Origin of the sequence: Mycolicibacterium sp. 624 (genome assembly GCF_040548615.1) — a bacterium.
GTDB lineage: Bacteria > Actinomycetota > Actinomycetes > Mycobacteriales > Mycobacteriaceae > Mycobacterium.
In genome coordinates this window covers 455763-571105 of sequence record NZ_JBEPRZ010000003.1, presented here as the reverse complement: position 1 = coordinate 571105, position 115343 = coordinate 455763, and the positions used below count along the sequence as shown (strand labels likewise).

Sequence of the window (115343 nt, the reverse complement as noted above, 5' to 3'; positions counted from 1 at the left end):
CGATGCCCATGGCGCGCTCCCGCACGAGGCCCACAGCGCGCTGCCGCGCGGTGTCCGCGGAGCTGCGGACCGGAACTTCGCGTGCGCGGTGCGTGCGTTCTCCCAGCTGTTCCCCCATCCGCGCCTCGGCGGGGGAGCCCTGGCGATCTACCTCGACGGTGAACCCGTTGTCGACGTCTGGACCGGATGGTCGGACCGCCGCGGCAAGAAACGCTGGGACGCCGACACCGGGACGATGGTCTTCTCGGCGACCAAGGGCATGGCCTCGACGGTCGTGCACCGCCTGGCGGACCGGGGGCTTATCGACTACGACGCTCCGGTGGCCGAGTACTGGTCGGCGTTTGGTGCCAACGGCAAGTCACGGGTCACCGTTCGTGAGCTCATGCGGCACCGGGCCGGATTGTCACAGCTGAACCGGGCCACGATGGTTGATCTGATGGACCACGTGCTCATGGAGGAGCGGATGGCGGCGGCGCCGATGGGGCTGCTCCGGGGTCGTCCGGCCTACCATGCCATCACCTACGGCTGGCTGCTGTCGGGCCTGGCTCGGGCTGTGACGGGTTCGGGCATGCGCGACCTGTTTCGCACCGAACTGGCCGAACCGCTGGACTCCGATGGCTTCCACCTGGGCCGCCCGCCGGTCGACGCCGCGACGCAGCCCGCGCAGATCATCGGTCCGCAGCGGCATCTGCAGAACCCAGTCTTCAATTTCGTCGCGCCCCATCTGGCCGGTCTACCGTTCTCCGGTGGATTCGGCTCGCTGTACTTCCGGGGCATGAAATCGGTGGTGCAGGGCGACACTCCGATGCTGGACACCGAGATGCCCGCCGCCAACGGCGTTGCGACCGCTCGGGCGTTGGCCAGGATGTATGCCCCGATCGCCAATGGTGGCATGGTCGGTGGGAGGCGGTTTCTGTCCGCAGAACTCGCGGCCGGGCTCGTCGGACCACGCAGCTTGCACCCCGACGGCAGCATCCTCATGCCGATGTCGTTTCACCTCGGCTATCACGGTCTGCCGTTGGGTGGCATCATGCCCGGCCTCGGCCACGTCGGCCTGGGCGGATCACTGGGTTGGGCCGACCCGGACAGTGGCCTCTCCTTTGGATTCGTCCACAACCGGCTACTGACTCCGCTGGTCGTGGCGGACCAGGCTGGCTTCGTGGCGACCGCTGCATTGATCCGGTACGGGGTTGCGCAGGCGCGCAAACATGGCTTCAGTCCGATCCCGACGTTCGGTGCACCGTTCGCTGGCAGCAACTCGGCCGCCGTCTGAGCAGACGCCGTGCCCAAAGGGTGGTGACGCTCGATCTTCGCCCTGAGGCGCCCGCTGCAGACAACGTGCGTTGCCAGCGCTAACCACTGATGGCGCAAGTGTTTTCGTCGTGTTGGTCAAATTCTGGCTAGATCGTCGAATTCGGCGAATACGACACCGGTCGCGGTTTTGCCCGAGCCGATTCGCGAGCACCCTGCCGTAACCGAGGCGATAGTTGCTGGAGTCGGTGGGGTCTAGGTGCTGCTGGGTCAGATGGTTACTGTGTGACTCGAGTCACGGCTAATGAATACCATTGCTCAAATTACACGTAACATGCACTTCTGATTCTCTCAGGAGAATTTCAGCAAACGCTTAGATCGCCTTGACGCGTGCGTAAATTGTGTGCTACATACCACGCCTCGGGCGATCGTGTCAGGTGTCCTCAATTTGTTTGCTGGACATTGTTCCGGCAAAAAACCGACCAATCGTACTGAATATCGCCAGAATTGATAACAACCGTTAATTTCTTGCGTTCATGCACGTCAACCCAACAGAATCGGTAGACAGGACGAAATGACGGGTATCGGTGTAATCTTCCCGCCTGAGATTGGTGGTGTCTAATGCGCTTGTGTACATTTGCCGGGCAACCCGCAACGTTGCGGCTCGTGACCATCGCACTCCGTCCCCGTTGCTTGAACGTCGGCGAGAAGTAAGGGGTAGTGGAGCCAAGATGCGGCAAACACGCGCTTGACGTCGATGCACCCCTGCCGGGGAGCCTTCCCACTCATGTACGCAGAAGAGGTTGAATTTAGTGGTTGAGAGAGTGGCGGGTACGACGGTCACACCGATCGCCGTGGTCGGCATGGGCTGCCGACTGCCTGGCGGCGTGGACTCGCCTGCTGGACTGTGGGGAGCGCTCCTGCGCGGCGAGGACACCGTGACCACGGTTCCGCTGGACCGCTGGGACGCCGAGGAGTACTTCGACCCCGAGCCCGGCGTTCCGGGACGCTCGGTATCCAAGTGGGGCGCATTCCTCGATGACGTCGCCGGGTTCGACGCCGACTTCTTCGGGATCAGCGAGCGCGAGGCCACGGCACTCGACCCGCAGCACCGACTTCTGCTCGAGACCTCGTGGGAGGCCATCGAGCACGCAGGAATCGACCCCGCCGCTGTCGCCAACACCCTGACCGGCGTGTTCGTCGGCTTGACCGGCGCCGACTACCAGCTGTTGGCGGCCGATGCCAACGCAGTCGAGGGCCCGTACGGGTTCACCGGTAGCAATTTCAGCCTGGCCTCGGGTCGCATCGCCTATCACCTCGGCGCACACGGTCCTGCCTACACGGTGGACTCGGCGTGCTCGTCCGGCCTGCTCACCGTCCACATGGCTTGCCGCAGCCTGCACGAGCGGGAGAGCGATCTGGCGCTGGCCGGCGGCGCGTCCGTGATGCTCGAACCCCGCAGGATGTCCTCCGGGTCGGCTCAGGGCATGTTGTCGCCCACCGGGCGGTGCCACGCCTTCGACGTGAACGCCGACGGCTTCGTCGGCGGCGAGGCCGTCGCGATGATCCTGCTCAAGCGTCTCGACGACGCTCTGGCCGACGGTGACCGAGTTCTGGCCGTCATCCGCGGCACGGCGGCCAACCAGGACGGGCACACCGTGAACATCGCGGTGCCGTCACGCACCGCTCAGGTGAAGGCGTACCGGGCGGCGTTGGCCGCGGGCGATGTCGATCCCACCACGATCGGCATGGTCGAGGCCCACGGCACCGGAACCCCGGTCGGCGATCCGATCGAGTACGCAGGCCTGGCCGAGGTCTACGGCACGACGGGTCCGTGTGCCCTCGGCTCCGCCAAGACGAACTTCGGGCACGGCCAGTCCGCGTCCGGCGCGATCGGCCTGATGAAGGCCGTCCTGGCGCTGCACCACGGCGAGGTGCCGCAGAACCTGCACTTCACCGAGATGCCCGACGAGATGGCGAGCATCGAGACCAACCTGTTCGTGCCGACGGAGAACACGCCGTGGCCGACCAACGGCGACCACCCCCGCCGCGCTGCCGTGTCGTCCTACGGCCTGTCAGGCACCAATGTGCACGCCGTCCTCGAGCAGGCGCCGGCCGGTCAGTCGACCCGCACCGTCGAGCAGGCCGATGTCTCGCCGGCCGCCACGGCCGGACCGACCCTGTTCCCGATCTCTGCCACCTCCGTCGAGGAGCTGCGTCGCAGCGCGGGCAGACTCGCCGACTGGGTCGAGAGCCGCGTCGAGGTCGAGGACCCCGCCACGGAACTGTCCGACCTGGCCTACACGCTGGCGCGCAGGCGTGCGCACCGTCCGGTGCGGACGGTGGTCCTCGCGAGTGATCGCCAAGAACTCGTCACCGCGCTGCGGGAGGTCGCCGACGGCGAGGGCCCCATCGAGGCGGCTGTCGACGCCGGTTCGCGCGGCCCCGTGTGGGTGTTCTCCGGTCAGGGCTCGCAGTGGGCCGGGATGGGCGCGGGTCTTCTCGCGACCGAGCCGGTCTTCGCTCAGAAGATCGCCGAGATCGAACCGCTGATCAACGCCGAGTCCGGATTCTCCGTCACCGACGCGATGTCGTCACAGCAGGTGGTCACCGGTATCGACCGCGTGCAACCCACCGTGTTCGCCGTTCAGGTCGCGCTCGCCGCGGCCATGGCGTCCTACGGCGTGGCACCCGGAGCGGTCATTGGACACTCGATGGGTGAGGCCGCGGCCGCAGTGGTCGCGGGTGCGCTGTCGCTCGCCGACGGCGTGAAGGTGATCTGCCGACGGTCGAAGCTGATGGCCACGGTCTCCGGCTCGGGAGCCATGGCATCGGTGGAGCTGCCCGCACAGCAGGTTCTGTCCGAGCTGGCGGCCCGCGGTGTCTCCGATGTCGTGCTGTCGGTCGTCGCGTCGCCGCAGTCTGCGGTGGTCGGCGGGGCCAAGGAGTCGATCCGGGCGCTCGTCGCCGAGTGGGATGCGCGCGGTGTGATGGCACGCGAGGTCGCCGTGGACGTCGCGTCGCACTCGCCGCAGGTCGACCCGATCCTCGATGAGCTGACAGAGGCACTCGAGGACATCGAGCCCATGGAACCCACGGTTCCGTACTACTCGGCGACCCTGTACGACCCCCGGGAGCCGGCTGACTTCGACGCCTACTACTGGGTGGACAACCTTCGCCACGCGGTCCGCTTCGCCGCCGCCGTCCAGGCCGCGCTTGAAGACGGATTCCACGTGTTCGGCGAGCTGTCACCGCACCCGCTGCTCACCCATGCGGTCGACCAGAACGGCCGCAGCCTCGACGTGCGGATGGCGGCTCTCGCGAGCATCCGGCGCGAGCAGGACCTGCCGCACGGGCTGCGCGAGTTCGTCGCCGACATTCACGATGCCGGCGCCGCGATGGACTACTCGGCGCTCTGGCCCGACGGTCAGCTTCTCGACGCACCGCTGCCGACGTGGACGCACACCCATTTGATGCTGACCCGCGACGACCAGAGCCACAATTCGGCGTCAGTCGCCGTGCACCCCCTGCTCGGTGCACACGTCCGCCTGCCCGAGACGCCCGAGCGTCACGTCTGGCAGTCCGATGTCGGCACCGTGGCGCAGCCGTGGCTCGACGATCACCGCGTGCACGACGTGGCAGCGCTGCCGGGTGCGGCGTACTGCGAGATGGCCCTTGCCGCCGCCCGGGAGGTCCTCGGCGACGCGGCAGTGGTCCGCGACGTCACGTTCGACCAGATGCTCCTGCTGGAGGAGCAGACGGAGCTCTCCGCCGTGGCGTCGGTGATGCCCGCCGGTGGCGTCGACTTCGTGGTGAAGACGCACGTGGACGGCGAGGAGGTGCGTCGCGCCTCTGCGGTGCTGGACTCGGCGGACGACGACGAGAAGCCCGCCTACGACGTGGCCGGCCTGCTGGCCGAGCACCCAGAACCCCTCGACGGGGCGGAGCTGCGGAACTTCTACGCCGCACGCGGTATCGGATACGGACCGGCGTTCGGCGGACTGACGGCGGCACACAGTGGTGCTGGACGTTCGGTCCTGGCCGAGGTGGCGCTGCCCGGTTCGATCCGGTCCCAGCAGGGCGCGTTCAACGCACATCCCGCGCTCCTGGATGCCTGCTTCCAGGCCGTCGGTGCGCACCCGGACCTGTACTCGGACACCAGCGGGGCACTGATGCTGCCGCTCGGCGTCCGCGAACTGCGCGCCTACGCGACCACACGCAACGCTCACTTCTGCTACGTGCGACTGACCAGCGTGCAACCCACGGCCGTCGAGGCCGATATCGACGTCCTCGACGACCAGGGTGCGGTCCTGCTGTCCGTGGTGGGCCTGCGACTCGGCACCGGTGTGTCCGAGGAGGGGCAACGCGACCGGCGACTCAACGACAGGCTGCTGACAATCGACTGGCGCAGGCAGGACTCGCCAGTGTCAGACGGTGCCCACGCCGGTAACTGGTTGCTTATCGGCACCGGCGACGCGGCCGACATGCTCGGCGCGAACCTGGCCGACGTGCTCAAGGCCCACGAGGCCGACGTGACCACGATGACGTGGCCGCTACACGCCGATCACGCCGCCAGCGCAGAACAGCTCCGGGAACTGCTGGAGGCGCGCCATCACGCCGGTGTCGTCATCGTGCAGGACCCGAGCAGTGCGGGCGGGGATCCCGTCGGCCAGGGCGCCGACCACGTGCGGCACCTCGTGCGCATCGCCAGCGTGCTACCCGATGTGCCCGGTCAGCCGCCACGGCTGTACGTCCTCACCAGGGGCGCTCAGTCGGTGCTGTCGGGGGAGGTGCCGAACCTCGCTCAGGGCGGTCTGCGCGGCCTCGTCCGGGTCATCGGCATGGAGCATCCCTCGATGCGGCCCACCCAGATCGACGTGGACGACGCCACGGATGTCGAGTTGGTGGGCACCGAACTGCTGTCGGGCTCCGACGAGGACGAGACGGCCTGGCGGGAGGGCCAGTACTACACGGCTCGCCTCAACGTCACCCCGCTGCAAGCCGAGGAGCGCCACACCACAGTGGTGTACCCGGAGCGCGACGGTATGCGTCTGGCCATCCGCAACCCCGGTGACCTGCAGTCGGCAGAGCTGGTGTCCTACGAGCGGATCCCACCGGGCCCGGGTCAGATCGAGGTGGCGGTCTCGGCCTCCAACCTCAATTTCGCGGACGTTCTGGTCGCCTACGGGCGGTACCCGAGCTTCGAGGGTCGTATGCCGCAGCTCGGCGCGGACTTCGCAGGTGTGGTGACCGCGGTCGGCGCCGGCGTCACGGATCACCAGATCGGTGACCGCGTCGCGGGAATCTCGGCGACCGGTGCGTGGTGCACCTTCGTCACCTGTGATGCCAATCTCGCCGTCCGCATCCCCGGCGACCTGGCGGATGCCACCGCCGCGGCCGTGCCCAGTGCGCACGCCACCGCGTGGTACTCGCTGCACAACCTGGCCCGGATCGGCACCGGCGACAAGGTGCTGATCCACTCCGCCACCGGCGGCGTCGGCCAGGCCGCAATCGCGATCGCGAAGGCGGCCGGAGCCGAGATCTATGCCACCGCTGGAAGCCCGGAGCGTCGGAAGCTGCTGCAGGACTGGGGCATCAAGCACGTCTACGACTCGCGGACGGTCGAGTTCGCCGAGCAGATCCGGCGCGACACCGACGGTTACGGCGTCGACGTCGTGCTCAACTCACTGCCCGGCGCGGCGCAGCAGGCAGGTCTGGAACTGCTGACCTTCGGCGGACGCTTCGTCGAGATCGGCAAGCGAGACATCTACGGCGACACCAAGATGGGACTCTTCCCGTTCCGTCGGAACCTGTCCTTCTACGCCGTGGACCTCGCGCTGCTGACCCTGGTGGCGCCGGACACTCTGCGAGGCCTCCTCGAGGTCATCTACCAGCAGATCGCCGACGGCGTGCTGCCGCCACCGCAGACCACGCACTACCCGCTGGCCAACGGGGCCAACGCGATCCGGGCGATGGGCGCTGCCGAGCACACCGGCAAGCTGGTGCTCGAGGTTCCGCGCGCCGGGCAGTACTCGGCGGTCGTGCCCGCCGAGCGGGCGCCGGCGTTCCGCGCCGATGGCGCCTACGTCGTCACCGGTGGACTCGGTGGACTCGGGTTGTTCCTGGCCGAGAAGATGGCGGCGGCGGGATGCGGACGCATCGTGTTGAACGGTCGCTCCCGGCCGAGCCCCGAGACACAGCGAGTCATCGACCGAATCCGGCGGACCGGAACCGAGGTCGAGGTCGAACTCGGCGACGTCTCGTCATCGGGCACTGCTGCGCGACTCGTCGCGACGGCAACCGCCACCGGCAAGGCTCTGCGAGGTGTGCTGCACGCCGCCGCCGTTATCGACGACGCGACGCTCGGCAATATCACCGACGACCTGCTGGAACGGGACTGGGCGCCGAAGGCTTTGGGCGCCTGGCATCTTCATGAGGCGACCGCGGGCGCATCGCTGGACTGGTTCTGCGCGTTCTCCTCGGCTGCCGCGATGGTCGGCTCGCCGGGACAGGGCGCCTACGCGGCGGCCAACAGCTGGCTGGACGCGTTCGCCCGGTGGCGTCGTGCGCAGGGCCTGCCTGCACAGTCCGTCGCGTGGGGCGCGTGGGCGAAGATCGGTGCGGGCCAGGCCATGGCGGACAACGACGGTATGGCCATCGACCCCGATGACGGCGCGTACGCGTTCGACACGTTGATGCGGCACACCCGGGTCTACAGCGGTTATGCCCCGGTGGCCGGAGCCGCGTGGCTCACGGCGTTCGCCCAGACCAGTCCATTCGCCGAGGCGTTCGCCTCGATGGGTCAGGACAGGTCCGGGGCCAGCGAGTTCCTCGAGGAGCTCCGTCTGATGCCCCGCGAGGATTGGCCGGCACGGGTGCGCCGGCTGATCACCGAGGAGATGAGCCTGATCCTGCGACGCTCGGTCGACGCCGACAAACCGCTGTCGGAGTACGGCCTCGACTCACTCGGGACGCTGGAGTTGCGCACCCGCCTGGAGTCCGAGACCGGTGTTCGCATCGGCTCGACCGACGTGACCACGGTGCGTGCCCTGGCCGAACGCCTCAGCGAGACGATCGCCGAGAACCTGAACATCGACGCCGTTCCGGCGGCGTCCGCATGACCGACCGATCAGCGCCGATGACGTCGCTCACTGAAGCGCAGCGAGCGGGAGAGAGATAGATGGTTGCGATCAAGGCGATCCACGACTGGCTTGGAACCTCCGGTGACGTGGTGTCATGGCATCCGTCGCCTGCCAGTGCGGCAAAGGTGGCCAAGGCTCCCGTCAGCAACGTGCCGGTCAGCTACCAACAGGCTCAGCACCTTCGGGGATACCGAAGCCACCTTGCGGGTGGGACCGACATGGCCCGGCTCAACATTCCGGCGTGGGATCTGCCGGGGCAGTGCGACATTCGCGCGATGACCCACGTCATCAATGCCTATGTCCGTCGCCACGACACCTACCACAGCTGGTTCGAGTTGACCGACGCCGATGACGTCGTGCGGCACACCGTGACCAACCCGAAGGACATCGCGTTCGTTGCCACCAAGCACGGTGAGATGTCGGCGACGCAGTGGCGCGAGCACGTCCTGGACACGAAGGATCCGCTGCAGTGGGATTGCTTCTCGTTCGGGGTCATTCAGCGCGCAGACCACTTCACGTTCTACATCAGCGTCGACCACGTCCACACCGATGCCATGTTCATGGGCATTGTGCTGCTCGAGATCCACATGATGTATGCGGCATTGGCAAGTGGCGCAGCGCCGATCCCGTTGCCCGCTGCGGGCAGCTATGCCGACTACTGCGTGCGCCAGCACGAGCAGTTGTCCGCTTTGACCCTGGACTCTCCCGAGGTACGGGAGTGGATTGCGTTCGCGGAGCGCAATGACGGCACGCTGCCGCATTTCCCGCTGCCGCTGGGCGATCCGCCGTGGTCGGTCTCCGGAGATCTGATCACCGTGCGGCTGATGGACAAGCAGCAGTCGGAGCGGTTCGAGGCGGCGTGCACCGCTGCTGGGGCGCGATTCCTCGGAGGCGTCTTCGCCGCCGCGGCGGTGGCCCAGTACGAATTGACGGGGAGCGCCGACTACCACGTCATCACCCCGACCACGGGTAGGCAGACGCCTGCGGAGTTCCAGACGACCGGCTGGTTCACCGGTGTGGTGCCGGTCAGCGTGGACGTTGACCCGTCGTCGTTCGGTGCGACCGCACGGCTGGCGCAGGAGTCGTTCGACAACCGGCTGCATGTCGCCTCCGTCCCGTTCGACCGCGTCCTCGAGGTGGCGGACGGCGCCATGGGCCTGCGGAAGCCGGACCCGGGTGTGCCGATGGTGTCCTATCTCGACGCCGGCCTACCGCCGCTGTCGGCGAGCATCATCGCCGAGTGGGAACGGATGAACGGCAAGGTCTACAGCGACGCGCGATCCGCCTACCAAATCGGGCTGTGGGTCAATCGCGGTGAGCGGGAGACCTCGATCACCGTGGCGTTCCCGAACAATCCGATCGCCCGTGAGTCGATCGAGCGCTACCTCGCCGCGATGACCGCGGTGTACCTGCGGGTCGCCGACGGCGTCACCGCCGGGAACTCGCGCGGTCATGTCGGCCACGGAGAGACCGTGCGCCACAACGGTGTCCGTGATCGCGACCGGGAGTCGCTGTTGCCGCTGGCCAAGGGCTGATCCATGGTGTCGATCCAGACGCCGCCCGCGACCGACCGCCCACTCGACTTCGTCGACCAGGCGCTGTTCCTTGGGCTGCGGGCGACGGGCCAGGCCGCGGCCATGCAGATGGTGTGGATCTACGACCACCCCGTCGACATGGATGGAGTGCGGCGCTTTCACGACAACTTCGGGTACGGGTTGGCGGGCAGGCTGATCGAACCGTCGGCGCTGCCCTTCGGTCGGCACAGATGGGTCTCCGCACCGGGTCCTGCGGCGCCGCTGCTGGTCGAGTCGCAGCCCCGCCCGCGCGCCGAGCTCAGCGACTGGCTCGATGAACACGTCCAGCTCCCCATCGACCCCGAGTTCGGCCCCGGGTGGCATATGGGCGTGCTGCCGCTGACCGACGGATCAACGGTGATCAGTCTCGTCGGCTCGCACTGCCTGGGTGACGGGGGAGCCGCCCTGCTCACCGTGTTCGAAGCCGTTGGTGGACATCGCCGGGATCTCGGTTATCGAGCGCCCCGGTCGCGTACGCGACGCCAGGCACTGCTGGCCGACGCTCGTCAGACCATGAGCGACCTGCCCGAACTGGGCCGCACGCTCGTCGCGGCCGTGAAGTTCCTGAGTCGCAAGCGTCGGGAGCGGCCCGCCGCGGCAAAACGCGGACCGATCCGGCTCGAGGGTGTCGATCTGGACGCGACGGTGGTGGCACCCGCCGTGTCGGCCTTCGTCGACATCGAGGAGTGGGATGCGCGCGCGGCCGCCCTTGGCGGCAACAGTCATTCGCTGCTCGCCGGGCTGGCTGGCCGGCTGGCGGTTTGCCAGGGCCGTGAACTCGCCGCCGACGGAACGGCGGGCCTGATCGTGCCGATCAACGACCGCACGCTGGAGGACGACCGCGCCAACGCCGTCACCCTGGCCTACGTCAGGGTCGATCCGACCGACGTGACAAAGGACTTGTCCGGCACCCGCACCGCGATCCGCGAGGCGCTGAAGGTGATGAGGGAGCAGCCCGATGAGACGTTCGAGCTGCTGCCGCTGACGCCATTCATTCCGAAGGTTGCGGTACGGCAGACCGCGGACCTGGCGTTCGGGTTCACCGCACAGCCAGTGTCGTGTTCGAATGTCGGAGACCTCCCCATTGAGGTGGCATGCCCGGACGGGACTCAGGCCGCGCACGTCATGTTGCGGGGTGTGGATCGTCAGATCACCCGCAGGGTGCTCGAGGAGCGCAACGGTCTGCTGACCGTCGTGGGGGGTCGCATCGGCGGCCAGGTCACCATCACCGTCGTCGGCTATCAACCCGGTCGCGAGAACACCAAAGCTGGCCTGCGCGAGCGTCTCGCTGCGACATTGGCGGAGTTCGAGCTGACCGGCGCGATTGTATGAGCTCTGAGCAGTCCAGGGGCATCTCTGCTCCTCACGTCCGCAGTGACGTCCTCGCGTACATCGACCAGGCGACGTACTTGACATGGCACGCCACGGGGCGTTCCCAGGTGATGCAGTTTGTCTGGGTCTACGAGCGTCCGGTCGACATGGAGGCTTTGCGGCGTTTTCACGCCAATATCGGCTATGCGTTTGCCGGACGGTTGATCGAGCGGTCGGTGCTGCCGTTCGGACGGCACCGATGGGTCGCCGCCACCGGTCCCGCGGCGCCACTGGACGTCGCGGGCGTCCGACCACCGAGCGAACTCAGCGATTGGATCGAAGAACGCTCACAGGTTCGTGTCGACCCGGTGCAGGGACCAGGCTGGCATCTCGGAGTGCTGCCGATGAGCGATGGTACGAACGCCGTCACCCTGGTGTTCTCGCACTGCCTGCTCGACGGTGGCGCAGCTCTGCGTGTCGTGGCCGAGGCAGTCACCGGCAACACCAGCGACTTCGGGTACCGGCTGCCGAAATCACGAAAGAGGTTGGCAGCACTGGCTTCTGACACGCGTCAGGTGATTCGCGACCTGCCGGAGTTCGGTCGCACGGTGGTCCACGCCGTGAAGTATGCCTATCGCCGCCGCGGCGAGATCTCGTCGTCGGGTGCGTCCCGGCCGCCTGCGACCCAGGCGGTCGACTGCCAGGTGGTCCTTCCGGCGGTGTCGGCGATTATCGACGTGGCGGACTGGGACGCTCGCGCGAAGAGCCTTGGCGGAAACACCTATTCACTGCTGGCCGGGATCTCGTCACTGCTGGGAACACGGCTGGGACGGGTCAGCCCCGACGACGGCTCGGTGACCCTGCTGATCGCGATAAGCGATCGTGAAGGCGTCGAGGATCGGCGTGGGAACGCGATGAAGATCGCGACGGCAACCGTCGACCCAGCGTCGGTGACGACCGATCTGACGGCGACGCGGTCGGCGGTCAGGACGGCTCTCGGCGAGGTTCGTGACGGGCCCGACGACACGCACGCCCTGCTGCCGGTGACGCCGTACGTCCCGAGGCGTGCGGTCGGGCGCACAGCCGATCTGGTCTTCGGTGACCTGCCGGTTTCCTGTTCCAACGTCGGCGTCGTACCTGCGGAGATCGCGCACCCCGACGGAACCGATGCGGACTATGTAATGTTCCGACCCCCGGACCAGAACGTGTGGCGCAATGCGCTCGAGCGCGTCGGGGGACAACTGGTGGTAGTGGCCGGAGAGGTCGTGGGGACGGTGTCGATCGGTGTCGTCGGCTACGAGGTCGGCGCTGCGAATACTCGCGAGTGGTTGGCCGATCAGCTGGTGGCAACCCTGGACGACTTCGACCTCAAGGCAACCATCATCTAGGTGAGCTAGGCGGTCGAGGCCACCCGGCCTCGGCGGGCGGCCGCCTCGAGCAGATCGGCTGTCGCCGCGGCGCTCTGCTCAGGTGGCGTCATCCGTGCTGCGGCCTCGCGTGCGCGTTTCTGGTACTCCGGGGTCAGTGCGGTGCGCAGCGCCTTCGTCAGTGATCGTTTGGATGTGCGCGAGAAGCGCTGGGCCACACCGACCTTGAGACGGTTGATCCGCGAGGCCCAGACCGGCTGGTCGGCTCCGACCCACAGCACCACGGTCGGAACACCGGATCGCACACTGGCGGCGACCGTGCCGGCACCGCCGTGGTGGACCACCGCCCGGCAGGCCGGAAAGACTGTGGAGTGGTTTACCGGGCCGACCAGTTTGACGCGGTCGTTTGCTGCTACGTCATCGACGTCCCACACCCCGGTGCTGATCAGGGCCCGCTCGCCGAGGTCAGCGCACACCGAGGTGATCATCGCGATGGCGTCTGCGGGGGAGTCGACCGGCATGCTGCCGAAGCCGAAATAGATTGGTGGCGTGCCTGCTGCGATCCAGGCCGCCAACTCGTCGTCGGCCGCCGTGGGCAATTGCAGGGATAGCGACCCGACGAGCGGCCGGGTGCCGTGCCACTCCTCGGTCAGGCCGGGATAGAACACCTTGTCGTAGGCCTGGATCTCGAGCGCCCCGCCCTCGACTATGCGCCGGATCGCGCGAACCTTGGCCTGCGGCAGGCCAAGCACGCGTCGCTGGTCATCCTCCGCCTTGCGCATAACCTTCCAGTGCACCCACTCGACCAGTGACCACCCGGTGTGCAGCACCGGTGTGGGTAGCCGAACGGGCAGCATCTCGCTGTTCACACGGCAGGGGAAGTAGTGCAGCGCCGCAAGCGGAATGTGCTGCGCCTCTGCGACGTTGGCCGCGACCTCCTGGTAGGTCGTGCCCGTAAGGATCAGGTCGGCGTCGGTGGCCAGGCTCGTCAGAGTCTCACTCATCTCGGCCCAGCCCTGGGTGACGTACTCGCGGCTACGGCGCACCACTGTCATCGGATTCTGGAGCTTCCACCAGTCCCGAAAGATGTCTGCGTCCAACTGTTTCTGGGAGTCCACGCCGTACTCTGCGGCAGTTCCGAGGCCAGCCGCCGCGACGAAGTCGAGCAGATTGGGTGGCACCGCCATACGCACCTGGTGTCCTCGGCGCAACAGTTCCCGCGCGACAGCTGCGCAGGGCTCGACATCGCCCCTGGTGCCGTGGACGGCGATCGCGAACGTCAGCGGCGCCTCTCCCGTGGACGGCGGGGCAACCGCAGCCGAATTCGCCGATTGGTATGAAAGGTCATTGTTTTCAGACGAACTCTCGGCTTTTGGTGCAGGCACACACGATTACAGCACGTGACGCACTTTACGCGTTGCTCAGGTTGCACCCGACCGGCAAACACAGAGGCCCCGAAGGTTGCTGGCCGGTGTAACCTCACATGGTGTTCAGCCGCGCCGACGTCCGTGGCGTCTCGGTGCATGGCATTTTCGAAGCGCTGGGACGCTTCGTGGTTCGGCGTCCCGTCGCGATCCTCGCGTTCTGGGTGGCGCTGGCGGGCGTGCTGTTCCTCTTGATCAGCCCGCTGGCCGTGGTGGCGCAGAAGAACCCGCCCCCGCTCCTGCCCGAGGGCTCGCAGATGCTGGCGTCGACCGCGCTGATGAAGTCGGCGTTCAAAGAGGCTGATGGTGGCAACGTCGCCGTCGTCGTGTTGTCGAACGAGAACGGTCTGGACTCGGCCGACGAGGATGTGTACCGACGGCTGGTGGAGCAGCTGGGCGCTGACACCACCAATGTGAAGTCCACTCAGAACTTCGTGGCCATCCCCGAACTTCGCAAGGCGATGACCAGCGAGGACGGCAAGGCTTGGACGCTCCCGATCAGCCTGGCCGGGACCATGGGCACCGGGACGGGCCAGAGGGCGTACCGGAGCGCGATCAAGGTGGTCGAGGAGGCGACGGCCGGCGCAACGCTGGACGTCAACGTGGTGGGTGGGGCCGCGACGTTCGAAGATCTCAACAAGATCGGTGCTCGTGACCAGCTGATCATCGAGGTCTCCACGGTCGTCACCATCCTGACGATCCTGATCATCGTCTACCGCAACCTCGTGGCGATGTTGATGCCGTTGATCACCATCGGTATCTCGATGGCCGTCGCGCAGCAGGTCGTCGCCGGTATGGGCGAACTCGGGCTACCACTGGGTCCGCAGACCATGATTCTGATGACCGGCATGATGATGGGCGCAGGGGTCGACTACGCGGTGTTCCTGTTCAGTCGATATCAGGAGTGCCTGCGCAACGGCATGAGCTCCGACGACGCCGTGGTCACCTCGATCGCGACGATCGGCGAGGTGATCACGGGGTCCGCAGCGACCGTCGCGGTGACGTTCATGGGGCTGTCCTTCGCCTCGCTCGGCGTGTTCCTCACCGTGGGCCCCTCGCTGGCCGTGACCATCGCCATCGCGGTCCTGGGGGCGCTGACCATCCTGCCTTCGCTGATGGTGCTCGCCGGGCGACGTGGCTGGGTCAAGGTCCGCAAGGACCTCACCGGGCGATTCTGGCGGAGGTCTGCGGTGCACATCGTGCGCCGACCGAAGATCCATCTCGCCGGGAGCCTGGCAGTGTTGCTGGCGTTGGCGGGGTGTGCCGCGTTTGTGAAGTACAACTACGACGACCGCCAGAACCTGCCGGCAGATGCCGAGAGCAATCAGGGCTACGACGCGCTCACCAAGCACTTCCCGGTCAGTTCCACGATGCAGCAGTTCATCATGGTGCACGCGCCTGACGTGGACCTACGGTCTCCCAAGTCGTTGGCCGATCTGGAGCAGATGGCGCAGCGAATCAGCCAGGTGCCCGGAATCGACCTCGTGCGTGGCATCACCAGGCCGACCGGCGAGATGCTGCAGGAGGCGAAGTCGACCTACCAGGCCGGCGAGGTGGGAACCAAGCTGGGCGACGCGTCTGGCCTGATCGAGAGCAACAACAGCAACCTCGACGCGTTGACCAACGGCGCACATCAGATGGCCGACGTGCACAACCAGATCAGGACGCAGCTGATTGGCTCGATGGGGTCGATCCGCGAAGTGGTCAGCGGATTGATCGCGATCAAGGAGGCCATGGGCGAGGACGTCACCTTTGACCAACTCGAAAAGGAAGCCGGCATCGTCGCCAACATGCACACCGTTGGCGATTCGCTCGGAGGCAGCCTCGAGCAGGTGACAGAGGCCTATCGCTCATCGAAGTCGATGCTCTTGGTGCTGAACAACAGCGTGGCGTGCAACATCGATCCCGCGTGCGTGGCGTCCCGCGCAGAACTGCAGCGCAGGGTCGAGGGCTACAACGAGGCGGACATCGCCTATCTGGAGGCGCTCAGCCGCGGCCTCAAGGAGACCAAGGGCACCGACCGTGTCGACAACGTGATCCGCAAGGTCGGGTTGAACGTCGAGCGGGCGCTCGCTGGACTGCAGGCGCTGGGCATCGAGAACGAGGCCGATCTCGACCGCAAGCTCGGGGAACTGCGCTCGAACGTGGACAAGCTCGCCGATTCGAGCAAGCAGCTCGCCGACGGCGTGCAGTTGCTCGTGGATCAAACCCGCAATATCGGTGGCGGCCTCGATCAGGCGTCCAGCTTCCTGTTGGCGATGAAGCGCGACGCCTCTGACCCGGCTATGTCCGGTTTCTACATTCCGCCGCAAATCCTCGACCAGAAGGAGTTCAAGAAGGCCGCCCAGCTGTTCGTCTCCGAGGACGGCCACACGGTCAGGTATCTGGTCCAGACGGCGCTGAACCCGTTCGGCGTGGAGGCGATGGACCAGGTCGATGACATCATCGACGCCGCGGAGAGCGCGCGGCCGAATACCAGTCTGGCCAATGCGCAGATCAGCATGGTCGGGTTCTCGGCGTTCAACAATGACATCCGCAACCACTACAACGCAGACCTGATCTACATCATCGTCATGACTCTTGTCGTGGTGTTCCTGATTCTCGCGCTCATCCTGCGGGCGGTTGTCGCCCCGATCTATCTGATGCTCTCGGTGGTGTTGTCCTTTGTCTCTGCAATGGGTCTTGGAGTTCTGTTCTTCCAGGTCCTCTTAGGCGAGGATATTTACTGGAGTGTGGCGGGAATGGCATTTCTCGTCCTGGTCGCGGTAGGGGCCGATTACAATCTTTTGCTGATATCGCGAATACGCGACGAGGCGAAACTCGGTGTGCCCTCGGCGGTGATCAAGACGGTGGGCGCGACGGGTGGCGTGATCACGTCGGCGGGTCTGATCTTCGCGGCCTCGATGCTCGCGTTGACGGTCAGCAGCCTCGCCACGGTGGTTCAGATGGGCTTCGTCATCGGCGTGGGCCTGCTGCTGGACACCTTCATCGTGCGCACCATCACCGTGCCCGCTATGGCTGTGCTCGCCGGTGACAAGAACTGGTGGCCGTCGAAGACACCGAGGCAGCTGCTTGAGGCCGTCCGGCGCAGTGCAGCCGAACGCAAGGCCGCCGAGGCGGCCGACGCGGAGTGGTTCGACGACCATGGCGACGAGGACACCGGCCCCATCCTGCAGCGTCGTGACTCCGATGACACCGATGACTTCGAGGAAGACCTCGATGACGACAACGGGTACGCGACGGCGGTGCGTACGGCCAGCACGGTGACGCTGGCATGGGGCGATAAAGACAGCTAGCGATCGCGGGACCGATCCGGCGGCTCGGCCGGCCCTGGCGTGTCGGCGGATCAGCTCGCCAGTCTTGTCGGCCCGGCTTCGCCGTAACTGCGCCTGCTGGTGAGAAACGATGATCGATCACGTGGCTACCGCGCGCATTTTCCACGGTACTGAGTCAATTCAATTGTGGCACCCGTGGAGCACGTCTTCCATGCATTATTTGCTAGAAAGCAATGGTTCATAGCGTCCCGGAATTCGGGGAACTGTCCTCCTGAACTGGACTGCAAGTGGTTGGCCTGTTCGCTATTGTTGGCCGGTGTCCGGAGACGAAAATCGGCCACCACCACGGTCGTTCCCGCATTCACAACGCGTCGGTTCGACCCGGTCTGCTAACGCGGAGAGCAGTCGCTGGTGTTTCATCAACCGATATGCGGTATGGAGGCCGGGCACGTGACGCTAAACACCGGCGTGTATCCGACATCGTTTTTCGGGCGGTGCAGGGCTCTGGCCGAATTCGCGATGCTGTGGCCGCGACTCGTGCTAACAAATCACCGGTCGAAGGCGCCAATCGTCGGCGTCGGCGACGCCAACGTGTCATTGACGACTTATGGCAGACGGATCGCCACGGTGTGGAAAACCATCGAGACGATCGGAAGCGGTACGGTTCGGCCGCGTCGCCTGATCCTGTGGCTCGATGACGCCGAAACGGTGGCGGATCCGCCTGCATCTCTCAGACGCTTACAGGCGCGAGGGCTGGAGATCCGGCTCTGCCACGACTACGGACCTCACAAGAAGTACTTTCCGTACGTCCAGGAGATTCTCCAACGGGAACCCGACAGCACGCTGGTAACGGTTGACGACGACGCCTACTACCCGCCGACGTGGCTTGAGGAATTGCTTGCGGCGCACCAACCGAACGAGGTCACCGCGTTTCGTGCCCGAATCCGGGGCGAAGGACCGTACGGCACGTGGCCGGTCTGCTCCACCACTGAGCCATCTCCGCGAGTATTCGCTACTGGCGTCTCCGGGGTTGCCTATCCACCACAATTGCTCCGTACGCTCAAGGACCGCGGCGACGAGTTCACGAGAGTGTGTCCGCGGGCCGATGACTTCTGGTTGCACTATGCAGCTGTGGCGACAGACGTCCCAATACGGCAGGTTCGTGATACACCCGCTCTTTGGTGGGAAATGCCGGTCGCAGCCAGTCGCGGACTCTGGGATCGGAAGGGGACAGCCAACGATGCCATCGCAGACAAGGCCGAGAACGCCTGGCTTGGTAAGAGTGCGCAGGTTCAGTTCCCCGGTCCGCTAGTCAACGCTGAGGCGAGGTCGCAGTCAGTGTCACCCTGAGCTGCCGCGATTGCCGCTCAATACGGCAAACGTTTGATTGTGCATAGTTGGGCACACTCATTTCCGCCTCACTATGACCAATCGCCATTTCCGATGTTCAAAGGTGTTGTGGTACAGGGTGGTAGAAGCGGAGCGTGAGGTAATGTTCGAGCCAAAGCCCACTTCGCCCAAATATTGTGGTGGAAGCAATCTGCGGCCTATTACTGCTAATGAGAAACGAGGATAGCGAGTGGCCGAGAGTGAATTGGCTGGTGGGCGGTCTGGATTCAGGAATCTCCTCGTTAGGCTGAAGACCTCGCTGGGCGGTGGGCCTAAGTTCGACAATTCGGCCGACTACTGGGAGAACCGGTACAGGTCGGGTGGGAATTCTGGTGCAGGTTCCTACAACCGGTTGGCTGCCTTCAAGGCGGAAGTGCTGAACGACTTTGTAGCGTCCAACAGCATCGGCAACGTCATCGAGTTCGGGGTGGGTGACGGTGCCCAACTGCGGCTCGCGAATTATCCCAGCTACATCGGTGTGGACGTGTCTGAGACCGTTGTCAAAGCGACCCGAGCTAGATTCTCCGCCGATCAATCCGTAGAGATTCTGCATACCTCAGAGGTGCCGGCCCAGTATCGGGCCGATCTCGCTTTGTCGCTTGATGTGATCTACCACTTGGTGGAGGACGAGACATTTGATGGCTACATGCGGCAGTTGTTTGCCGCCGCCAGGAAGCACGTCATTGTCTATGCGAGCGATTTCGATTCCGATTGGCCAAACCCACACGTTCGGCACCGGAAGTTCACGCGGTGGGTGGAATCCAACCAGGCGGATTTCGCACTGACGAAGACGATCGAGAACCGCTATCCGTATTCCGGGAAGGATCCGGATAACACCAGTTTTGCCAACTTCTACATCTTCTCGAAGCTGGGGACCTAGCTCAGGGGTCGGGAACCCGCTATAGGCAGCATCGGCAGCGTGGTGGAAACGCACTGCGTGGCTATCGTGCTGTGGCCGTGTCCGTTGGATAGGGTTCGCCGGTGGGAGGGGATCACGTCAGCCGTGCGTCGGCCTGGCGACATCAATGCGTTGCGATGCGGTGTGATGTACTTAGCTACGACGAATCAGCGTCTCCAGCAAACTCGCCATCGGTGGCGTGGGGTCGCCACACAGCAGACACCAGGGAAGGGGAGAGTGCATTGGCGGGCAGACTTGACTCGGCCGTGAGTGACACCGTCGCCATGATCAAGGGTGAGGCCAGCGTCGATCCCGTCGCGATCGCCCGCAGTGTGCCCGGGCTCCCCTTGACTGTTGCCTCTGCTGCGAGTTCTCGATCCCTCCCGCGAATGACCCCTCCGTGGTCGAACCCCACGGGCAGAGCCTGGAGTTGCGCCACATGAGAATGAGCGTGATTGGAACGGGCTACCTGGGCGCCGTTCACGCCGCCTGCATGGCGCACATTGGGCACGAGGTCGTCGCGTACGACACCGATGCGTCGAAGATCGCCACGCTTTCTGCAGGCACCTCGCCGTTTTACGAACCGGGGTTCGACGATCTGCTCGCCGACGTGCTCGGCACCGGTCGGCTCCGATTCACCCAGTCCGTGCAAGAAGCGGTGTCCGGTGCATCGGTGCACTTCGTCTGTGTCGGAACCCCGCAGTTGGCAGGCTCTGATGCGGCCGATATCCAGTACGTCGACAGCGCTTTTCGGTCGGTAGCCGCCAACGCGGATCGCGATGGACTGATCGTCGGGAAGTCGACGGTTCCGGTGGGTACCGCCCAGCGCCTCGTCACCGAGGTGGCAAGTGCGCCGTCACCACATCGCCTGGAAGTCGCGTGGAATCCAGAGTTCCTCAGAGAGGGAAAGGCGATCGAGGACACTCTCCAGCCCGATCGCCTGGTGTTCGGTGTCACCTCCGAGTATGCGGAGAAGACCCTGCAGGAGGTGTACGACACCATCATCGATGCCGGGACCCCGCACCTGACAGCAGACCTTCCGACGTCGGAGTTGGTGAAGGTGGCTGCCAATGCCTTTCTGGCAACCAAGATCTCGTTCATCAATGCGATGGCGGAGGTCTGCGAGATCGTCGACGCCGACGTGGCGATGCTCAGCCGTGCGCTGGGCTACGACGACCGCATCGGCAAGCGATTCCTCAACGCGGGCCTGGGCTTCGGCGGGGGATGCCTGCCAAAGGACATCCGCGCGTTCAGCGCAAGAGCCGGCGAGCTGGGTGCCTCAGATGCGCTCAGATTCCTGCACGAGGTCGACAAGATCAACCTCCGCCGGCGCGAGAAGGCTGTCGCGGTGGCGCGGGCAGTCATCGGTGGAGACTTCCTCGGCAAGAGCATCGCCGTCCTGGGCGCCGCCTTCAAACCGAACAGCGATGACGTTCGTGATTCGCCGGCATTGAATGTGGCTGCCGCAATGCATTTGAAGGGCGCCGACGTGCGCGTCCACGACCCGAAGGCAATCGAGAACGCCAAGGCACGGTTCCCGACGCTCGGCTACTTTGACAGCGCCGCGGACGCGTGCCGCAACGCGGACCTGATTGTGCTGGCCACCGAATGGGATGAGTACTGCAGCATCGACCCCGTGTCCTTCCGGTCGGTCGTCAGGGAGCCACGCCTGCTAGACACACGGAACGCGATCGACCGTGAGTACTGGTCCGGCGCCGGGTGGCAGGTGTACACCCTCGGCAGAGGCGGACTCAACGTCTGATCCGCAGGCAGTCCGGTCGATTTGGTTACAGAGGAGGTTGATTCATGGCGGGGCAGGCGATTGAGGTAATCATTCCGGTCCGGGACATGGCCGACCACTTGCCGAAGCTGCTCCAGCCGTTACTCGACCAACTCGCCGATGGCGATCGGGTCACTGTCGTCAACGACGCCTCCACCGACGAGACCGAAGCGGTGGCGCGTTCATTGGGCGCCAATGTCGTCACCGTGACCAACAGCCGAGGTCCGTACTACGCACGGCAACTCGCCGCCAGCAGATCCGCTGCCGACACTCTGTTGTTCATTGACGGCCGTTGCCGCCCACTGCCGGGTCTGCTCGACGCGCATCGCGAACTCCAGCGACAACCGGGAGTCGCGTTGTCCTGCACCAATGTCCGCACGGTGTCCGGGCCGACCCTTGCCGCGCGCATGGCGTCCAAGATGCAGCCATTCATGCTGCCCCGCGGGGGAGGGGCGATGAAGGCCACGATCGGGATGGTGCCGCCCAAACCGGACTATTACCCCACCGCCAATCTCGGTATCGACAGGACCGCGTTCGCGAAGGTGGGCGGATTCAGGGCGATGCGCGGCGGTGGCGACCTCGATATCTGCTGGCGGATCCAGGAACAGTCGCTCGGCACGATAGCGACCGATACGCGGGTGCTGATGGAGTGGGAGCCCCGAGCTTCGATGCGGGACATGGGCAGCCAGTGGAAGCGCTACGGACACAGCAATGCATATCTGCGCTGGGCGCACCAGAACGAGAGCGAGAATGACGGCGAGCACTCGCCGCCACGACACTCGCCGGTCGAGGCCTGGGCAACGCTGCGCGCCGAATTGCGGCGGCCGGCCGCCGAACTGGCCGCCAACGCAGTGGTTGGCCTGGCGTTCCAATACGGCTTCGTTTCGGCGTGGTTGAAGCGCTCGGAGTTCACGATGCCGGCCAAGTTCGAGGTGGTCCCCGATACGGGCTCCGTGTAGGGGACACGGGATGTGTGGTCAGCCGGCAACCTGACCTGACGGCTAGCCGTCGACCTTGCCACCTTCGACCGCAGCCCGGTACCCGCGCAGGGTGACCGGCACGAACAGGGCGCCGATCACAACAGCCCACAGCACCGTCAGCAGGATTGGCAGCCACACCTCGCCGCCGGAGGACAGCGCGCGCATGGCCGCCGCCGCCGGTGCGACCGGCTGGTAGTCGGCGAGGGGGCGCAGCAGCGCCGGAACCTTTTCAGACGGGATGAGCGTCGCAAAGGCCAGGCCCGTAACAGCTGTGTTGGTCCACATCAGGATGATCCGGCCCTGCGGGCGCAGCGCAAGGGTTATCACGATGGTCGCGAAAACGACGACGACGACGACCGGGATCAGCAGATAGACCAGCATCTCGATCCAGCCGCCCGCGAACTGGAAACCCATCGCGTAGCCCATCGCCACGACGAGCGCCGATGCGGCGAAGGTGCGCACGGCCTCGGCCAGTAGTGCGCCGGCCAGCGGAGACGTCCGGTGAACCGGCATGATCCACAGCCGGGTGAGCAGACCGCTGTCCCGGTCGTACGGCACCGAGAGGCCCGCGCCGATGGCGCCGGCCATGGCGCCCGCCAGGAGGCAAACCGGGATCAACTGATCCAACCCGCTGTTACCGGTGACGCGGACCATCGACTTGCCGACCAGCAGGCCGTAGATGATGAGCAGCCCGGCGGGAAACATCAGTGCCTGCAGTGGAACCATCGGGTACCGACGCCACTGAATGAAGAGCCGGCCTGCGAAGATCCAGCTCTCTGCGATGAGCGAATGTTGCTGTTGTGACGTTGACTTCACGATGGCCGTCCCTGAAGTCGAACGGCGATTGTGCCGAACAGCAGCAGCAGTCCAAAACACCACGCGAGGCTGGTGAGGACATTGCCCGTCTCAACGTGGCCGATGGTGAATCCGCGCAGTGTCTCGGTGATCTGCGAGATCGGCTGGTGGCGCACGAAACCATGCAGCCACTCCGGAAATGCATCGACAGGTGCCAGCCCGGTCGACAACACGACGAGGAGCAACTGCGGGACCAATAACAACTGGCTGGCCACCTCGGTCCGTCCGGCCTTGTTACCAGTCGCGTCCGCGCCCAGTGACAGTGCCAGGGTCAGCGTCAGCGCCATTAGGACAAAGGCTGCGGCATAACCGAATCCGCTGGTCACCCGAAACCCGAACAGATACGCGCCCAGGACCGACGCGGCCACCGCCAACACGCCGCGGATCAGGCAGTAGGCCATGCGGGCCATCAGCGGTGTGTAGGGCGAGATGGGCAACGTGCGCATCCGATAGCTGAGTCCGCTGATCTTGTCCCAGGCCGCCCGATCGGTGGTGGTGAGTGCACCGAACAACATCGCCTGAACGACCATGGCGGGCAGAACGTACTGTGCGTAGCTCATCTCGCCAGTGGCGATGACGTCACGTAGCAGGAACGTCAGACCGACCAGCCCGATAATCGGTACCACCACGGCGAAGATGAGATCCAGCCGACCGCGCTGCACAGTGCGGGCAGTCAGGAGCGCAAATGCCGTCACTGCGAGGTGACCGGGGTGGTGAGATGCAGAAACACCTCATCGAGCGACGGGCGGCGCAGCGATATGTCGAGGAGTTCGACGCCGAGTTCGTCCATCCGCCGGAACACCTCGGAAAGCGTCGCGACACCCTGCGGGGCGGGTACCGAGACGGAGCTGGTGTCGGCGTCCACCTCGACCTCTTGGAAGTCGGCCAGCGCGGCCGCGATTCGCGGGAGATCCTCGGAATTCAGCGCGGTCATCTGGCAGTAGCTGCTACCGGTCTGGCGCTTTAGTTCGTCGGCGGTACCGCTCGCCACGATCTGGCCGTGGTTGAGGATGACGATGGAGTCGCTGAGGATATCGGCCTCCTCCAGATACTGGGTCGTCAACAGGACGGTGATGTCCTGAGCCGCCATGGAGGACACCAGATTCCAGACGTCGCGCCGGCTGCGGGGATCAAGTCCGGTGGTGGGCTCATCGAGGAACAGCACCTTTGGCGGCACCACGAGGGACACCGCAATGTCGATGCGCCGCCGCATACCACCCGAGTACCCGCTGACTTGCCGGTCGGCAGCATGGGCCATGTCGAATTGCTGGATCAGCTCCTCGGCGCGGCTGCGTGCCGCGCTGCGGCGCAGGCCGCGCAGTCGGCCGAAGAACACCAGATTCTCCCGGCCGGTCATCCGAAGATCGAGTGCCGCGTCCTGCCCGGTCACGCCGATATTGCGGCGTACCTGGGTGGGCTGGCGAGCGACGTCGTAGCCAGCCACGATGGCCTGACCGGAGGTCGGCCGCATCAACGTCGACAGGATGTTCACGGTCGTGGTTTTGCCGGCCCCGTTGTGTCCCAGCAACGCACACACCGAGCCGGTAGGAACCGAGAAGCTCACGTCGCGCAGCGCGGGAACACTCTGGCCGAATGTCTTGGCGACGTTGATGAGCTCGATCACGGAGTCACACGATACAGAGCGTTGGGCGACATTTACCCGGCACGTGATGGCATGCGAGCAAAGTCTGGTGACGGGGGCTTCGACGACTCACGCCGTCACGCGTCCATCCGGACGAACCCGCCCTGCCGGTACTGCTCCACGCATGCCTGCCTGCGGATCTTGCCGCTCGTGGTGATCGGAATCGATCCACGCGCGACCAGCACGAGGTCGGCCGCGGTGATCCCGTGGGCCTGTGAGATCGCGGACGTGATCTCACTCCGCACGGTGGTCAACCGCTCCTGCGTCTCCTCCGGAGTCGCGCGGGGTTTCATCTCGACGATCGCCACCAGTTGTTCGGTGGTGTCGTCCTCAACCGAGATGGCGGCCACCCGGCCACCGGAGACGGCGCCCACGGTCGCCTCGATATCGTCGGGGTAGTGGTTGCGGCCGCGCACGATCAGCAGATCCTTGATTCGACCGATGATGAACAGCTCACCGTCGTCAATGAACCCCAAATCGCCTGTGCGCAACCACTTCACCGTGTCGTCAGCGGCATCCGCGAGCACGCCGCCAAACGTGTGGGCGGTCTCATCGGGCTTGTTCCAGTACCCGGCGCACACGTTGTCGCCGAGCACCCAGATCTCGCCGATAGTCGACGCGGGCGTCTCGAGTCGGGTGTCCGGGTCGACGATCAGCACCTGCGGTGACTGCGGTGCGCCATAGCTGATCAGCGAGGTTCCCGTGGTGCTGCGCTTGGCCATTCCGGCCGTGAGCTTCTCGGTGTCGAAGGTCACTACCGTGGGCGGCTCGCCCGCTTCGTGCGTCGCGACGTACAGCGTCGCCTCGGCGAGGCCGAAGGAGGGGCGGATGACCTTGCCTGCGAAGTTGAACTTCGCGAACCGCTGCATGAACCGCTTCACCGTGACGGGCTGGACACGCTCCGCTCCCGACATGATCGCCAAGATCCCACCGAGGTCGAGGCCGGCCATGTCGTCGTCGGTGGTGCGGGCCGAGGCGAGGTCGAGCGCGAAGTTCGGCGCGGCGGTCAGGGTGTGTGGACGCTTGGCCAGCTGCTGCATCCATCGGGCCGGCCGCTGCAGGAAGGCGATGGGGCTCATCACCACCGAATGCCACCCACCCAGGATGGGTGCGCAGATGCCGAGCATCAGTCCCATGTCGTGATAGAAGGGCAGCCACGACACCGTGGTGGTTCCGGGCGGACCCACCTTGCCGTGTTCGCTCAGCAGCGCCGAGACCTCTTGTTCGAAGTTCGCGAACAGGTTGCGCTGCGACACCATCACACCGGCGGGTGTGCGGGTTGATCCCGAGGTGTACTGCAGATAGGCAGTGGCAGGTGGGGTTTCGCGCCGTGACGTCGATCGCTTGCGCACGGTGAGATCCAGACGGTCGATCTCGAGCACTGTCGGGGCGGACTGGCCGTCCTGAGCCGTCGCGTACGGGGCGACCGCGGCGGCGGTATCCGCCGTCGTGAGGATCACGGTGGGGCGGGCGTCGCGCACCACGGCTGCAGCCCGCTCATCATGCGCGCCCAGGGTCGGGGTCGACAGTGGCACCGCGATGACATTGGCCTCGAACGAGGCGAGGAAGCCAAGGATGTAGGACATGTTCTGCGGCGCGAGGATGACGACGCGGTCGCCGATCTGCGCGTGCTCGCGGATCTCGGCCGCCAGGGCAACCACCCGCTGCTGGAGCTGGGCCCAGGTCAGCTGCTCCTCGACACCTTCCCATTCCTGCTCATAGTCGATGAACGTGAATGCGATGTCGTTCGGCTGCAGGCTGGCTCGCTCGCGAAGAATCGCGGGAATCGACGAGTCGAGCATGGACTTGCCCCCTCTACGGCGGGTACTAAAGCGTTGGATCGAGCTTAAGAAATGAAAGCACGCGATGCGCATCATAGCGAAACCGACTAAGAGGCCGGGTGTTAGCTGTGGCGTTTTCAGCGAAACCGTTGACGGGTGTTTCGATGGGGTCCGCCGGGTCGTTGTCATTCACCAAAACCCGATACCTTTGGAACGAAATGCGCTTCTTCTGACGTTCAGCACCGCTATGAACTGGCCTTCGGTGCATTCTTCGCTGCCGCGGCGTGGGTCAGGTGAAACTCCGCGAAATTAGCCAGAGCTGGCGGTGGGGGATCGAGGTGGCAGAATTGCTCGGCCGGGTGTGACGAACCTCAATAGACGGAGGCGCCACTGCGCGACTAGTCGATGCCGATCGCACCACCGTGGGGTCCGGCAGCGCCCTGTGTCGCGAAGTCGAGTTTGACCGCGACGATCGCGCTGTCGGGCCAGACGGTCCGCGTGCGGATCCGGCGGGCCTTCACGCGCAGTGGGAGGGCATCCTCAGAACTCTTGACGCCGGGAACCTTGATCAGTGGCATCAGATTGTATTGCCACCCGTAGCGTCGATGGAGCGCGCGGTTGGCCGCTTCGGCGTCCTCACCGGTCAGGATCGATGCCTCACCGGAGACGGTGACGGGCTTAGGCGCGTAGCGGCCGCGATAGTCGCACGGCCAGATCTCGACGCGCGGGTCCGCGGCGATGCGACGCGTCTTGGGGCCCACTTTGGTGCGGAACACGAGGGTGTCGCCGTCGAGTTCGAACCAGATCGGGGTGTCGACTGGATCGCCGTTGCGGCGGTAGGTCCGCAACTGTGCGTACCGGACTGTTTCGAGGGCGGTGCGGAGCTCGTGAAGGGTCATGTCCCCATTTAATGACTTCGAGTTGACTCGAGGTCAAGCTGCATCGAGGATGTCGAGATGAGCATGTCCATAGGCGAGGTCGCCCGGCGCTCCGGTGTGGCCGCCACGACACTGCGGTTCTACGAGGACGAGGGGCTGCTGCGCACCCCGGACCGCGTCGGCGGTCGGAGGCGTTATGCGGAGTCCGTCCTGACTCGCCTCGAGGTGATCGGGCTGTGCAAGGCCGCTGGCTTCAGCCTCGACGAGATCGGGGTACTCCTGGCCGACGACGTGCCCGGCCGGCCGGCCAGCCACTCGTTGGCCGAGAGCAAGTTGATCGATATCGACCGTCAGATGGCGACGTTGCAGCGGGCCAGGGAGATCATCGAGTGGGCGATGACGTGTGAGTGTGTCTCGGTCGACGCGTGTGACTGTGGCACACACGTGCTCAGTGATCAGCCTTCTTGAACCACTTGGTCTTGGTGCGCCAGGAGTAGGCCGACGTCAGTGCGAAGCCCGCACCACACATACATGCGAAGAGCCACACCAGGGTGCCGTTCTCGATGGGTTGCAGCGAGGGGATCAATGCGGTGGTGATTCGCACGACGCACGCCGCGATACCGCTGAACGACGCGACCAGGTAGATATTGGCGATCGTTCGCGACCGCGGGTCCTTGCGGAGGATGAGAAGGGCGCGTGAGCCGTAGCCGAGCAGGTAGATCAGCGTGGTGCAGAGGATCAGCCAGTACATGGTGAGCCAGAAGTCGGTGTGCAGCTGGAAGAAGTCCGCCGCGTAGATGTGTGCGCCGTTGCCCATGGTGAACGTGGCCAGGAGCAGCGGGATGCACAGTGTGGCGGGCCGCTCGACGTACTGCTTGAAGGCGAGTTGCATGGCGTGGTCGTCCTGGAGGCGACCCAACGCGTTGTAGACGATGGCCGAGGCGGCCACGACGTACAGATCGTGGCCGATGTAGTCCTCGAGGTTCCACTTGCCGGTCAGGGCATGTAGCCAGACGCCGAGTGTCTCGGATGCGAAGGGCGACATCAGCAGCACCGTGGCGCCCTGCAGGGCGATGTTCAGGGTTGCGGCAACTTCCCATCGGCACGACCAAGTGACACGGCGAATCCACAAGCTCCACGCGATGCAGACAAGCGTGATCACGATGAGCACTGCCAGCGCCATGGCCGTTGCCTCCGAGTTAAAGATTCGTCAGCAAATGGTACTGCCTAAAGCGGCGGAGCGTCTTCACGTGGCGCCAATTCCGACAACTTGGCGCGACGAATGGTTCGCAGTTCGGTAGCGGGGTCGGCGGCCGTTGCGACGGAAACGGGGGAGGACTCGAGGTAGCTCCAGACCTCTTCGCGGCTCATCAGCCCGAATCGAACCTGCAGGTCGGGGTAGCTGAGGTCGAATCGGTCGCAGACGTGCCGCAGTTCCTCGGCGTTCGGGTAGTCCGATTCCTTGATTCGTCGGTAATAGGTGCTGCTTGAGGTGCCAAGCGCGTCGTAGATCGCCTTGGCGTCGACATCGCCGTCGAGGAGGTAATCGAGCAGGGCTTTGAGCTGTCTACCGTTCTCGTCTGTCCGCGGCATCGATACACCATAGCGGGCTTCTCGGTATTGGGCAGTGCGTACCGGAAACTGGATTGGTTGCTCGTTATTGACAGTGGCGTCACAGTTTTGAATGACGTCTCCCATTTCTGGGACTCCCCGTGTAACTTGGTTCACATGATCTGCGCAAACTTGCAGCTGACCGACTACATTGCCGACGGTCGGCCGGGACACGACGACATTGTGGTCGTGTCTGCGCCCCTGTCCGAGGTGTTGACCGGGGAGTTCGATGGCGCGGCTGCCGTGCTCGGGCTAACTGCCGAGGAGATCCTCCTCGCGGCCCTGGGCCGCACCATCGTGCGGACCATCGGCGATGGTGTCGTCCTGGTGGATTTGCCGGGGGACACGGAGCGCACTGCGTCCGTCTATCCAGTCGAGCTGCTGTGCACGGGGCCTGCTGTCACATCGGCGTCGGACATGCTCGCCGCCGTCCACCGCTCGGTCTCCGCGCTGGCTCTGCGCCGGATGGTTCCCGAGGACGCGCACGCCCAGTCGTCGGCCGCCGTGCTGCTGGTCGTCGACGGCGAGAGGGAACTGCCCGCCGAGCCCGCAGCCCTGGGACATGCTCTTGAGCTTCGTGCCCACCGCCGCGACGGAGTCCTGGTGCTCGACTGGTGGTATGACTCCCGCACGTTCGAGGCCTACACGGTCGAGGAAATGTCCGAGCAGTTCGCGTATGGGCTCATCGAGCTGACGTCGGAGGCCTCGGCCCCCGTCATCGCCGGCACTGAGCTGGCCGCCGCGCATTAGCGTCGGGAAACCTCGACACTCTAGAATCGACGAACGGCATCGATCCGGCCATCACCGGGGAGTCTTCGGAAGAACCGTCGTGGTTGGTTAGCGGCGCAGTAGAACCGAACGGTTGGGCCCGTCATCGCCTACTACGAGCGGCGCACTTTCCCGGGGCGAGTGAAGCGACGGGGACTAGATTCAGTGCGCAAGCGGGGTGGTACCGCGGCGCTCGCGCAGACGCGCGACGTCGTCCCCGTGCCTGAACGAACCTGGGCTCTCCGGAGCGCCAGCGACATTTGGCACAGGAGACGACGAACTAGTGAACGCCTACCCCAAGCCAGCAGGTGGTGCACCGGCATTTCCCGAGCTGGAGACCGAGGTCCTCGACTTCTGGGATCGCGACGGAACCTTCCGCGCGAGCATCGAGCGGCGCGAGAACGCGCAGGAGTACGTCTTCTACGACGGGCCTCCCTTCGCCAACGGCCTGCCGCACTACGGGCACCTGCTGACCGGCTACGTCAAGGACATCGTGCCCCGGTACCGCACAATGCGCGGCTACAAGGTGGAGCGACGCTTCGGCTGGGACACGCACGGGCTGCCCGCCGAACTCGAGGTGCAGCGCCAACTGGGTATCACCGACAAGGCGCAGATCGAAGAGCTCGGCATCGACAAGTTCAACGACGCCTGCCGCGCCTCGGTCATGAAGTACTCCGACGAATGGCAGGCGTACGTCACCCGCCAGGCGCGTTGGGTCGACTTCGACAACGACTACAAGACGCTGGACCCGACCTTCATGGAGTCGGTGATGTGGGCGTTCAAACAACTGTGGGACAAGGGCCTTGCCTACGAGGGCAACCGGGTGCTGCCGTACTGCTGGAACGATGAGACTCCGCTCTCGGCCCATGAGTTGCGGATGGACGACGACGTCTATCAGAGCCGTCAGGACCCGGCGATCACCGTCGGCTTCGCGATTGCCGACGGTCCGTTGCGCGACAGCTACTTCCTGGTCTGGACGACCACGCCGTGGACGCTGCCGTCCAATCAGGCGGTCGCTGTCAACCCTGAGGTGACATACGCCCAGGTGCAGGTGGACGGCAAGCGCTACGTGCTCGCCGAGGCGCGACTGGCGTCGTACGCCCGCGAGTTCGGCGACGAGCCCGAAGTGCTTGGCACATATCAGGGCTCAGAGCTGATCGGGATGACCTATCTTCCGCCGTTCCCGTATTTCCTGGACTCGCCCAACGCTTTTCAGGTGCTGCGCGGCGACTTCGTCACCACCGAGGACGGCACCGGCATTGTCCACCTTGCGCCCGCGTACGGCGAGGACGATAAGGCGACAACCGACACCGTCGGGATCGTGCCCGCCACACCAGTGGACTCCAAGGGCAGGTTCGATGCGACCGTTGCCGACTACCGGGGTCAGCATGTGTTCGACGCCAACCCGCAGATCATCCGCGATCTCAAGAACGGCAGCGGCCCGGCCGCGGTCAACGGCCCCGTGCTGATCAGGCACGAGACCTACGAGCACTCCTACCCGCACTGCTGGCGCTGCCGGAATCCACTGATCTACCGGGCAGTGTCGTCGTGGTTCATCAAGGTCACCGAATTCCGGGACCGCATGGTCGAACTCAACCAGCAGATCACCTGGTATCCCGAGCACGTCAAGGACGGTCAGTTCGGCAAGTGGCTGGCGGGTGCGAGGGACTGGTCGATCTCGCGAAACCGATACTGGGGCAGCCCCATCCCGGTGTGGAAGTCCGACGACCCCGAGTACCCGCGGATCGACGTCTACGGCAGCCTCGATGAACTCGAGCGGGACTTCGGCGTTCGCCCGACCGACCTGCACCGGCCGTTCATCGATGAGCTGACGCGTCCCAATCCCGATGACCCGACCGGCAAGTCGACCATGCGTCGCATCGAGGACGTCCTCGACGTCTGGTTCGACTCGGGGTCGATGCCGTTCGCGCAGGTGCACTACCCGTTCGACAACGTGGAGTGGTTCGACGGTGTCGTCGGCGCCGACCCTGACAATCTGGTCGACGCGCACTTCCCCGGCGACTTCATCGTCGAGTACATCGGGCAGACCCGCGGCTGGTTCTACACGCTGCATGTTCTCGCCACCGCGCTGTTCGATCGGCCTGCGTTCAAGTCGTGTGTCTCACACGGCATCGTGCTGGGCAACGACGGTCAGAAGATGAGCAAGTCGCTCCGCAACTATCCGGATGTCAACGAGGTGTTCGACCGCGACGGATCCGATGCGATGCGCTGGTTCCTGATGGCCTCGCCGATCCTGCGTGGCGGCAACCTGATAGTCACGGAACAGGGTATCCGCGAGGGTGTGCGGCAGGTCCTGCTGCCGCTCTGGAACGCGTATTCGTTCCTGTCTCTCTATGCGCCGAAGAAGGGCACCTGGCGCACGGACTCGACCAACGTGCTGGACCGATACATCCTGGCCAAGTTGGCCGCGCTGCGCGATGACCTGACCGTGGCGCTGGACGAATGCGATATCTCCGGCGCGTGCGATCAGCTTCGGCAGTTCACCGAGGCCTTGACGAATTGGTATGTGCGTCGGTCACGTTCGAGGTTCTGGGACGAGGATCCTGACGCCATCGACACGTTGCACACAGTGCTGGAGGTGACCGCAAGGCTGGCGGCGCCGCTGCTTCCCCTGATCACCGAGGTGATCTGGCGTGGCCTCACCGGTGAGCGATCTGTACACCTCACCGACTGGCCGGAGGCCGGCGTCCTGCCTGCCGATCCGGATCTGGTCGCCGCGATGGACCAGGTGCGCGACGTGTGCTCTGCGGCGTCGTCGCTGCGCAAGGCCAAGAAGCTACGCGTGCGCCTGCCGTTGCCGAAACTGACTGTCGCCGTGGAGGGTCCGGAGCGGCTGCGGCCATTCGCCGACCTGATCGCCGACGAGCTGAATGTCAAGGCCGTTGAGCTGACCGACGATATCGCCGCCTACGGTCGCTTCGAGTTGACGGTCAACGCCAAGGTCGCGGGTCCACGAATCGGCAAGGACGTGCAGGCCGCCATCAAGGCGGTGAAGGCCGGTGAGGGAGTGGTCAACCCCGACGGGACGTTGACGGCGGGTCCGGCCACTCTGCTGCCAGAGGAGTACAGCTCGAAACTGGTTGCCGCCGAACCCGACTTCACGGCTGCACTTCCAGACGGTGCGGGCCTGGTGGTCCTGGACGGCACGGTCACCCCCGAGTTGGAGGCTGAGGGCTGGGCCAAGGACCGGATCCGCGAGCTTCAGGATCTGCGCAAGTCGACCGGGCTCGAGGTGTCGGATCGAATCAGCGTCGTGATCTCGGTGCCGCCGGCACGGCAGGAGTGGGCGCGTACGCACGCCGGACTCATTGCCGGCGAGATCCTGGCGACCAGTTTCGAGTTCGGGGAGCCAGTCGACGGCGCGGACATCGGTGACGGTGTGACGGTGGCCATCGCCAAGGTGTGACGGGCGGGCCGACTACTCGACAGTGCCCGACAGTCCCATGTCGGCGAGTGCCTGACGCACCGAATCGCGAAGGGCCTCTCTGGTGTTCGCCGCGCCGACGACCCAGCTCGCGACGGTGACGAAGACCCGACCGTGCGCGCGTCCGGTCACCAGGAACAGCAGGCCACCCATGCGGTCGAGAACCGCTGCGGTGACCTTCGGCTCGAGCATCCGGATCGTGAGGTAGTCGGCATCGCTGCCGTCGGGGCGGTTGATCTCCGATTCGAGTTCGCCGATGTTCGAGCAGCCGACGGGGCTGCCGACCTGCTGAACCATTCCCTCGAGCCGGCGGACCAGAAATCCTGGTGTCAACGGCACCAGGGCTAGAGGCCCCAGCAGTTCGTTGGGCGCCTCGCTCAGCGCGGTCAGCGCGGCCTTGACGTCGCGGCGGATGTCGCTGAGGTCGGTGGTGACCTTCGACGGGTCGGCGATCACTGAGGCCTCGGTCAGCGCGTTGGCCCGGATATCGTCGGCACCGCGTTCGCTGACCGGCAGAGACAGCCGCACCAGCCCGTCCTCGTCGGTGCGGCCCAGGATGTGGCCCAGTCGGGCGCCGAGCGCAGCGAAGAGTGAGTTACTGGTACCGCCAAGGCTTCTCGCGCGTTCGTCCCAGTGCTCGGCGTCGAAGAACACGGCAGCATTGGGGGCAACCACCTCGCTGGTCGCCGCACGTGACCGCTGCCGTCCACCCGACTTGACCGATGTCGAAAGCCCTTCGCTCTCCGAGCGGGCCACCTTCACCGCCGAGACGACGGCCTTGGCCAAATCCGGGACATTGCGCAGCGTCTGTCGGGCGTCCTCACGCAGTGCCTGTCCGCGGGTCCGGGAACCGGGCGGTGGATAACCCAGGTCGCGGCGAAAGTCCTGTACGGCATCGGTGATCGCGATGTTGATCGCCTTGGCGTCACCGACGGAGTGCGACACGACGAGGCTCACCGCCGTTCCGCCATCGGTCAGCGGCGCGACACCCAGGTGCCACGACGGCCCTGCCTGTGGGTCGATCGGCAACCGCACGCGTTCGTCGGCCCACAGCCACACCTCGGTGCGCTCGCGGTCCTGCGTGGAGATCTCGAGGTCGGCGGGTCCCGGAGAGGCGACCCAGCGATCGCGGCCGAACGGGAGCGCCGACCTCTCGATGCGTCGACCCAGCAGTCCGTATCCGAGATTGGTGTGGAATCGGCGTAGGCCGTCGATGTCGACGGGGCGGTTGTAGATCCACGTGAACTGGATGAGCGGCCCCCGGCCGAGCGCCCGCAAAGCGAGGAACGAACCCTGGTCGATGTACTCGAGCGTGTTGTCCACGCGCATATGTTAAGCGTCAGGCCTTGATCGCCCGCCAGCGCTGCTGACCGCCGCGGGTCTCGACGGTCACGTCGGCGAAGCCTGCTGCGCGCAGGCGGTTGGGCAAGGTGTCCGGGCCAATCGGGTTGTAGGTGTCACCGATGTGCACGAGCCGGAACGCGATCGAGTCGATGCCGTCGCTTCCGGCGAAGGTGCCGCCGCGCTCGAGTACGCGGAACGCCTCGGTGAACAGGCGGTCCTGAAGCGACTGCGTCGGCACGTGGTGGAGCATCGTGAAGCAGACCACCGAACTGAAGCGTGCCTCCGGCAGCCCCGTGGCGGTGCCGTCACCGGTCACGATGGTCGCGTGTGACCCGTAGCGCCGGCTCAGGCGGTCGGCCAGCGGAGGATCGATCTCGACGCAGGTCAGCCGTGGTGTCATGCCGGCAAGGACACGAAGATTGGCGCCATAGCCCGGCCCTATCTCCAGCGCGTCGTCACCCAGGTCGACGTCGGACAGCGCCCACGGCAGCAGCGTGCGCTCCACCGAGCGGGCCCACAGCGTCGAACTGCAGCACAGTCGATGCAACATATTCATAGCCATGCATATGACGGTAGGCGATGAGCGAGCGGCCTAGGGGAGTACGTCGGAGACCACGCCGGAGAAGTCGCGAAACACGCTGCGTGCGAATGTGGTCCGCCGAGGACCTAGTTCCCGGTATCCGATCATGCCTGGGTGACCCGAGCCGACGACCCGCCGATTGACACCGTGTCCCCGGGGCGCAGCTGACGTCCGCGCCGCAACTCCACGTCGCCGTTGACCGCGACGAGTCCCTCGGCGATGGCCGCCTTGGCGTCCGAACCGCTGTCGATCAGCGACGACAGTTTGAGGAATTGGCCCAGACGGATCGAGTCGTCGGTTATCGGTATGTCGTGAGCCATGGTCGTCAGGTTAGTCCCCGATTGGCCTCGTCTCCTCGTCCATCGGTCGGGCCCTAGGCTCGTTGGAATGGATGGGCGCTGGGTCCTGCACTTCGACATGGATGCCTTCTTCGCATCCGTCGAGCAGTTGACGCGTCCGACCCTTCGTGGCCGCCCAGTGCTCGTCGGCGGGCTCGGCGGTCGCGGGGTGGTCGCCGGAGCCAGCTATGAGGCTCGGGTGTTCGGAGCCAGATCGGCCATGCCCATGCACCAGGCGCGCCGGCTGGTCGGGGCGACCGCTGTGGTGCTGCCCCCTCGCGGCGCGGTCTACGGCGTGGCCAGCGCCAGGGTGCTCGATACCGTGCGGTCGATGGTCCCGGTTCTCGAACAGCTGTCGTTCGATGAGGCCTTCGGCGAGCCAGTGGAACTGGCCGGGGCCGGGGCCGCTGAGGTCACACGGTTCTGCGAGGCGCTGAGGGCTCGGATCCGAACGGAGACAGGTCTGGTGGCCTCGGTCGGTGCGGGATCGGGGAAGCAGATCGCCAAGATCGCATCGGGGCTCGCCAAACCGGACGGCATCCGTGTCGTCGACCGCACCGAGGAAGAGGCGCTCCTGGCCGGACTGCCGGTCCGGCGACTGTGGGGAATCGGACCTGTCGCCGAGGAACGTCTGCTCCGACTGGGCATCGGTACCGTCGGCGCCTTGGCGGCGCTCAAGGAGGCCGAAGTCGCCGACATCCTCGGTGGCACGGTCGGGCCCGCCCTGCACCGGTTGGCCCGGGGTATCGACGACCGTCTGGTCGCCGAGCGGGCCAGCTCCAAGCAGATCAGCGCGGAGTCGACGTTCGCACAGGACCTGACGACGCTTGATCAGATGCGTGAGGCCGCTGGCCCGATCGGCCAGCACGCCCACGCCCGCCTCGAGCGTGACGGACGCGGCGCGAGGACGGTGGTCGTCAAGATGAAGAAGTCGGACATGAGTACTCTCACCCGGTCGGCGACGCTGCCGTACGCCACCGCCGACGAGGCCACACTGATCGGCACAGCCAGGCGGCTGTTGCTCGATCCGATGGAGATCGGGCCGATTCGGCTTCTGGGCGTTGGATTCTCGGGTCTGTCCGACGTGCAGCAGGAGTCCTTGTTCCCCGATCTGGAGCAAACGCTTGAGGCGGCGGTCGGCGTACCACCTGCGCGGGAGATGCCGAGTTCGGCAGAGGCCGAGCCATGGCGGATTGGTGATGACGTCGTGCACAGCTCGTACGGTCACGGCTGGGTTCAGGGCGCGGGCCACGGTGTCATGACGGTGCGTTTCGAGACGCGCGGCACCGGAGCGGGGTCGGCGCGAACGCTCGCCGTCGACTCGCCGGAGATCAGCCGGGCCAATCCCGTCGACAGTCTGGACTGGCCCGCCTACGTCGACGGCCTCGCAGGCGACGAGTAGCAGAGCACGGCGTCATCCGCCGGGATCGCGTCGTGGGTGTCTGTCAGCCCCACCGTGCGAACACCTCGCTGGCCGGCGTCGAGGTGGCCAGTGCCGCCATCAGCAGAACCCGTGCCTGGGCGGGACGCAGCGTCGGCACCGGAACGGCTCCGGCGTCGGCGAGGGCTTGACCTGGGCCATACCGCGCCGAGACCGTCGCGCCGGGCACCCGCGTGGACACGGCCACCGCCACACCGCGGTCGCTGGCGCGTCGGACGCCGTCTGCGACGGACCGGCCGGCATTGCCCGAGCCCATCGCCTCGAGCACGATGCCGCGTGCCCCGGCGGCCACGTACGCGTCGATCGCCACGGCGTCACTGCCGGCGTAGGCGGCGACCACGTCGACGCGAGGAGCGGACTTCAGCGCTCCGGTCAGGGTCGGGCGCTTCTTGCTCCCGTCGAACACGACGCCCAGTGTGGTGACCGAGCCGAGTGCTGTGCCCGTGAATCCAGCGGCGGTCTTGGTCAGACCCAACGGCTGCCACACCGTGCCGGCCAGACTCACCACCACGCCGATACCGTGCGCGGCGGGATCGGCCGCCACAGCCAGGGCGTCACGCAGATTGCCCGGCCCATCGGGCTCAGGTGCGTCGGCGCTGTGCATTGCTCCGGTGAACACCACCGGCTGCGGTCCGTCGTGGACGATGTCGCACCACAACGCGGATTCCTCCATCGTGTCAGTGCCGTGCGTCACCACGACGCCGTCCGCACCTGCGGAGAGGGCGGCTGCCACAGCCCCGGAGATCCGGTCCCACTCCGGTGGGCCGACCTCCGAACTGTCCACTGCCATGAGGTCGATGACATCGACGTATGCTCCGGTCGACACGTCCGACACGAGGTCTGAACCGCCAAGTGTCGGGCGCGCGACGCCGTCGGCATCGGTGCTGGTGGCGATGGTGCCACCGGTGGCGATTACGACGACGCGGCTCATGCCGCGATTGTTCACCATGACGACTTTGGAATGATGGGGGAGTGACTGATGAATCAGGGGCCTCGGTGGAGCCAGTGACCGCCGACGACACCGTCGAGCATCGGTCACCACGCCGCCGACTGCGTCTGCTGGTGTCGGTGGCCCTGGTGGTGTTGATTCTCGACATTGTGACCAAGGTGCTGGCGGTGCGTCTGCTCACGCCCGGCCAACCCGTTTCGATCATCGGCGACACCGTCACCTGGACGCTGGTCCGCAATTCCGGGGCGGCGTTCTCCATGGCGACCGGCTACACGTGGGTGCTGACACTGGTTGCCACCGGCGTGGCGATTGGCATCGTCTGGATGGGTCGGCGCCTGGTGTCCCCGTGGTGGGCGGTGGGGCTGGGCATGATCCTGGGCGGTGCCATGGGCAACCTGGTCGACAGGTTCTTCCGGTCGCCTGGGCCGCTGCGCGGGCACGTGGTCGATTTCCTCTCGATCGGTTGGTGGCCGGTCTTCAACGTCGCCGACCCAGCGGTGGTGGGTGGTGCCATCCTGCTGGTCGCGTTGTCGCTGTTCGGGTTCGACTTCGACACCGTCGGTCGACGCAAGCCTGACGACGAGGCCGAGCCCGGACCGGACGAGAAGGCCGAGCCGGTGACTGCCCGTGGCGCAGACGACGAATCCGACCCGACCGGATGACGACCCGCTCGATGACGGTTCCGGACGGGCTGGCGGGCATGCGGGTCGACGCCGGGTTGGCCCGTCTGCTCGGCCTGTCGCGGACTGCCGCCGCGAGCCTGGCAGAGAATGGCGGCGTTGAGCTCGACGGTGCCGCCGCGGGCAAGTCCGACCGCCTCACCGCAGGCGCGTGGCTCGAGGTCACGTTGCCCGAACCTCCCGCGCCACTGGACAACCCGCCCGTCGATATCGAGGGCATGACGATCCTGTACTCCGATGACGACATCGTGGCCGTGGACAAGCCGGCCGGCGTCGCCGCGCACGCCTCGGTCGGATGGACGGGTCCCACGGTGCTTGGTGGGCTGGCCGCCGCGGGCTACCGCATCACCACCTCAGGAGTCCACGAGCGCCAGGGCATCGTGCACCGCCTGGACGTCGGCACCTCTGGTGTGATGGTCGTTGCGATCTCGGAACGCGCATACACCCTGCTCAAACGCGCGTTCAAGGCGCGCACAGTCGACAAGCGCTACCACGCACTCGTCCAGGGGCACCCGGACCCGTCAAGCGGCACCATCGATGCGCCGATCGGGCGGCACCGCGGCCACGACTGGAAGTTCACCGTCACCGAGGACGGTAGGCACAGCATCACCCACTACGACACGGTCGAGGCGTTCGTCGCGGCTAGCCTGCTCGACGTCCACCTGGAAACCGGTCGCACACACCAGATTCGGGTGCACTTTGCGGCGCTGCACCACCCGTGCTGTGGTGACCTGACCTACGGTGCCGATCCGACTCTGGCCAAGCGGCTCGGGCTGGAACGCCAGTGGCTGCACGCGCGTTCGTTGGCGTTCGCGCATCCGGCCGATGGCCGGCGCATCGAGATCACCAGCCCGTACCCCGCGGACCTGCAACACGCACTGGACGTGCTGCGCCACCACGATTCGTGACTGAGAACGCCGCACCGGCGGGACGTCGGGCCGGCGTTCTGTTCGGTGTCGGCGCCTTCACGTGTTGGGGCATGTTTCCCGGCTACTTCCCGCTGCTGCTGCCCGCGGGCTCACTGGAGGTGCTGGCACACCGCATCGTGTGGAGTGCGCTGGTCCTGGTGCTCATCCTGGTCGTCGCACGCAGGCTTTCCGACCTGCGGCGGCTGAGTGCCCGGACCTGGTTGCAACTGGCGATCGCCTCGGCACTGATCGCGATCAACTGGGGGACCTACATCTACGCGGCGACGCACGGTCATGTCGTCGATGCGGCGCTCGGATACTTCATCAACCCGCTGGTCACCGTCGCACTCGGGATCCTGTTGTTCCGCGAGCGCATCAGCAGGTGGCAGGCTGCGGCGCTGGCGCTCGCAGTGATTGCCGTGGTGGTCCTGACCGTCGAGGCCGGGGATCCCCCCTACATCGCCGTTGCGCTGGCCGTCAGCTTCGCGCTCTATGGCGTTGTCAAGAAGGTGGTTCGAGCCGACCCTCGGGTGAGTGTCGCGGTGGAGACGCTGCTGGCGCTGCCGTTCGCTGGTGGCTACCTGATCGTCCTTCAGGTGTTGGGGCAGGGACACTTCGCCAACCAGGGCACCTGGCACGCCGTGCTTCTGATGTTGGCCGGCCCCATCACGGCCGTGCCGCTGCTGCTGTTCGCCGCCGCGGCGCAGCGCCTGCCGCTGGTCACCATCGGACTGTTGTTCTACCTCAACCCCGCCCTGCAGATGGCCTGGGGAGTGTTCGTCGGGAACGAGCCGATGCCAGCGGGCCGCTGGATCGGCTTCGGGCTGGTCTGGGCCGCGTTGGCGGTGATGGGAGCGGGGACGCTGTGGGGAAGGCCACCGCGTCCGGCGGCGACGGACGCCGCCTCCGATACGGGCGAACATTTGCCCGAGCGTCAATGTTGACCGGCCGATAGCTATGCCCTACGGTTTGCTGAGCGAGGCCCCCGACCCTCCTCGCGTGTGAGGTCAGGACATGTCGCAAGCCGATGCCGGGTCGCTGCCGACCGCTCGGCGGCGTGGTCGACCCGTCGGATCCGACTCCGTCGAGACGCGTAACCGCATCCTGGAAGCCGCTCGCCGGGTGGTCAACGAGCGCGGATTCCCCGCGGCCACGTTCCAGGCGATCGCGCTGGAGGCCGACCTCAGCAGGCCCACTCTGCACTACTACTTCACGTCCCGTGAGGAGATCTACGACGTGTTGGCCGAAGAGGCTGGCAGCGTCGTCGCCGACTGCATTGCGAGAGCGGAATCACGTGACACGCTGGTGGGTTCGCTGTCATCGCTGATCTCGACGATGTGGGACCTGGACTACCGCGATCATTCCCAGATCGCCTTCCTGATCAGTGCGCGCCTGGAGTACAGTCGCAACCCCAAACTCGGATATGACCGGTGCGCGGGACTGCGGTCCCATCTCGGCGCACTCGTCGAGCAGGCCGCGGCTCGTGGTGAGTTGGCCGACGCTACTGATGTGGGGCCCATCGCCGACATGCTCAACGCGGTGTTGTGGGGTGTGGGTCTCTACGCGGGTTTCATCGATCGCCAGCTAGACATGGGGTTGATAACTAAGCAACTTGATCAAACTCTGACGCATGGATTGCTGAGCGGTTCGCACCGCGCGGCGCGGCGTGCCGATGAATCCGGAGACACGTGCCACGACACGCCGAGCGCCGTCGGAGGTCGGCCATAGACTGACCTCCCTATGGTCGATTCGTCTGCTCACCGCGCATCGTTCGTGCACCTGCACAACCACACCGAATACTCCATGCTGGACGGTGCGGCGAAGGTCAAACACATGTTCGCCGAGGCCAAGCGGCTGGACATGCCCGCGATCGGGATGACCGACCACGGCAACATGTTCGGGGCCAGCGAGTTCTACAACGCGGCCATCGAGGCTGACCTCAAGCCGATCATCGGCGTCGAGGCCTACATCGCACCGGCGTCACGGTTCGACACCAAGCGCGTGCAGTGGGGCGACCGCAGTCAGAAGGGTGACGACGTCTCGGGTAGCGGCGCCTACACCCATATGACGATGGTCGCGGAGAACGCGGTCGGGCTGCGCAACCTGTTCAAGCTGTCGTCACTGGCGTCGTTCGAGGGTCAGCTCGGCAAGTGGTCCCGCATGGACGCCGAGATCATCGCCGAGAACGCCTCCGGCATCATCGCCACGACCGGGTGTCCCTCGGGTGAGGTGCAGACCCGGCTCCGACTCGGTCAGACCCGCGAGGCGCTGGAGTCGGCGGCCAAGTGGCGCGACATCTTCGGGCCGGAGAACTACTTCTTGGAGTTGATGGACCACGGCATCGAGATCGAGCGCCGGGTCCGTGAGGGTCTGCTGGACGTCGGGCGGCAGCTCGGCATCCCCCCGTTGGCGACCAACGACTGCCACTACGTCACCAAGGAGGCCTCGCGCAATCACGAGGCGCTGCTGTGCGTGCAGACCGGCAAGACGCTGTCCGATCCGACCCGGTTCAAGTTCGACGGTGATGGCTACTTCCTGAAGCCCGCGTCGGAGATGCGGGCGATGTGGGACGCCGAGGTGCCCGGCGCCTGTGACTCCACCCTTCTGATCGCCGAGCGCGTGCAGTCCTATGCCGACGTGTGGGCGCCCAAGGACCGGATGCCGGTGTTCCCCGTTCCCGAGGGACACGATCAGGGGACATGGCTGCACCACGAGGTCACCGCAGGACTTCGGCGACGGTTCCGCGACGCCCCCGTGCCGCAGGAGTACACCGACCGGGCCGACTACGAGATCAAGGTCATCTGCGACAAGGGCTTTCCCGCGTACTTCCTGATCGTGGCCGACCTGATCAACTATGCGCGCTCGGTCGACATCAGGGTGGGGCCTGGCCGTGGTTCGGCCGCCGGGTCGCTGGTGGCCTACTCGATGGGGATCACCAACATCGACCCCATCCCGCACGGTCTGCTGTTCGAGCGGTTCCTCAACCCGGAACGCCCATCGGCACCCGATATCGATATCGACTTCGACGATCGTCGCCGCGGCGAGATGCTGCGCTACGCGGCGAACAAGTGGGGTAGCGATCGCGTCGCCCAGGTCATCACGTTCGGCACCATCAAGACCAAGGCCGCGCTGAAGGATTCGGCCCGGGTGAACTACGGCCAGCCCGGGTTCGCCATCGCCGACCGGATCACCAAGGCACTGCCACCACCGATCATGGCCAAGGACATTCCGCTGTCCGGCATCACCGATCCCGCCCACGAGCGGTACAAGGAGGCGGCGGAGGTTCGGTCTCTCATCGAGACCGATCCCGACGTGCGGACCATCTACGAGACCGCACGTGGCCTCGAGGGTCTGGTCCGCAACGCGGGTGTCCACGCGTGCGCGGTGATCATGAGTTCCGAGCCGCTCATCGACGCGATCCCGTTGTGGAAGCGCCCCCAGGACGGTGCGATCATCACCGGCTGGGACTACCCGTCGTGTGAGGCCATCGGCCTGCTGAAGATGGACTTCCTCGGCCTGCGGAACCTGACGATCATCGGTGACGCGATCGACAACATCAAGGCCAACCGGGGTATCGACCTCGACCTCGACGCACTGTCGCTGGACGACCCCGCTGCCTACGAGCTGCTGGGGCGCGGTGACACCCTTGGTGTGTTCCAGCTCGACGGCGGGCCGATGCGAGATCTGCTGCGGCGCATGCAGCCCACTGAGTTCAACGACATCGTCGCCGTGCTCGCGCTGTATCGTCCCGGGCCAATGGGCATGAACGCCCACAACGACTACGCCGACCGCAAGAACGGTCGCCAGGAAGTCAAACCGATCCACCCCGAGTTGGAGGAGCCGCTCAGGGAGATCCTCGCCGAGACGCACGGTCTGATCGTCTACCAAGAGCAGATCATGTTCATCGCCCAGAAGGTCGCCGGCTACTCCATGGGTAAGGCCGATGCGCTGCGCAAGGCCATGGGCAAGAAGAAGCTGGAAGTGCTCGAGGCCGAGTACAAGGGCTTCCTCGAGGGCATGACCGCCAACGGGTTCTCCGCAGCGGCGGTGAAGGCGTTGTGGGACACCATCCTTCCGTTCGCCGGATACGCCTTCAACAAGTCGCACGCTGCCGGCTACGGACTCGTCTCGTATTGGACGGCCTACCTCAAGGCGAACTACCCGGCGGAGTACATGGCGGGCCTGCTCACGTCGGTCGGTGACGACAAGGACAAGGCGGCGGTGTACCTGGCGGACTGCCGCAGGCTCGGCATCACGGTGCTGCCCCCCGATGTCAACGAGTCGGTGCAGAACTTCGCGTCGGTCGGGGAGGACATTCGGTTCGGCCTCGGGGCCGTGCGCAATGTCGGTGCCAATGTCGTTGCGTCTCTGATCAATACACGCACCGAAAAGGGCAAGTTCACCGACATCTCGGATTACCTCAACAAGGTCGATATCGCCGCCTGCAACAAGAAGGTGACGGAGTCGCTGGTCAAGGCAGGCGCGTTCGACTCCCTCGGCCACTCTCGCAAGGGGCTCTTCCTCATCCACACCGATGCGGTCGACTCGGTCCTCGGCACCAAGAAGGCCGAGGCGATGGGGCAGTTCGACCTCTTCGGAGGCGCGGATACCGCCACTGACACCGTGTTCGCCATCAAGGTGCCCGACGACGAGTGGGAGGACAAGCACAAACTCGCGCTCGAGCGCGAGATGCTCGGCCTCTACGTATCGGGTCATCCGCTCAACGGCATCGCGCATCTGCTGGCCGCGCAGGTGGACACCCAGATCCCGGCGATCCTCAACGGCGATGTCGCGAACGACACGCAGGTGCGCGTCGGCGGCATCCTGGCGTCGGTGAACCGACGTGTCAACAAGAACGGGATGCCCTGGGCTTCAGCGCAACTCGAGGATCTCACCGGTGGTATCGAGGTGATGTTCTTCCCGCACACGTACTCCACGTTCGGCGCGGAGATCGCCGATGACGCCGTCGTGATAATCGGGGGCAAGGTCAACATCCGCGATGACCGGGTCTCCCTGATCGCCAACGAGATGGTGGTGCCGGACTTCTCCAGCGCCCAGGCGAACCGGCCCGTGGCGCTGACCCTGCCAACCCGGCAGTGCACCGTTGAGAAGGTCGGCGCCCTGAAACAGGTGCTCGCCCGTCATCCAGGAACGGCGCAGGTTCACCTGCGACTCATCAGCGGGGATCGGATCACCACGCTGGAACTAGACCAGGCACTGCGCGTCACGCCGTCGTCTGCGCTGATGGGAGACCTGAAGGCGCTGCTGGGTCCTGGTTGCCTGGGAGGTTAGCGATGGAGGTCGACACCGACGGACCGAGGCCGTCACGTCACATCTCGATCTGGGTCGAGGCGGCGCCCGAGGTGGTGTACGCCTTCGCCTCCGATCAGCGGGAGTTGAACCGCTGGGCGGCGGGACTGGCCGATCCGGCACTGAGCGACGCCGACGTCCAGTTCACTCCGGTGAACACCCTCGGCGTCCTGGATCACCAGGTCACCCTGCCGTCGGGGGAGTCGGTGTACAACCCGATGCGAGTGATCCCGTCGGGGAGCGATGAGCAGAGGTGCGAGGTGGTGTTCACACTGCGGCGCAGACCCGGGGTCACCGATGAGGAGTTCGAGGCTGACGCCGCAGCCGTGGAGGCTGATCTGAGAACGCTGCGCGACCTGATTGAGGGCTGAGCACCCTGCCATGCACTGATATGGGTTGAGCCACAACCTATTTCAGGTGCGCCGAGTCGTCATCGAGGTCATCGCGGCGCAGACCCATCGGAGTGGCCGCCGGGATGTCGCCGGCAGCCACCACCGCTCTGGTGATGGGTGTGAGCGTGCGGAACAGCAGCTCGAGATCGTCGTCGTCGAGCGCATCGAGGGCTGACAGTGCCAACCGGTCAGTGGTGTCCTCGAGATCGCGTTTGAGGTCGGCGCCCGCCTGCGTCAGTGCTCCGGCATCGTCGAGTACGCCACGGTCGGCGAGCCGGCGTGAGCACTCCCGCCACTCGTCGTCATCGTATTGGCGGCTACGCGTGATGAATTCGCGGGGAACCCGGTCGGCCACACTGTGCAGAACGTTGCACTCCCGACCGCTGATCCCCGCTGCCGACAGGACAGCGACGTGGCCGTCGCCGCGCTGCTCCCGAAGCAGCGTGGCGGCATGCCAGAGCCTGGCCACCGGTTCGTCGGGCCACGGCAGCGCGAGGTTCGCGGCGAACAGCGGGCGACCGTCCAGCGGGGCGCCGGATGCTGCCTTGCCCAACAGGTCTGCGGCGGTGGCCACGTCGTCGCTGTCGATGACGCCGCAGCGGTGCAACGCGGCCACTGCGGAACTCTCGCGGGCTGCCAGCGCGTCGGCAGGGGAGGCGAACGTCCACGCCGAGGGCAGCGCGCGGGCCACATGTGAGGACGCGAAGTTGTAGAACACCGCCGTGATCACACTCGCGGGCACCTCGCCCAGCGGAGCGGCGCGTGCGGCGAAGTAGCCCATCCAGAAGCCGCGGAAGCCGACCTCGTCGAACGCGGTGCGCGCCTCGGGTGCAAAGTAGGTGATCGCGTGTACCGGCTCGAACCGATCGAACAGTCGGCGGGCGATCAACGGTGATCTGGTCACATGGGGATTCAAGCATCATTGCCCGGAGCGGGTTGTTATGGTCCGGACGGATTTGGGTGGAGGTGGGTCATGCGAATGGTTGCGACGGCCCTCCCGCTCATCACATCGGTTGTCACGCTGCTTGCCAGCGGGTGCGGCAGCGTCGATGGCGATAGCGGCCCCGAGTCGCTGATCGTCTCCAAGGAGTCGTTGCAGGCCGATATCGCCGACCGACTGGTCAAGGCTGGTCAGCCGCCGGGATCGGTCACCTGTCTGCAGGACCTTGTCGGCGAGGTTGGGCGGACCGCCCGTTGCGACGTGGTGATGGGTGAGACCAACAGCTTCCAGCCGGTGGCGACCGTGACCGGCGTGGAGGGGACCATTGTCGATTACGAGTTGGCGCCTGCCCTGTCTCAGATGCAGTTGGAGCGGGCGGTCGCCCGCCTGGTCGTCGAGAACGGCGGTCCGCCGGTCGATTCGGTGGACTGCGAGGCGGGCCTCGATGGCATGGTCGAGGCGGTCGCGTACTGCGACGTCGTGACAGGTGGGATACGGGCTCGTCGTGCCGTTCAGGTGACCGAGGTGTCCGGGCTGACGATGAACTTCACTCTGCGGACGGACTGACGCTGCTGACCGCCTCGTCGATGATGGCGCGCATGGCCCGTTCGGCGGCCGCCTCATCGCGAAGGCGGATGGCTCGCGCGACCTCGTCATGCAGTTCGATCGCGACGGGATTCGGTCGCTCCGGCATGAAACCGTGGTGGGTGCGACCGGTCAGCACCTCGGCCACGACGCCGTTGAGCGCGCGAAACATCTCGTTACCGCTGGCCTCCAGCAGGGTCTGGTGAAAGACCTTGTCGGCCAGCAGGTAGGCCGCGAGGTCACCGGACCGGCCGTGCATCACCATGTCCGACACCGCAGCCGCCATGATTCGGCACTGGTGCGGGTCGGCGCGACGGGCCGCCAACGCGGCGGCCGCGGGTTCGAAACCCCGCCGCAACTCCGACAGTGACACCAGCTGTGCGGCACGATCACCAGACTCGATTCGCCAGCGAATGACTCTGGGGTCGAACACATTCCAATGCTCAGCGGATTGAATGGTGATGCCAACCCGCCGCCGCGAGTTCACCATTCCCATGGATTCGAGGACCCGGATCGCCTCGCGGGCTACGCTGCGTGAGACACCGTTCTTGGCGCTGACACCTTCGAGGGTGATGACCTGGCCGGCCTGCAGATCGCCCGACACGATGTCAGCCCCTATCGCCGTCAGCACGTTGTCGTGCAGAGCGCTGACGTTTGCCTGGGCCGCCACTCACACATCTTGTCATAGACCCAGACCAATGGCATTAACCATATCTTTTAGAGATCCTATTGCAATAATCAGATCATTGATGCAATGTATGTGACATGGAGCACCAATGGGCGGGTGGTGAGTGATGGGTGGAATCGAAGCACCGGTGGTCGTCATGGGGGTGTCCGGCTCGGGGAAGTCCACAGTTGGCGCAGCGCTGGCTCAACGCCTGCGCGTGCCGTTCGCCGACGGCGACGACTTTCACCCGGAGGCCAACATCGCCAAGATGACGGCCGGTCACGCCCTGAACGACGATGATCGACAGCCGTGGCTGGACGCCATCGGCATCTGGCTGGCCGAGCACGCCGACGGCGGGGTGATGAGCTGCTCGGCGCTCAAGCACGCCTATCGCGACCGACTCCGGGCGCACTGTGCGGGCGTCGAGTTCCTGCATCTGGCGGGAACGCCGGAGGTCATCGGCCGTAGGCAGGCCAGCAGGCCCGGCCACTTCATGCCGCACTCGCTGCTGGTCTCCCAGTTCGAGACGCTCGAACCGCTGACGGTGGATGAGAACGGTGTCACCATCAATGTCGATCAGGACATTGATTCGATTGTGCAGGAGTATGTTTCGCTCACGGGGTTGGAGAAGAGATGAATTCCGGACTCAGCTACCTGGCAGACGCTGCAGATCTCGCGGAGCCGGTGGCGTCCGTACCTCGGTTGGTTCTGTCGTTCTTGGCGGGCATCGCTGTGATCGTTGTCCTGATCACCGTGGTCAAGTTGCATCCGTTCCTCGGTCTGATCTTCGGTGCGCTGACCGTTGGTGTGGTCGCGGGGGAGGGCGTCACCACGGTGCTCAAGTCGTTCTCCGACGGCTTCGGGTCCACAGCCGCCGGAGTCGGCATCCTCATCGCGTTGGGTGCGATGTTCGCCAAGTTGCTCGCGGACTCCGGCGGTGCTGACGAGATAGTGGACACCATCATCGGCAGGGCGTCACCGCGCATGCTGCCGTGGGCAATGTCTCTGGTGGGCGCCATTATCGGACTACCGATGTTCTTCGAGATCGGCCTGGTGCTGTTGATGCCGGTCATCTATCTGGTCGCCCGCCGGTCGGGGCTGTCGCTCATCACGGTCGGCATCCCCGCTCTCGCAGGCCTTTCCGCGATGCATGGCTTCGTCCCGCCGCATCCCGGGCCGCTCACCGCCATCGGCTATCTCAACGCAGATCTCGGCGTCACCCTGGCCCTTGGCGTGCTCGTCGCGATCCCCACGATCATCGTCGGTGGTCCGCTGTTCGGCAGGCTCGCAGGCAAGTGGGTCGTCGTGGGCGCACCCGACACCTTCGACGCGGACCGGCCCGAGGACATCGGGGACCGCAGGCCGTCATTCGGCGCAACTCTGTTCTCGGTGCTGCTGCCCGTCGCGTTGATGCTCGGCAAGGCGCTCGTCGACATCTTCATCGAGGACGAGAATCAGTGGTTCCGGCGGATCTTCGACACTCTCGGGACGCCTTTGATCGCGCTGCTGATCGCCGTCATCGTCGGCATCTTCACGCTCGGGCGTGGCGCCGGCATGAGCCGCGACGAGATCACCAAGTGCGTGGAGTCCGGTCTTCCGCCCGTCGCTGGCATCATCCTGATCGTGGCCGCGGGCGGCGGATTCAAACAGGTCCTGGTGGACACCGGTATTGGCACCGCGCTCGCGCAGTGGGCCGAGGACGCCAGCATCTCGGTCATCGTGCTCGCCTGGGTGCTCGCCGTGCTGATCCGACTGGCCACCGGATCGGCGACCGTCGCCACCATCACGGCGTCATCGCTCATCGTCGGCCTGGTCGAGGGCATGAGCACCGGACAGGTCTCCCTGGTCGTGCTCGCGGTCGGTGCCGGGTCGTTGTTCTTCTCGCACGTGAACGACGCCGGATTCTGGTTGGTGAATCAGTACTTCCGGCTCACCGTGGGGCAGACCATCAAGACGTGGTCGATCATGGAGACCATCCTGTCGGTCAGCGGTCTGGTAGTGGTGCTGCTCCTAGACCTGGTGATCTGACGCCGTGCGGTGCCAGGGTGTCAGCCCTTGACCACCTGGGTTCCGCCAGCCAACTCGTCGTGCTTGCCCTGCTTGGTGGGACTGCCACTGATGGTGACCGCGATGACGATGATCGCGATGACGCCGAGCAGTCCACCGACGAACGGCACGATGGACAGCAGTGTGAAGGCATTACGGATCGCGGACTGCTTGGCGTCGGGCTTGGGCTGGCCGCCCGGTCCGTGAACGCTGAGCCCGAGCACCTTCTTGCCCGGCGTCCAACCCTGCGTCACCTCGAAGAGCACGAAGTAGCCGAATGTCAGGACTCCGGTGAACAGTCCGGTGACGAGGATGTTCGACAGGGTGTCGGTGGCGAACGCGATGAGGAGGCCGACGATTCCGACGATGATCCCGTCGATGAGCCGTGCGACGAACCGGACCAGAAGGCCGCCCGGCTCGCCGTGCGATGGGCCAGAGGCACCGTATGGCGCCGAGTATGGGTCGTATCCACCTGCAGTCATGCGGTCAATCTACGCCGCAGTGGCTACCTCAGCGTGACTCCCTTTAAAACTCTGGGTGCGCGAATGTCGATCTGCTCGCTCAGCGTTGGCGACGTTGCTTCTTGACCTGCTCGCGCGCGACGTCCGCGATCTCTGCGCCGCGCTCGCGGGCAACCTCGGCGATCTCGGCCCCGCGCTCGCGGGCAACCTCGGCGAGTTCGGGACCGCGTTCCCGGGCGAGCTCGGCGAGTTCGGCGCTTCGCTTGGAGGCGACGTCGGCCAAGACAGCGCCTCGCTTCTGTGCCACGTCGGCTAGGACGGCGCCCCGCTTCTGCGCCACGTCGGCCAGTTCCGCCCCGCGCTCGCGCGCCACGTGCGCCAGTTCGCGGCCCCGCTCCGCGCCGACGTGCAATCCCGACTGCAGGCTGTGGCCGACCCTGTCGACGAGTTCAGTGTCGATCAGGGCGTCGGATCCACTGCTCGGCAGCACGTTCGAGAAGGTCTCCGAGATGTTCTCCGAGACCTTGTGTGCTGCTCGCCGGCCCCGCCAACCGAGTGAGGGCCTGCCCTCGGTGTCGACCGACGCGATGATCAACCCGCCGATGAGGCTTATGTCCGCGAGGAACGCGCGCCGCTCGGCGGCCTTTCGCTCGACGTCGGTCTCCTTCCAGAAGGCATGCCCGCCAAGGCTTCCCGGTACCACGCTCAGCGCGAGTGCGGCGGATGCGAAACGGGGGAGCCTGCCCGTCGCGAGCAGCAGGCCCGCGCCGATCTGCACCGCACCGTTCACGCGGGCCACCGTCTCGGCATTGGTGGGCACGTGGGGGCCGACCGGTTCGGGCAGTCGGCTCAGGCTCTCGAGGGTGGGGCGGGCGGCATCGGCGGCAGGTTTGGGACTGCGGAGCGCATCTACGCCGCGGGCGATGAAGGTGGTGGCGAGCATGGGTCGAGCGATGCGTCGGATCAACATGAGGGGCGTATTCCCTGCTGGCCTGCGCTACAAACCACTCAGCGCGTGGCGTAGCGAAGAAGCGTGATTCCGGAGCGAAACGACTTTGCGGGCTCGACCAGACGCAGATGTCCGATGGCGGTCCCGTCGGGGAAGAGTCGCCTACCCCGGCCCTGCACGGCGGGGTACACGAACAGTCGGTACTCGTCGACGATGTTCGCTGCGATCAGTGTGTGGGCCAGCCTGATGCTTCCCGTCAGGATGATGTCCTTGCCGGGCATCGCCTTCAACTCCCGTACGTGCTCGACCGGATCACCGGACAGCACGGTGGAGTTGTGCCATCCGGGGTCAGTCATGGTCGAGGACACCACGTACTTGGCCACGGTGTTCAGATAGTCGGTGATCCCGGTGGCATCGCCGGTCTGCGCGGGCCAGTAGCCCCGGAAGTCCTCGAATGTCTGGCGGCCCACTAGGAGGGCGTCGGCAGCCTCGTCCTGCCGGCGGTTCTCCGCCAGCAGATCGTCATCCTGGAGCCGTGGGTCGAACCAGTTGTCGAGCATCTCAACCGCACCGTCGAGCGTGACGTTCTGCGTGATCACCATGTTGCGCATGGTTCACCTCCGTGTTCGGTCCTATGGTGTGTCGACCGATAGGCGGCGAAGTACTCATCGGTCCGCGGGCTGTGTGGGCGGCAGACGCCGAGCATGGCGCGGGTAGCTTCTCGGTAGGCATTTCAGGAATCGATACCGAAGGAGGTCGCGGTGACGCTTGTCGCGGGAGTCGACTCCTCGACCCAGTCCTGCAAGGTCGTGGTGTGCGACGCGGATACGGGCGTGACCGTCCGCTCGGGTTCCGCGCCGCATCCCGGCGGCACAGAAGTGGACCCCGTCGAGTGGTGGCTGGCCTTGGGGCAGGCGGCCGAGGCGGCCGGGGGCTTGGACGACGTCGCGGCTGTGTCGGTGGCGGCGCAACAGCACGGCATGATCTGTCTCGACGCCGGCGGCCAGGTGGTGCGGAAGGCGCTGTTGTGGAATGACATCCGGTCCAGCGAGGCGGCGTCAGACCTCGTCGCCGAACTCGGGGGCGCAGCGGAGTGGGCGGACCGCACGGGGGTCGTGCCCGTCGCCGCCATCACCGTGGCGAAGTTGCGCTGGCTGGCCGATGTGGAGCCGGAGCACGCCGACGCCACCGCTGCGGTGTGTCTGCCGCACGACTGGTTGACCTGGCGGCTGTCGGGATCGGACCGGATCGATGACCTGCGCACCGATCGCAGTGATGCGAGTGGCACCGGCTACTTCGTCGCCGAGAGCGGGCGATACGACCTCGAGCTGCTCGAGCTGGCTCTGCGGGGGCGCCGTCCGTCGGTACCCGCGGTCGTGGCTGCGGGCGACCGCGCCGGCCGGGCGAGCACGGGTGCGACTCTTGGCGCTGGCGCCGGTGACAACGCCGCGGCGGCTCTTGGCATCGGTGCCGAACCGGGGGACTGCGTGGTGTCACTGGGCACCTCGGGTGTGGTGAGTGCGGTCAGCGACGCCGCGTCGCACGACGCGAGTGGGCTTGTCGCGGGCTTCGCCGATGCCACGGGGCGGCAGCTGCCGCTGGTGTGCACGTTGAACGGTGCGCCGGTCCTCGCCTCGGTCGCGAGGATGCTCGGCGTCGACTTCGACGAACTGGATCGGCTGGCGCTTCTGGCGCCCGCCGGAGCCGAGGGGCTGATTCTGGTGCCGTACTTCGATGGGGAGCGGTCACCGAACCTGCCCGACGCCCACGGCGCGCTGCACGGTGTGACGACACGCAACCTGGTCCCCGCCAACGTGGCCAGATCGGCGATCGAGGGTCTCCTGAGTTCCATCGCGTTCTGCGTCGAGCGAATCGCGGGTCAGGGTGTCGACGTGCGACGGGTCATCCTCGTGGGTGGCGGGGCACGATCGGAGGCGGTCCGTCGTATCGCTCCCGCGATCCTCGGCATGCCCGTTCACGTTCCGACACCCGCCGAATACGTCGCGTTGGGCGCCGCACGACAGGCTGCCTGGGCGTTCTCGGAGTCCGCCGCCCCGCCTGGGTGGTCCTTCGGTGTGACCGCCAGTTATGAGGCTGATCCGACGCCGTGGGTGGTTGAGCGTTACAACTTCGCCCAGCGGTTGACGCTCGGACAGTGACGAGTGGGTGAGCGCACGTCGTCGACCACGATGTGACCAACCACCGTCGAAGAATGTGGCGTAGGTCATTGCCCTCGCGGCGCTCTGTAGGAAGCCTTGCCTTTCCTGTAGGAGAGCGACATCTGGGAGTGCCATGTCTGACGCCGATACAGTCGCCGGCGAGTGGGCGTATGACCTGACCCTCGACGAGGTTCGCCGACGTCAGGCCGTCCTGGCCGCGATCGGCGAGGACTGGGACCCCGTAGCGGTGCTGGCCCAGGAAGATGAGGCCTACGCCATGCTGTACTCAGGCCTCGATGCCGAGCAGCAGCGGATCTACAACGATCTGGTGATCGCAGGTGTGCTGCCGGAGGGGTTGGGGCGACGTGCTGCCGATTGATCCGACCGCCGATCGCGCCCGCCGTGCCTGGCTGCGGTGCCCGAGCTGCAGGCATGGTGGTGACTGCGGGCCCTGCGCCGACGATCGAAACTGCGACGACCACTGGCAGTACCTGCTGAGCAATCGGGGCACCCTGCTCAATCTGCAGTGCGTCGACTGCGGTCACCTGTGGTCGACCGACACCGGCAGACGAGCACTTCGGCGGACTGACGTCGCGTGACAACCACACCGGCCTGACGGCACCGGGTGCCTCAGTAGACGAGTTGCGACAGATGACGCTGTGCGTATAGCCGCACGGCAGCGGTGTCCGCGGTGTCGAGAACACGGCTGTTGATCTGAGCCAGGGATGTGGCCAGCCGGATGTGCAATTCGGCGACGGCGAGCAGATCCGGATCGGCCATGGTGGCACCCGCGGCACGCAATGCCTTCGCCATTGTCGCCGAGGCACGCTCGAGGAACTTCTCGGCCGCTTCGCGCATGCCGGGTGACATGGTGGTGTCGCCGTCGAGTTGCAGGAATCGGCGCATGGTCGGCTCGGTGGTCAGGATGCGCACTCCCTCGCAGAAGCCGGAGACGGCCGCCTCCCGGGGGCCGGAATCCACGTCGACAGTGGCCAGTCTGGACATGGCGAACGCCACCGTTCGGTGGCCGAGCTCGGTTAGCAATGCGTCGCGGCTGGGGAACCGGCGATATAGCGTGCTCCGGCTGACCCCGGCCCGTCGCGCGACCACATCCAGGCTCAGCCTTCCGACGCCGACGAGGGCGACCTGTTCCGCAGCGGCCTTCAGGATGGCCGTCTCCTGTTGCTCCGGGGAGGTGCGGGTACGCACCTGGCGCATCGCGGAGGCCCTCACTGCCGGCTGGCACTGGCCGCCGGGGCAATTGGCGGGTCGATCAACCGGAGAGTCGCCATTGGTGTTCTCCATCTTTGACACAGAGAGGCGGGTTGTGTGTCAAAGTAGCACGATCGCCCGCATGTCAGGCAGCCCGTGGGGCTATCTAAGTTAATCGTCGTACTTCTAACGGTTCGATACGAAAGTGCATCTTCGCCAACGGGCTCGACCTCCGCTCCGACTGAGTCGAGTGCCGGTTCGCGCTCTGCACATCCACGCGGAATGCGGATAGGCGCTGAAATATGGCTAACAAGAGGCGAATTACGCAACGGACGGTTGCGGATCGTGTCTTCTTCGAAAGCCGTCAGCGCCGGATGTGCGGCTATAGGCGATCGGGCAGGAATTCTCATCGTTTTCGCTAAGTAAACATCAGTTCTCCAAAACCGTTGACGGAGGCAGGTGGCCGACATACGGTGACCACCACTAGCCACCGGCGCTACCGACAGGTGCCGGCACCTGCTGGGTCCGTCCATCGGGAAAGGGGTCGACGTCTTGCGTGAGCCCACCGGTGTCGACGCCATCGAGGACTGGGCCACCGGCTACGTCAGGCGTCATCCGCTGGCCTCACTCACCACCGTCGGCGAGCAGTTCATTCTCGGCCTGCGCACAATCCAGTACCTGTTCATCGATTTGGTGACCGGGCGGTTCCAGTGGCAGGAGTTCATCCGCCAGGGCGCATTCATGGCGGGCACCGCGGTGTTACCGACCATCCTGGTGGCCCTGCCGATCGGTGTCACCCTGTCGATTCAGTTCGCCCTGCTGGCCGGCCAGGTCGGCGCGACCTCCCTCGCGGGTGCGGCGAGCGGGCTCGCCGTGATCCGGCAGGCGGCCTCGCTGACGGCCGCGATCCTGATGGCCGCGGCGGTGGGGTCGGCGATCACCGCGGACCTCGGCTCGCGCAAGATGCGCGAGGAGATCGACGCCATGGAAGTGATGGGCGTGTCGGTGATTCGGCGCCTCGTGGTGCCGAGGTTCGTGGCCGCCATCATGATTGGCGTGGCGCTCACCGGCGTCGTGTGCTTCGTCGGCTTCCTGGCGAGCTATCTGTTCAACGTGTACTTCCAGAACGGCGCTCCGGGCAGCTTCGTCGCGACGTTCGCCTCGTTCGCGACGACCGGCGACATGGTCGTGGCGTTGGTGAAGGCCGTCATATTCGGCGCCATCGTCGCGATCGTGTCCTGCCAGAAGGGCTTCTCGACAGTGGGTGGCCCGACGGGCGTCGCCAACTCGGTGAATGCGGCCGTGGTCGAGTCGATCCTGGTGCTGATGGTCGTCAACGTGGCAATCAGCCAGCTCTACATCATGCTGTTTCCCAGGGTGGGGCTGTGACGTGACCGCATCGACGTTCCGCCCGCCGCTGCTGGCTCCATGGATTCGGCTGTACAAGAAGGCGTCTGCGCCGGTCATCCGACTCGGCCACATGATGGTGTTCTTCGTGCGGGCGATCATCGCCGTACCCATTGCGCTGCGCCAGTACCGCAGTGAGTTCGTCCGTCTGCTATCCGATATCGCGTGGGGCAACGGTTCCCTTGTCGTCGGCGGTGGAACCGCAGGCGTGGCAGTCGTTCTCGGTATCACCGTGGGCGCGCTGGTGGGCATCGAGGGCTACAACTTCCTCGATCTGCTCGGGCTGGGCCCGGCCACGGGCATCATCTCCTCGCTGGTGAACACTCGCGAGCTGGCGCCGATCGCGGCGTCACTCGCATTCGCAACACAGGCCGGTTGCCGGTTCACCGCCCAGCTCGGATCTATGCGCATCGCGGAGGAGATCGACGCCTTGGACGCCGTTGCGGTCCGGCCGATTCCGTATCTGGTGACCACACGCCTGATGGCCTCGGTCGTTGCGGTGATTCCGTTGTACGTGGCGTGCCTGGCGGTGAGCTATCTGACGACACAGCTGGTGGTGTACCTCGTCAGTGGCGGTTCGACGGGCTCGTATCTGCACTACTTCACGCTGATGCTGTCCGGCCAGGACATCGCCTACTCGCTGATCAAGGCCGTCATCTTCGTGTGGATCGCCTCGACCGTGCAGTGCTACTACGGCTTCTATGCATCCGGCGGGCCCGAGGGTGTGGGAGTCGCTGCCGGACATGCGATGCGGGCCAGCATCACCGTGGTGATCATGGTCAACATGCTGCTCACCATGGCGCTGTGGACCGTCGACTCCGGAGCGAGGTTCGGCGGATAGATGGCGAATTCCTTTGAGTCCGACGGACGAGGCGCCTCGGAGCGGCAACTCCTGGCGTGTGGCATCGCAGTGCTGCTGGTGGTCGGGGTCGTCACGGCAACCCTGTTGGTCAAGTCCACCGGACGGCTCGACCCCTACGTCCGCGTCGTCGCCGCCATGACCAACGTCGGCGACGGCCTGCCGCAGAAGTCGGACGTCAAGTACCACGGCGTGCTCGTCGGGATGGTGAACGACGTGACACCGGCAGCGCACGGCGAACCGAACTACGTGCAGATCGATCTCAATCCCACCTACGCCGAATCCATCCCGGCTTCGGTGACGGCACGAGTGGTGCCCAGCAACGTGTTCGCGGTGTCCTCGGTTCAGTTGGTCGACCGCGGCGCCGGCCCGGCCATTCGTGCCGGGGCGAAGATCGGAGAGGACACCGAGCTCCCGACAGTGCTGTTCCAAACCACGATCAGCAAGCTGCGCGACATCCTCGCCGCCACCGGTCGAGGCCGCGAGGACAAGACGGTGGGAATCCTGGCCGCGGTCAATGCGGCCACCCAGAACCGCCGCACCGAACTGCTGACCAGCGGTGCCCAGTTGAATCGGCTGGTCGATGAACTCGACGCCATCGTTGCCACCGAGCCCGGCCCGACGACGGTCTCCGCGCTGATCGACGCCACCCGTGGTCTGCAGCAGACCGCGCCCGAACTGGTGGACGCACTGCACGGTGCCGTGCAGCCCATGCAGACCCTGGTGGAACAGCGTGCACAGCTCACCGCCTTGATCGACGGTGGCGTGCACACCATGGGAACGACGCACACGGCGTTGAACAACCACACCGACCGGCTGGTGAAGATCACCGGAAACCTCACCCCGGTCGTGGGTCAGCTGGCCGACACCTCACAGCACTGGGTGCCTGCCTTCGTCAAGCTGAATCAGTTGGTGGACAAGTTCTTCAACGAGGTGTGGATACCCGATCGCGATATCGGCAACATGAGGGTGAATCTGTCTTTCACACCCACCTACACCTACACCCGGGCGGACTGCCCCCAGTACGCCGGCCTCAAGGGTCCGAGCTGCTACACCGCCCCGCTCGTGCCGACGCGCCCCGAGCTACCCGATGTGCTCGTGCCGCAGAACTATCAGCCACCCAAGGATCTGGCTCCGCCTCCGGGAACCGTCCTGGGCCCCAATGGCAATCTCGTCGCCGTCGGCCCCCCGTACCTCAACCCCAACCCGAGTCTGGAAGATCCGAATCCGCCACTGCCGCCGGGGATGTTGCCTTCGCCGCCAGTGCCGGGGACGGCCAACCCCGCGCTCATTCCCACCCCGCCACCGCCGGTACCGCTGTCACCTCCCGCACCGGTGGCGCCTGCGTCATGGGGAGGCAATGTCGGTCCGGTCGGCAGTGCGCAGGAACGTCAGCAGCTCGGCATCCTCACCGGCCAGTCCGCGTCGACGGCCACGCAATTGCTCCTCGGACCGCTCGCGCGCGGGACGACGGTGGCTGTGGCAGAACCGACTTCGGCGGAGAGTCCGAGATGAAGCACCGTGGTGCAATGGTCGGGCTCTCGCTGTTCATGGTGGTGGCGGTGACGTTGACCTGGCTGGTCTACGTCACGCTGCGCCGCGACGTGGCCGGGCAGACGGTCCCATATGCGGCGGTGTTCTCCGACGTGTTCGGCCTGCGTGAGGGCGACGACGTGCGGATGGCCGGGGTGCGCGTCGGGCGGGTCGAGAAGATCGAACTGCAGGGCGATCTGGCCAAAGTGTCGTTCGTGGTGCAAGCCGATCAGCAGGTGTTGGGCACCACCGTCGCGTCGGTGACCTACCAGAACATCGTCGGCCAGCGATACCTGGGACTGTCGCTGGGCAGTATCGGCGAGCCCGGGCCGCTGCCAGCAGGCAGCGTCATCCCCATCGACCGCACCGACCCGTCGTTCGACGTGGGGGCGATGCTCAACGGCTTCGAGCCGTTGTTCAGCGTGCTCAACCCCCGCGATGCCGACAACCTCACCAAGGGCGTGATCCAGTCGCTGCAGGGCGATGACGCGTCGATCGTCGCCCTGGTCGACCAGACGTCGCGGCTCACCGAATCATTCGCCGGAAAGGACGAGGAGCTCGGGAACGTCATCACCGATCTGAACGTGGTCGTGGATAACCTGGCCCGGCACAACGACAGCCTCGATGTGGTCATCGGTCAGACCCGCGACGCGGTGTCCACCTTCGACGCGCGCCGCCCCGAGCTGGTGTCGTCGATGGGGTCGATCTCACAGGTGGTGCGTCAACTCTCGACCATCGCCGACGAGGTCCATCCCGACCTCAACGAACTCGTCGTGCGCGAGCCCGGCTTCGCCCAGCACATGGTGACCATCGAACCGCAGTTGGCATTCACGGGCGCCAACCTTCCACTGCTGCTGAAGGGTTTCGCGCGCATGACCAACGAGGGCGCGTACGTCAGCGCCTACACGTGCGACCTGAACCTCACCGGTTTCTTCCCCGGCCTCAACGACGTCGTGCCGATCATCGTCGACGCCGCCACCCCTGGAAACAAGGCGTGGAACACGCCGAGATGCAGGAACATGGGCAATGGCTGATTCAACCCCCACCCAGCGGCGTAGGCGCCGGCCCCTGGAGAGCCGCAACAAGGCGTGGCTCGGCTTCGGCGCGATCGCGGTGGTGACCGTCCTCATCGGCGCGATGCTGACGGTCAAGGTCGCCGACGTCGGATATCGGCACTACACCGCACGGTTCCTGCAGGCCGCGGCGCTGCAGCCGGGCAACCCCGTCACGATCGCCGGGATACCGGTCGGCGAGGTGACCAGCATGCGGCTGGCAGGCGATCACGTGGAGGCCGGCCTCAAGGTCCGCAAGGACGTCGTGCTGGGGCAGGACTCCAGAGCGACGATCAAGGTCACGACCATCCTGGGATCCCGGTACCTGTCGCTGAGCCCCGGAGGCCCGGGTTCGTTGCGCGACAACACGTTCGACATCTCCCAGACCGAGGTGCCCTACGACCTGCAGGAGGCGCTGGCGGACGTCACCACGACCTTCGAACAGGTCGACTCCGACAAGTTCGCGGAGACGCTGGGCATCCTCGGCAAGCAGCTGGAGGGGCTTCCCGCGGTGTTGCCGCAGGCGCTGGAGAACACCCGCACCCTGTCGACGATCATCGCCGACCGGCGTGACCAGCTCGGCTCGCTGCTGAAGACGACGGAGTTGGTCAGCAACACGCTGCGTCGCCAACAGTCGAGCATCGGCAGCCTGATCAACCAGGGCAACGACCTGATCGGGGAGTTCGTCAGCCGACGCGCATCGTTCCACGCCATGATGGCGGCGCTGACCAACCTCGTCGAAACGCTCAGTGGCATCGTCATCGATGACCGGCCCGAGCTGGAGAAGCTGCTGGTCAACATTCGCGAGCTGTCCGACATGCTCGGCAAGCACGATGACCTGCTGCGCAGCACGCTGCAGGCGGGTCCGCCGGCGTTGCGAGGACTGGCCAACGCCAGCGGCACCGGCAACGCGGTTGACCTCAACCCGGCCAACGGCCTGCTGGTGGACTCCTGGATGTGCGCAATCAGCGGCCGCGCCAAGCAGTTCGGGATGATCGAGTACTTCAAGGACTGCAAGTGAAGAGAGAACTGCAACCAAATCGACGCCGGAGCAAGGCGCTCGCACTCGCCGCAGCTGGCCTGGTGCTGGCCGTGCTGGTGTCGGCAGCCAGCTGGCCGTTCGTCAGGGACACGCTCGACACCATCACCGTGACAGCCCAATTCGACAGTGCCGCAGGACTGTATGAGGGCAACACGGTCGCCGTGCTCGGCATGCCGGTCGGCAAGGTCACCACGATCACCCCGAGGGGTGGATACGTGGAAGTCGAGTTCACCGTCGACTCCAACGTCGCGGTCCCCGCCGACGCGCAGGCGGTCACCATCTCGAACTCGATTCTCACTGACCGCCAGATCGAACTCACCCCGCCGTATCGGGGCGGCCCCACACTGCAGAACCACGACACCATCGGGCTCAACCGCACCAAGACCCCGGTCGAGTTCGCGCGCGTGCTCGACGTTCTCGACAAGCTCTCGGTTTCACTGCGCGGTGACGGCGCGGGCGATGGTCCCATCGCCGAGCTCGTCAACGCCAGCGCCGCGATCGCTGACGGCAACGGCCAGGACATGAGGGACGCCCTCGGCGAACTCTCCAACGCCCTGCGACTCAGTGCCAATGGGGGCGTGGTCACCAGGGATCAGCTGACCACCATCATGCGCAACCTCAGCTCGCTGACTGAGGCCGCAGCCACCAATGACACGACGCTGCGGGAGTTCGGGTCGACGGTCCGTGCACTCAGTCAGATACTGGCCGACGAGAACCTCGGCAGCGGCACGACCGGCAAGAAGCTCACCGAGGTGATCACCACGGTCGGCGAGATCCTCGACACCCATCGCGACGAGATCAAGCAGATCGTCGCCAACGGCGACATCGCGCTGAAGACGACGGTCGACCATGAGCGTGATCTCGCCGAGTTCCTCGATGTCACACCGATGACGCTGGACAACATCTACAACGCCATCGATCAGAAGAACGGGGCATTCCGTGCCCGCGTGCTCGTCGACAAGGTGCTGTTCGACTCGCAGGCGGTGAAGGAGGTCTGCAACATGATGGGGCTGCGACAACTCGGTTGCAGCACCGGCACGTTGGCCGACTTCGGGCCGGACTTCGGACTGTCCTACATGCTGGACGGCCTTTCGGCGATGGGCCAGAAGTGATGGCGCGCTACCGAAAAGCCGTAGTGCCGCTGGCACTCTCGGTCTGTCTGACCGCGGCCGGATGCGGCACCGAGGGTCTGGCCAGCCTGCCGCTGCCCGCGCCGGGAGTCGGCTCGGGCGGCTACACCCTGACCGCGGTGTTCAGCAACGCGCTCAACCTTCCCTCCAACGCCAAGGTGAAGTTGGCCGGCGCCGACGTGGGCGAACTCGAGTCGATGGTGGCGCGCAACTACACCGCGGTGACGACGTTGCGCATCATGGACGGTGTGCAGCTGCCGCGCGGCAGCACCGCGGAACTGCGCTCCGCGACTCCGCTGGGGGACGTGTTCGTGGCCCTTAAGCCCCCCAACCCATCGGATCCGGGGGCTCCGCTGCTGACCGACGGTGACACCATCGGGCTGGAGTCGACGACGGCGGCAGCGACCGTCGAGTCGGTGCTGGGCTCGGCGGCGATCCTGGTCAATGGCGGCGCGGTACGCAACTTCACCAAGATCATCAACGGCCTGGGTAAGGCGACCGGCGACCAGGGTCAGGCCTTTGGCGATCTGATCCGCAAGACCAACCGCACGCTGGGCACCCTCAACGCGCGGTCCGATGAGATCTCGACCGCGCTCACCGAGACCTCGGGCCTTGTCGATCAGATCGAGGCCAAGAACGACATGCTCGGCGAGCTGATGACGGAGGCCGGGCCCGCCAGCGAGGTACTCGCCGCGCACACCTCGCAGATCGCCGATCTCATCCTGCAGATCGGTGACACCACCGAACAGCTCAGCAAGTTCCCGTCGATCGCGGGCACTGACACCAGCGGCCGAAGCGTTGTTGCCGATGCCAACCGGGTGGCCGGAGCGTGGAACGACGTCGCGCTGACTCCAGACGCCACGCTGTTCGCGCTCAACAGGTTGATGCCACCCCTGGTGAAATCGACGTCGGGCCCCTCGATCGCGACGCGGGCGAGCATCGATCGACTGATTCTCGGGTCGATACCGGATATCGGCTTCGCCGGTGACGCCGGCCTGCACGGGCCGAAGCGCTACAACTGGCAGCAGATGGTGGGCTCCATCAAGTACACGCTGCTGCGTCTGCAGGAGAGAGTCGTCGGAAAGGGGCCCGGCGTGCCGCAGGTCCCGGTGATCCCCAGCCCGACCGATCCGGGTCAGGTGCAGGTCGTTCCGCCACCCGAGGCGCCGCGATGATCACCACCGCCGCAGACACCATCGTCGCCATCGTCAGGGCGGCACACCGCAGGCGTTCCTGGCTGTCGGCAGGCGCGCTGATCCTCACGCTCGTGGTCGCGAGCGCATACCTGTTCCTCGGTGCGCTGCGGGTGAATCCGCTCGCATCGAGCCACTCCATCACCATCGAGCTGCCGGACTCCGCCGGCCTGCTGCCGAATCAGGACGTGACACTGCGCGGTGTGCCGATCGGACGGGTGGAGCGCCTCGACATCACGCCCACTGGTGTCAACGCCGTGGTCAACGTCAATTCGACCGTGCCGATCCCGCAGTCGAGCGAAGTGCGGGTGTCTGGGCTCTCACCTGCGGGCGAGCAGTACATCGACTTCGCCGCCGAGTCCGACGCAGGACCCTATCTCGGTGATGGGGCCGTCATCGCTGCGGGCAGGGCGACCGTCCCGGTCAGCTTGGCGGAACTGCTCGCCAACGCCGATGGTGCGCTGGCGCAGGTCGACACGTCGAAGATCGAACTCATCAAGAGGGAACTGAGCCTGAGCGAGGCGGGGCCGCAGAAGCTGGCCGACATCATCGACGGCGGCACCTTTCTGCTGTCGACGCTGGATTCGGTGCTTCCGGAGACGACCAGCGTGCTGCGGAACAGCCGGGTCGTGCTGACGATGGCCGCGGACAAGAGTGACGGAATCGCGGTCGCCTCGGACAATCTGGGCGCGACCTTCGGCGGCATCACCAAGATGCGGGAGGGCTACCGCAGGCTCACAGACCAGGCACCGGGCACCCTGGACGCGATCGACAATCTGTTCGCCGACAACTCCGACACCATGGTGACTCTGCTCGGCAGCCTGACGACCACCTCGCAGCTGCTCTACCTGCGGGTGCCTGCGTTGAACGCGCTGTTCCCCAGCTACCGCACGTCGGCACTCGATGCCATCGGAAGTGTCATGCACGACAACGGATTGTGGGCGATCGGCGATATCTACCCGCGCTACGCGTGCGACTACGGGACGCCGCGACGACCACCGTCAGCGGCCGACTACCCCGAACCGTTCATGTACACCTACTGCCGCGACGATCATCCGGGCGTGCTGGTCCGCGGCGCCAAGAACGCACCGCGGCCGGCCGGCGACGACACCGCAGGCCCGCCCCCCGGCGCGGACCTGGGCCGAATGACCGACCCGACCCCGCGGGGCCGGTTCACGATCCCCACCCCGTATGGCGGTCCGGTCCTGCCGATCGAGCCACCCCGCTGAGCCACCGACACGCTGTTTCGAGGAGATGACCATGACAGTGACGAACGATGCGTTGGCCGAGTCGGCTGACGAGACGACGGAGCCCGAAGCCGACGAGCAGACCGTCGATCTCGACGCAGACGCAGACACTGACGCAGGTGCCGACACCGATGAGGGAGAAGACAGACCGCGGCCGTGGCTGCGACGGGTGCTCGTGGGCGTGGTCGCCGTGATATTCGTTGCCGCACTCGCGGTCTCGGGTGTTCTGGGCTGGCTGCTGTGGCAGGAGCGGGAGGTGACCCGTGCGGGGGAGCAGGCCCAGCAGGCCGCCGTCGCGTACGCGCAGATCCTGACCAGCATCGACTCGAGCAAGGTCGACGAGAACTTCCACCAGGTTCTCGACGGTTCGACCGGTGAGTTCAAGGACATGTACTCACAATCCAGTGTCCAGCTTCGTCAGCTACTCATCGACAACAAGGCATCGGCGCATGGAGTCGTCGTGGAGTCGGCGATCCAATCCGCGTCCAAGGACAAGGTGGTCGTGCTGCTCTTCGTCGATCAGTCGGTGTCGAACACCAGCGTTCCCGACCCCCGCATCGACCGCAGCAGGATCAAGATGACCATGGAGTTCGTCGACGGACGTTGGCGTGCAAGCCAAGTCGCGCTGCCGTGAGGATAGGGGACTGACGTGCGGGTGAGCATGCTCGTTCGGGTGGTGGCTGCCATCGTCACGGGTGTCGCCACTGGCGCCATGGCCGCCACTGTCGGCGCCCCCACTGCCGCGGCGTCGGCGCCGTCGTTCTGCGATGAGTTGGCTGGCCAGTGGAACGGCCAGTACTGCCAGACCTCGGTGCGCTCCCAGCGCGACGCGGTGCGTGACATCAAGGTCGCGATTCCCGCCGAGATCGTCGACGACCCCGTCGCCGGGCCCGTTGTGCGCCAGTATCTGAGGACTCTGGTCGACAACTGGAGACGGCTTGGGGTGAGCATGGTCGCCGACAGTTTCGGCGAGGGCAACTACGAGATCTTCCGTCATGACAACACGTTGTCGGTGGTGTTCCACGAGACCTATCACGCTGATGGGCCGGCGTTCAACAACGCCTACCGCACCTTCACCTTCGACATGTCGGCTGGCAGGCAGTTGCAGCTGTCGGATCTGACGAAGGCCGGCGTCGATCCGCTTGTCGCGATTCCTCCGCTGGCACAGCCGTTCGTCGAGCAGGCGCTCGATGCGGCACCGCCCCCGCATCAGCCCCGCACGTATCCATTCGTGGCGGACCGGTGGACGCCTGACAAGGTCTACTCGGGCGGCTACAAGGCATGGGCGCTCACCCCTGACGAGCTCGTCATCTACATGCCGGACTATCCCGTGGCACGCGACACCCCGCTCGACTTCGCTCCCGGCGTGATGAAGTGGTCGATGGACGGCGGCACCGTGGTGGCGCGCATTCCGCTCGCTGCGCTGAGCCCGGTCCTGCGGCCCGAGTTCGGTGGGAGCTAGACCGTGCCGTCTGCGCATGCGCGTGACATCAGGCTGCCCACGTCAAGTGCGAGCACGGAGCGGCGTCGGCGACCGAAGGACCGAAAGGCGCAGATCGCCCGGGTCGCGGCCGAGACCTTCAGTGAGGTCGGCTATCACGGTGTGAGCATGGAGGGCATCGCCCGTCGGGTCGGCGTGACGGCCGCCTCGCTGTATCGCCACTACTCCGGGAAGTACGAGCTGTTTGCGGCATCGGTCCTGGGGTTGGGGCAGCAGTTGGTCGACTGCACCGCGTTCGTCGACGACGACGGCGGCGATGCAGGGCCCGACCAGGTATGGGATGCCATGGTGAGAGCACTGATCGACACCGCCCTCGTGAATCGGACCAGCGGTGGCCTGTATCGGTGGGAGGGCCGATACCTCGAGGGTGGCGATCAGATGGTGCTGAACGAGCAGATCAAACTGGTCAATCGCCGACTGCAACAGCCGATGTCGAAATTACGTCCCGATCTGGAGCCGCGGCAGGAACGCTGGATCCTGTCAGCAGCAGTGCTCAGCGTGCTGGGCAGCATCACCGACCATCACGCCCAGCTGGCAAGCGACCGGATTCACGCAACCCTGGCCACGATTGCGCGCAACGTACGCGACACCGACCTGCCGGCGGGGCTGTCGGGACACCACATCCCGGCCCGGGCCACAGTGGGTCCGGAGTCGGGGGAGTACGAGCAGATCCTGCACTCGGCGATACTGCTGTTCAACGAGCGTGGGTACCGGGAGACTGGGATGGACGACATCGCCGTCTCGGTCGGCGTGTCCACGACGAGCCTCTACCGGTACTTCCCCGGGAAGGCGACGATTCTGGGGGCAGCGTATCGGCGCGCGGCCGACCGGGTGTCGAGTGACCTCGCCGCGATCCTCCCCACTGCAGACGGTCCGCGTGACGCGGTCGGCCGACTGGTGGAGGCGTTCGTGCTGCGCTTCTTCGCCAATCCGGAACTCGCGTATGTCTACTACGCGGAGCGCCTCAACGTGCCCACCGAGGATCGTGTTGCGCTGCAAAGTATTCAGCGTGCCACAGTCGATGCGTGGGCCCGTCAGGTGTCTGCTGCCAGGCCTGACATGTCGCCGGATGAGGCGCGTTTCGCAGTGCACGCCGGCTTCGCACTCGTGACTGATCTGGGCCGGTTCATGCACGCCGCGCACACGAGGTCGGCGACGGCCGTCGTTCGTCATCTGCTGCTCGTCACGCTGCTGGGCCAGTCAGCTCCATAGTTTCGCCTATTCCAAGAAGGGGTCCACGATGGGTTTGCCGACAGGCGCTTTGTCAACAGGACGGCCGAGTCGAAGGGCGCGGATCTGCTATTCCGCCGCCCGGGTGTTGGTCGAGCCGCCGATCCGCCGGTACCTGACGTCCGAGCGCGACAAGCCGGTGAGTGATCGTCTGTCGTTCCTTGGCCGAGGCGTTCGGAACCTCTCGCGGCTGCAGCGCGTACGGCCCTTCCGCGGCTTTCGCTTCGATCGTCACACGACAGGCGCCGTGACAGTCGAGACTGTCCGGGCGCCAGGATGCGTTGCGCCCATGAGCGATGGCGTCGTCCTCTACTTCCACGGTGGCGGATTCTTCTGCGGCAACCTGGACTCTCATCTGCACGTGGTGGCACGAATTGCCCGACTCACCAACCTGCCGGTCGTGCACGTCGATTATCGCCAGCATCCGGAAGTGGCGATCGACATGTCGATTCAGGACTGCGTGGATGCATACCGGTGGCTACTCGAAGAAGGTGTCTCCCCGACGAGGGTTGTGGTCGCGGGGGACTCGGCGGGCGGATTCCTCGCCTTTGCCACGCTGATCGCCGGCCAGCGGAACGGATTGGCCGTGCCGGCCGGCGTCATCGGGATCTCTCCGCTCCTTGAGCTGGACAGCTTGGCCCGAAAGTCGCACGAGAACTTTCGACGCGATCCATTCGGGGTGGCATCGGCACTGCCATTGATCGTCGAGTGCGTTCATCCCGCGCAAGCGGACGTCGATGATCTCTCGCCGCTGAATGCCGACCTGAAAACACTTCCGCCGGCACTGATCATCGTTGCCGAGTCCGAGGTCCTGCGCTGCGATGTGGAACGGATGTGTGAGGGGCTCACCGCGGCTGGCAGGCAATGCACCGTTCAGTCCTGGCCGCACCAACTGCATGCGTTTCCCGCGCTGTTGCCCTTTCTTCCCGAGAGCAGGGCGGTGTTCGAGAGTATGACCACTTTCATCGAGACATGTCTGGCCAATTCGTCCCCCTCGTCGTCGATGGGGGTCGGTTAGTTTCGCCCCTTCGTAGGCACCCGAGCCGGGCGATCGGCGGGGCTCAGGTACCGATGTGCGACGATGCGGAGATGACCGCTCGTCCGGCGCACTTCGTGCAACTTGCCGATGATTCGTTCCAGCCGACGCCGTTCGCCCAGAGCCATTGGGGAGCAGACCATCTCAACGGTCCCGCACTCGTCGGTCTGGCGGCATCGATCCTCGACGAGCGATACGGCAGCGAGGACTTCATGCCCGCACGGGTCACCGTCGACCTCTTCAAGGCCGCTCGCGGGGTGACGACGACTGCGGTGACACGACTCGTCCGCGACGGACGCCGCGTGCGCAACACCGAGTGCGAACTCGTCCAGGACGGTGTCACCGTGGTCCGCGCGATCCTGGTCCAGTACCGGCGCTCGGAGCCGCCGCGTGGACAGGAGTGGTCGGCCGAGGTCGACTTCACCCAGCCCGTCGAGCTCGACTCTGACGAGTACGTCCACATCGGTAGCGACGGGCACGGCTGGACGCGGTCGATCGCCGATCACCAGAACGACGCGCGCAAGCGATTCGTGAACAGACCCATCGACGCGGTTGAGGGTCGCAAGAACACCCCGCTGGTCAACGCGGTGATGGCGGCCGAGGGGACGAGCCTGGTCACCAACCTCGGCACGGCCGGGGTGGGTTACATCAACGGTGACCTCACGGTGGCCCTGGCGCGGCTGCCGCGCGACGGCAGGATCGGCGTGCAGGCCGACTCGCACTGGACCGACGACGGGATCAGCGTCGGCTCGGCAACGCTGTACGACAGCGACGGCGCGTTCGGGACCGGCGTGGTGACCGCTGTCAGCAACCTCGCCGCACAGATCGACTTCTCCAACGACCCGTTCCCCGATCGCACGCGCTGAACCACGGATTCGGTCGGAGTGATACCCGGCCCGGACAATCCCGTGGACACGGAGCTTTTAGGTCCCGTTCAATGCACTGGTGGCCGATGTCGTGAATGCGAACCGCGCCCGCACCGGTGCGCTCATGGCGACGGCATCGATGCTGTGCGTCCAGGTCGGGCTCGCGCTGTCCATCGGCCTCATCGAGTACATTGGGGTCGAGGGTGCGGCATGGCTGCGACTGCTCTGGGCGGGCATCATCCTGCTCGTCATCGTCCGTCCGCGGCCGTCGAAGTTCACCAGGTCGACATTCCTGATGTGTGTTGTGCTCGGCGTTGTCACAGCCGGGGTCACACTGCTCTTCATGGCGGCCCTCGATCGCATCCCGCTGGGGACGGCGAGCGCACTGGAGTTCCTCGGGCCGTTGAGCGTCGCGGTGCTGCTCGGCAAGGGCAGGTACCGATTCGTCTGGCCGGCGATCGCCGCGATCGGCGTGGTCCTGCTGACCGAGCCGTGGCACGGCAGCATCGACCTGATTGGGGTGGCGTACGCGCTTGGTGCGGCCGTGTGCTGGGCCTGCTACATCCTGCTGACCCAGCGCGTCGGTGACGGCGTCGACGGCGCCAATGGTCTCGCGGTGTCGATGGGCACGGCTGCGCTGTTCTCCAGCATCCTCGTCGGGCCGTCGGTGTTCTCCCGGATGACTCCGGAGATTCTGCTCATCGGAATCGGTATAGCGCTGCTACTTCCCGTCATTCCGTTCACCCTTGAGCTGATGGCGCTGCGGCGACTGACCACGGCGTCATTCGGCACCCTGATGAGTGTCGAACCGGCGTTCGCGATGCTGGTCGGCTTCGTGGTCCTGGACCAGGTGCCGGGCCCAGGGGGTGTGGTCGGCATCTGTCTGGTCGTCGCGGCGGGTATCGGCGCCGCGCGTGCCGGTGGCAGAAGCGCCCCGCCCGTGCCTGCCGAGGTCGGTGGCTGACGGTCGACTCGGGCCCGCGGCCTCACACCCATCCATCGAGACTGCTGTGAGATCGCCGAAATGGCGATTTGTGCGATCTCCCAGCAGTCTCGGCGCCGGACGGTGGGACTCAGACGTCGATTCGCTTGCGGCGGTACAGCGTTCCGACGGCCAGCAGAATCAGGCTGATCACCAGAATGGCCGTGGCCAGCACGTTGATCTGCGGTGGCACCGCGGCCTTCACCGCGGCGTTGACGTAGAGCGGGTACGTCACGGATGAACCGCTGACGAAGTACGTGACGATGAAGTCGTCGAGGGACAACGCGAACGAGAGCATGCCCGCCGCAACGATCCCCGGGATGATCAACGGCAGGGTCACCCTGAAGAAGGTGCGGGTGGGGCCCGCGCCGAGGTCCATCGACGCATCCTCGAGCGTCCAATCGAACCCACGGACCCTGGCGCGCACCGTCATCGCGATAAAGCTGATCTGGAACGCGATGTGGGCCAACACGATCGTGGTGTAGCCAGCCGCCACATTGAGATCGAGGAACAGTGTCAGCAGTGATGCGCCGAGCACCACCTCGGGAGCCGTCAGCGGCAGGATCAGGAAGGTGTCGATGGCCCGGTCCCCGGTGAACCGTTGCCGCACTAGGGCTATCGCCACGAGCGTGCCCAGCACCAATGCGATTGCCGTCGAGACGGCGGCCACGTTCAGGCTCAGTTTCAACGCATCGGTCAGTGCGGGGTACTTGAACGGGTCGGCCCAGTTGTCCAGAGTGAAGCCCTGCCAGGTGTAGTTGAACTTGCCCGCCGGCTTGTTGAACGAGAACAGGATGATGACGAAGATCGGCAGGAACAGGTACAGCAGCACCAGGCCCGCGACCACGCGCAGCAGGTTGTCGCCGAGGTTGAGCCGCTGAGTCAGCGCCCGCTTCGGCTTGACGTCGGCGATGTTCTTGTTGGCTTCGGCGATGCGATCCTGAATCGTCATACCAGGTCCTCGGTTCCGAGCGCCTTGGTGTAGAGCAGCACGCCAACCAGGATCAGCGCCATCAGCAGGAAGCTCAGCGCGGCGGCCGCTGGATAGTCCTTGACCACCAGGAACTGTTTCTGAACGACGTTGCCGATCATGGTCGTTTGCGTACTGCCCAGATAGTCGGCGTTGATGAAGTCACCCACCGCGGGGATGAACACCAGCATGCTGCCCGCCAGCACGCCCGGCACCGACAGCGGCAGGATCACCTTGCCGAAGCTGCGTGGGGCCGACGAGTACAGGTCGCGCGAGGCCTCAAGGAGTCGTGGGTCGATCTTCTCCAAGCTCACGTACAGCGGCAGGATCATGAAGATGATCCAGTTGTAGATGAGACCGCCGATCACCGCCCAGCCGGTGGAGAGCAGTCGCCCCTCCTCGGGGAGCAGACCGACGGTGCCAAGCGCCTGCACCACCCACCCCTCGTCGGCCAGGATCGTCTTCCACGCGATGGTGCGGATCAGGAACGTCACGAAGAACGGCAGGATCACCAGCCCGAGAATCAGGTTCTTGTACCGACCGGCCTTGAACGCGATCACGTACGCCAGCGGGTAGGCCAGCAGCAGACACACCACCGTCGCGACGGCGGCATAGGTGAAGGACCGGATGATCTGGTCCTCGTACTGCGCGAATGCGTGGGCGTAGTTGCCGAAGTTCCAGTCGAACGTCAGCGTCGGCAAATACACCGAACCACCTGAGGACGACAGCGACGTTCGGCCCAGCGTGACCAGTGGGACCACGAAGAAGACGCCGAGGTACACCAGGGCGGGAAGGATCATCAGGTAGGGAGCGATCTTGCTCCGTTGCCTGCCGCTGCTCGCGACTCCTGCCATCGCGTCAGCCGCCGGTGACTGCTGCGTACAGGGTGTTGAACTCCTGAGTCTGCTCGTCGGTGAGCGCGGCCCATGACTTGAGGTTGGCCTGCACCTCCGGCGACGGGTTGATCAGCGGATTCGCGGCGGACGCGGCGTCGACCTTGGCCAGTTCCTCGGTGATGTCGGACAGCACCGGTACGAACTGGGTGAATGCCACCAGCTTCGCGTAGTTGGGCCGGTCGTAGACGTAGTTGATCCAGGCCTCAGCGGCCTTCTGGTTCTGTGTGGTGTACGGGATCACCATCGTGTCGATGAACCAGTCGCCGCCGGCCTCGGGGACGATGAACTGCAGGTCGGGATTGTCGGCCTGCAACTGCACGACGTCGCCCGAATATGCCTGGGCGACAGCGATATTGCCGGACGCCAAATCGTCGGCGTAGTCGTTGCCGGTGAACCGCCGGATCTGCCCCTTGTCCTTCTGCTCGCGGACCAGATCCACGGCCTTCGTCACGGCTTCAGTGGTGGGGTTCTCAGGCGAATTCCCCTGCGACTGCATGATCATGCCGAGCCCGTCCTGCACATCGGAAAACAGGCTGACCCTGCCCTTGAATGCGGGATCCCAGAGATCTTCGATCTTGGTGATATCGCGGCCGGTCGCCGCTCTGTTGTAGGCCAGGCCGACCATGCCGGTCATGTACGGCGCGGTGAACTTGCGGCCCGGGTCGACCTTGGAATCCAGCAGATCCTTGCGCAGGTTCTTCCGATTGGGCACGCCAGCGTCGCTGATCTCGTTGAGCCAGCCCAGGCCCTTGACACGCGCCGCCATGAACTCGGTGGGCACCACCAGGTCGGCGCCGATGTCCTGCTTGCGTGACAGGGGTTCCTTCACCTTCGCGAACCACTGCTCGTTGTCGTTGAAGTCCTCCTTGTAATCCACCGTGATGCCCGAGGCGGTCTGGAAGGCGGCAACGAACCCGTCGGCCATGTACAGCGGCCAGTTGGAGACGCGCAGGGTTCCGCTGGCCGGGCCGCTGTCCTGCGTTGGCGAGGAACCGGACGTCGAACTGTCCGAACCGCAGGCGGCGAGGAATGACGGGCCCAGGATGGCGGCTGCCGCTGCGGCGGCGCCGCCCCCGATGAAACGTCTGCGGCTGCTGCGGTTCGCCGTGAGCCGAGACATGAGACGGGGGTCGATTGCTCCGTTGTTTTCGGGGGCCATGGCTGCGGTGCCTTTCGATTTGCGGAAGAGGTCGGGGTTGCGGAAAAGGTAACGAGGACAAGCTGTATCGGGAAGCAAGCCGATCAGGAGTCGTCGAGCATCTCCTCGAGGTCCTCGGTCGTGGGTATGTCGGCTGCGGGAAGCACCAGAGAGGCCTCCGGTTCCCAACCGACGTACACCTGATCGCCCGGACGCAGCATGGGCAGTTTCTGCTCGGGTCCGACGTGGGCGAGCACCGTTGAGTCATCCGGTGCGGCCAGCGAGAGCCGGATCACCGGTCCCTGGAAGACCACGTCCCGCACGGTGGCCGGCACGCTGGCGAGGTTGCCGGCCGGCGGCTCGACGGAGACCTGAACCCGCTCCGGGCGCACCATGAGGGTGGCCTGACCGCCGGCCTCTATCGCGGTGTCGCCGGGACGTGCCCGCAGCGTGGTGCCGAGTACCGAGAGTTCGGCCAGTTGACCATCCATCCGGTTCTGCCGCCCTGGCCACAGGTTGGCCTGTCCGATGAAGCTCGCGACGAAAACCGTCGAGGGGCTGTCATAGATATCGGTGGGGGAGCCGATCTGCTCGACGTTGCCTGCATTCATGACCGCGATGCGGTCACTCATGGTCAGGGCTTCCTCCTGGTCGTGCGTCACGTAGATGAACGTGATGCCGACCTCGCGTTGGATGCGCTTGAGCTCGAACTGCATGACCTGGCGCAGTTTGAGGTCCAGGGCGCCGAGCGGCTCGTCCAGGAGAAGGGCACTGGGGTAGTTGACCAGTGCGCGGGCCAGCGCGACCCGCTGCTGCTGGCCGCCGGACAACTGACCCGGTTTGCGCTTGGCGAAGTCGGTGAGGCGGACGATCTCCAGGATCTCGTCGACCCGGCGTTTGACCTCGGCTTTGTCCTTCTTCATGCTCCGCGGGCCGTACGCGACGTTGTCCCAGACCGACATGTGTGGGAACAGGGCGTAGTGCTGGAACACCGTATTGACGTTGCGTTTGTGCGGAGGAACGCGCGAGACGTCAACGCCCTCAAGGCGGATCGCGCCGCTGGTCGGCGTCTCGAACCCGGCGATCATCCTCAGTGTCGTGGTCTTGCCGCAGCCCGACGGACCCAACATCGAGAAGAACTCGCCCGATGCAATGGAGAAGTCGGCATCCGCCACGGCGACGTAGTCGTCGAAGCGTTTGGTGACATGGTCGATCTCTATGACGGGGCGACCCGTGCCATGGGTGTCCCCGTGCTCTCCGGTCGTGCTGTCAACGGCCGTGCTGTGTGTCCCGCTCAGGGCAACCTCCCTTGTGCGGCGCACGATGCCTGTCGTTCTGGGCGATGGAGGTCAGCCCGGCAACGTGCGCTGTTGGGTAAACAATCGCCGATGACGCGGACCTTCGCAACCGTTTCCGCAACGAATTTACATTTGAGCAATGGATTACCTCAGCCTGAAGGTTGCCGGGGCACAGATTCCGCGCCGGGCTCGGCGGTCGGGGGCCTATCGCCGGCACCGCGGGGCCATTCGGCGGCCCTCACGTGGTCGAATGAGGGCATGAGGCAAGGGGCCGGCGAGGCATCCGAGATATCCAAACGGCCGAGCGCGCTGACCGCGGCGCCGTTCAGCGGGCGCAGCCCCACAGGTGTTGGCGACTTCGCCGTCGAGACGCACGGAATCGCGCCGGTCGCGCCGGGCCACCGGTACGGAACGCCGGGACGTTTGTTCACGGTGTGGTTCGCCCCGCAGGTCAACATGACGGGCGTCTTCACCGGCGCACTGGCCATCGCCCTCGGCCTGGGCTTTTGGCTGGGTCTGGTCGCGATGCTCATCGGCACCGTGTTGGGTTCGTTGATCGTCGGATACCTCTCCACATGGGGCCCGCGAACAGGAACTGGCCAGTTGCCGATGGCGCGGATGGCGTTCGGTGGCACCGTCGCGGTACCCGCGGCACTGCAGTGGATCTCGTCGATCGCATGGGACGCACTGGTCGGTCTGTTCGGTGGCCAGGCGCTGTCGGTGCTGCTCGGCATCCCGTTCTGGGTTGCCGTCCTCATCGTCTTGGGCGTGCAGGGCTTCGTCGGGTTCTTCGGTTACGAACTCATCCACCGGTTGCAGGCCGTGCTGACCGTCGTGCTGTTCGTGACGTTCGTGGTGTTCGCCATCAAGCTCGTCGGCGGGCACGACGTGATCACGCCCGCCACGGTTACCGGTCCGGATCTGGTCGGGGCGTTCGTCCTGGAGGTGACGATCGCGTTCAGCCTGGCGGTGTCCTGGGCCAGTTACGCTGCGGACTTCAGTCGGTATCTACCCGCCGAGTCATCGCGACTGCGGGTGTTCGGCTTCACCTTCCTGGGCATGTTCACGGCCTACGCCTTCGTGCAGGGCATCGGGATCGCCGCAGGTGAACTTGTCTCCGAGCACTCCGTGGAGGGTGTGCAGAGTGTGATGGGCGGCGGCGTCGTCGGTGCGCTCGTCCTGGCGGTCATCGCCCTGGCCGCCGTCGGATCGGGGGTGATGAACGACTACAGCGGTTCGCTCGCCCTGCAGACGATCGGGGTCAGGGTCCGTCGACCGCTGTCGGCCGTGATCGTCACGGTGCTGGCGTTCGCGCTCATCCTCTGGTTGCACGGCGGCGACACGGCGCTACGGTTCCAGAACGTGCTGTTGCTCATTGGTTACTGGATTCCGGCCTTCGTCGCGGTGATAGTCGTGGACTGGCGGATCCGCAGCCGCGGGCGGAACACTGTCGACCCCGCCGACGAGGCCACCGATCGCACTGACGCCGTGGCCGCACTGGTCGCGTTCGTGGTGGCCTATGCCGCGGCGGTGCCGTTCATGAACACCTCGCTGTTCCAGGGGCCGGTATCGGTCGCCTGGCACGGTGCGGACATCGCCTACTTCGTCAACTTCCTTGTCGCACTGCTTATCTACGGCGGCTATCGGTGGTCCCGTCAGCGCTCCCGCGGTTTGGGCCACTGACCTGCGGGGTACTTGCACCGCGACGAAGGGAATTGATGATGCGACCCATGACTCTCGCCAAGACGAGCGCGGCGGTCCTCGCGACCGCGGTGGTCGGTAGCCTGGCGAGCCGTCCCGCGCAGTCCGCCTGGTATGCCAAGCTGCGCAAGCCCAGCTTCCAGCCGCCGCCTCAAGTCTTCCCGATCGTCTGGCCGCTGCTGTACGCCGACATCGCGGTGGTGTCGGCTGGTGCGGTGGACGAGCTGACCGAGCGGGGCCGTCACGAGGAGGCCCGGACCTACTCTGCGCTGCTGGCACTCAACCTGATTCTCAACGCCGGTTGGTCGTGGCTGTTCTTCGACCGCGGCAAGCTCGGCGCGTCTGCGGTCGCCGCGGCGGCACTGACGGCCAGCAGCGCCGATCTCACCCGTCGCGCGGTGAGCGTCAGCGGTGCGCCCGCGGGTGCACTTGGTCTGTATCCGCTGTGGTGCGCCTTCGCGACGCTGCTGTCCACGCGGATCTGGCAGCTGAACCGCTGAGTCATGGCGAAGTCGACTGACGAGGGCGACGGGAGCGAGGAGGCACGCCAACGCCTCGCCGATCGCGTGCTCGGCTGGGCCGAGGACGCCATCTACTGGGCCATCGCCGTCGTCCTGGTGTTGGGCTCGGCGGCGCTCCTCGTAGCGCAGTTCAACACGCTTCTGCACGTGCGGGACACGCCCACGTCCGCGCTGATGCTCGAGTTGCTCGACGGACTGTTGTTGCTCTTCATCTTCGTCGAGCTGCTGTACGCCGTGCGGGTCAGTCTGCGGTCGCATGAGATCGCCGTCGAGCCGTTCCTGATCGTGGGAATCCTGGCCGCCATCAAGGAGATTGTGGTGCTGTCGGTGGAGGCGGCCTCGCTGTTGGCGAAGGGCCCGGAGTTCTCGCGTGCGGCAGTGGAGATCGGTGTGCTCGGCGGTGTCGTGCTCGTACTGTCGCTGTCCGCGTTCGTGATGCGGGTGCGCAAGAACGACGGTGGCGCGCAAGCCGAAACCTGAACCGCGCGTAGGTGTCAGCGGACCGTCGCGAAGAACCGGCGCACGTCGTCGACGAACAGCTCGGGTTGTTCGAACGCGGCGAAGTGTCCGCCGCGCGGCATCGTGGTCCAGTGTGTGATGTTGTAGTTCGCTTCGCACCATGACCGCGGTGGGCGGCTGAGTTCGGAGGGGAATGACGCGATGCCGGTCGGCAGTTCGACCCTGTCGCCAGACCCGAAGGCGCCCATGCTCTCCCAGTACAACCGGGCAGACGACGCGCCAGTGCCAGTGACCCAGTAGAGCATCACGTTGTCGAGCATCTCGTCGCGGCTCAGCGCGTTCTCCGGATGACCGTCGCAGTCGGTCCAGGACCAGAACTTCTCGACGATCCAAGCCAGTTGTGCCGCAGGCGAATCGACCAGACCGTAGCCCAGTGTCTGTGGGCGGGTGGACTGTTGCTTGAAGTAGCCGGAGTCCCACCGTCGGTAGTGGCGCATCGCGGCCAGGGCCGCCTTCTCCTCGTCGGTCGGATGTTCGAGGTCGGCTGGTGGCCTGCCCACGGGCATGTTGGTGTGGATGCCGACGCAGTGCCCGACGTTGCGGCCGATCTCGGTGGTCACCGCGGCACCCCAGTCGCCACCCTGTGCGCCGTAGCGCTGGTAGCCGAGACGAGTCATCAACGTCTCCCACGCCGCGGCGATCCGGCCGGTGTTCCAGCCCGTCGCCGTCGGCCTGCCAGAGAAACCGAATCCCGGCAGTGATGGGCACACCACATGGAAGGCGTCCTCGGCGCGGCCTCCGTGTGCGGTGGGGTCGGTCAGCGGTTCGATGACCTTGGTGAACTCCACAACGGAGCCGGGCCAGCCGTGCGTGATGACGATCGGGAGAGCGCCCTCGTGCGGCGAGCGCTGGTGGATGAAGTGCAGCTCGAGGCCGTCGATGTCGGTGGTGAACTGGTCGAAGCGGTTCAGGGCGGCCTCGCGCGTCCGCCAGTCGTAGTCGGTGGCCCAGTACTGGGCGAGCTCGCGTGTGTAGGCCAGCGGAATGCCCTGGCTCCAGTCATCGACTGGTTCCGCCTCGGGCCACCGGGTGTTGTTGAGCCGGAGCCGAAGGTCGGCAAGCACGTCGTCGGGCACGGAGATGCGGAACGGCGAGATGTCAGCGTTGGAGGCCATGACCGTCATTGTCGTCACGCGGCACCGAGATGAGCGTCGGTTCGGGGCGTCCGCGCAGGAGTATGGGGTCGCGGGATTCCCAGTTGCGACGTTCGGTGTCGTCGGTGCGTTGCATCGCGGCACCGGAGGCGAGTGCCCGTCGCGAGGTGTTCTTGGCGGCATCGGCGAGGCGCGCCGCCTCGTTCACGGGGTCGCCGATGACGGTGTACTCGTAGCGGTTCTCACCGCCGATGTTGCCTGCGAACACCGAACCGGCTGACACCCCGATGCCGTAGTCGACAACGGGCAGACGGCGCAGATCGTCGGCCAGGGCCCGGGCGGTGCGCAGTGCCGAGGTGGCGGCGTCGGGCGCGGCGGTCGGTGCGCCGAACACGGCGAGCGCGGCGTCGCCCTGGAACTTGTTGATCAGGCCGCCGTGGGCGTCGACCGCCGCGACGACGATCTTGAAGAAGTCGTTGAGGACGTGGGCCACCTCCCGCGGGGTGTGTGTGGTCGCCAGCTGCGTCGACCCGGCGAGATCGATGAAGAGGATGGCGACGTCGCGGACCTCACCGGACTGGTCCTCGTCGGTCTCCACGGCTCGGCGTGCGACGTCGGGGCCGACATGTCGGCTGAAGAGGTCTTGGAGGCGATCGCGCTCGAGGAGGCCGGCCACCATGCGATTGAAGCCGTTCTGAAGTTTCCCGATCTCGGATTGCTCGTAGACCGCGACCGTGCGGCCGATCTCGCCGCGCTCGACCTCGGCCATCGCCGCGACAACGTCGTTGAGGGGGTCCGAGATCGAGCGGGACACCAGGATGAGGGACCGCAGCCCCAGTGCCAGAGACACCGTGGACAGCACGACGACCGGGATCACCAGCGAGGCCGAGCGTGGGATGAGCCAGCCGTTGACGTGGAAGACGACCAGCAATGCGATCGCGAGGCTCGGCAGGGCGCCGTGCGCCACCCACATCAGGACCAGGCGTGCGGTCACCCCCGGAGCTGTCTCGCGGCCGACGAAGTCCTTGGATGCCGCGGACACGACGGGCCGCACGATGCGCTGGGTGAACAGCACGCTGGAACTGATGCTCGATGTGCCGCCGAACAGCATGGCACCGAGGATCAGGAGCGTGGACCCTATGCCCGGGGCGGGGTTGGCGGCGACCACCACGACACTGCTGACGGCCCAGACGCCGAGCAGGATGCCCGACTGCCGTCGAACGAGGTTGATGGCGCTGGCCCGTTGATCGGCGTCGGGTTCGACACCGGCGACGAACCATGTAAGTGACGGTGCAATGCTGCGATAACCACCGTAGGCCGTGGCCAGGAGTCCGAACACAATGAGCGCGACGAGCAGCGAGGTGCTGGCCGGCGTCGAATAGGCCGTTGCGGCGTCGAATGTCTGATTGGTCAACGAGATGAGAACCGCGGCTACCTCGACGGAGGTGATGAGTTGGGCCAACGTCATCGCGAGCGCGTACCGCAGGCCCAGGCGGGTCGCCGACATGGCACGGCGGTCACTCGACTGGTCGGTCGGCACGGGGTAACGCTCCCACACCATTCCGGCTGTGCGCCGCCACGACGCGAGGTGGGTGTTCCGGTTCAGCACGTGACATCAAGCCGGTGGTTGACTGCCCCGCAGCAAAATGTACAGTCGTTCACCGAATGTCGGGATTCGATCGCGACGCTGTGCTCATGTCCAGTCGTGCCGAACCCGGACCACTGAAAGGACAGGCCCTCATGTCGTTTTCACTCGAACTCCCCGAGGACGTTGTCGAGGTACGCGACTGGGTGCACCAGTTCGCCCGCGACGTGGTGCGCCCCGCCGCCGCGGAGTGGGACGAACGCGAGGAGACCCCCTGGCCAATCATTCAGGAGGCCGCCAAAGTCGGCCTCTACTCGATCGACCTCTTCGCAGCGCAGACGGCTGAACCGTCCGGTCTGGGCATGCTGACGGTGTTCGAGGAGATGTTCTGGGGCGACGCGGGCATCGGGCTGTCCATCCTCGGCACCGGCTTGGCGGCGGCGGCGCTGGCAGGGTCGGGCACACCCGAGCAGATGGGCGAGTGGCTCCCGCAGATGTTCGGCACGGTGGATGAGCCGCAGCTCGCATCGTTCTGTTCGTCCGAGCCGGGCGCGGGCTCCGACGTCGCCGCGATCATCACCCGCGCCAAGTACGACGAGGCATCCGACGAGTGGGTGCTCAACGGCACCAAGACCTGGGCCACCAACGGCGGTATCGCGAACGTCCACATCGTCGTCGCGTCGGTCGCACCCGAACTCGGGTCCCGGGGCCAGGCGACGTTCATCATCCCGCCAGGCACCAAGGGCTTCTCGCAGGGGCAGAAGTTCAAGAAGCACGGCATCCGCGCGTCGCACACCGCTGAGGTGGTGCTCGACGATGTTCGGCTGCCCGGGAACCTGATCATCGGCGGCAAGGACAAGTTCGACGAGCGCATCGCGCGCTCACGCGAGGGCAAGGGCTCGGCAGCACAGGCGGCCATGAAGACGTTCGAGAGGACCCGGCCCTCCGTCGGTGCCATGGCCCTCGGGGTCGCTCGGGCCGCCTACGAGTACGCGCTGGAGTACGCGCAGCAGCGGGAGCAGTTCGGTCGCAAGATCGGTGACTTTCAGGCCATCGCGTTCAAGCTCGCCGACATGAAGACGCGGATCGACACGGCCCGGCTGCTGGTCTGGCGGGCCGGCTGGATGGCGCGCAACAACAAGCCCTTCGTCAACGCCGAGGGGTCGATGGCCAAACTCGCTGCGAGCGAGACCGCGGTCTACGTCACCGACGAGGCCATCCAGATTCTCGGTGGCAACGGCTACACCAGGGATTACCCGGTGGAGCGGATGCACCGCGACGCCAAGATCTTCACGATCTTCGAGGGCACCAGTGAGATTCAGCGGTTGGTGATGGCGCGGGCGATCACGGGTCTTCCGCTGAAGTAGCGGGTGGTCAGCGACAGCCGCACTCGCGCAGCGCCACGGCCACCGCGTCAAGTGCGGGCTTGGCGACCTCCGAGGGTGTGCCGGTCGACATCAGTGTGAAGGTCAGCGCACGGCCGTCGCGGTCGGTGACGATGCCGGCCAGCGCGTTGACGAAGTCCAGAGTGCCGGTCTTCGCGCGGACCCAACCGGAACCGGGCGACGGGCTGACGAACCGATCCCACAGTGTTCCGCTGCCCCCTCCCACGGCGAGATCGTCGAGCATCGGTCGCAGGGCGTGGGCGTACTCGCCGGATCCGGTCGCCGCGGTGAGCACGTCGTCGATGAGGCCGGCCGGGATTCGGTCGTCGACGGACAGGCCGCTGAGGTCTCTCAGTTGCAGTCCGCTGGTGTCGAGGCCGGCGTCGATAAGCGCCCCGGTGGCGGCGGCGACGGCTCCGTCGAAGGTGGACGGCTGGTGGCGTGCACGGGCCAGCTCGAAGCCGATGGTCTCGGCGGTGACGTCGTCGGACACCACCATCATCTGGTGTAGCCGAAGGCCGAGCGGAGCAGACCACACCGTCGCCACGGTCGTGGCGTCTGGTGGTGCCGATCCGATGGTCACTGTGGCCGGGTCGAGGCCGAGGCGTTCGGCCAGGACCCGTCCGGTGTCCAGCGCCGGCGTGGGCGTGCGGGGTGAGTAGGCCAGCAGCGGCTGCCTGCGTCCTCCGTCGAGCATCACCGACTCGATTGGCGCGATGCTGCCGCCCTCGATGTCGATCGGATTCCAGCCAACCGCCATGGTGGGGCCCGGGAAGAGTGATGTGTCGACGACGATGTCTGCCACAGGGTTACCGGATGCGCGAATCTGGTCGACGAGGTCGTCGAGGCGGGGGGCGTCCCGGTAGTAGCCGGGTACGCCCGGGGGTTGAGCCGTGAGTGTCGCGTCGCCGCCACCGACCAGGACCAGCTGCCCTGGGGCGGCGCCCGTGACGACGGTGGTCGCCAGCCGCTGATCGAGCGGGACGCTCAGCCGCACGGCCGCCGCCGTGACGACCTTGGCGACGGAGCCCGGCGTCTGAGGAGCACCCGCGCCCTGTTCCCATAGTTCCTCGCCGGTGAGGGCGTCGGTGATCTGTCCGGTCAGCAACCCCAGGCCCGGGTTGCCCACCGCGGGAGCCAGCGCCGCGGCGAGTGCATCCCGGGTGGGCATCGGCGCGTCAGGGGACAGCCCGGCGAGGGGGGCGGCAAGCACGCCCGCGGGCCGTGGTGTCGCGGTCGGGTCGGCAGGAGATCGAGCGAACAGGTTGTCGCGGTTCAGCGCGAGTGCGGTGAGCGAACCCGTGAGCACCACAGCGATCGCGGCGGCGATCAGTGCCATGCCGCGCCAGGAAGTCACGCCCGATTGTCTGTTACGCATGTGGTTGCGGGCAAACTCGTGCCGCCAGGGGTACCGGGTGTGCTCGGCGTCAGCCCCACTCGTGGTTCATGGCACGGGACTCGATCGTCGCGTCCATCGACGGCGTTGGCCGCGGCCGGGTCCGCGAAAGCGCGATCAGGATCATCGCCAGTGCGGCGGTCACCGCACCCGCGATGAAGATCACCACGAACGCACCCTCGGCGGGAAGTCCGGTGGCGGTTACCGACTGACCGAGGAGCACGGCCACCACCGCGGCGGCGATCGAACTGCCCACGGTCCGGGCGATTGCGTTGACTCCAGTGGCGACCCCGGTCTCGTTGTTGTCGACCTCCGCGACCACCAGGGCGGGAAGTGCGCCGTAACCGAGGCTGATGTAAGCGTTCACCCACACGCCCGCGACGATGACCTGCCACGGCTGCGAGTGCGCGAGGGCCAACCAGAGGAAGCCGACGATGCCCGTGACGGCGCCACACACCAGGACGGGACGCGCGCCGAAACGGTCGATGAATCTACCGCTCAGCGTCGCGGTGACGAACCCGGTGATGGCACCGGGCAGCAGGAATACCACGCTGGCCTGCAGGACCGTCGCGCTGAAGCCGTAACCGGCTGCGTCGCGGTCAATCTGGACGAACTGCGTCAGGCCGAGGAACCCGAAGTACAGGCCTGTGCCGACGAACACGGTCGCGAGATTGGTCAACAGGACAGCGCGCCGGGCCAACATTGTGGTGGACACAAGGGGGTGACGTTGCCTGCGCTCCCACTGCCACCAGGCCACCAGCGTCACCACGGCGAGCGCGCCGGTGCAGAGGGTCGCCGGAGACGTCCACCCCCACGAGTTGCCCTGCGTGATGGTCAGCAGACCGGCTGACAGCCCCAGCGCCAGGCCTGCGGCACCCAACCAGTCGATCGTTCCCTCGGCGGTCCTCGGACGGGACGGGAGCACGGCCATCGCCAGGACGATCACGACGGCGGTGAAACCGGTTGTCAGCCAGAACACACGGTGATAACCGGCGTCTCCGCTCATCAACAACCCGGTCACCACGAGACCGGCGCCGCCGCCGAAGCCCAGGGTGCCCGACAGCACGGCGAGTGCCCGCACCACCGCGCCCTCGGGCAGTTCGTCGCGCAGGATGGCCACGCAGATCGGATACAGCGAGAACGAGACCCCTTGTAGAACACGGCCGACGATCAGCAGCGCGAGTGAGGTGGTCGACGCGGCCAGCACCGAGCCGATCAGGACGACGACCAGAACACCCAGCAGGATGTGCTTCTTGTTGTGCAGGTCGGCCAGACGCCCGATGAGGGGAGTCGAGGCCGCGGCCGCGAGCAGGTTGGCGGTCACCGCCCAGCTGACGGCCACGGGCGATGCGTTGAGTTGCTCGGCGATGATGCCGAGGACCGGAACAACAGCTGTCTGGAGTACGGCGACGGTCAACGCCACCATGCCCAGCGCGGCTGTGAGCAGTCGCGGCGGGGGATGGGAGCCGAGGGGAGCCGACGGGTGGGTCACTGGGGCGACGGCACAGCGTCGGTCTTTCGGTAGGCGACCATCTCACGCGAGAGGAGGCGTCGGATGGCGGGCTCGCGGCTACACGACACCGCGAAGACCGTGAGTAACACCCAGATGCTCAGCGCACTGGCGAGAATCAACAGGAACGCCGTCCAGTCGCCGCCCACCATCTCAGTCGCGGCGACCTGGCGGGCCCACAGCCGCCAGTAGATCATCACGTTGACTGCCAGGCCGACACCATAGGACAGCACGAACGCGAAGAGATACGGCTTCCACGTTCCGTCGTGCAGCCTTGCTGAAACGGGTTCGTGCCGTAGCGGATACACCACCGACAGCACGTTGCCGACTCCGAGCCAGATGAACACCATGGTGAGCATCTGGTCGATGAGGGCGAACGGGTTGGCTTCGGCCGCCACGGTGAGCGCGGCGACAACGGGCAGGCTGGCGACGGTGATCATGGCTGCCATCGCAAGGTTCTTGGCGATCAGGATGCGCCACACGCGATTTCCGCTCACCAGCGCGCCACGCACCCGGTCGGCCTCGAAGCACAGCGCGTTGGTGCAGACCACACTGCCCACGACCGCCCCGAACAGATACACGGTGAGGTTGCCGAGATCGGAGTACCTGGACCAGCCGCTGAAGTGGTAGAACGCCACCAGCGACAGGCTGATTGCCAGGGTGATGACGATGCGCAGCAGGATCATCCGCGGTTTGTCGGCGATGATGTGCCGGATCTCCGCACCGACGTCGCGGCCGGCGTGGCGCATCGATCTGACCAGACGCGCCAGCGGAGCACGGCGGCTCGGGGGCCCCTGCCGATGATGCGGTTCGATGTCTCGCGCTCGCGCCACCGCCAGTACCGCCTCCGAGATAGCGGCGCGCGCCACCGCCACGGCGACGACGGCGTTGGCGGCCAGCGGCGACGCGCCGGCTACCGCTATGTCCTCACCGATGTTTCGGTCTGCGGCCGCCAATTCCTGTTGCGCGCGTGCGGCCAGGCGCGCGAGCGCCTCGTCGTCGTCCCACTCCGCGGCGGCGGCTGCCGCATCGACGTCATGCAGTGCTTCGGCGAGGGCGCGCAACTCGGTGATCGCGGTGGCTGCATCGGAGCCTGTCATGGCACAACTGAACCATCAGCGCGGCGACAGGGCCCACGGGGGTGAACGAACCTCGGTGCCGCGAGGAGCATCAGTTGCGCTAGCTGGCGGCCTCGACGGCGAAGACGGTTTCGAGAGGGGTCATGTCGCCGGTGTGGGCGGCGGTGACGAACGCCGTCAGGAGGCGGCCCGGGTCGCTTCCGCCGCTTGACTTGCGTCGGCCGGCGGTCAGGTGCCTGCGTGCACGGCTGACTAGTTGGCGGGCATTGACCTCTGTGACCTGAATGGTCGCCCCGATCAGGTCGTAGGGGTAGTCAAACGCTTCCCGCAGAACGTAGGCGGCTCGTTCGGTCGGCGAGAGCCTCTCAAGCAGAAGCAATGCGGCGACCTGCAGTGCTTCATCGCGTTCTGCGCTGAGTGCGGGATCGGCACTGGTGTCGACGCGTTCGGGCAACCACGGTCCGACGTAGATTTCGCGACGGGCGCGCGCGGACTGCATGTGGTTAATGCACATCCGCGTGGTCGTCGTGACGAGATATGCCACGGCGTCGCGCACGACATCGCGATCACAGGACTGCCACCGCATCCAGACCTCCTGCATGATGTCCTCGGCGTCGGCGACACTGCTCAACATTCGGTAGGCGATGCCGAACAGTCTCGGCTGGACGTTCGCGAAGATCTCAGTGGCATCCCCGAGGTCGGACGGCACGTCGCCCCTTCCGGTTGGCGTTTCTGGGTGTCCAGATCAGCCTGTCGGTTGGGTGGCCGTAGCGGACCCTTGAAAGTCCGTAGTCAAGATCAAGCGGGCCAGGGTGAGCGGGCGCGGGTGTTCAGCTCGCCCACTGGACGGAGCGAAGCTGCCTGCGCGAGGTGATGCCGAGCTTCACGAACACCTTTCTCAGGTGCCACTCGACGGTGTGCGTGCTGATGAAGAGCTGCGCGCCGATCTCCTGATTGGTGAACCCCGCTGCCGCCAGCCGTGCGATTTGGGCCTCCTGCGCCGTCAGCTCGTCACCCGAGCCGACTTGCTGTTTGCGCACCTTCTCACCAGTGGCGATCAGCTCTCGGCGAGTGCGTTCGGCGTAGCCCTGCGCGCCCATTCGGGTGAAGTCCTCGTAGGCGCTGTTGAGCTGCTGACGAGCGTCGAGACGTCGGTTCACGCGGCGCAGCCACTCACCGTAGTTCAACCGGGCACGAGCCAGATGCAGCACGACGTGGGTGCGCTCGAAGCGCTCAATGGCCTCGGTGAACAGGGCGTCCGCGGCTTCGTTATCGGCCAGTAGTGCCTGTGCATTGGCCAGCGCGCCGAGACCCCAGTCGGTTCCGCTCGCACCTGCGCGCTCCTCGAACAGGCGCAGCGCCTGCGTGGAGGTGTCCTGCTGGCCGCTGCGGGAGGCAGCCTCGATGAGCTCGAAGAGACACCAGCTGTAGAACCCGAGATCTTCGTGCTCACAAGCCTTTCGGGCGGCGGCGAAGGCCTCGTCGTACCGACCGAGACCGTTGAACAGTGCGGCCGTGGCGTAGTCGGCCACGCCGAGCAACCGACCCTCACCCCTTTCGGCTCCGTCCGCGGAGGCGGCCTCGATCAAACGAAGCGCGTCATCCGGGGCGCCTCGCCACGCCGCGATCATCAGTGAGTGGTAGCGCACCGGCGTATTGCCGGTTGCCAGGCTTATCGAGTCAGCCTCCTCGAGGAGCGTTGCCGCCGTGGCGAACTCACCTGCCAGAACGTGAACCCCGGCCCGATAGGTGAGCGCGGGCGGCAGTACCGCCAGTGCGCCGGCCTCACGTGCGTAGCCCACCATGGCCGTGGCTAGTCGATGCGTGATCTCGTCGTCCCACAGTTCGTCGGCGGCGGTCTCCTGAGTGATGGGGAAGGCCAGTGTGATCCAGCCCAGCGCCTGCCCATCGTTATGCTCGGCGTGGGTGCACCAGAGTTCCAACGCGGTGCGCAGGTGGTCGGCGCCGGCGCTCGCACCGCCGGTGATCCGACTTGCCATACCGCTCAACAGGAAATCGATCGGCCGTTGCAGCTGCGAGACTCGCTGTACCGCGGCCAGGGCCGCTTCGGCGACCTCTGTGAGCGCAGCCGGGTGCCCGCATCGGGCGGAGTACATGGCGGCGGCGAGCGCCTCGACATAGGTCTCCCTGGCGAGGTCGCCGTCGAGGGTCTCCAGCTGCCTGGCGGCAGCGACCAGTTGCGATACGGCGTCGCTGAGTCGCGGCCCTGTGTCGCCGCTGCCGCGGCTACGGACGAAGTTGATCTGGGCGCGCAATCGCGCCACCTGTCCTCGCTGATGGTCGGTCAGGGGTCCCAGTTCTGCCATGGCAAGGAGTTCGTAGGCCGCCTCTGAAGCGGCCGCGTCGCGTTTGGCCTGTGCGGCAGCGATTGCGCGGGAACCACGCAGCGCCGGGTCCGCGGTCAGTATGGCCGCGCGCTCCAAGAAGGCGGCCGCCGCAGCGACGCCGCCCCTGACCTGAGCCCGGCCGGCCGAGATCTCCAGGTCGGCGGCCACGGCATCGTCGGGGCCTGCCGCTGCGTTGGCGGAGTGCCATGCTCGACGGTCGGGGTCCAGTTCAGGATCAGTGGCCTGGGCCAGTGCGTGATGTATGGCGCGGCGGTCGGCAACATCGGCGGCGCGGTAGGCGGCTGAACGCACCAGTGGGTGGTGAAAGCGCATGCGTGGACCGAACTCAATCACTCCCGCGGCTTCGGCTGGCGCCAGGGCGTCGACCGGAATACCCAGTTGCTCGGCCGCGCGGAGAAAGAGGGCAGCATCGCCCAACGGCTCGGCCGCCGCGGCGAGCACCAACAGTCGAGTCGCCGCGGGCAGCGACCGGATGCGCCGGATGAAGCTCTCCTCGATCTGTCCCGCGGACGGGCGAGTGCCGGTGTTGCCGAACCCGCCTGCCAGTTCCGACGCCGAGACGTTACGAGGAACCTCCAGCACGGCCAGCGGAATCCCTCGCGTCTCGGCGACGATTCGGTCGCGCACTCGCTCGTCGAGGCGTCCCACCACCACCGAGTCCAGCAGCTTCCGGGCATCGCTGTCGGACAGGCCTTCGATCAGCAGTTCGGGCAGACCAGTCAGGACGTCGGCACCGCTGTCGCGTATCGCGAACACCAGGGCGATCGGCTCAGCCAGGAGCCGCCGCGCGACGAACCCGAGGGTCTGCACCGACACCTCGTCGAGCCACTGGACGTCGTCGATCACGAAGAGCAGCGGCTGGTGACTGGCGGCGACTGCCATCAGACTCAGTACCGCCAACCCCACCAGGAATCGTTCCGGGGTGGGACCGACGCCACGGCCGAACGCCACCGCGAGCGCCTCTCGCTGCGGTTCCGGGATTTCATCGATGTGGTCCATCAGCGGTGCACACAGTTGCTGCAGGCCGGCGAACGCCAGCTCCATATCGGACTCCACACCGGCCACCCGGGAGATCCGGAAGCCCGCCGACTGCTCCACGGCGTACTCGAGCAGTGCGGTCTTGCCAACGCCCGCCTCGCCGCGGAGTAACAGCACCTGGCCGCTGCCGTCTTTGACGCCGGTCAGCAGGTCGCGGAGTACCGCGCACTCACGGGCGCGCCCCTGCAGTGGCTGCCTGGGCCGATTGGCCGCCATCAGCACCCCCGCGTCCGCTCTTGGGAAACCCAGAAAATTGTCGTGACAACGCTATTTGTCACGCTCTCGAGAGATGATATCCAGTCGCGCGGTGCACTGTGATCCGGCTGTCCGGGGCGTCGCCTAGCGTGGGGACATCGGTGTGCTGACTCCAGGAGGAACAACACGATGAGCGCGGCCAAGCGGCAACAGACCCCGCCGAATGCGGACAGCCATGACCTGATTCGCGTGACTGGCGCCCGCGAGAACAACCTCAAGGACGTCGACCTCGAACTTCCGAAGCGGCGGCTGACAGTGTTCACCGGCGTCTCCGGGTCGGGGAAGAGCTCACTGGTGTTCAGCACGATCGCCGCGGAGTCACAGCGGCTGATCAATGAGACCTACAGTGCATTCGTACAGGGATTCATGCCGACGTTGGCGCGCCCCGACGTCGACGTTCTCGAGGGGTTGACGACGGCGATCATCGTCGACCAGCAACGCATGGGTGCAGATCCTCGGTCCACGGTCGGCACCGCAACCGATACCGGCGCCATGCTGCGGATCCTCTTCAGCCGGCTGGGCACCCCGCATATCGGTTCGCCCCAGGCGTTCTCGTTCAACGTCGCGTCGATCAGCGGCGCGGGCGCGGTCACGATCGAACGTGGTGGCAGGACCGTCAAGGAGCGGCGCGAGTTCAGCCTCACCGGCGGCATGTGTCCGCGGTGTGAGGGCCGTGGCTCGGTCAACGACATCGATCTGTCCGCGCTGTATGACGACGCCAAGTCGCTCAACGAGGGTGCGCTCACGATTCCGGGCTACAGCATGGAGGGTTGGTACGGCCGAATCTACAACGGCTGCGGCTTCTTTGACCCGGACAAGCCGATCCGCAAGTTCATCAAGAAGGAACTGGATGCGCTCCTGTACAAGGAGCCGACCAAGATCAAGGTCGACGGTATCAACCTGACATACGCGGGCTTGATCCCGCAGATCCAGAAGTCGTTCCTGTCCAAGGACGTCGACGCGATGCAACCGCACATCCGCACGTTTGTCGAGCGCGCGGTGACGTTCACGACCTGCCCGGAATGCGACGGCACCCGGCTGTCGGAGGCGGCCCGTTCGTCGAAGATCAACGAGATCAACATCGCCGATGCCAGCGCCATGCAGATCAGCGACCTTGCGCAGTGGGTCACGGAGTTGGATGAGCCCTCGGTTGGGCCCTTGCTCAAGGCGTTGCGCCACACGCTCGACTCATTCGTCGACATCGGCCTGGGCTACCTGTCCCTCGACCGGCCGGCGGGCACGCTGTCGGGTGGAGAGTCGCAGCGGGTCAAGATGATTCGCCACCTCGGATCATCGCTGACCGATGTGACCTACGTGTTCGACGAGCCGACGATCGGGCTGCACCCACACGACATCGCGCGGATGAACGACCTGCTGCTGCGGTTGCGCGACAAGGGCAACACCGTGCTGGTCGTCGAGCACAAGCCCGAGGCCATCGCGATCGCCGATCACGTCGTCGACCTGGGACCGGGCGCCGGCACGGCCGGTGGGCAGGTGGTGTTCGAGGGCACCGTCGATCAACTGCGAAAGAGCGACACCCTCACCGGCCGCCATCTCGACGATCGCGCCGCGCTGAAGGAGACGGTGCGGAAATCGTCGGAGATGTTGAAGGTACGGGGCGCGAACACCCACAACCTGCAGGACGTGGACGTCGACATCCCGCTCGGCGTGCTGGTGGTCGTGACCGGAGTGGCGGGTTCGGGTAAGAGTTCACTGATCCACGGTTCGGTGGCCGGAAAAGACGCGGTGGTGGCGATCGATCAGGCACCGATCCGTGGCTCGCGGAGAAGCAATCCGGCAACGTACACGGGATTACTCGAACCGATCCGCAAGGCGTTCGCGAAGGCCAACGGCGTGAAGCCCGCTCTCTTCAGCGCGAACTCCGAGGGCGCCTGCCCGGTCTGCAAGGGTGCAGGCGTCATCTACCTGGATCTCGCGATCATGGCTGGCGTCGCCAACCCCTGTGAGGAGTGCGAGGGAAAGCGGTTCGACTCCTCGGTACTGGAGTACCAGTTCGGTGGACGCGATATCAGCGAGGTTCTCGCGATGCCCGTGGCCGAGGCGGTGGAGTTCTTCTCCGACGGTGACGCGAAAGTGCCCGCCGCGCACAAGATCCTCGCCCGCCTCGACGACGTCGGGCTGGGCTACCTCACGCTCGGCCAGCCGCTCACCACGCTGTCCGGTGGTGAGCGGCAACGGCTCAAGCTGGCCAGCCACATGGGGGACAGCGGTGAGGTCTACATCCTCGACGAGCCGACGTCGGGCCTGCATCTCGCTGACGTCGAGCACCTCCTCGGCCTACTCGACCGGCTCGTCGACTCCGGCAAGTCGGTGATCGTCATCGAGCACCACCAGGCGGTGATGGCGCACGCCGACTGGATCATCGACCTCGGCCCGGGCGCCGGCCACGACGGGGGCCGCATAGTGTTCGAGGGAACACCCGCCGACCTCATCGCCGATGGCTCGACGCTTACGGGCGAACACCTGGCGGCCTATGTGGGCACCTGATGCCGCGCGTCGTGCGACGTCACCCCTTGTGCGCGATTACCAGGAAGGCCGGAAGCGGTGTGTGCGCCTGCTCGTCGGCCCCGGTATCCGGTGCCGTGGATCCGCCTGACAGCTGTGCGCTAGTGGCATAGAGCTTGGCGGGCCGGATCTCGTCGATCTGCCAGTGCTGCGAAATCTCCTCGCGCAGCACATCCTCAGTGAACTGGGTGGGCCCGGGTCCGTCGTGGTCACCGAACGCGCCAGCGCCGAAGGCCAGGATGTAGAACGACGCGCCCGGAGCGGCCGCGCGGTGCACGGAACGCAGGTAGCCATCGCGCAGCTCGGCGGGCAGCGCGTGCAGGAGTCCGCTGTCGAAGATGGTGGAGAAGCGGCCGTCGAATCCCGTGAACGAGGTGATGTCGGCCTCGATGAACGTCGCGTTGGTCAGACCACGCGCCTGCGCGGTCGCGGTGGCTGCCGCCACCGCCGTGGGCGTCAGGTCGATTCCGGTCACCGTGTGGCCGCGCGCTGCCAGCGCCAAGCCCAGCTCGGCGTACCCGCATCCCGCGTCGAGAACCTCGCCGCGCACGGCGCCCTCCTGATCGATAATCGCGCGGTACTCGGGCTGCGGCTCGCCGATATTCCAGGCCGGTGCCTGCTCCTGGCGGTATGCGAGGTCCCAGTCGATGCTGTGTGTCATTGCGCGTTTTCCTATTCTCTGACGCTTCCGCCGGGCGGCCGCTTGGCTAGATCGTTCAGTTTCAAACTACATTAACGAAGCGCACGTTACGTGCTATTCCCAACGAGAGTGGCTGAGCAGGGAACGTCCGAATGGGATAGACTTCAAATTTAAATCATCCGTCTGAGAAGGGGGTGGCCCCGGGTGGCCGGAAGACTATCTGCGGCAGAGGAGCGGGCCTGGGGTCCGTTCATTGAGGGCAGCCTGCGACTGGAGACCAGGCTTGACGAGCGCCTTCGTGCCAGTGCGGGACTGTCCCTGATCGACTATCACCTCCTGATGGTGCTTTCCAGCGCCCCGCAGCATCGGTTGCGCATGAGTGAGCTCGCTGACCGCATGGTGTTCTCTCGCAGTCGGATCACCTATCAGATCGACTCGATGGCCAAGCGCGGGCTCGTTGTCCGCGAGCCGGCCCCCGAGGACGGTCGCGGCTACCGTGCGGTGCTCACCGCCACCGGCGTGGAGACGCTTCGGCAGGCGGCGCCCCACCACGCGGAATCGGTGAAGGAGTTGTTCCTCGATCACCTCGAGGAAGACGAACTGCACTGTATTGAACGGATTTTCACCAGACTGCGTGATCAGGAGAAATCAGACGAGATGAGGGGATCATCATGACGTTCACGCCCGCTGAACTGGCCTACCTGCGCGAGCAGCCCATCGGACGGCTGTGCACGATCGGACCGGCGGGTGACCCGCAGATTCGACCGGTCGGGGTCCACCTCGGCCCAGACGGCGCGACCATCGACATCGTCGGGCACGCCCTGGCGAACACTCAGAAGTGGCGCAACGTGATTCGCAACCCGCGGGTGGCGTTCATCGTCGACAACGTGATCTCCGTGAAGCCTCCGAAGGCGCACGGCATCGAGATACGGGGTGTGGGGACGGTGCTGCCGGGGGAGGGCACCACCGAGGGCGGCCTATCGGGTGACATCGTCCGGATCACGCCGCGACGAGTGGTGGCGTGGGGCCTGGATGGCGATGCGACCACGGCACGGGACTTCGAGGGTTCGGCCAGCTAGGACAACCCCGCGATCACCTAGCCGTGTGGTGCGGCCGCGGCGACGAGTCGGTCGGCAAGCTCGGCCGGATGCGACAGCATGGCCATGTGCCCGCCGGGGGTCGTCATGGGTTCGATCCCGAGCCGGTCGGCGACGACCCCGCGCATGAACTCCTCCGGGAAGAAACGGTCGTCACGGAAGAGCACGAAGCTCGTCGGGAGCTGGGGGAGTGCTGCCGCAGGCCACGGTTTCAGCGAAGGCGTGTCTGACTGAGCGCGTTCGACCTGTTCGGCAATCACCGCGGCGTCAACACCGTTGTAGAACACTGCGTCCATGTCGTCGGGGTCGTATCCGCCCACCGCGGCGGCGGCGCGTTGTGCGTCGTCGCACCCGGTGGCACTCCACCAGTCGCCCGGACGTTCGCCGGGGCGGGGGAGCATCGCCGAGACGTAGATCAGTGCAGACGCATTGACCCGCGAGCAGGCGAGCGCTCCGGTGAAGCCGCCAAAGGAATGGGCGACGACGACAGGCCGCGGGTCATCGCTGTGGTGCTGGCTGGCGACGGCATCGGCGTAGTCGTTGAGGTCAGCCGAATCGTCCTCGCAGGGAAGGTCAACGGCGATGCCGCGGTGCCCACGATGGGCCAACTCGGCCACGAGGAACCGCCAGTACGAGGGGTCGGAACCGCCGCCGGGGACCAGCAGGAAGGTCGTCATCTAGTAGCGCTCCCGTGTTTCGACGCGTAACGCAGCAGGACCGTGCCGCACGGGAAGGTGCGGTTCTCCAACAGTCGCAGCGAGATCCATGACGGCAGGGTCGGGAAGAACGGGGTGCCGCCGCCCACGGCGGTGGGCGCGACCACCATCCGGTACTCATCCACCAGTCCGGCCTGCACGATCGGTGCGGCCAGCGTCGCACCGGCCACCTCGAGGTTGCCGTCGGTTTCGGCTTTCAGCTTCGTCACCACCTCGACCGGGTCGCCGCGTTCCAGGCGGGAGTTCCAGTCGACGGACTCCAGGGTGCGCGAGAACACGACCTTGGGCATCTCGCACCAGACGCGGGCGTAGTCGACGATCATAGGGGTGGCGTCCGGAGCCTTGTCGGCGGTCGGCCAGTACGCGGACATCAGTTCGTAGAGCCGCCGGCCGTAGAACGACAGCGCGGTGTCCCGCTCGAAGTCGTTCCAGTACTGGTGCAGTTCCTCGCTCGGGTCGGACCAGTCGATGTTGCCTTGTGCGTCGGCGATGTACCCGTCCACCGACACGTTGAAGCCATAGATGAGTTTGCCCATACAGATCAGACTGCACCGGAGAGCGAAACTCATCGCGACGCCACACGGGAGATTGTTCAAATCCTCATCGATGCGCGAGCGACAGATCGCCGAGGAGGACCGCTGCTGGCGAAATGGTGGGCGCCGGGCGACATCTCGGCGACGCCCGGCCACCGGCGGCGCTCACTACATGGGTGCCGGTGGTTGGGTCAGTCGGCTGACCGCAAACGCTGCGGCCTGATCAACCATCCCGTTGACCGCGTACTGCCCGTGCGCGCCGTTGATGCCGGGCACTGGATCGCCCGAGCAGACATTGTCACCGGGGGCGCAGAACTCAAGAGACTTTGCGGTGTACATCGGTCCGACATCGACTGCCGGTGCGCCATACTTCACCAGCGATTGGCCCGCCGGTGTCCCGAAAAGCACCACAGCATCGACGTGTTCGGCAGCGTCGGCCGATATCGAGGGCGCAGACCCGGCCGCCAGCCCAGCGGGCAGACCTGACGTGACGAAGGCCGTGACGACGGCTCCCTGCGAGTACCCACCGAGGATCATCCGGGTCTGTGGGCACACCGACGTGACGCCCTGCACGTGGTTGGCTTCATCTCGCACGCCGTCTACGACGTTCATCGTGAACGCCTGACCGTCGGTGAAATTGCTGCTGGCGGGATAGTTGACTCCATACCCGCCGACGGTGCGAGGGAATGCCTGCGCCCGAAGGGAGTCGATGAATCGCTGACCTACCGCTCCGAGTCCGGGCTGCTCTCCGGTGCCTCTCGCGAACGCAACGCCGATGTCCGGGCACGGTTGTGCGGTGCCAGTCGGGGCCACCGCGGACAGACCTGCCACGGTTAGGACAATCGCCACGACCAGGCGGTGGACGGTCGGCGGACCAGAGATCACTTCTGCCTCCCCAGGAGAAGCTCATGCGCGGCCGGTTGTCACCCCACGCACCGATCGGCTCGTTGCCGAGGCAACATTGATCAGCGTAGGTGGATCGATGGTTCGTCGGGCTAAAACCGGTCGCGGGCGGCGGAAACGTCGATGACCTCCGCGGCCTCATCTCGGCGCAGCGGCAGACGCCCACGGGTGCCGGCGTGGTATCCAGGCCGGCACATTGCGGCGATACTCCTCGTACTCTTCGCCGCACTGCCGAACCAGCGTCGGTTCTTCGTACCAGTGCACAAATGACGCCGTCACGATCCATCCCGCCGCGGCATACAGCAGCAGCCAGGCATTGGTGAACAGCAATGCCTGGCCGACGATGGCCGTGAGTAGCCCGACGTACATCGGGTTGCGGACCCATCGGTTGAATCCGGTGACCACCAGGTGTTCGGTCGGAGTGATCGGCGCCGGCGTGCCGCCCGCCTTCGTGAACTCGATGAACGCATGCACCGGTGGGATCAGCCCGATCACGATCAGCAGCGCGCCGACGATCTGAACGATGCGCCACAGCGGGCCGGCCGTCGGAATGTCCCAATCGGTGATCAGCCAGGGCAGCAGACCCACCACGGTGCCCGGTGCCACCACAAAGAACACGGCCGAGCCGACTGCGGCTGGTAGTCGTCGCATTGACTGTTCTCCCGTCCGGTCGGGTAATCCAGTCTGCTCCATGTTGAAAAAATCGGTTGGCAGCCAATGGCGATCGCTGCTACTTTCCCGTGACCGTGCAAGTGAACGAGGAGGTGGTACCCGTGAACGTATCGACGTGGGTGCTCCTCCTCGGGGACACGGTCGGGCGATAGGTCGTCCGGGAGCGCCGTTCAACGAGCTCTCCCGAAAGGCACGACCATGCACTTCACTTCTAGTCAACGCCTCGATGGCGGCAGCCTCGAACGCGAGTTCACCCTCGGCGGTGTCCCAGGCATCCTGTGGACGCCAGCATCCTCGCCAGCGCCGCTGGTCCTGCTCGGCCACCCCGGTGGACTGCGCAGGATGTACCCACGGCTTGCGGGCCGAGCCCGGCAGTTATCGACCAACGGCATCGCCGCAGCCACCATCGAGCTCCCTGGGAGCGGTGACCGCCCCCGATCGGCCGACGCAGAGCGGGCCCGCGCCGATCTGCATCGGGCGCTGGCGGCGGGGGAGCCGGTCGACGAGATCGTCGACCGGCTTGTCATCCCCTTGGTCGAGAAGGCGGTCCCGGAATGGCAGTCGACCATCGACGCGCTCCTGTCACTGCCCGAGGTCAGCGGTCCGATCGGATACTCGGGCGGGGTGATCGCCATCGGCGTCCGGCTGCTGGTGGTCGAATCGCGCATCACGGCCGCCGGCCTCTTCGCCGGGAGTTTCGTGCCCCGGTCCATGTTCGACGAGGCCCGCCAGGTGACGATTCCGCTGCACGTCCTGCTGCAGTGGGACGACGAGGGAAACGACCGGCAGCTGGCACTGGACCTGTTCGACGCCTTCGGCTCGCAGGAGAAGACGCTGCACGCCAACATGGGCGGGCACACCGGTGTCCCGCAGTTCGCGGGGGACGACGCGGCCCGCTTCTTCACCCGGCACCTGACGTGAGGCCAGGGCCGACAGGGGTGCAGCGTGGGCGCTAACGGGCCATCGGTCGGCCGTCCGGCTCCATAATTTGTCAGGGCTGCATCGCTTGCGGTGGAACAGCGAGGAGATCGACGTGGTGATCAGGCGAAGGATCCTGCTGTCGGGTGTTGCCGCGGCCCGCGCACTGCTGGCGGCAGGGTGCGCTGGCCGCGGGCCGTCGGATCAGCCACCGCGTGGTGACGGCGGCGAAGATCAGCGGACCCTGGCGGATGCCGGAGGAGGGGGATCCGCACAAGCGGACCTGGATGGCTTTCGGTGCGAGCGAAACGATTTGGGGTGCGGCGCTGCTTCCCGAGGTTCGCCGCAATCTGGCGACCATTGCGCGGACGATCGCACAGTTCGAGCCGGTCTCGATGCTGGTCCGCTCGGAGGACTTCGATCACGATGCCGGGGTCGCTGACTTCGTCGCCGCTCGCGCGGGCGTGGAATCGTTGCCCACCGATCTCGTGCTCGAGGGCGGTGGCATCGAGGTGGATGGCGAGGGTACCGCGCTGATCACCGAGAGTTGTGTCCTCAACCCCAACCGCAATCCGGGATGGTCGAAGGCCGATGTCGAGGCCGAGTTGGGGCCGCTGCTGGGACTCGACAAGATCATCTGGCTGCCCGGCATTGCGGGCCGGGACATCACCGACGGCCACACCGACTTCTATGCGCGTTTCGCTCGGCCCGGCGTGGTCGTCGCCGGATTGGACCCGGACCCCGAATCGTGGGATTACGACGTGACGGTGCGCCATCTCGACCTCCTCAAGTCGGCGACGGACGCCAAGGGGCGCCCGCTCGAGGTCGTCGTCCTCGAAGCGCCCGGCCGTGTCCGGCCGGAGTACGAATCGGATGACTTCGCCGCCGGCTACATCAACTTCTACGTCTGCAACGGCGCCGTGATCGCCGCCGAGTTCGGCGACCCGGAGACCGATCACGCGGCCAATCACGAACTGCAGCGGCTCTTCCCGGATCGCCGGGTTGTGCAGATAAACATCGACGGCATCGCGGCCGGCGGCGGTGGTATCCACTGCACCACCCAACAGGAGCCGGCCGACTAAGCCGGTAATGCCTCAGTTTGGATCGGCCGCGGTGCCTCCGGTCAGCTGCGTCGAGGACGGGCGCCTCCGCCATGGACGATATCGGCTCGTTCGGGGTCCCATCGATTGCGGAACACCACGTCTGCGATGGGCCGCCGACGAACCGGACCGTGGCGGCCACGGGGCCAGCCGACGACAACATGTCCCGCGAGGAACCACTCGTCGGGAACGCCAACCGCCTCGCGGAGCACCTGCTCGCCGTCATAGGACGCCCAGCTCGTGAAGCAAGCCCCCAGGCCCTGGGCTCGCGCCGCGAGATGAAAGTTCTGCATCGCCGGGTAGATGGACCCCGCCTGTAGGTACTCGGAGGCGAACCCAGTCTTGAACGCGGTGAACAGGACTGAGGTGTACTCGCCGGCGCGATCGTGCAATTCGTAGGTGGCGCGGTTGTTGCGCGCAGCTCGCCCCTGATCGTCGTCGGCGGGCCTGCTCATCCCGTAAATCGTCTCGATGGTCTCGAGCGCCTTCCCTGCTGCTGTGGCGACGGCGCTCCGCTGCTCGGGCGCGTCGAGGACGATGAAGCGCCAAAGTTGTGCATTCGCCCCGTTTGGCGCCCACGTCGCTGCTTCGAGGCAGCGTTCGAGTGTCTTGGCGTCGACGGGTTCGTCGGTGAACCGGCGGATCGATCGCGCGGTGGAGAGTGCTTCCCAGACGTCATTGGTCGGATGAGGCATGTCATTGGTGTACTCGACACCCGCTGGGATGTCGAGCCTTTGCGCGGCCGAGACGACGCGCCTTCATGCCTGACGAGTGCGCTCACCGGCCATCACGCCAGCGAGCTATATGAGCCTCAGAGGATCTGTCGTTTGATGTGTGCGGGACTGGAGGTGTGGACCGTGATCGACATGCGGTCGAATCGGTAGTACTCCAAGCTGTGTTCGAACGGCTCTCCGGACTCGAGCAGAGCGGTGCGTCGCACGACGAGCAACGGTGCGCCTACCGGCAACTCGAGTGTGGCAGCCTGCCTGGCGTCGGCAGCCGCAGCAGTGATGGTTTCCGTTGCCATTCCACGCTTTATCTCGTAGCGGGACTCGAGAAGGTCGTAGAGTGAGCCGACGAGGGACTGATCAAGTAGGCCCGGGAACATCTCGGCGGAGACGAACACAGTCTCGACGCTCAACGGCAGACCTGCAGCGAAGCGGGCCCGCTCGATCTCATAGAGATGAGCGTCGTCGGTCACCTGAAGCTCATGGGCGACCTCACCTTCTGCGCGCACCACGCGTGTGCCCAAGACCGTCGTGCCGGTCTCGAGGCCCTGTGCCCGTAGGTATTCAGGTAGCCCAACGAGGTGGTCGAGGTCGCGCACCAGCTTGCGCGGCGCCACGAAGACGCCGCCATTTCGGCCGTGTGTGCGCAGAATCAAACTCTCGGACTCCAACTCCTCGAGCGCCTTGCGAACCACCCATCGTGTCACGCCGTAGCGGGCGGCGAGTTCACGCTCGGCACCGATTCGGGTGCCGGGCTCCAAGCCGCCGTCGCCGATGGCCGCTCTGACCTCTGCTGCCAGATCCGCAACAGCACCGTCATTACCGCCAGTGTCCGCTGTGGATGTCCGCGCTGACATTGCTGCACCTCCCGAGTCCGTTGTACGACACTAGCGAATCGGTCACTGAAATGGTCGGATCATGGGCGCACATTTCCCAGGAAGGCGCCCGACAGGTATCGATCTGCAACCTCGCATGTGGCGATCGTGTACGAGTCGCCCAACTCATGAGCCAGGTCGGCTTCGGGATGGCTGCCGAGCCAGGCCAGCAGGTGCAGCCGTCGGAGAAAGACGAGGTGCGGGATTGCCGCAAGATCCTCGGCGCCCAACGCCCGCTCCTGGGTGTATCCGCCCAGCCAGGCTTCGACGACCTGGTCGACGTGGGGCAGGTGCTCGATGAGTGTGGTCGAACTGCACAGATCCCAGAGATACCAACTGAATCCGGAGTCGTCGAAGTCGATAACCCAGACTTCATCGTCAGGGCCCTTGAGAAGGTTGGCAGCCCGCAAGTCACAGTGCACGAGCCCGCCGTGGGAGTCGGCCGGGTACGTCGCGAGGTTGCGTCGGACCTCGGATTCGGCACGACGGAGCAACGCAGCGCGTTCTGGATTGACCTCCGGGCCATGTGCCCACTGACCCCAGATTGCCTGCGGCCCCAGGACGCCTTCAAGATCCCAATGAGGTCGGGTGAACCACGATGGCCGAGCCCAACCCTCGACGTGCCTGTGCAGCAGGGCGGCTGTGCGGCCTACGAGTGCATAGGTTCGCAGGTCGTCGGATACAGGCTCGGTGCCCTCGACGTGCTCGAACAGCGCACAAGCCCGGGTGACGCCTCCGGCCTCGACAAGATGGAATGCCTCGCCGGTGCGGGTGCGTTGGATCGCAGGCGTGCGCACGACGTCCCCACTCCGGAGGACATCGATCCATGCGAGCTCCGATCTGATCGCATCAACGCTCTGGTTGTCGTGGCGATAAACCCGGAGCACGCCAACAGGGCGTCCATCCTCAACCAGGAACGTGGCGTTCTCGGAGGTGCTGATGAGTCGGGTGTGCGCTGAAGACGGGAGCTCGTAGGCGGTCAGTGCGCATTCGGCGAAGACATCCTCGCCGATGCGAGCCAGGCCAGCGATGCTCTGCTGGCTGGGTTCTGTGTTCGTGGCACTCATTCCCTGCATTCCTTTCGGAGACTGTAGAACTTCTCTCGAACTCATCGTCGCTACGGCAGAGGGTCTGCGACCACGGTTCGCGGTTCGGCAGCTTGATCGGCGTCGCCATCGATGTGCAAGGCGCGCTCCACCCGCGCGGCGTCATGATCGACCTGGCCCCGTGTCATCGCGTACTGCTCTTCAGGCGAGAGGACTAGGCGCTTGCGACCCACCAGGGCGAAGTACAGGACCGCCAGCAGATAGGCAATCGCAATGCCGACCACTCCCGCGCGGTTGGCCGGGTTCCAGAACAGCGCGATGCCCATCATGAGAGCAAGGACGCACGACACGACGGCGCCAGGCATGCCCAGCCGGCTTACGAACGGCCGCTCCACATTGGGCATCGCCCTACGCAGCAGGATGAACGAGATCGCCTGCATGACATAGGCAATCACTGCGCCGAACACCGACATGGACAGCAGTGCGGCGCCCACTGATCCGCTCCCGAAGTAGTACAGCAGTGCGGCCAGCCCATAGCCGACCACCGAACCCGCGATCAACCCGGCGTGCGGTGTGTGCCGCTTGCCGTGCGTCACCGACAGCACGGTCGGGTAGTAGCCAGCACGTGAGAGCGAGTAGATGTTGCGCCCAAAGGCGAAGATGACGCCGTGAAAACTCGAGATCAGGCCGATCACAGCGAGCAACGCCAGAACGGGAGCTGCGACCGACCCGAAGATGGTGGTGAAACCCTCGTTGAGCGGTTCGGCTGACTCGCCGACGACGGCTGCGCCCGGAGCGGTACCGGCGCTCAGGGTGACGGTGAGAACCGCCATGACGGTCAGCGTGAGCATGCCAAGCATGGTGGCGCGGGGGATTGCTCGGCCGGGGACATTCGCTTCCTCGGCAGTCAGAGGAAGGCTCTCGATCGCCAGAAACAGCCACGCAGCGAAGGGAATCGCGAAGAACACGCCTTCGATGCCGTTCGGGAACCATGCGTTGCCGCCAGGGTGGACCGCGACGCTGAGCGCGTTCTGCAGGTCGAAATGGGGGATGGCGCCGATCCAGAACACGGCCAGGACTGTCAGTGACACCAGCGCCATCCCCAACGCGAACCGCATGGCCTGCTCGACACCGGCGATGTTGATCAATACGAAGATCCCGTAGAAGATCAGCCACCACACGGGTTGGGGGAGATGCAGTCCGACTGTGGACTCTGCGATTCCGGAGACATACCCGCCGATCCCCACCACCACGGTTGCCGACGCACCGACATAGACGATCGTCTCGGCGACACCGGTGATGAAGCCGCCCCACGGACCCATTGCCGAGCGACCGAAGCTATACGCGCCGCCGGTGTGGGGCATCGCCGATGACATCTCGGCCACGCACAGCGTCAGGGTCATGTAGAGCGCGAATGCGACGACCACCGCGACCAGCATTCCGCCGAACCCTCCGGCGGTGAGTCCGAAGTTCCACCCGAAGAAGTTGCCCGACACAACCGTGGCGATCGCCAGGCCCCAGAGCGTGCCGACACCTGCGTATCGACGAAGCTGGCGTTTCTCGAAGTAGCCCCGCTCGGCGTGGCGGTACGTCACCCCCTGCGGATCCTTCGCATCGGCCATATCGATACTCCTCAGTCGTCATGGGGACGGTCGACCAACCGATAGCCGACCAAATAACGACCTCAATACTTAACGGTTGGCGATGGCTGTGTCAAGCATCACTCTGAGTGCCCTAGGGGGGAGTGGAGCGAAGGCGTGATCTCAGCTGCGTGCGCAGCGCCTGGCAATCGCGGCCGGGTTTGTCAGACGTCACCCATGCGGCCAACATGGCTCGTGGGAAACGGATTTGGGGGAGTGAACCGCTATTGCCGCTGGAGCCAAGAGCGCCGGGGGGAGGGCGCGCAGGAACGGTGCGTCGCGCGAGCTGCCGAACGTCGACTTTGGCATTGGGCGGACTGAACCCAGCTGGTGGTTCAACCAGTCTTACGATTTGGTCGTCAACACAGGGGAGCGGTGTGGGTGGGGCGGTCGATCGCGCCTATGCAGACCCGTTGGTCGGGCCGATCAGCTCACACAGTTCTTCCATCACCATGCGACGGAGTTCCTCGCGCCCGTAGGTACCACCGCTGGCGGCGACACCCGGCGATGAGTTCTGTCGCCGTGCCGCAGGCTCTCGCACCCGTGCGGTGGAGCCGAGATACCGCGCGACATGATCGAATTCGGCGAGGAATCGATCAACGTCGGACTGGTCGAAGACAAGGGGAGGCCTGACCTTGATGACGTTTCCGAACTGTCCGGCCGTGCTCGTCAGAACCTTGCGCTTGCGGAGCTCGTTGACGAACGTGGCTGCCGTCTGAGGGTCGGGGACCTTGGTGTCGAGGCTGCCGACGAACTCGACGCCGAGATACATTCCGGCACCTCGGACGTCGGCAGGCATGTGGTTCCGAGCCAGGATCTCGCGCATGCCATCAAGGAGCTGTGTGCCCTTGTCGTGAGCGTTGGTGATGAGATCCTCGTCGCGGATGATGTCGAGGACAGCGTGTGCTGCAGCCACTGGCGCGTTCTCACCGCCAAAGGTGTTGAAGTAAGCGACGTTCTGTCCGAAGGTGTCCACGACCGACCTCTTGGCGACGACACCGGCGATGGGCATGCCGTTGCCCATTGGCTTGCCCATGGTGATGATGTCGGGAACGATGTTGCTTCGCTGATACCCCCACATCGCCGCACCGGTGCGGCCAAATCCCGGCTGGACCTCATCGCTGATGAACAGGCCGCCGGCCTTGTGGACGACCTCGATCGCCGATGCGAGAACTCCGGTGTCGGGATAGATGCCGTCCGAGGAGAAGAGACTGTCGACGACGAACGCAGCCAGTTTGACGCCGTGCCGCCGTAGATCGTCGATCGCGGCTTGGATGTGGCCTGCGAACCACTCCGCAATGTCCTGATGGGACTGTCGGAACGTGTCGGGCGCCGGCACTAGGCGAACGTCGGGGGCAAGAACGGTGCCCGCACCTGACGAGGGAGACCACGACGCCACGTCACGGGTGCACCCGTGGTACGCGTAGTCCGTCACGATGACGCCCGTCCCGCCCGTGGTCTGCCGCGCCATGCGCACCGCGAGGTCATTCGCTTCAGAGCCGGTACAGGTGAACATGACGTTCTCGAGCGCGTCGTCGTGAACGGACACCAACTGCTCGGCGTACTCGATGATGTCGCGTTGCAGGTACCGAGTGTTCGTGTTGATCATCCGCAGTTGACGCGTGACGGCATCGACGACGCGCGGGTGGTTGTGCCCGACGCTCGCCACGTTGTTGTAGGCGTCCAGATACTCGTCGCCGTGAACGTCGATGATCTTCGTGCCCGTCGCACGAACCGGCTGAAACGGCATCTCGTAGGACAGCCTGTAGGCAGAACCCATGACCCGCTGACGTCTCTCGACCAGACCCTTCGTCTCGGCATCGAGGCCCATCTGGTCACCAGGTGAAAAGGTGTTGAGCGCGATCACTTCGACGGGACGCGGAGTTTGGTCGCTGCGTTGGGTCATCGGGAAATCACTCTCCTGTAGATGGACCAGCGTGCTGTCAACCAATTGACCGGACATCTGCGTCTGGTCGGTCCGACGAAGGCTGCCAGTCGTCCGTTGACGGTGGCACGAGCGCGGATCTAAATGGTTGTTAAACGGTCCGCCCAAATCTATCGAACAGGTCGTGGGGTGTCAAGAAGCTCGCGGCGTGCCCGGCTAACCACTGGATCACGGGCGTCGCGGAAGAACTCCTCCCTGCCAGCCCTTGCGGAGAAGGAGTTGTTTGAATACTCTTCAAACAACTTTTGAGAGGGGAGTGCGCTGAGTACTCGACCGCTTTTCTATTGCCTTGCGCAGCACCCGCCCGTCACGAGCCTCGAGGCCTTTCGGGATGAGGTGCGCCAACTGTGCGCGGACTATCCCGCGGCGAGACTTGTCGTGTTCCCCGAGATGCATCTCTGTGGGGGAATGCCCAACGCACCGCTCCCTGAAGCCGAGCCGTACATCGAGAGCGCCGGCGGGCCGCGGGATCGAGCGCTCGAGCAGCTCGCACGAGAGCACCAGATCTGGCTGATCCCGGGCAGTGTGTTCGAGCGCGCGGAGGACGGCACGGTAGCCAACACTGTCTCGGCCTACTCACCCGAGGGGCACAGGGTCGCGACATATCGCAAGGTGTTCCCCTGGCAGCCATATGAAAGAACCTCGCCCGGAGGCGAATTCACGGTGTTCCGTCTCGGCGAGTACGGAACCGTCGGGCTGTCCATCTGCTACGACATCTGGTTTCCCGAACACGGTCGACAACTGGCCTGGCTGGGAGCGGATGCCATCATCAATGTCGCCCGGACGACGACCTCAGATCGTGCGCAGGAACTCATTCTCCTGCAGGCGACCGCGATCGCGAATCAGGTTGCGGTCCTTTCTGTGAACGCTCCGGCACCGGGTGGACGCGGGCAGAGCATCGCCTACGACGCCGAAGGGCGGCTTCGGGTACGCAGCGTCGATGCGTCGACGGAAACCCTCAGCGACGTACTCGATCTCTCGGAGTCGTCGCGGGTGCAGCGCGATGGAACGGCCGGCCTCAATCGAGTCTGGTCCCAACTCGACACCACGACCACCAGCCTTCCGATGTACCGCGGTGGGCGCATCCAACCTCGCCAGTCCTGAGCGAGCAGCCTTGTTCGAATTCCCAGATGCAAAGGAGCATCATGTCATTGACCAGTAGCGAAGTCGCGGTGAAGCCACCGCAATCCCGATTGGGATTGTCGTCTCTTGTGTTGTTCGGAATCGCCTACATGGCTCCGGCGGTCGTGCTCGCCACGTTCGGAATCATCTCGGAAGTCAGTTCTGGTACGTCGTCGGGAAGCTACATGCTCGCCACGGTGGCGATGCTCCTGACTGCGATCAGCTACGCCACGATGTCGGCGAGGTTCGCGCTCTCCGGTTCGGCCTACAGTTACGTCCGGAAGACGCTGGGGGCACACACAGGGTTCATGGCGGGCTGGGTCTTGATCCTCGACTACTTCTTCCTGCCGATGGTCATTTTCCTCATCAGTGGTTCGTTTCTCAGCGCACAGTTCGAGGCAGTGCCGTTCTGGGTCTGGATCGTGGCACAGGTGCTCATCGTCTCGGTCGTCAATGTGCTGGGCATTCGGGTGGCTGACAAGGCAAACCTCCTGCTTCTGAGTTTCGTTGCCCTGGTTCTGATCTGCTTCGTCGCACTGTCCCTGAGAACCGCTGCGAGCGACGGCGGAGCGTCGGTTCTCAGCCCATTCTGGAACATGGACAGCTCACTGGCGGGAGTCGCGGCGGGCGCGGCGATCGCGTGCTACTCGTTCCTCGGTTTCGACGCGATCACGACCCTGACCGGCGAGGCAAGGGACCCGCGACGCTTGATCCCACGTGCGATCGTCATCGCAACACTGGCGATGGGACTGATCTTCACCGTGGTCAGTTTCGCCGCCGAGCTGGTTCTCCCGCTGACCGTCGTCAACGACGCGGATTCGGCAGCGTTCGACATCGCGGCCCAAGCCGGTGGGAATCTTCTATCGGCAACGATCGTCGCAGCGCTCGTGATCGGAGGGTTCGCGTCGTCGATTGCCGCGCAGGCGGGTGGCTCGCGGTTGCTGCTCACTATGGGACGTGACGGAGTTCTGCCGAAGAAGTTCTTCGGATACCGCCATCCCAAATTCGGAACTCCGGTTCTGAACATCGCCCTGATCGGTGCCGTCGGACTGTTTGCTACCCAGATGACGCTGACCACATCGACGTCGTTCATCAACTTCGGTGCGTTCACGGCGTTCACCGCTGTGAACCTGGGCGTGCTGGTGCTCCTGCTCCGTGACAAGGAGAGTGGACCCGCCCGTTGGGCGCGTGTCCTGCTCGCAGGTGCCGCCATCGCCATCACCGTCTACTTCCTGATGAGCCTGGACACCCACGCGGTCACGCTCGGGGCCGGCTGGCTGGTCGCCGGTCTGGTCTACCTCGTCGTCCTCACACGCGGCTTCTCGCGTCCGCCGCCGGAGATCACCTCAGAAGCAGGCTGATTCGATGCCGACCCCGCTGCGATAGACTGCCCGTCAGTAGTCACAGGGAAGGTCGCGGCATGGCTCGCCCGAGTAACCAGAAGAAGCGACGCGCGGAGATCGTGGCCGCCGCCACTGCGGCGGTCCACAAGCACGGTGCCGCCGGGATCAACCTCAAACGCATCGCCGAAGCCGCAGACATGTCGTCGGCGTTGTTGCTGTACTACTACTCGGATGCCAACGACATTCTCGCCGAGGTGTATCGGTCCGCGACCAAGCAGTTCCTCGATGAGAGAGAGCGACTGGTCGCGAAAGAGACGCTCCCGCTGACGATGCTCAGCCGGTGCATCGCATTGGGCACCCCCTATCCGGGAAAGCGTCGTGAAGCGGCGCGGATTCTCTACGAAGTCGCTCCGGTGATCGTGGACGAACCCACCGCGGCGAGTTGGAGCCGGCACTTCTTCAGTGGCCAGGCCGAGCTGTACCAGAGAATCGTCGAGGCGGGGATCGCCAGCGGCGACTTCTCTCCGCTGCTTCCTCCCGCCAAGATCGCCACTGCCATGGTGGCCCTCGAAGACGGCCTCGCCATACACGCGATGACGGGTCTGTTGACTCCCGAGGAAGTCGAGGCGGATCTGCTCGCGCATGCCGAGGCGCTGCTGTGCATCGCCTCACCCGGATGGGCCGATCGCGCCGATGAAGACAGTGAGAACCCAAGCCTCTCGGTTTAGGCGCGGTCCCTCCGGTCAGCTGCGTCGGGGACGGGCGCCTCCGCCGTGGACGATGTCGGCTCGTTGGGGTCCCACTGATTGCGGAACACCACATCTTCGATGGGCCGCCGACGAACCGGACCGTGGTGTCCACGGGGCCAGCCGACGACGACATGTCCTGCGAGGAACCATTCGTCGGGAATGCCAACCGCCTCGCGGAGCACCTGCTCGCCGTCGTAGGACACCCAACTCGTGAAGCAAGCCCCGAGTCCTTGAGCACGCGCCGCGAGGTGGAAGTTCTGCATCGCCGGGTAGATGGATCCCGCCCGTAGGTACTCGGAGGCGAACTCAGTCTTGAACGCGGTGAACAGGACGGAGGTGTACTCGCCAGCGCGATCGTGCAATTCGTAGGTGGCGCGGTTGTTACGCGCTGCACGACCTTGATCGTCGTCGGCGGGCCTGTGCATCCCATAGATCGTCTCGATGGTGTCGGGCGCCTTCGCGGCTGCAGTGGCGACGGCGCTGCGCTGCTCGGGCGCGTCGAGGACGATGAACCGCCAGGCGACGATCCGATGCTGATGACGGCGACAGGTGTGGAACGGGTCACGCAAACCCTCGATCATCCACTGTCAGGCACAGAAGTCGCTGCGCGTGAAGTGATCGCGCATCACGTTCTGACTCCCTATCAATACCAGCAGCGCGAAGACGCCTCAGACGAGCTGCGCAACCGGGGGCTGGGCGACGTCATGTGCCGGCACTGCGGGGTGCAGCGTTGACCAGTCGCCCATGGGAGACGAGCGACGCGGACTGTTTGAGCACCTCTGTGCGAACGCTGATTTCGTAGGCGGCGATCGGGCCCGCCGCGGCGAAGCGGCCGGAGAGGTAGCGGTACAGATCCTGCTCGTCGCGGCACAGCGCGATGGCCATGAGGTTACGCGGCCCGGTGACGGCTGCGACGAAGACGATTTCGTCGTGTGCGGCGAGCTCGGAACCGACGGTATGGGTGTGTTCGGGCGGGAGGGTCAGCCACAGGATTGCGTTGATGTGGTAGCCGAGGCGCTCGGGAAGAATATCGACGTCATAGCGAAGCGTGCGTGATGTCTGCAGGACCGCCAGATGCCTCGCGACCCGCGCCACGGACCAGCCGGTGGCTCTGGCCAATTCGGCGTGCGACGCCCGTCCGTCGTCGGCCAGTACTTCGAGCAGACGCATGTCGTCCCCCGTGGGGGCCGCCGGTGTGCTGTGCGTGGGCGTCTCGCGGCCCTGGCCGGCGATGATCTGTCGGGCCTGGGCGGGAGTGAGCTTGTCGCCGTACCCGGTCCAGACCGTTGTCGTCGGGTCACCGAAGCTGTGCAGCATGAGGTCAACACTGATGTCTAGAACCGCTGTCGATCGCGGAAGCTGTTGCAGCAGAGCCTTATTACGGTATCCGTCACGGGCGGTCAGGATGGTGCAGAACAGTTCGGTCCCGCCCGACTGAATACTGACGTACCCGACGTCCGGTCGGCGGATGAGTGCGTCGCTCAGCGCGCCGACGCGGTCAGGCCTGATCCGGATACGCGCGACCCACTGGGCGTCACCTACGAGGTGGGCGTTGAGCATTCCCGCGACCCGCAGCACTCCGTCGCGACGCAGCTGGTGGTAGCGGCGGGAGACGGTCTGCTCTGAGAGGCGGGTGACCTCGGCGATACGGCGGAAGGACACCCGCGGATTGAGCTGCAGTGCGTGCAGTATCAAACCATCGGACGGTCGTGCCATGAGGAAAAGTATCCACTACTGAGCCGCAGACTAACGAAATCACCACAGGTCTTGATCATCATGCGTTGATCCGGTGCGTGCATTGCGACGCTATGGGGGTTGTCCGACACGGCCATCGTGGCCGCGATCGAGTCGGGCTCGGACCACATCGACGACAGGAGTCAGCCCCATGCCACCACCCGAAACCGTCGCCTGCCCCAGACCTGCTCTGCTCCTCATCCACGGTGCATGGCATGGACCATGGTGCTGGGAAGATCTCATCCCGGTCTTGTCCACCAGAGGATGGCGCGCACAGACCGTGGATCTTCCTTCAGGCCTCGAATTCGACTCGCCCGCACCGTTACTGGTGCCGGGTCTGTACGACGACGCCGCGGCCATCACCGCCAAACTCGTCGAGATCGGCGAGCCCACGGTCGTGGTGGCGCATTCCTATGGCGGCGCCCCGGCCACTGAAGCCTGTGCCCACGTCGACAACGTCGTCCACATGATCTATCTCGCTGCGTTCCAGCTCGATGTCGGTGAGAGCGTGCGCACATCGATGGGGGCCGGCCCCGACCAGCCCATCCCGGACGCTGGTTACTCCCCGCCCATGCATGATGCGGATCTCTACTCCGATGTCGACCCCGAGGTGGCTACCCGGGCGACCCGACGGCTGCGCCTGCAATCCGATCCCAGCCGGGCCCAGACCGTTAGGCAGGCCGGCTGGCGCACCGTCGGATCGAGCTACGTCGTCTGCGACCTGGATGCCGCCGTTCCGCCGGAGCGTCAACAGCGATTCGCTGCCCGCGCCGATGCGATATACCACCTGCCGACCGGACACTCGCCGTTCTACTCCGCCCCAGCCGAACTCGCGGACCTTCTTGGCGAAATCATCTGCAAAGCTGCGAAACGAGCAGAGAAATGATCGGTGAGACGAAACGCGTCATTGCACTCGAGGAGCACTACGCAGATCCCGAGCTACTCGCCCTGACGGGATTTGACGTCTCGCGGCTGCCAGCCTCCCGCCGTGAAGGTCTGACCGATCTACGGGCACGTCTGGCCGATATGGATCACGCCGGCATCGACCTGCAGGTGCTGTCGGCCCTGCCGCCCGGAACGCAACATCTCGCCGCCGAGCACGCTCGCGCGGCTAACCAGCGGCTCTGTGAGAATGCGATCCAGCCCTGGCCGGAGCGCTTCGCGGGATTTGCCACCGTACCGCTCACCGATCCGGATGCCGCGGCGGCCGAACTCGACTATGCGGTCAGCGAACTGGGATTCATCGGGGTGATGGTGCACGGCATGGCCGGGGATCGATTCCTCGATCACCCCGACTACAGCCCCCTACTCCACGCCGCAGCCGAACTCGGGGTGCCGCTCTATTTGCACCCCGGGTTCCCCGCGCCGGCAGTGTTCGGCCACTACTACTCGGGTCTGCCGCCGGCAACCGGGCACGCGCTGGCCACCCACGCCTACGGCTGGCACTACGAGACATCGCTACACGCTCTTCGGCTGATCGCCGCTGGCGTGTTCGACCGGCTGCCCGCCCTCCAGGTCGTCCTGGGGCATCTCGGCGAGGGCCTGCCGTTTCACCTGCAGCGCGTCGAACGCATGTTGAGCGGTGTCGCTCCGCATCTGGCCCGACCGGTGAGCAGCTATGTACAGAGGAACTTTTGGATCACTACCAGCGGCTACTTCGACGACCATCCGTTCGCTCTCGTGCGCAAGGTCGTCGGCGACAGCAGGATCATGTTCGCTGTCGACTACCCGTTCAGCGACAACGCTGCCGGCACCAGTTGGCTGGACAATCTTGACCTCGACCCCGATACGCGGTGGGCGATCACCCATGGCAACGCCGAGAAGCTGCTCGGCCTGACGCCCTCGCATGGACAAGGTGGATGTGCGTCATGACCAACCTGGGTTCGCAGGCGAACAAACGCGCATTGGTCACCGGCGGGAACAGGGGGATCGGTGCATCCATCGCGCGCCGTCTGGCAGCCGAGGGGGCTGACGTCGCAATCACCTATCGCACCGATCCCGCAGCCGCGGCGACCTTGGTGGCCGAAATCGAACAGGAGGGGTGTTACGCCCACGCCTACCACTCCGATATCGGTGATCCGGCGCAGGTCCGAGCCCTCGTCGAGCAGGTGGCCGCCGAATTCGGTGCCATTGACCTGTTGACCAGCAACGCCGGTGTGGAGCACTATGGGGCGTTGACATCTATTACGCCGGAGGAATTCGACCGGGTATTTCATGTCAACGTCGCCGGCCAACTCTTCCTCACCCAGGCCGCCGCCGCTGTGATGCCCCCGGGCGGGCGGGTGGTGCTTACCTCATCGGTCAGTGCGCGGGTCGCCTCGTATCACCACGCTCTGTATGCCTCCAGCAAAGCGGCCGTCTCAGCGCTCGTCCTGAGCCTGGCACCCGAACTGGCGGAACTGGGGATCGGTATCAACGCCATCGCGCCCGGACCGACCAATACCGACATGGGTAAGCAGCATGCGCACAGCTACACCCACCCGGCATTGCGCGGGGTCTCTCCTGACGCGTTGGTCGCCTCGATGAATGCCGTAGGCAGGCTGGCGGAGCCCGACGAAATCGCCGCCGCAGTGGCGTTTCTGCTGTCGCAGGACGCAACGCACCTCACCGGAACCACTCTTGACGTCGCCGGCGGATGGAACTGAACGGACAATGCATGCATCGGGAGGCGCGTCACCTCCCGCCGCTCAGCGCAGTAAGTCGGTCGCCAGGCCGATGAAGGCGGCGGGGTGATCCTTCGAACATTCTGACCGAGGTCCCACTGGGTGTAGATCTTCCCATCCGGGCCGACATTCTGGCGGAGTTGACGAATCAGGCCGTTCACATCGGCGACGCGAGGAACTGAACCCGGCCACGTCAGCGCCCTGCCATGGATGACAGCCCATGCTCGAGAAGGCCGAAGATGATGTCCAGGGCTTTGCGCGGTTCGGGTTCGTCGCCCAGAAACTGCGGGATCTCCAGCACATAACGGGCTACCGCACGAGCTGTCACGTCGTCGGAGGGCCGGCCCAGCTCGGCGGCGATGGCCTCGGCAAGCGGCCTCTCGCAACGGATCCAGAGCTTTCGCGAATACTCCCGTAGCGCGGGGGTGGTCATGATCAGTTCGGTACGCCGGACGAACGCCACCGAGGGGTTTTGCTCGAACGGTCCCCGGCCGGCCATGAATTCCCGCAATGCAGCGAGCACGGGGGTGCCCGCAGGACGATCGTGGACGGCAGTAAGCATGCTTTCTCGTCGCTCGACACCGTCGTCGAACATTACGGCCGGTTTCCCGTCGGGAACATGCTTGAACAGTGTGGGCACTGAGACGTCGACCTCGTCCGCGATGTCTTTCACGGCCACGGCGTCGTATCCCCGGGCCAGGAAGAGGCGTTCGGCTGCCGCCGCCAAGGCTTGGCGCGTTTGCGCGTTCTTGCGGGCGCGCCGCCCCGGCACGTCAGTCGTCACCGGATCACCATACCGAGCTGAGCAAGTTGCTATAACGTATAAGTGACTATATAACCTTATTGAATAAACATAACGCGGCTGGGAGGCCTTATGCACGACGAAACGATCGACAACACCAGCACCTTGATCGTCGGAGGTAGCCTCGTGGGTCTGTCGGCGGCGGTCTTTCTCGCCGCCCAGGGCGTGCCGACGACCCTCGTCGAGCGCCACTCCGGCAGCGCGCTACACCCTCGTGCGATCGGCTACACCACCCGCACGATGGAGCTATTCCGCAGCGTCGGAATCGAATTGCCGCCCAGCACGCAGGGCGGCCCACCACGCCGGGCTCGTGTCGAAAGCCTTGCCGGACAATGGTTTGAGGAGTACCCGTGGTCACCCCCGGCCGCGGCCGCATCCAACGTGGCCGACCACTCTCCGGTGCACGCCAGTGCGATAGCGCAAGACGCCTTGGAACCCATCTTGCGCAAGCGGGCCATCGAACTCGGTGCCGACCTGCGCCTGGGCACCGAGCTGGTGTCCTTCGACGACACCGGTGGCGGGGTCACTGCCACGTTGCGCCGACGGGCCGATGGCAGCCAGTACCGTATCGACGCCGACTACCTGATCGCCGCCGACGGGGCAGACAGCGGGATCCGCGACGGTCTCGGCATCACACGCACGGGCCGGGGTCTCCTGTCGGTCCAGCGCAGCATCCTGTTCCGGGCGCCCGCGCTGGAACAGTATCTGCGTCAGGGCGTCGTCCAGTTCGAGATCGAACAAGATAACTTCAGCGCCTTCCTGACCACCTACTCCGACGGACGCTGGGTGCTGATGCTCAAGGACGACGTCGACCGCACCGAAGACGAACAGTGGTCCGTCATTCGGCGTGCCACCGGAATCGACGACCTGCGCATCGACCTGATCACCACCGGACGGTGGGAACTATCGGCACTCATCGCCGACTACTTCAGTTGCGGCAGAGTGTTCCTCACGGGGGACGCGGCGCACCAACTCCCACCCAACCGCGGCGGGTACGGCGCCAACACGGGAATCGCTGACGCGCACAACCTCGCCTGGAAGATCGCCGCGGTCCACAACGGCCGCAGCGAGCCGACACTGCTTGATACCTACAGCGCTGAACGACGACCAGTCGCATGGCTGCGCCATGAACAGATCTTCGCGCGTGCCGATTACAAGGCCTATATCGATACCCCCACCTCGGATACCGACATCATCGATGACGTCGCCATGGAACTCGGCCAGCTCTACCGTTCCCTTGCCCCAGCCGACGTGAACCAGGACCTTCCGGACGCCCGCAGACCTGATGAGTGGGCCGGAGAACCCGGCACCCGGGCGCCGCACGTGTGGCTCACCCCGGGGTGCTCGACGCTGGACCACTTCGGTCGAGACTGGACGCTGGTTACCAACTCCGACGCCTGGTGCAGCGCCGTCGATTCCGTCGCCGGTCAACTCGGTGTCCGCGTCCAAGTGCTCTGTTTCACCGGCGGATCCGTTCTGCACGACCTGATCGCCCCGGCCTACGGACTAGGACCGGGTGGGGCGTCCTTGGTGCGACCCGATGGTTTCATCGCGTGGCGAGCCGTGACGGCCCCGACCAGCCGTGCGGCCGCGCTGGCGGCCGCGGTGGCCACCGCCGCAGTACTCACGCCGAGACCGCCAGAGTGGGACGACCACGCTGCCATCGTTGACCTGACTGCGCGTTACGCCGACGCGATCAACCGCGGGTGGGGTGGCAAAACAGTTTCTCCACAGGCGATTGCGCAGATATTCACCCTGGACGGCGTCTTCGAGCACCCGGGCGCACCCCCGACCATTGGGGCCGCGGCGATCTCGGCAGCGTTACCCGAGGCCACCGCATCCGTGCCTTTCGCCATGCACGCCTTCCTGAGCCCTGTCCTCGTCATCGACGGCGAAAGCGCAACCGGTCAATGGCTGATGTGGGTCGCTGCCGACGGCGGAGGCGATCCTCGTGCGGCGTACCTCGGCGCCGACCTCACCTACACGCGCACCCCGAGTGGATGGCGCATCCAGTCGATCGTCATCAAACCCGGAATGCGGATTCCCGCTCAAGCGTCATGAACGCGAGCGAGCGCCGTGACCGACAGCTGGGGGGGTGAAGTCCGCCATCCCGGGGGCAAATCAGGACAGCGGTACCGCCACCGGAGGCCGCCGAGGTGTTCCCCGACCTACGGTGTGGCATGACCTGCTACGCGCCTAGCTTTTGGCTGAGTGAACCCAACGAGGAAGCCCGGGCCCTTGACGCGGAGCTTGACTGCGACGTGGTGGTGATCGGGGCGGGGTACACCGGCTTGAGTGCGGCGATCGCCCTGTCGAAGGGGGGCATCAACACCGTCATTGTCGAGGGTGACCGGGTGGGTTTCGGTGCCAGCGGTCGTAATGCCGGCCATCTGACGCCGACGATCGGCAAAGATCTGCCCAGTGTGCTGCGCATTTACGGTCGTGAGATCGGTTCCGCCTTGGCGCGTTTCGCCGACGCGGCGGTGGAGCACACCGAGGCCGTCATCGCCGAACTCGGCATCGACTGCGACTACATACCCCACGGTAATGTCATCGCCGGTCTGCACCCCGGGCAGGAGACCAAGCTTCGCCAGGCCGCCGACGCTGCCCGGGAAATGGGTGCAGGCGTGCGCATGCTCACCAACAAGGAACTCAACGACCGACAGCTGCCGGGCTTCGTCAATTGCGCGGCGATCGAGAGCAGGGGAGGGGTACTCGATCCCGGGAAGTATGTGCGGGGGCTGTACGCGATGGCGGAGGCCTCCGGCGCCAGGGTCTTCGAGGCCACACCCGCTGTCAGAATCGTCGAGCGCCCACGCCAGGTGTGCGTACACACGCCAAACGGCATGGTGACAGCGCGAACTGCGGTGCTTGCGACGAACGCTTACACCCCCCAACTGGGACTCCGTTATGGCAGCGTCCTACCCGCCAACGCCTGCCAGTTCGTGACAGCACGGCTGACCGTCGAACAGCGAATGCGCATCGGATGGCCCGAGGCTGAGGGCGTCTACACCGCCCATCAGTCGCTGGAGAACTACCGCCTGACCGCAGACGGGAGGGTCATCGGTGGTTCGCGCTATATCGGATATCGCTGGGGTAGCCGGCTATTCGACGATCAGCGGCCCAGAACCTTCGCCAAGATCGAGCGGCGGTTCCGCGACCGCTTTCCTGAACTCGGAGACGTGGCTGTCGAGGGATTCTGGTCCGGGCACGTGGCGATGAACCTCAATTTTCTCCCGTTCATCGCACGAGTCGGCGAGCACTCCAATATCGTTGCTGCACTCGGTTATTGCGGCCACGGTGTCGCGCAGGCGAGCCTGCTGGGAACGATCGCCGGCGAAATGGCCATGAGGTCGGCGCAGCCCCCGGCGGTCCTGACTGATCGCACGCGGATACCCATGCCGCCCGAACCGTTGCGCTGGCTGGG

At 65.7% G+C, this 115343-nt stretch carries 96 protein-coding genes and 2 pseudogenes (2 of these 98 cut by a window edge); 56 read left to right on the top strand and 42 right to left on the bottom strand.

Annotated elements, in window-relative coordinates:
- From lipL to ABIA65_RS15555, 5 genes are all read left to right on the top strand, one after another.
- Positions 1–1273 carry the 3' portion of an esterase/beta-lactamase LipL gene (gene lipL, locus ABIA65_RS15575; RefSeq protein ID WP_502919576.1) on the top strand. 50 nt of this gene lie to the left of the window's left edge, so 1273 of the gene's 1323 nt are visible here — the last part of the coding sequence; the start codon falls outside the window, past its left edge; the stop codon is at positions 1271–1273.
- Positions 1274–2063: 790 nt separating this feature from the next.
- On the top strand, positions 2064–8372 hold the full coding sequence (gene pks2 / locus ABIA65_RS15570) for a sulfolipid-1 biosynthesis phthioceranic/hydroxyphthioceranic acid synthase (protein ID WP_354524108.1): 6309 nt from the start codon (positions 2064–2066) through the stop codon (positions 8370–8372).
- Between the two features lie 59 nt (positions 8373–8431).
- Positions 8432–9928 carry a condensation domain-containing protein gene (locus ABIA65_RS15565; RefSeq protein ID WP_241399116.1) on the top strand — a complete coding sequence of 499 codons (1497 nt, stop codon included), beginning with the start codon at positions 8432–8434 and terminating at the stop codon, positions 9926–9928.
- Between the two features lie 3 nt (positions 9929–9931).
- A complete protein-coding gene (locus ABIA65_RS15560; RefSeq protein ID WP_354524107.1) occupies positions 9932–11299 on the top strand; it encodes a hypothetical protein in 1368 nt (455 codons plus the stop codon).
- 110 nt (positions 11300–11409) lie between these two features.
- On the top strand, positions 11410–12666 hold the full coding sequence (locus ABIA65_RS15555) for a hypothetical protein (protein ID WP_354524106.1): 1257 nt from the start codon (positions 11410–11412) through the stop codon (positions 12664–12666).
- A gap of 5 nt (positions 12667–12671) precedes the next feature.
- On the opposite strand, the gene ABIA65_RS15550 is transcribed toward ABIA65_RS15555, so the two are convergent.
- On the bottom strand, positions 12672–13928 hold the full coding sequence (locus tag ABIA65_RS15550; protein ID WP_354524231.1) for a glycosyltransferase: 1257 nt from the start codon (positions 13926–13928) through the stop codon (positions 12672–12674).
- Positions 13929–14131: 203 nt separating this feature from the next.
- Between ABIA65_RS15550 and ABIA65_RS15545 the strand changes: the two genes are divergently transcribed.
- The 5 genes from ABIA65_RS15545 to ABIA65_RS15525 all read left to right on the top strand — a co-directional run bounded on the left by ABIA65_RS15545 (position 14132) and on the right by ABIA65_RS15525 (position 22370).
- On the top strand, positions 14132–17365 hold the full coding sequence (locus tag ABIA65_RS15545) for an MMPL/RND family transporter (RefSeq protein ID WP_354524105.1): 3234 nt from the start codon (positions 14132–14134) through the stop codon (positions 17363–17365).
- A gap of 414 nt (positions 17366–17779) precedes the next feature.
- Complete coding sequence (locus ABIA65_RS15540; protein ID WP_354524104.1) at positions 17780–18694, top strand: hypothetical protein; 915 nt, start codon at positions 17780–17782, stop codon at positions 18692–18694.
- Between the two features lie 229 nt (positions 18695–18923).
- Positions 18924–19613 carry a methyltransferase domain-containing protein gene (locus tag ABIA65_RS15535; protein ID WP_241399111.1) on the top strand — a complete coding sequence of 230 codons (690 nt, stop codon included), beginning with the start codon at positions 18924–18926 and terminating at the stop codon, positions 19611–19613.
- Positions 19614–20070: 457 nt separating this feature from the next.
- A complete protein-coding gene (locus ABIA65_RS15530; RefSeq protein WP_241405677.1) occupies positions 20071–21393 on the top strand; it encodes a UDP-glucose dehydrogenase family protein in 1323 nt (440 codons plus the stop codon).
- A 44-nt stretch (positions 21394–21437) separates the two neighbouring features.
- Positions 21438–22370 carry a glycosyltransferase family 2 protein gene (locus tag ABIA65_RS15525; RefSeq protein WP_354524103.1) on the top strand — a complete coding sequence of 311 codons (933 nt, stop codon included), beginning with the start codon at positions 21438–21440 and terminating at the stop codon, positions 22368–22370.
- A gap of 42 nt (positions 22371–22412) precedes the next feature.
- Here the strand turns inward: ABIA65_RS15525 and ABIA65_RS15520 are convergent, their stop codons facing one another.
- The 5 genes from ABIA65_RS15520 to ABIA65_RS15500 form a co-directional block, all read right to left on the bottom strand.
- Positions 22413–23207 carry an ABC-2 transporter permease gene (locus ABIA65_RS15520; protein ID WP_241399109.1) on the bottom strand — a complete coding sequence of 265 codons (795 nt, stop codon included), beginning with the start codon at positions 23205–23207 and terminating at the stop codon, positions 22413–22415.
- A complete protein-coding gene (locus ABIA65_RS15515) occupies positions 23204–23941 on the bottom strand; it encodes an ABC transporter permease (protein ID WP_241399108.1) in 738 nt (245 codons plus the stop codon). The genes ABIA65_RS15520 and ABIA65_RS15515 overlap by 4 nt, the downstream gene beginning before the upstream one ends.
- Positions 23938–24870, bottom strand: coding sequence for an efflux ABC transporter ATPase subunit, DrrA-related (locus ABIA65_RS15510; RefSeq protein ID WP_241399107.1), 933 nt, complete (start codon positions 24868–24870; stop codon positions 23938–23940). Before ABIA65_RS15510 ends, ABIA65_RS15515 begins: the two co-directional genes overlap by 4 nt.
- A gap of 95 nt (positions 24871–24965) precedes the next feature.
- Positions 24966–26690: an AMP-binding protein gene (locus tag ABIA65_RS15505; protein WP_354524102.1), complete on the bottom strand. Its 1725-nt coding sequence runs from the start codon at positions 26688–26690 to the stop codon at positions 24966–24968.
- Positions 26691–27067: 377 nt separating this feature from the next.
- Entirely contained in the window at positions 27068–27568 is a 501-nt protein-coding gene (locus ABIA65_RS15500; RefSeq protein WP_354524101.1) for a PPOX class F420-dependent oxidoreductase, read from the bottom strand.
- A 57-nt stretch (positions 27569–27625) separates the two neighbouring features.
- On the opposite strand from ABIA65_RS15500, the gene ABIA65_RS15495 reads away from it, so the two are divergent.
- The gene (locus tag ABIA65_RS15495; RefSeq protein WP_354524100.1) at positions 27626–28015 is read left to right on the top strand and encodes a MerR family transcriptional regulator; all 390 of its coding nucleotides are present in this window, start codon (positions 27626–27628) and stop codon (positions 28013–28015) included.
- Here ABIA65_RS15495 and ABIA65_RS15490 read toward each other — a convergent pair.
- Together ABIA65_RS15490 and ABIA65_RS15485 are read right to left on the bottom strand one after the other, a co-directional pair.
- A complete protein-coding gene (locus ABIA65_RS15490) occupies positions 27996–28730 on the bottom strand; it encodes a hypothetical protein (protein WP_241399103.1) in 735 nt (244 codons plus the stop codon). The two genes, ABIA65_RS15495 and ABIA65_RS15490, sit on opposite strands and share 20 nt — an antisense overlap.
- A 44-nt stretch (positions 28731–28774) precedes the next feature.
- Positions 28775–29140: an XRE family transcriptional regulator gene (locus tag ABIA65_RS15485; protein WP_241399102.1), complete on the bottom strand. Its 366-nt coding sequence runs from the start codon at positions 29138–29140 to the stop codon at positions 28775–28777.
- A gap of 135 nt (positions 29141–29275) precedes the next feature.
- Between ABIA65_RS15485 and ABIA65_RS15480 the strand changes: the two genes are divergently transcribed.
- Together ABIA65_RS15480 and ileS are read left to right on the top strand one after the other, a co-directional pair.
- A complete protein-coding gene (locus ABIA65_RS15480) occupies positions 29276–29908 on the top strand; it encodes a hypothetical protein (RefSeq protein ID WP_354524099.1) in 633 nt (210 codons plus the stop codon).
- Between the two features lie 301 nt (positions 29909–30209).
- Positions 30210–33353, top strand: a complete 3144-nt coding sequence (ileS, locus tag ABIA65_RS15475) for an isoleucine--tRNA ligase (RefSeq protein WP_354524098.1) — start codon at positions 30210–30212, stop codon at positions 33351–33353.
- A gap of 12 nt (positions 33354–33365) precedes the next feature.
- Here the strand turns inward: ileS and ABIA65_RS15470 are convergent, their stop codons facing one another.
- From ABIA65_RS15470 to ABIA65_RS15460, 3 genes are all read right to left on the bottom strand, one after another.
- Positions 33366–34700 (bottom strand): hypothetical protein, encoded by a 1335-nt coding sequence (locus ABIA65_RS15470; RefSeq protein WP_354524097.1) that lies wholly within the window; start codon positions 34698–34700, stop codon positions 33366–33368.
- A 10-nt stretch (positions 34701–34710) separates the two neighbouring features.
- Positions 34711–35277 carry a class I SAM-dependent methyltransferase gene (locus ABIA65_RS15465; protein WP_354524096.1) on the bottom strand — a complete coding sequence of 189 codons (567 nt, stop codon included), beginning with the start codon at positions 35275–35277 and terminating at the stop codon, positions 34711–34713.
- Between the two features lie 122 nt (positions 35278–35399).
- On the bottom strand, positions 35400–35615 hold the full coding sequence (locus ABIA65_RS15460; protein ID WP_354524095.1) for an RNA-binding S4 domain-containing protein: 216 nt from the start codon (positions 35613–35615) through the stop codon (positions 35400–35402).
- 67 nt (positions 35616–35682) lie between these two features.
- On the opposite strand from ABIA65_RS15460, the gene ABIA65_RS15455 reads away from it, so the two are divergent.
- A complete protein-coding gene (locus tag ABIA65_RS15455) occupies positions 35683–37035 on the top strand; it encodes a DNA polymerase IV (protein WP_354524094.1) in 1353 nt (450 codons plus the stop codon).
- Positions 37036–37078: 43 nt separating this feature from the next.
- Here the strand turns inward: ABIA65_RS15455 and ABIA65_RS15450 are convergent, their stop codons facing one another.
- Positions 37079–38005: an asparaginase gene (locus ABIA65_RS15450; RefSeq protein WP_354524093.1), complete on the bottom strand. Its 927-nt coding sequence runs from the start codon at positions 38003–38005 to the stop codon at positions 37079–37081.
- A gap of 41 nt (positions 38006–38046) precedes the next feature.
- On the opposite strand from ABIA65_RS15450, the gene lspA reads away from it, so the two are divergent.
- From lspA to ABIA65_RS15420, 6 genes are all read left to right on the top strand, one after another.
- Complete coding sequence (gene lspA / locus ABIA65_RS15445) at positions 38047–38685, top strand: signal peptidase II (protein ID WP_371746790.1); 639 nt, start codon at positions 38047–38049, stop codon at positions 38683–38685.
- Positions 38682–39611, top strand: a complete 930-nt coding sequence (locus ABIA65_RS15440; protein WP_241399094.1) for an RluA family pseudouridine synthase — start codon at positions 38682–38684, stop codon at positions 39609–39611. Before lspA ends, ABIA65_RS15440 begins: the two co-directional genes overlap by 4 nt.
- Positions 39608–40555: an EamA family transporter RarD gene (gene rarD / locus ABIA65_RS15435; RefSeq protein ID WP_354524092.1), complete on the top strand. Its 948-nt coding sequence runs from the start codon at positions 39608–39610 to the stop codon at positions 40553–40555. The genes ABIA65_RS15440 and rarD overlap by 4 nt, the downstream gene beginning before the upstream one ends.
- Before the next feature lie 70 nt (positions 40556–40625).
- Positions 40626–41339: a TetR/AcrR family transcriptional regulator gene (locus ABIA65_RS15430; RefSeq protein ID WP_354524091.1), complete on the top strand. Its 714-nt coding sequence runs from the start codon at positions 40626–40628 to the stop codon at positions 41337–41339.
- Positions 41340–41351: 12 nt separating this feature from the next.
- The gene (dnaE, locus tag ABIA65_RS15425; RefSeq protein WP_241399092.1) at positions 41352–44903 is read left to right on the top strand and encodes a DNA polymerase III subunit alpha; all 3552 of its coding nucleotides are present in this window, start codon (positions 41352–41354) and stop codon (positions 44901–44903) included.
- 2 nt (positions 44904–44905) lie between these two features.
- Complete coding sequence (locus ABIA65_RS15420) at positions 44906–45292, top strand: SRPBCC family protein (protein WP_241399091.1); 387 nt, start codon at positions 44906–44908, stop codon at positions 45290–45292.
- Between the two features lie 37 nt (positions 45293–45329).
- Here ABIA65_RS15420 and ABIA65_RS15415 read toward each other — a convergent pair whose 3' ends face one another.
- The gene (locus ABIA65_RS15415; RefSeq protein WP_354524090.1) at positions 45330–46217 is read right to left on the bottom strand and encodes an SCO6745 family protein; all 888 of its coding nucleotides are present in this window, start codon (positions 46215–46217) and stop codon (positions 45330–45332) included.
- 69 nt (positions 46218–46286) lie between these two features.
- On the opposite strand from ABIA65_RS15415, the gene ABIA65_RS15410 reads away from it, so the two are divergent.
- Positions 46287–46820 (top strand): DUF4333 domain-containing protein, encoded by a 534-nt coding sequence (locus ABIA65_RS15410; protein WP_354524089.1) that lies wholly within the window; start codon positions 46287–46289, stop codon positions 46818–46820.
- Here ABIA65_RS15410 and ABIA65_RS15405 read toward each other — a convergent pair.
- Positions 46801–47508, bottom strand: coding sequence for a FadR/GntR family transcriptional regulator (locus tag ABIA65_RS15405; RefSeq protein ID WP_354524088.1), 708 nt, complete (start codon positions 47506–47508; stop codon positions 46801–46803). The genes ABIA65_RS15410 and ABIA65_RS15405 overlap by 20 nt on opposite strands.
- A gap of 133 nt (positions 47509–47641) precedes the next feature.
- Between ABIA65_RS15405 and ABIA65_RS15400 the strand changes: the two genes are divergently transcribed.
- Both ABIA65_RS15400 and ABIA65_RS15395 read left to right on the top strand, forming a co-directional pair.
- Entirely contained in the window at positions 47642–48142 is a 501-nt protein-coding gene (locus ABIA65_RS15400; RefSeq protein ID WP_354524230.1) for a gluconokinase, read from the top strand.
- On the top strand, positions 48139–49533 hold the full coding sequence (locus ABIA65_RS15395) for a GntP family permease (RefSeq protein ID WP_354524087.1): 1395 nt from the start codon (positions 48139–48141) through the stop codon (positions 49531–49533). Before ABIA65_RS15400 ends, ABIA65_RS15395 begins: the two co-directional genes overlap by 4 nt.
- Positions 49534–49553: 20 nt before the next feature.
- Here the strand turns inward: ABIA65_RS15395 and ABIA65_RS15390 are convergent, their stop codons facing one another.
- The 3 genes from ABIA65_RS15390 to ABIA65_RS15380 all read right to left on the bottom strand — a co-directional run bounded on the left by ABIA65_RS15390 (position 49554) and on the right by ABIA65_RS15380 (position 51572).
- Entirely contained in the window at positions 49554–50033 is a 480-nt protein-coding gene (locus tag ABIA65_RS15390; protein WP_354524086.1) for an RDD family protein, read from the bottom strand.
- Between the two features lie 79 nt (positions 50034–50112).
- On the bottom strand, positions 50113–50982 hold the full coding sequence (locus ABIA65_RS15385) for a DoxX family membrane protein (protein ID WP_354524085.1): 870 nt from the start codon (positions 50980–50982) through the stop codon (positions 50113–50115).
- 38 nt (positions 50983–51020) lie between these two features.
- Positions 51021–51572, bottom strand: a complete 552-nt coding sequence (locus tag ABIA65_RS15380) for a dihydrofolate reductase family protein (protein ID WP_354524084.1) — start codon at positions 51570–51572, stop codon at positions 51021–51023.
- Positions 51573–51722: 150 nt separating this feature from the next.
- On the opposite strand from ABIA65_RS15380, the gene ABIA65_RS15375 reads away from it, so the two are divergent.
- On the top strand, positions 51723–53120 hold the full coding sequence (locus tag ABIA65_RS15375; RefSeq protein WP_354524083.1) for a xylulokinase: 1398 nt from the start codon (positions 51723–51725) through the stop codon (positions 53118–53120).
- A 133-nt stretch (positions 53121–53253) separates the two neighbouring features.
- The gene (locus ABIA65_RS15370) at positions 53254–53499 is read left to right on the top strand and encodes a DUF6400 family protein (RefSeq protein ID WP_354524082.1); all 246 of its coding nucleotides are present in this window, start codon (positions 53254–53256) and stop codon (positions 53497–53499) included.
- A 251-nt stretch (positions 53500–53750) separates the two neighbouring features.
- Here ABIA65_RS15370 and ABIA65_RS15365 read toward each other — a convergent pair whose 3' ends face one another.
- Entirely contained in the window at positions 53751–54338 is a 588-nt protein-coding gene (locus ABIA65_RS15365) for a TetR/AcrR family transcriptional regulator (protein ID WP_354524081.1), read from the bottom strand.
- Positions 54339–54884: 546 nt separating this feature from the next.
- Between ABIA65_RS15365 and ABIA65_RS15360 the strand changes: the two genes are divergently transcribed.
- The 14 genes from ABIA65_RS15360 (at position 54885) to ABIA65_RS15295 (ending at position 69392) form a co-directional block, all read left to right on the top strand.
- Positions 54885–55721 (top strand): MlaE family ABC transporter permease, encoded by an 837-nt coding sequence (locus tag ABIA65_RS15360; RefSeq protein ID WP_241399080.1) that lies wholly within the window; start codon positions 54885–54887, stop codon positions 55719–55721.
- A 1-nt stretch (position 55722) separates the two neighbouring features.
- Positions 55723–56580, top strand: coding sequence for an ABC transporter permease (locus tag ABIA65_RS15355; RefSeq protein WP_354524080.1), 858 nt, complete (start codon positions 55723–55725; stop codon positions 56578–56580).
- Positions 56581–58113 (top strand): MlaD family protein, encoded by a 1533-nt coding sequence (locus tag ABIA65_RS15350; protein WP_354524079.1) that lies wholly within the window; start codon positions 56581–56583, stop codon positions 58111–58113. It begins immediately after the preceding gene.
- Complete coding sequence (locus ABIA65_RS15345) at positions 58110–59165, top strand: MlaD family protein (RefSeq protein ID WP_241399077.1); 1056 nt, start codon at positions 58110–58112, stop codon at positions 59163–59165. Before ABIA65_RS15350 ends, ABIA65_RS15345 begins: the two co-directional genes overlap by 4 nt.
- A complete protein-coding gene (locus tag ABIA65_RS15340; protein ID WP_354524078.1) occupies positions 59158–60204 on the top strand; it encodes an MlaD family protein in 1047 nt (348 codons plus the stop codon). Before ABIA65_RS15345 ends, ABIA65_RS15340 begins: the two co-directional genes overlap by 8 nt.
- Entirely contained in the window at positions 60201–61337 is a 1137-nt protein-coding gene (locus ABIA65_RS15335; protein WP_354524077.1) for an MCE family protein, read from the top strand. The genes ABIA65_RS15340 and ABIA65_RS15335 overlap by 4 nt, the downstream gene beginning before the upstream one ends.
- Positions 61337–62530, top strand: coding sequence for an MCE family protein (locus ABIA65_RS15330; RefSeq protein ID WP_354524076.1), 1194 nt, complete (start codon positions 61337–61339; stop codon positions 62528–62530). Before ABIA65_RS15335 ends, ABIA65_RS15330 begins: the two co-directional genes overlap by 1 nt.
- A complete protein-coding gene (locus tag ABIA65_RS15325) occupies positions 62527–63777 on the top strand; it encodes an MlaD family protein (RefSeq protein ID WP_241399073.1) in 1251 nt (416 codons plus the stop codon). Before ABIA65_RS15330 ends, ABIA65_RS15325 begins: the two co-directional genes overlap by 4 nt.
- Before the next feature lie 31 nt (positions 63778–63808).
- Positions 63809–64429 (top strand): Rv1363c family protein, encoded by a 621-nt coding sequence (locus ABIA65_RS15320; protein ID WP_354524075.1) that lies wholly within the window; start codon positions 63809–63811, stop codon positions 64427–64429.
- A gap of 15 nt (positions 64430–64444) precedes the next feature.
- On the top strand, positions 64445–65257 hold the full coding sequence (locus ABIA65_RS15315) for a mannan-binding protein (protein ID WP_502919567.1): 813 nt from the start codon (positions 64445–64447) through the stop codon (positions 65255–65257).
- A 33-nt stretch (positions 65258–65290) separates the two neighbouring features.
- A complete protein-coding gene (locus ABIA65_RS15310) occupies positions 65291–66508 on the top strand; it encodes a TetR/AcrR family transcriptional regulator (protein ID WP_354524228.1) in 1218 nt (405 codons plus the stop codon).
- Between the two features lie 28 nt (positions 66509–66536).
- A complete protein-coding gene (locus ABIA65_RS15305) occupies positions 66537–67544 on the top strand; it encodes an alpha/beta hydrolase (RefSeq protein WP_354524074.1) in 1008 nt (335 codons plus the stop codon).
- A gap of 71 nt (positions 67545–67615) precedes the next feature.
- Entirely contained in the window at positions 67616–68428 is an 813-nt protein-coding gene (locus tag ABIA65_RS15300; RefSeq protein WP_354524073.1) for an acyl-CoA thioesterase domain-containing protein, read from the top strand.
- 124 nt (positions 68429–68552) lie between these two features.
- Positions 68553–69392 carry an EamA family transporter gene (locus tag ABIA65_RS15295; RefSeq protein ID WP_502919575.1) on the top strand — a complete coding sequence of 280 codons (840 nt, stop codon included), beginning with the start codon at positions 68553–68555 and terminating at the stop codon, positions 69390–69392.
- Positions 69393–69501: 109 nt separating this feature from the next.
- On the opposite strand, the gene ABIA65_RS15290 is transcribed toward ABIA65_RS15295, so the two are convergent.
- The 4 genes from ABIA65_RS15290 to ABIA65_RS15275 all read right to left on the bottom strand — a co-directional run bounded on the left by ABIA65_RS15290 (position 69502) and on the right by ABIA65_RS15275 (position 73544).
- A complete protein-coding gene (locus ABIA65_RS15290; RefSeq protein WP_241399069.1) occupies positions 69502–70362 on the bottom strand; it encodes an ABC transporter permease in 861 nt (286 codons plus the stop codon).
- The gene (locus ABIA65_RS15285) at positions 70359–71234 is read right to left on the bottom strand and encodes an ABC transporter permease (RefSeq protein ID WP_241399068.1); all 876 of its coding nucleotides are present in this window, start codon (positions 71232–71234) and stop codon (positions 70359–70361) included. Before ABIA65_RS15285 ends, ABIA65_RS15290 begins: the two co-directional genes overlap by 4 nt.
- A 4-nt stretch (positions 71235–71238) precedes the next feature.
- The gene (locus ABIA65_RS15280) at positions 71239–72435 is read right to left on the bottom strand and encodes a polyamine ABC transporter substrate-binding protein (RefSeq protein ID WP_241399067.1); all 1197 of its coding nucleotides are present in this window, start codon (positions 72433–72435) and stop codon (positions 71239–71241) included.
- Between the two features lie 83 nt (positions 72436–72518).
- On the bottom strand, positions 72519–73544 hold the full coding sequence (locus tag ABIA65_RS15275) for an ABC transporter ATP-binding protein (protein ID WP_371747110.1): 1026 nt from the start codon (positions 73542–73544) through the stop codon (positions 72519–72521).
- Between the two features lie 426 nt (positions 73545–73970).
- Between ABIA65_RS15275 and ABIA65_RS15270 the strand changes: the two genes are divergently transcribed.
- From ABIA65_RS15270 to ABIA65_RS15260, 3 genes are read left to right on the top strand one after another with little or no spacing between them, the layout of a single operon-like run.
- Positions 73971–75395, top strand: coding sequence for a purine-cytosine permease family protein (locus ABIA65_RS15270; protein WP_354524072.1), 1425 nt, complete (start codon positions 73971–73973; stop codon positions 75393–75395).
- A 38-nt stretch (positions 75396–75433) separates the two neighbouring features.
- Positions 75434–75913 (top strand): TspO/MBR family protein, encoded by a 480-nt coding sequence (locus ABIA65_RS15265; protein WP_354524071.1) that lies wholly within the window; start codon positions 75434–75436, stop codon positions 75911–75913.
- Positions 75914–75916: 3 nt separating this feature from the next.
- Positions 75917–76414 carry a phosphate-starvation-inducible PsiE family protein gene (locus tag ABIA65_RS15260; protein WP_241399064.1) on the top strand — a complete coding sequence of 166 codons (498 nt, stop codon included), beginning with the start codon at positions 75917–75919 and terminating at the stop codon, positions 76412–76414.
- Positions 76415–76428: 14 nt separating this feature from the next.
- Here ABIA65_RS15260 and ABIA65_RS15255 read toward each other — a convergent pair whose 3' ends face one another.
- Positions 76429–77550, bottom strand: coding sequence for an epoxide hydrolase family protein (locus ABIA65_RS15255; protein ID WP_241405669.1), 1122 nt, complete (start codon positions 77548–77550; stop codon positions 76429–76431).
- 1 nt (position 77551) lies between these two features.
- Positions 77552–79054 carry an adenylate/guanylate cyclase domain-containing protein gene (locus ABIA65_RS15250; RefSeq protein ID WP_502919574.1) on the bottom strand — a complete coding sequence of 501 codons (1503 nt, stop codon included), beginning with the start codon at positions 79052–79054 and terminating at the stop codon, positions 77552–77554.
- Between the two features lie 233 nt (positions 79055–79287).
- On the opposite strand from ABIA65_RS15250, the gene ABIA65_RS15245 reads away from it, so the two are divergent.
- The gene (locus ABIA65_RS15245; RefSeq protein WP_241399063.1) at positions 79288–80499 is read left to right on the top strand and encodes an acyl-CoA dehydrogenase family protein; all 1212 of its coding nucleotides are present in this window, start codon (positions 79288–79290) and stop codon (positions 80497–80499) included.
- Between the two features lie 7 nt (positions 80500–80506).
- Here the strand turns inward: ABIA65_RS15245 and dacB are convergent, their stop codons facing one another.
- The 5 genes from dacB to ABIA65_RS15220 all read right to left on the bottom strand — a co-directional run bounded on the left by dacB (position 80507) and on the right by ABIA65_RS15220 (position 88125).
- Positions 80507–81874, bottom strand: coding sequence for a D-alanyl-D-alanine carboxypeptidase/D-alanyl-D-alanine endopeptidase (gene dacB, locus ABIA65_RS15240; RefSeq protein WP_354524069.1), 1368 nt, complete (start codon positions 81872–81874; stop codon positions 80507–80509).
- A 70-nt stretch (positions 81875–81944) separates the two neighbouring features.
- Positions 81945–83339, bottom strand: a complete 1395-nt coding sequence (locus ABIA65_RS15235) for an MFS transporter (RefSeq protein WP_354524226.1) — start codon at positions 83337–83339, stop codon at positions 81945–81947.
- Positions 83340–83401: 62 nt separating this feature from the next.
- Complete coding sequence (locus tag ABIA65_RS15230; protein ID WP_241405408.1) at positions 83402–84523, bottom strand: ABC transporter permease; 1122 nt, start codon at positions 84521–84523, stop codon at positions 83402–83404.
- Positions 84524–84602: 79 nt separating this feature from the next.
- Positions 84603–85211: a sigma-70 family RNA polymerase sigma factor gene (locus ABIA65_RS15225; RefSeq protein ID WP_241405407.1), complete on the bottom strand. Its 609-nt coding sequence runs from the start codon at positions 85209–85211 to the stop codon at positions 84603–84605.
- A gap of 121 nt (positions 85212–85332) precedes the next feature.
- The gene (locus tag ABIA65_RS15220) at positions 85333–88125 is read right to left on the bottom strand and encodes a helix-turn-helix transcriptional regulator (protein WP_354524068.1); all 2793 of its coding nucleotides are present in this window, start codon (positions 88123–88125) and stop codon (positions 85333–85335) included.
- Positions 88126–88293: 168 nt separating this feature from the next.
- Here ABIA65_RS15220 and ABIA65_RS15215 point away from each other — a divergent pair, with 168 nt between their 5' ends.
- On the top strand, positions 88294–90672 hold the full coding sequence (locus tag ABIA65_RS15215) for an ATP-binding cassette domain-containing protein (RefSeq protein WP_354524067.1): 2379 nt from the start codon (positions 88294–88296) through the stop codon (positions 90670–90672).
- A 19-nt stretch (positions 90673–90691) separates the two neighbouring features.
- On the opposite strand, the gene ABIA65_RS15210 is transcribed toward ABIA65_RS15215, so the two are convergent.
- The gene (locus ABIA65_RS15210; RefSeq protein ID WP_241405404.1) at positions 90692–91351 is read right to left on the bottom strand and encodes a class I SAM-dependent methyltransferase; all 660 of its coding nucleotides are present in this window, start codon (positions 91349–91351) and stop codon (positions 90692–90694) included.
- A 183-nt stretch (positions 91352–91534) separates the two neighbouring features.
- Here ABIA65_RS15210 and ABIA65_RS15205 point away from each other — a divergent pair, with 183 nt between their 5' ends.
- Together ABIA65_RS15205 and ABIA65_RS15200 are read left to right on the top strand one after the other, a co-directional pair.
- Positions 91535–92005 (top strand): MarR family winged helix-turn-helix transcriptional regulator, encoded by a 471-nt coding sequence (locus tag ABIA65_RS15205; RefSeq protein WP_354524066.1) that lies wholly within the window; start codon positions 91535–91537, stop codon positions 92003–92005.
- Positions 92002–92409, top strand: coding sequence for a PPOX class F420-dependent oxidoreductase (locus ABIA65_RS15200; RefSeq protein WP_241405402.1), 408 nt, complete (start codon positions 92002–92004; stop codon positions 92407–92409). The genes ABIA65_RS15205 and ABIA65_RS15200 overlap by 4 nt, the downstream gene beginning before the upstream one ends.
- Before the next feature lie 17 nt (positions 92410–92426).
- Here ABIA65_RS15200 and ABIA65_RS15195 read toward each other — a convergent pair whose 3' ends face one another.
- The 4 genes from ABIA65_RS15195 to ABIA65_RS15180 form a co-directional block, all read right to left on the bottom strand.
- Entirely contained in the window at positions 92427–93104 is a 678-nt protein-coding gene (locus ABIA65_RS15195) for an alpha/beta fold hydrolase (protein ID WP_354524065.1), read from the bottom strand.
- Positions 93101–93679 (bottom strand): dihydrofolate reductase family protein, encoded by a 579-nt coding sequence (locus ABIA65_RS15190; RefSeq protein ID WP_354524064.1) that lies wholly within the window; start codon positions 93677–93679, stop codon positions 93101–93103. Before ABIA65_RS15190 ends, ABIA65_RS15195 begins: the two co-directional genes overlap by 4 nt.
- A gap of 165 nt (positions 93680–93844) precedes the next feature.
- A complete protein-coding gene (locus ABIA65_RS15185) occupies positions 93845–94561 on the bottom strand; it encodes a cutinase family protein (protein WP_354524063.1) in 717 nt (238 codons plus the stop codon).
- A 156-nt stretch (positions 94562–94717) separates the two neighbouring features.
- Positions 94718–95230, bottom strand: coding sequence for a methyltransferase family protein (locus ABIA65_RS15180; RefSeq protein WP_354524062.1), 513 nt, complete (start codon positions 95228–95230; stop codon positions 94718–94720).
- 219 nt (positions 95231–95449) lie between these two features.
- Between ABIA65_RS15180 and ABIA65_RS15175 the strand changes: the two genes are divergently transcribed.
- Together ABIA65_RS15175 and ABIA65_RS15170 are read left to right on the top strand one after the other, a co-directional pair.
- Positions 95450–96172, top strand: coding sequence for an alpha/beta fold hydrolase (locus ABIA65_RS15175; RefSeq protein ID WP_354524061.1), 723 nt, complete (start codon positions 95450–95452; stop codon positions 96170–96172).
- Between the two features lie 115 nt (positions 96173–96287).
- Positions 96288–97251, top strand: a pseudogene (locus ABIA65_RS15170) (agmatine deiminase family protein).
- 41 nt (positions 97252–97292) lie between these two features.
- Here ABIA65_RS15170 and ABIA65_RS15165 read toward each other — a convergent pair.
- The 5 genes from ABIA65_RS15165 to ABIA65_RS15145 form a co-directional block, all read right to left on the bottom strand.
- Positions 97293–97964, bottom strand: coding sequence for a nitroreductase family protein (locus ABIA65_RS15165; RefSeq protein ID WP_354524060.1), 672 nt, complete (start codon positions 97962–97964; stop codon positions 97293–97295).
- Between the two features lie 116 nt (positions 97965–98080).
- Positions 98081–98854 carry a GntR family transcriptional regulator gene (locus ABIA65_RS15160; RefSeq protein WP_354524059.1) on the bottom strand — a complete coding sequence of 258 codons (774 nt, stop codon included), beginning with the start codon at positions 98852–98854 and terminating at the stop codon, positions 98081–98083.
- A gap of 59 nt (positions 98855–98913) precedes the next feature.
- Positions 98914–99939 carry a phosphotransferase enzyme family protein gene (locus tag ABIA65_RS15155; protein ID WP_354524058.1) on the bottom strand — a complete coding sequence of 342 codons (1026 nt, stop codon included), beginning with the start codon at positions 99937–99939 and terminating at the stop codon, positions 98914–98916.
- A gap of 50 nt (positions 99940–99989) precedes the next feature.
- Entirely contained in the window at positions 99990–101540 is a 1551-nt protein-coding gene (locus tag ABIA65_RS15150) for an amino acid permease (protein WP_241405393.1), read from the bottom strand.
- 418 nt (positions 101541–101958) lie between these two features.
- Positions 101959–103389 (bottom strand): aspartate aminotransferase family protein, encoded by a 1431-nt coding sequence (locus ABIA65_RS15145; RefSeq protein WP_502919573.1) that lies wholly within the window; start codon positions 103387–103389, stop codon positions 101959–101961.
- Between the two features lie 375 nt (positions 103390–103764).
- Between ABIA65_RS15145 and ABIA65_RS15140 the strand changes: the two genes are divergently transcribed.
- Genes ABIA65_RS15140 through ABIA65_RS15130 form a run of 3 tightly spaced genes read left to right on the top strand, consistent with a single transcriptional unit; the run spans position 103765 to position 106696 of the window.
- Positions 103765–104607 (top strand): carbon-nitrogen hydrolase family protein, encoded by an 843-nt coding sequence (locus ABIA65_RS15140; protein WP_354524224.1) that lies wholly within the window; start codon positions 103765–103767, stop codon positions 104605–104607.
- A gap of 41 nt (positions 104608–104648) precedes the next feature.
- A complete protein-coding gene (locus ABIA65_RS15135; RefSeq protein WP_354524056.1) occupies positions 104649–105986 on the top strand; it encodes an APC family permease in 1338 nt (445 codons plus the stop codon).
- A 59-nt stretch (positions 105987–106045) separates the two neighbouring features.
- Positions 106046–106696 carry a TetR family transcriptional regulator C-terminal domain-containing protein gene (locus ABIA65_RS15130; RefSeq protein WP_354524055.1) on the top strand — a complete coding sequence of 217 codons (651 nt, stop codon included), beginning with the start codon at positions 106046–106048 and terminating at the stop codon, positions 106694–106696.
- 15 nt (positions 106697–106711) lie between these two features.
- Here the strand turns inward: ABIA65_RS15130 and ABIA65_RS15125 are convergent.
- Positions 106712–107235, bottom strand: a pseudogene (locus tag ABIA65_RS15125) (nitroreductase family protein); the annotation flags it as partial.
- A 184-nt stretch (positions 107236–107419) separates the two neighbouring features.
- Positions 107420–108433: an Lrp/AsnC family transcriptional regulator gene (locus ABIA65_RS15120; RefSeq protein ID WP_354524054.1), complete on the bottom strand. Its 1014-nt coding sequence runs from the start codon at positions 108431–108433 to the stop codon at positions 107420–107422.
- A gap of 169 nt (positions 108434–108602) precedes the next feature.
- Here ABIA65_RS15120 and ABIA65_RS15115 point away from each other — a divergent pair, with 169 nt between their 5' ends.
- From ABIA65_RS15115 to ABIA65_RS15105, 3 genes are read left to right on the top strand one after another with little or no spacing between them, the layout of a single operon-like run.
- Positions 108603–109337, top strand: a complete 735-nt coding sequence (locus ABIA65_RS15115) for an alpha/beta fold hydrolase (protein ID WP_354524053.1) — start codon at positions 108603–108605, stop codon at positions 109335–109337.
- Entirely contained in the window at positions 109334–110323 is a 990-nt protein-coding gene (locus ABIA65_RS15110) for an amidohydrolase family protein (RefSeq protein WP_354524052.1), read from the top strand. Before ABIA65_RS15115 ends, ABIA65_RS15110 begins: the two co-directional genes overlap by 4 nt.
- Entirely contained in the window at positions 110320–111096 is a 777-nt protein-coding gene (locus ABIA65_RS15105; protein WP_354524051.1) for an SDR family NAD(P)-dependent oxidoreductase, read from the top strand. Before ABIA65_RS15110 ends, ABIA65_RS15105 begins: the two co-directional genes overlap by 4 nt.
- A gap of 211 nt (positions 111097–111307) precedes the next feature.
- Here the strand turns inward: ABIA65_RS15105 and ABIA65_RS15100 are convergent, their stop codons facing one another.
- On the bottom strand, positions 111308–111898 hold the full coding sequence (locus ABIA65_RS15100) for a TetR/AcrR family transcriptional regulator (RefSeq protein WP_354524050.1): 591 nt from the start codon (positions 111896–111898) through the stop codon (positions 111308–111310).
- Positions 111899–111988: 90 nt separating this feature from the next.
- Here ABIA65_RS15100 and ABIA65_RS15095 point away from each other — a divergent pair, with 90 nt between their 5' ends.
- Both ABIA65_RS15095 and ABIA65_RS15090 read left to right on the top strand, forming a co-directional pair.
- The gene (locus tag ABIA65_RS15095) at positions 111989–113977 is read left to right on the top strand and encodes an FAD-dependent monooxygenase (protein ID WP_354524049.1); all 1989 of its coding nucleotides are present in this window, start codon (positions 111989–111991) and stop codon (positions 113975–113977) included.
- A 119-nt stretch (positions 113978–114096) separates the two neighbouring features.
- Positions 114097–115343 carry the 5' portion of an NAD(P)/FAD-dependent oxidoreductase gene (locus ABIA65_RS15090; RefSeq protein WP_354524048.1) on the top strand. It continues 88 nt past the right edge of the window, so only the first 1247 of its 1335 coding nucleotides appear in the window; it begins with the start codon at positions 114097–114099; its stop codon lies off the right edge, out of view.

Excerpts from the sequence above, each read along its gene's own strand:
- ABIA65_RS15565 (WP_241399116.1), top strand. The coding sequence starts at position 8,432 with ATGGTTGCGATCAAGGCGATCCACGACTGGCTTGGAACCTCCGGTGAC.
- ABIA65_RS15560 (WP_354524107.1), top strand. The coding sequence starts at position 9,932 with ATGGTGTCGATCCAGACGCCGCCCGCGACCGACCGCCCACTCGACTTC.
- ABIA65_RS15555 (WP_354524106.1), top strand. The coding sequence starts at position 11,410 with ATGCAGTTTGTCTGGGTCTACGAGCGTCCGGTCGACATGGAGGCTTTG.
- ABIA65_RS15540 (WP_354524104.1), top strand. The coding sequence starts at position 17,780 with ATGGAGGCCGGGCACGTGACGCTAAACACCGGCGTGTATCCGACATCG.
- ABIA65_RS15530 (WP_241405677.1), top strand. The coding sequence starts at position 20,071 with ATGAGAATGAGCGTGATTGGAACGGGCTACCTGGGCGCCGTTCACGCC.
- ABIA65_RS15525 (WP_354524103.1), top strand. The coding sequence starts at position 21,438 with ATGGCGGGGCAGGCGATTGAGGTAATCATTCCGGTCCGGGACATGGCC.
- ABIA65_RS15505 (WP_354524102.1), bottom strand. The coding sequence starts at position 26,690 with ATGCTCGACTCGTCGATTCCCGCGATTCTTCGCGAGCGAGCCAGCCTG.
- ABIA65_RS15500 (WP_354524101.1), bottom strand. The coding sequence starts at position 27,568 with ATGACCCTTCACGAGCTCCGCACCGCCCTCGAAACAGTCCGGTACGCA.
- ABIA65_RS15495 (WP_354524100.1), top strand. The coding sequence starts at position 27,626 with ATGAGCATGTCCATAGGCGAGGTCGCCCGGCGCTCCGGTGTGGCCGCC.
- ABIA65_RS15490 (WP_241399103.1), bottom strand. The coding sequence starts at position 28,730 with ATGGCGCTGGCAGTGCTCATCGTGATCACGCTTGTCTGCATCGCGTGG.
- ABIA65_RS15485 (WP_241399102.1), bottom strand. The coding sequence starts at position 29,140 with ATGCCGCGGACAGACGAGAACGGTAGACAGCTCAAAGCCCTGCTCGAT.
- ABIA65_RS15480 (WP_354524099.1), top strand. The coding sequence starts at position 29,276 with ATGATCTGCGCAAACTTGCAGCTGACCGACTACATTGCCGACGGTCGG.
- ABIA65_RS15470 (WP_354524097.1), bottom strand. The coding sequence starts at position 34,700 with ATGCGCGTGGACAACACGCTCGAGTACATCGACCAGGGTTCGTTCCTC.
- ABIA65_RS15465 (WP_354524096.1), bottom strand. The coding sequence starts at position 35,277 with ATGGCTATGAATATGTTGCATCGACTGTGCTGCAGTTCGACGCTGTGG.
- ABIA65_RS15460 (WP_354524095.1), bottom strand. The coding sequence starts at position 35,615 with ATGGCTCACGACATACCGATAACCGACGACTCGATCCGTCTGGGCCAA.
- ABIA65_RS15455 (WP_354524094.1), top strand. The coding sequence starts at position 35,683 with ATGGATGGGCGCTGGGTCCTGCACTTCGACATGGATGCCTTCTTCGCA.
- ABIA65_RS15450 (WP_354524093.1), bottom strand. The coding sequence starts at position 38,005 with ATGAGCCGCGTCGTCGTAATCGCCACCGGTGGCACCATCGCCACCAGC.
- ABIA65_RS15440 (WP_241399094.1), top strand. The coding sequence starts at position 38,682 with ATGACGACCCGCTCGATGACGGTTCCGGACGGGCTGGCGGGCATGCGG.
- ABIA65_RS15430 (WP_354524091.1), top strand. The coding sequence starts at position 40,626 with ATGTCGCAAGCCGATGCCGGGTCGCTGCCGACCGCTCGGCGGCGTGGT.
- dnaE (WP_241399092.1), top strand. The coding sequence starts at position 41,352 with ATGGTCGATTCGTCTGCTCACCGCGCATCGTTCGTGCACCTGCACAAC.
- ABIA65_RS15420 (WP_241399091.1), top strand. The coding sequence starts at position 44,906 with ATGGAGGTCGACACCGACGGACCGAGGCCGTCACGTCACATCTCGATC.
- ABIA65_RS15410 (WP_354524089.1), top strand. The coding sequence starts at position 46,287 with ATGCGAATGGTTGCGACGGCCCTCCCGCTCATCACATCGGTTGTCACG.
- ABIA65_RS15395 (WP_354524087.1), top strand. The coding sequence starts at position 48,139 with ATGAATTCCGGACTCAGCTACCTGGCAGACGCTGCAGATCTCGCGGAG.
- ABIA65_RS15390 (WP_354524086.1), bottom strand. The coding sequence starts at position 50,033 with ATGACTGCAGGTGGATACGACCCATACTCGGCGCCATACGGTGCCTCT.
- ABIA65_RS15385 (WP_354524085.1), bottom strand. The coding sequence starts at position 50,982 with ATGTTGATCCGACGCATCGCTCGACCCATGCTCGCCACCACCTTCATC.
- ABIA65_RS15380 (WP_354524084.1), bottom strand. The coding sequence starts at position 51,572 with ATGCGCAACATGGTGATCACGCAGAACGTCACGCTCGACGGTGCGGTT.
- ABIA65_RS15370 (WP_354524082.1), top strand. The coding sequence starts at position 53,254 with ATGTCTGACGCCGATACAGTCGCCGGCGAGTGGGCGTATGACCTGACC.
- ABIA65_RS15365 (WP_354524081.1), bottom strand. The coding sequence starts at position 54,338 with ATGCGCCAGGTGCGTACCCGCACCTCCCCGGAGCAACAGGAGACGGCC.
- ABIA65_RS15350 (WP_354524079.1), top strand. The coding sequence starts at position 56,581 with ATGGCGAATTCCTTTGAGTCCGACGGACGAGGCGCCTCGGAGCGGCAA.
- ABIA65_RS15345 (WP_241399077.1), top strand. The coding sequence starts at position 58,110 with ATGAAGCACCGTGGTGCAATGGTCGGGCTCTCGCTGTTCATGGTGGTG.
- ABIA65_RS15340 (WP_354524078.1), top strand. The coding sequence starts at position 59,158 with ATGGCTGATTCAACCCCCACCCAGCGGCGTAGGCGCCGGCCCCTGGAG.
- ABIA65_RS15330 (WP_354524076.1), top strand. The coding sequence starts at position 61,337 with ATGGCGCGCTACCGAAAAGCCGTAGTGCCGCTGGCACTCTCGGTCTGT.
- ABIA65_RS15325 (WP_241399073.1), top strand. The coding sequence starts at position 62,527 with ATGATCACCACCGCCGCAGACACCATCGTCGCCATCGTCAGGGCGGCA.
- ABIA65_RS15320 (WP_354524075.1), top strand. The coding sequence starts at position 63,809 with ATGACAGTGACGAACGATGCGTTGGCCGAGTCGGCTGACGAGACGACG.
- ABIA65_RS15305 (WP_354524074.1), top strand. The coding sequence starts at position 66,537 with ATGGGTTTGCCGACAGGCGCTTTGTCAACAGGACGGCCGAGTCGAAGG.
- ABIA65_RS15300 (WP_354524073.1), top strand. The coding sequence starts at position 67,616 with ATGACCGCTCGTCCGGCGCACTTCGTGCAACTTGCCGATGATTCGTTC.
- ABIA65_RS15295 (WP_502919575.1), top strand. The coding sequence starts at position 68,553 with ATGGCGACGGCATCGATGCTGTGCGTCCAGGTCGGGCTCGCGCTGTCC.
- ABIA65_RS15290 (WP_241399069.1), bottom strand. The coding sequence starts at position 70,362 with ATGACGATTCAGGATCGCATCGCCGAAGCCAACAAGAACATCGCCGAC.
- ABIA65_RS15285 (WP_241399068.1), bottom strand. The coding sequence starts at position 71,234 with ATGGCAGGAGTCGCGAGCAGCGGCAGGCAACGGAGCAAGATCGCTCCC.
- ABIA65_RS15280 (WP_241399067.1), bottom strand. The coding sequence starts at position 72,435 with ATGGCCCCCGAAAACAACGGAGCAATCGACCCCCGTCTCATGTCTCGG.
- ABIA65_RS15275 (WP_371747110.1), bottom strand. The coding sequence starts at position 73,544 with ATGTTGGGTCCGTCGGGCTGCGGCAAGACCACGACACTGAGGATGATC.
- ABIA65_RS15270 (WP_354524072.1), top strand. The coding sequence starts at position 73,971 with ATGAGGCAAGGGGCCGGCGAGGCATCCGAGATATCCAAACGGCCGAGC.
- ABIA65_RS15265 (WP_354524071.1), top strand. The coding sequence starts at position 75,434 with ATGCGACCCATGACTCTCGCCAAGACGAGCGCGGCGGTCCTCGCGACC.
- ABIA65_RS15260 (WP_241399064.1), top strand. The coding sequence starts at position 75,917 with ATGGCGAAGTCGACTGACGAGGGCGACGGGAGCGAGGAGGCACGCCAA.
- ABIA65_RS15250 (WP_502919574.1), bottom strand. The coding sequence starts at position 79,054 with ATGTCGGCGACCCGCCTGGGCCTGCGGTACGCGCTCGCGATGACGTTG.
- ABIA65_RS15245 (WP_241399063.1), top strand. The coding sequence starts at position 79,288 with ATGTCGTTTTCACTCGAACTCCCCGAGGACGTTGTCGAGGTACGCGAC.
- ABIA65_RS15235 (WP_354524226.1), bottom strand. The coding sequence starts at position 83,339 with ATGGTGGCGTTGACCGTCGCCGTACTCCAGACAGCTGTTGTTCCGGTC.
- ABIA65_RS15230 (WP_241405408.1), bottom strand. The coding sequence starts at position 84,523 with ATGACAGGCTCCGATGCAGCCACCGCGATCACCGAGTTGCGCGCCCTC.
- ABIA65_RS15220 (WP_354524068.1), bottom strand. The coding sequence starts at position 88,125 with ATGGCGGCCAATCGGCCCAGGCAGCCACTGCAGGGGCGCGCCCGTGAG.
- ABIA65_RS15215 (WP_354524067.1), top strand. The coding sequence starts at position 88,294 with ATGAGCGCGGCCAAGCGGCAACAGACCCCGCCGAATGCGGACAGCCAT.
- ABIA65_RS15210 (WP_241405404.1), bottom strand. The coding sequence starts at position 91,351 with ATGACACACAGCATCGACTGGGACCTCGCATACCGCCAGGAGCAGGCA.
- ABIA65_RS15200 (WP_241405402.1), top strand. The coding sequence starts at position 92,002 with ATGACGTTCACGCCCGCTGAACTGGCCTACCTGCGCGAGCAGCCCATC.
- ABIA65_RS15195 (WP_354524065.1), bottom strand. The coding sequence starts at position 93,104 with ATGACGACCTTCCTGCTGGTCCCCGGCGGCGGTTCCGACCCCTCGTAC.
- ABIA65_RS15190 (WP_354524064.1), bottom strand. The coding sequence starts at position 93,679 with ATGGGCAAACTCATCTATGGCTTCAACGTGTCGGTGGACGGGTACATC.
- ABIA65_RS15180 (WP_354524062.1), bottom strand. The coding sequence starts at position 95,230 with ATGCGACGACTACCAGCCGCAGTCGGCTCGGCCGTGTTCTTTGTGGTG.
- ABIA65_RS15175 (WP_354524061.1), top strand. The coding sequence starts at position 95,450 with ATGCACTTCACTTCTAGTCAACGCCTCGATGGCGGCAGCCTCGAACGC.
- ABIA65_RS15165 (WP_354524060.1), bottom strand. The coding sequence starts at position 97,964 with ATGCCTCATCCGACCAATGACGTCTGGGAAGCACTCTCCACCGCGCGA.
- ABIA65_RS15160 (WP_354524059.1), bottom strand. The coding sequence starts at position 98,854 with ATGTCAGCGCGGACATCCACAGCGGACACTGGCGGTAATGACGGTGCT.
- ABIA65_RS15155 (WP_354524058.1), bottom strand. The coding sequence starts at position 99,939 with ATGAGTGCCACGAACACAGAACCCAGCCAGCAGAGCATCGCTGGCCTG.
- ABIA65_RS15150 (WP_241405393.1), bottom strand. The coding sequence starts at position 101,540 with ATGGCCGATGCGAAGGATCCGCAGGGGGTGACGTACCGCCACGCCGAG.
- ABIA65_RS15145 (WP_502919573.1), bottom strand. The coding sequence starts at position 103,389 with ATGGGCCTCGATGCCGAGACGAAGGGTCTGGTCGAGAGACGTCAGCGG.
- ABIA65_RS15135 (WP_354524056.1), top strand. The coding sequence starts at position 104,649 with ATGTCATTGACCAGTAGCGAAGTCGCGGTGAAGCCACCGCAATCCCGA.
- ABIA65_RS15130 (WP_354524055.1), top strand. The coding sequence starts at position 106,046 with ATGGCTCGCCCGAGTAACCAGAAGAAGCGACGCGCGGAGATCGTGGCC.
- ABIA65_RS15120 (WP_354524054.1), bottom strand. The coding sequence starts at position 108,433 with ATGGCACGACCGTCCGATGGTTTGATACTGCACGCACTGCAGCTCAAT.
- ABIA65_RS15115 (WP_354524053.1), top strand. The coding sequence starts at position 108,603 with ATGCCACCACCCGAAACCGTCGCCTGCCCCAGACCTGCTCTGCTCCTC.
- ABIA65_RS15110 (WP_354524052.1), top strand. The coding sequence starts at position 109,334 with ATGATCGGTGAGACGAAACGCGTCATTGCACTCGAGGAGCACTACGCA.
- ABIA65_RS15105 (WP_354524051.1), top strand. The coding sequence starts at position 110,320 with ATGACCAACCTGGGTTCGCAGGCGAACAAACGCGCATTGGTCACCGGC.
- ABIA65_RS15095 (WP_354524049.1), top strand. The coding sequence starts at position 111,989 with ATGCACGACGAAACGATCGACAACACCAGCACCTTGATCGTCGGAGGT.